88 protein-coding genes and 2 tRNA genes are annotated in these 115,343 nt (G+C 64.0%); 36 read left to right on the top strand and 54 right to left on the bottom strand.

Going from position 1 to position 115,343, the window contains the following annotated elements:
• Positions 1 to 11: 11 nt before the first annotated feature.
• Positions 12 to 233 carry a 50S ribosomal protein L31 gene (gene rpmE, locus GGQ74_RS12845; protein WP_167941935.1) on the bottom strand — a complete coding sequence of 74 codons (222 nt, stop codon included), beginning with the start codon at positions 231 to 233 and terminating at the stop codon, positions 12 to 14.
• A gap of 195 nt (positions 234 to 428) precedes the next feature.
• On the opposite strand from rpmE, the gene gpmA reads away from it, so the two are divergent.
• From gpmA to GGQ74_RS12825, 4 genes are all read left to right on the top strand, one after another.
• On the top strand, positions 429 to 1,172 hold the full coding sequence (gene gpmA / locus GGQ74_RS12840; RefSeq protein WP_167941934.1) for a 2,3-diphosphoglycerate-dependent phosphoglycerate mutase: 744 nt from the start codon (positions 429 to 431) through the stop codon (positions 1,170 to 1,172).
• Positions 1,173 to 1,219: 47 nt separating this feature from the next.
• Positions 1,220 to 5,059, top strand: a complete 3,840-nt coding sequence (locus GGQ74_RS12835) for a class I adenylate cyclase (protein WP_167941933.1) — start codon at positions 1,220 to 1,222, stop codon at positions 5,057 to 5,059.
• 66 nt (positions 5,060 to 5,125) lie between these two features.
• Positions 5,126 to 6,223: an A/G-specific adenine glycosylase gene (mutY, locus tag GGQ74_RS12830; protein ID WP_167941932.1), complete on the top strand. Its 1,098-nt coding sequence runs from the start codon at positions 5,126 to 5,128 to the stop codon at positions 6,221 to 6,223.
• 108 nt (positions 6,224 to 6,331) lie between these two features.
• Positions 6,332 to 7,129: a DUF268 domain-containing protein gene (locus GGQ74_RS12825; protein WP_167941931.1), complete on the top strand. Its 798-nt coding sequence runs from the start codon at positions 6,332 to 6,334 to the stop codon at positions 7,127 to 7,129.
• 77 nt (positions 7,130 to 7,206) lie between these two features.
• On the opposite strand, the gene GGQ74_RS12820 is transcribed toward GGQ74_RS12825, so the two are convergent.
• Genes GGQ74_RS12820 through GGQ74_RS12805 form a run of 4 tightly spaced genes read right to left on the bottom strand, consistent with a single transcriptional unit; the run spans position 7,207 to position 10,213 of the window.
• Positions 7,207 to 7,965 carry a hypothetical protein gene (locus GGQ74_RS12820; RefSeq protein WP_167941930.1) on the bottom strand — a complete coding sequence of 253 codons (759 nt, stop codon included), beginning with the start codon at positions 7,963 to 7,965 and terminating at the stop codon, positions 7,207 to 7,209.
• A gap of 55 nt (positions 7,966 to 8,020) precedes the next feature.
• Complete coding sequence (locus GGQ74_RS12815; RefSeq protein ID WP_167941929.1) at positions 8,021 to 8,467, bottom strand: DMT family transporter; 447 nt, start codon at positions 8,465 to 8,467, stop codon at positions 8,021 to 8,023.
• 57 nt (positions 8,468 to 8,524) lie between these two features.
• Positions 8,525 to 9,436, bottom strand: a complete 912-nt coding sequence (locus GGQ74_RS12810) for a dihydroorotate dehydrogenase (RefSeq protein WP_167941928.1) — start codon at positions 9,434 to 9,436, stop codon at positions 8,525 to 8,527.
• An 18-nt stretch (positions 9,437 to 9,454) separates the two neighbouring features.
• Complete coding sequence (locus GGQ74_RS12805; RefSeq protein WP_245168247.1) at positions 9,455 to 10,213, bottom strand: iron-sulfur cluster-binding protein; 759 nt, start codon at positions 10,211 to 10,213, stop codon at positions 9,455 to 9,457.
• Between the two features lie 108 nt (positions 10,214 to 10,321).
• Here GGQ74_RS12805 and GGQ74_RS12800 point away from each other — a divergent pair, with 108 nt between their 5' ends.
• Both GGQ74_RS12800 and GGQ74_RS12795 read left to right on the top strand, forming a co-directional pair.
• Entirely contained in the window at positions 10,322 to 12,370 is a 2,049-nt protein-coding gene (locus tag GGQ74_RS12800; protein ID WP_167941926.1) for a peptidase U32 family protein, read from the top strand.
• 15 nt (positions 12,371 to 12,385) lie between these two features.
• On the top strand, positions 12,386 to 13,534 hold the full coding sequence (locus GGQ74_RS12795) for a (Fe-S)-binding protein (RefSeq protein ID WP_167941925.1): 1,149 nt from the start codon (positions 12,386 to 12,388) through the stop codon (positions 13,532 to 13,534).
• Here the strand turns inward: GGQ74_RS12795 and GGQ74_RS12790 are convergent.
• The 13 genes from GGQ74_RS12790 to GGQ74_RS12730 all read right to left on the bottom strand — a co-directional run bounded on the left by GGQ74_RS12790 (position 13,531) and on the right by GGQ74_RS12730 (position 33,257).
• A complete protein-coding gene (locus tag GGQ74_RS12790) occupies positions 13,531 to 13,911 on the bottom strand; it encodes a phenylpyruvate tautomerase MIF-related protein (protein ID WP_167941924.1) in 381 nt (126 codons plus the stop codon). The genes GGQ74_RS12795 and GGQ74_RS12790 overlap by 4 nt on opposite strands.
• Entirely contained in the window at positions 13,908 to 14,300 is a 393-nt protein-coding gene (locus GGQ74_RS12785; RefSeq protein ID WP_167941923.1) for a cupin domain-containing protein, read from the bottom strand. The genes GGQ74_RS12790 and GGQ74_RS12785 overlap by 4 nt, the downstream gene beginning before the upstream one ends.
• Before the next feature lie 80 nt (positions 14,301 to 14,380).
• Positions 14,381 to 16,831: a PAS domain S-box protein gene (locus GGQ74_RS12780; protein WP_167941922.1), complete on the bottom strand. Its 2,451-nt coding sequence runs from the start codon at positions 16,829 to 16,831 to the stop codon at positions 14,381 to 14,383.
• Positions 16,832 to 17,150: 319 nt separating this feature from the next.
• Entirely contained in the window at positions 17,151 to 18,044 is an 894-nt protein-coding gene (locus GGQ74_RS12775) for a flagellin N-terminal helical domain-containing protein (protein WP_167941921.1), read from the bottom strand.
• A gap of 419 nt (positions 18,045 to 18,463) precedes the next feature.
• Positions 18,464 to 20,839, bottom strand: a complete 2,376-nt coding sequence (locus GGQ74_RS12770; RefSeq protein WP_167941920.1) for a penicillin-binding protein 1A — start codon at positions 20,837 to 20,839, stop codon at positions 18,464 to 18,466.
• A gap of 11 nt (positions 20,840 to 20,850) precedes the next feature.
• Positions 20,851 to 21,405 (bottom strand): YkgJ family cysteine cluster protein, encoded by a 555-nt coding sequence (locus GGQ74_RS12765; protein ID WP_167941919.1) that lies wholly within the window; start codon positions 21,403 to 21,405, stop codon positions 20,851 to 20,853.
• 1 nt (position 21,406) lies between these two features.
• Complete coding sequence (locus tag GGQ74_RS12760; protein WP_245168246.1) at positions 21,407 to 22,978, bottom strand: ArnT family glycosyltransferase; 1,572 nt, start codon at positions 22,976 to 22,978, stop codon at positions 21,407 to 21,409.
• Positions 22,979 to 23,056: 78 nt separating this feature from the next.
• Positions 23,057 to 24,049, bottom strand: a complete 993-nt coding sequence (locus tag GGQ74_RS12755) for a KpsF/GutQ family sugar-phosphate isomerase (RefSeq protein ID WP_167941917.1) — start codon at positions 24,047 to 24,049, stop codon at positions 23,057 to 23,059.
• Positions 24,050 to 24,079: 30 nt separating this feature from the next.
• Entirely contained in the window at positions 24,080 to 25,468 is a 1,389-nt protein-coding gene (gene purF / locus GGQ74_RS12750; protein ID WP_167941916.1) for an amidophosphoribosyltransferase, read from the bottom strand.
• 41 nt (positions 25,469 to 25,509) lie between these two features.
• Entirely contained in the window at positions 25,510 to 28,743 is a 3,234-nt protein-coding gene (gene carB, locus GGQ74_RS12745; protein ID WP_167941915.1) for a carbamoyl-phosphate synthase large subunit, read from the bottom strand.
• A gap of 187 nt (positions 28,744 to 28,930) precedes the next feature.
• Positions 28,931 to 29,956, bottom strand: a complete 1,026-nt coding sequence (locus GGQ74_RS12740) for a glycosyltransferase family protein (RefSeq protein ID WP_167941914.1) — start codon at positions 29,954 to 29,956, stop codon at positions 28,931 to 28,933.
• A gap of 58 nt (positions 29,957 to 30,014) precedes the next feature.
• On the bottom strand, positions 30,015 to 31,994 hold the full coding sequence (gene metG / locus GGQ74_RS12735; protein WP_167941913.1) for a methionine--tRNA ligase: 1,980 nt from the start codon (positions 31,992 to 31,994) through the stop codon (positions 30,015 to 30,017).
• A 27-nt stretch (positions 31,995 to 32,021) separates the two neighbouring features.
• Positions 32,022 to 33,257, bottom strand: coding sequence for a regulatory iron-sulfur-containing complex subunit RicT (locus GGQ74_RS12730; RefSeq protein ID WP_167941912.1), 1,236 nt, complete (start codon positions 33,255 to 33,257; stop codon positions 32,022 to 32,024).
• 352 nt (positions 33,258 to 33,609) lie between these two features.
• Between GGQ74_RS12730 and GGQ74_RS12725 the strand changes: the two genes are divergently transcribed.
• Positions 33,610 to 34,332, top strand: coding sequence for an N-acyl homoserine lactonase family protein (locus GGQ74_RS12725; protein WP_167941911.1), 723 nt, complete (start codon positions 33,610 to 33,612; stop codon positions 34,330 to 34,332).
• A 217-nt stretch (positions 34,333 to 34,549) separates the two neighbouring features.
• Positions 34,550 to 36,052, top strand: a complete 1,503-nt coding sequence (locus GGQ74_RS12720) for a catalase (protein WP_167941910.1) — start codon at positions 34,550 to 34,552, stop codon at positions 36,050 to 36,052.
• 92 nt (positions 36,053 to 36,144) lie between these two features.
• Here the strand turns inward: GGQ74_RS12720 and GGQ74_RS12715 are convergent, their stop codons facing one another.
• The 9 genes from GGQ74_RS12715 to lysS all read right to left on the bottom strand — a co-directional run bounded on the left by GGQ74_RS12715 (position 36,145) and on the right by lysS (position 46,043).
• Positions 36,145 to 36,972: an LpxI family protein gene (locus tag GGQ74_RS12715; protein ID WP_167941909.1), complete on the bottom strand. Its 828-nt coding sequence runs from the start codon at positions 36,970 to 36,972 to the stop codon at positions 36,145 to 36,147.
• Between the two features lie 8 nt (positions 36,973 to 36,980).
• A complete protein-coding gene (gene lpxA / locus GGQ74_RS12710) occupies positions 36,981 to 37,790 on the bottom strand; it encodes an acyl-ACP--UDP-N-acetylglucosamine O-acyltransferase (protein WP_167941908.1) in 810 nt (269 codons plus the stop codon).
• Positions 37,790 to 38,254 (bottom strand): 3-hydroxyacyl-ACP dehydratase FabZ, encoded by a 465-nt coding sequence (gene fabZ / locus GGQ74_RS12705; protein ID WP_167941907.1) that lies wholly within the window; start codon positions 38,252 to 38,254, stop codon positions 37,790 to 37,792. The genes lpxA and fabZ overlap by 1 nt, the downstream gene beginning before the upstream one ends.
• A complete protein-coding gene (gene lpxD, locus GGQ74_RS12700; protein WP_167941906.1) occupies positions 38,247 to 39,293 on the bottom strand; it encodes a UDP-3-O-(3-hydroxymyristoyl)glucosamine N-acyltransferase in 1,047 nt (348 codons plus the stop codon). The genes fabZ and lpxD overlap by 8 nt, the downstream gene beginning before the upstream one ends.
• A gap of 15 nt (positions 39,294 to 39,308) precedes the next feature.
• Entirely contained in the window at positions 39,309 to 39,824 is a 516-nt protein-coding gene (locus tag GGQ74_RS12695; RefSeq protein WP_167941905.1) for an OmpH/Skp family outer membrane protein, read from the bottom strand.
• Positions 39,825 to 39,937: 113 nt separating this feature from the next.
• Complete coding sequence (gene bamA, locus GGQ74_RS12690) at positions 39,938 to 42,625, bottom strand: outer membrane protein assembly factor BamA (protein ID WP_245168245.1); 2,688 nt, start codon at positions 42,623 to 42,625, stop codon at positions 39,938 to 39,940.
• A complete protein-coding gene (locus GGQ74_RS12685; protein ID WP_167941904.1) occupies positions 42,609 to 43,298 on the bottom strand; it encodes an ABC transporter ATP-binding protein in 690 nt (229 codons plus the stop codon). The genes bamA and GGQ74_RS12685 overlap by 17 nt, the downstream gene beginning before the upstream one ends.
• On the bottom strand, positions 43,291 to 44,529 hold the full coding sequence (locus GGQ74_RS12680; RefSeq protein WP_167941903.1) for a lipoprotein-releasing ABC transporter permease subunit: 1,239 nt from the start codon (positions 44,527 to 44,529) through the stop codon (positions 43,291 to 43,293). Before GGQ74_RS12680 ends, GGQ74_RS12685 begins: the two co-directional genes overlap by 8 nt.
• Positions 44,526 to 46,043: a lysine--tRNA ligase gene (gene lysS, locus GGQ74_RS12675; RefSeq protein WP_167942003.1), complete on the bottom strand. Its 1,518-nt coding sequence runs from the start codon at positions 46,041 to 46,043 to the stop codon at positions 44,526 to 44,528. The genes GGQ74_RS12680 and lysS overlap by 4 nt, the downstream gene beginning before the upstream one ends.
• Before the next feature lie 283 nt (positions 46,044 to 46,326).
• Between lysS and GGQ74_RS12670 the strand changes: the two genes are divergently transcribed.
• The 3 genes from GGQ74_RS12670 (at position 46,327) to GGQ74_RS12660 (ending at position 47,764) form a co-directional block, all read left to right on the top strand.
• Positions 46,327 to 46,402: transfer RNA gene (locus tag GGQ74_RS12670), tRNA-Asn, on the top strand.
• 407 nt (positions 46,403 to 46,809) lie between these two features.
• Positions 46,810 to 46,885: transfer RNA gene (locus tag GGQ74_RS12665), tRNA-Asn, on the top strand.
• Between the two features lie 144 nt (positions 46,886 to 47,029).
• Positions 47,030 to 47,764, top strand: coding sequence for a tetratricopeptide repeat protein (locus GGQ74_RS12660; protein WP_167941902.1), 735 nt, complete (start codon positions 47,030 to 47,032; stop codon positions 47,762 to 47,764).
• A gap of 78 nt (positions 47,765 to 47,842) precedes the next feature.
• Here GGQ74_RS12660 and GGQ74_RS12655 read toward each other — a convergent pair whose 3' ends face one another.
• Both GGQ74_RS12655 and GGQ74_RS12650 read right to left on the bottom strand, forming a co-directional pair.
• Complete coding sequence (locus tag GGQ74_RS12655; protein ID WP_167941901.1) at positions 47,843 to 49,663, bottom strand: methyl-accepting chemotaxis protein; 1,821 nt, start codon at positions 49,661 to 49,663, stop codon at positions 47,843 to 47,845.
• A 256-nt stretch (positions 49,664 to 49,919) separates the two neighbouring features.
• Positions 49,920 to 51,236 (bottom strand): L-cysteine desulfidase family protein, encoded by a 1,317-nt coding sequence (locus GGQ74_RS12650; protein ID WP_167941900.1) that lies wholly within the window; start codon positions 51,234 to 51,236, stop codon positions 49,920 to 49,922.
• 172 nt (positions 51,237 to 51,408) lie between these two features.
• Between GGQ74_RS12650 and GGQ74_RS12645 the strand changes: the two genes are divergently transcribed.
• The 4 genes from GGQ74_RS12645 (at position 51,409) to GGQ74_RS12630 (ending at position 55,639) form a co-directional block, all read left to right on the top strand.
• Positions 51,409 to 52,638, top strand: coding sequence for an EAL and HDOD domain-containing protein (locus tag GGQ74_RS12645; protein WP_167941899.1), 1,230 nt, complete (start codon positions 51,409 to 51,411; stop codon positions 52,636 to 52,638).
• 119 nt (positions 52,639 to 52,757) lie between these two features.
• Positions 52,758 to 53,918 carry a Re/Si-specific NAD(P)(+) transhydrogenase subunit alpha gene (locus GGQ74_RS12640; protein ID WP_167941898.1) on the top strand — a complete coding sequence of 387 codons (1,161 nt, stop codon included), beginning with the start codon at positions 52,758 to 52,760 and terminating at the stop codon, positions 53,916 to 53,918.
• A gap of 46 nt (positions 53,919 to 53,964) precedes the next feature.
• Positions 53,965 to 54,249: an NAD(P) transhydrogenase subunit alpha part 2 gene (locus GGQ74_RS12635; protein WP_167941897.1), complete on the top strand. Its 285-nt coding sequence runs from the start codon at positions 53,965 to 53,967 to the stop codon at positions 54,247 to 54,249.
• Between the two features lie 4 nt (positions 54,250 to 54,253).
• Positions 54,254 to 55,639 (top strand): NAD(P)(+) transhydrogenase (Re/Si-specific) subunit beta, encoded by a 1,386-nt coding sequence (locus tag GGQ74_RS12630; RefSeq protein WP_167941896.1) that lies wholly within the window; start codon positions 54,254 to 54,256, stop codon positions 55,637 to 55,639.
• Positions 55,640 to 55,799: 160 nt separating this feature from the next.
• Here GGQ74_RS12630 and GGQ74_RS12625 read toward each other — a convergent pair whose 3' ends face one another.
• The 4 genes from GGQ74_RS12625 to GGQ74_RS16195 all read right to left on the bottom strand — a co-directional run bounded on the left by GGQ74_RS12625 (position 55,800) and on the right by GGQ74_RS16195 (position 61,113).
• Positions 55,800 to 57,614, bottom strand: coding sequence for a DAK2 domain-containing protein (locus tag GGQ74_RS12625; protein ID WP_167941895.1), 1,815 nt, complete (start codon positions 57,612 to 57,614; stop codon positions 55,800 to 55,802).
• 119 nt (positions 57,615 to 57,733) lie between these two features.
• Positions 57,734 to 59,146 carry a class II fumarate hydratase gene (locus tag GGQ74_RS12620; RefSeq protein ID WP_245168244.1) on the bottom strand — a complete coding sequence of 471 codons (1,413 nt, stop codon included), beginning with the start codon at positions 59,144 to 59,146 and terminating at the stop codon, positions 57,734 to 57,736.
• A gap of 27 nt (positions 59,147 to 59,173) precedes the next feature.
• Complete coding sequence (locus GGQ74_RS12615; protein ID WP_167941894.1) at positions 59,174 to 60,382, bottom strand: DNA polymerase IV; 1,209 nt, start codon at positions 60,380 to 60,382, stop codon at positions 59,174 to 59,176.
• A 176-nt stretch (positions 60,383 to 60,558) separates the two neighbouring features.
• Positions 60,559 to 61,113 carry an OmpH family outer membrane protein gene (locus tag GGQ74_RS16195; protein WP_209280168.1) on the bottom strand — a complete coding sequence of 185 codons (555 nt, stop codon included), beginning with the start codon at positions 61,111 to 61,113 and terminating at the stop codon, positions 60,559 to 60,561.
• A gap of 193 nt (positions 61,114 to 61,306) precedes the next feature.
• Here GGQ74_RS16195 and lhgO point away from each other — a divergent pair, with 193 nt between their 5' ends.
• Positions 61,307 to 62,506: an L-2-hydroxyglutarate oxidase gene (gene lhgO / locus GGQ74_RS12605; protein ID WP_167941893.1), complete on the top strand. Its 1,200-nt coding sequence runs from the start codon at positions 61,307 to 61,309 to the stop codon at positions 62,504 to 62,506.
• An 84-nt stretch (positions 62,507 to 62,590) separates the two neighbouring features.
• Here lhgO and GGQ74_RS12600 read toward each other — a convergent pair whose 3' ends face one another.
• The 5 genes from GGQ74_RS12600 to GGQ74_RS12580 all read right to left on the bottom strand — a co-directional run bounded on the left by GGQ74_RS12600 (position 62,591) and on the right by GGQ74_RS12580 (position 70,733).
• Positions 62,591 to 64,249 carry a gamma-glutamyltransferase family protein gene (locus tag GGQ74_RS12600; RefSeq protein ID WP_167941892.1) on the bottom strand — a complete coding sequence of 553 codons (1,659 nt, stop codon included), beginning with the start codon at positions 64,247 to 64,249 and terminating at the stop codon, positions 62,591 to 62,593.
• A gap of 263 nt (positions 64,250 to 64,512) precedes the next feature.
• Positions 64,513 to 65,364 carry an ABC transporter permease gene (locus GGQ74_RS12595; protein WP_342448623.1) on the bottom strand — a complete coding sequence of 284 codons (852 nt, stop codon included), beginning with the start codon at positions 65,362 to 65,364 and terminating at the stop codon, positions 64,513 to 64,515.
• Positions 65,365 to 65,457: 93 nt separating this feature from the next.
• Positions 65,458 to 66,456, bottom strand: coding sequence for an ABC transporter substrate-binding protein (locus tag GGQ74_RS12590; RefSeq protein ID WP_209280167.1), 999 nt, complete (start codon positions 66,454 to 66,456; stop codon positions 65,458 to 65,460).
• A gap of 79 nt (positions 66,457 to 66,535) precedes the next feature.
• Positions 66,536 to 67,804, bottom strand: coding sequence for a quaternary amine ABC transporter ATP-binding protein (locus GGQ74_RS12585; RefSeq protein ID WP_167941891.1), 1,269 nt, complete (start codon positions 67,802 to 67,804; stop codon positions 66,536 to 66,538).
• 328 nt (positions 67,805 to 68,132) lie between these two features.
• Positions 68,133 to 70,733: a [protein-PII] uridylyltransferase family protein gene (locus GGQ74_RS12580; protein ID WP_167941890.1), complete on the bottom strand. Its 2,601-nt coding sequence runs from the start codon at positions 70,731 to 70,733 to the stop codon at positions 68,133 to 68,135.
• Positions 70,734 to 71,294: 561 nt separating this feature from the next.
• On the opposite strand from GGQ74_RS12580, the gene gpt reads away from it, so the two are divergent.
• The 5 genes from gpt to GGQ74_RS12555 all read left to right on the top strand — a co-directional run bounded on the left by gpt (position 71,295) and on the right by GGQ74_RS12555 (position 76,485).
• Positions 71,295 to 71,789, top strand: coding sequence for a xanthine phosphoribosyltransferase (gene gpt / locus GGQ74_RS12575; protein ID WP_167941889.1), 495 nt, complete (start codon positions 71,295 to 71,297; stop codon positions 71,787 to 71,789).
• A 104-nt stretch (positions 71,790 to 71,893) separates the two neighbouring features.
• Positions 71,894 to 72,961: a BMP family ABC transporter substrate-binding protein gene (locus GGQ74_RS12570; protein WP_167941888.1), complete on the top strand. Its 1,068-nt coding sequence runs from the start codon at positions 71,894 to 71,896 to the stop codon at positions 72,959 to 72,961.
• A 16-nt stretch (positions 72,962 to 72,977) separates the two neighbouring features.
• Positions 72,978 to 74,051, top strand: coding sequence for an ABC transporter permease (locus GGQ74_RS12565; RefSeq protein ID WP_167941887.1), 1,074 nt, complete (start codon positions 72,978 to 72,980; stop codon positions 74,049 to 74,051).
• Complete coding sequence (locus GGQ74_RS12560; protein ID WP_167941886.1) at positions 74,048 to 74,974, top strand: ABC transporter permease subunit; 927 nt, start codon at positions 74,048 to 74,050, stop codon at positions 74,972 to 74,974. Before GGQ74_RS12565 ends, GGQ74_RS12560 begins: the two co-directional genes overlap by 4 nt.
• Before the next feature lie 2 nt (positions 74,975 to 74,976).
• Entirely contained in the window at positions 74,977 to 76,485 is a 1,509-nt protein-coding gene (locus GGQ74_RS12555) for an ABC transporter ATP-binding protein (RefSeq protein WP_167941885.1), read from the top strand.
• A gap of 78 nt (positions 76,486 to 76,563) precedes the next feature.
• Here GGQ74_RS12555 and GGQ74_RS12550 read toward each other — a convergent pair whose 3' ends face one another.
• A complete protein-coding gene (locus GGQ74_RS12550) occupies positions 76,564 to 77,382 on the bottom strand; it encodes a hypothetical protein (RefSeq protein ID WP_167941884.1) in 819 nt (272 codons plus the stop codon).
• Positions 77,383 to 77,622: 240 nt separating this feature from the next.
• Here GGQ74_RS12550 and GGQ74_RS12545 point away from each other — a divergent pair, with 240 nt between their 5' ends.
• The 3 genes from GGQ74_RS12545 to tgt all read left to right on the top strand — a co-directional run bounded on the left by GGQ74_RS12545 (position 77,623) and on the right by tgt (position 81,406).
• Positions 77,623 to 79,371, top strand: a complete 1,749-nt coding sequence (locus tag GGQ74_RS12545) for an ARMT1-like domain-containing protein (protein ID WP_167941883.1) — start codon at positions 77,623 to 77,625, stop codon at positions 79,369 to 79,371.
• Between the two features lie 248 nt (positions 79,372 to 79,619).
• Positions 79,620 to 80,261: an endonuclease III gene (gene nth, locus GGQ74_RS12540; RefSeq protein ID WP_167941882.1), complete on the top strand. Its 642-nt coding sequence runs from the start codon at positions 79,620 to 79,622 to the stop codon at positions 80,259 to 80,261.
• Positions 80,258 to 81,406, top strand: coding sequence for a tRNA guanosine(34) transglycosylase Tgt (gene tgt, locus GGQ74_RS12535; protein ID WP_167941881.1), 1,149 nt, complete (start codon positions 80,258 to 80,260; stop codon positions 81,404 to 81,406). The genes nth and tgt overlap by 4 nt, the downstream gene beginning before the upstream one ends.
• Positions 81,407 to 81,512: 106 nt before the next feature.
• Here tgt and GGQ74_RS12530 read toward each other — a convergent pair whose 3' ends face one another.
• The 10 genes from GGQ74_RS12530 to GGQ74_RS16520 form a co-directional block, all read right to left on the bottom strand.
• Positions 81,513 to 84,161 (bottom strand): PEP/pyruvate-binding domain-containing protein, encoded by a 2,649-nt coding sequence (locus GGQ74_RS12530; RefSeq protein WP_167941880.1) that lies wholly within the window; start codon positions 84,159 to 84,161, stop codon positions 81,513 to 81,515.
• A gap of 149 nt (positions 84,162 to 84,310) precedes the next feature.
• The gene (locus GGQ74_RS12525; protein ID WP_167941879.1) at positions 84,311 to 85,069 is read right to left on the bottom strand and encodes a hypothetical protein; all 759 of its coding nucleotides are present in this window, start codon (positions 85,067 to 85,069) and stop codon (positions 84,311 to 84,313) included.
• Between the two features lie 3 nt (positions 85,070 to 85,072).
• Positions 85,073 to 86,353, bottom strand: a complete 1,281-nt coding sequence (locus GGQ74_RS12520) for a sulfite exporter TauE/SafE family protein (protein WP_167941878.1) — start codon at positions 86,351 to 86,353, stop codon at positions 85,073 to 85,075.
• 45 nt (positions 86,354 to 86,398) lie between these two features.
• Positions 86,399 to 86,827, bottom strand: coding sequence for a response regulator (locus tag GGQ74_RS12515; RefSeq protein ID WP_167941877.1), 429 nt, complete (start codon positions 86,825 to 86,827; stop codon positions 86,399 to 86,401).
• Position 86,828: 1 nt separating this feature from the next.
• Positions 86,829 to 87,218 carry a response regulator gene (locus tag GGQ74_RS12510; protein ID WP_167941876.1) on the bottom strand — a complete coding sequence of 130 codons (390 nt, stop codon included), beginning with the start codon at positions 87,216 to 87,218 and terminating at the stop codon, positions 86,829 to 86,831.
• Between the two features lie 10 nt (positions 87,219 to 87,228).
• Complete coding sequence (locus tag GGQ74_RS12505) at positions 87,229 to 87,669, bottom strand: response regulator (protein WP_167941875.1); 441 nt, start codon at positions 87,667 to 87,669, stop codon at positions 87,229 to 87,231.
• A gap of 54 nt (positions 87,670 to 87,723) precedes the next feature.
• The gene (locus GGQ74_RS12500; protein ID WP_167941874.1) at positions 87,724 to 89,508 is read right to left on the bottom strand and encodes a sensor histidine kinase; all 1,785 of its coding nucleotides are present in this window, start codon (positions 89,506 to 89,508) and stop codon (positions 87,724 to 87,726) included.
• Entirely contained in the window at positions 89,498 to 89,938 is a 441-nt protein-coding gene (locus GGQ74_RS12495; protein ID WP_167941873.1) for a response regulator, read from the bottom strand. The genes GGQ74_RS12500 and GGQ74_RS12495 overlap by 11 nt, the downstream gene beginning before the upstream one ends.
• 395 nt (positions 89,939 to 90,333) lie before the next feature.
• On the bottom strand, positions 90,334 to 91,767 hold the full coding sequence (locus GGQ74_RS12490; protein ID WP_167941872.1) for a sigma 54-interacting transcriptional regulator: 1,434 nt from the start codon (positions 91,765 to 91,767) through the stop codon (positions 90,334 to 90,336).
• The gene (locus GGQ74_RS16520; RefSeq protein ID WP_209280165.1) at positions 91,752 to 93,242 is read right to left on the bottom strand and encodes an ATP-binding protein; all 1,491 of its coding nucleotides are present in this window, start codon (positions 93,240 to 93,242) and stop codon (positions 91,752 to 91,754) included. The genes GGQ74_RS12490 and GGQ74_RS16520 overlap by 16 nt, the downstream gene beginning before the upstream one ends.
• 235 nt (positions 93,243 to 93,477) lie before the next feature.
• On the opposite strand from GGQ74_RS16520, the gene GGQ74_RS12480 reads away from it, so the two are divergent.
• The 12 genes from GGQ74_RS12480 (at position 93,478) to GGQ74_RS12425 (ending at position 106,550) form a co-directional block, all read left to right on the top strand.
• Positions 93,478 to 93,981, top strand: a complete 504-nt coding sequence (locus tag GGQ74_RS12480; RefSeq protein ID WP_167941870.1) for a LexA family protein — start codon at positions 93,478 to 93,480, stop codon at positions 93,979 to 93,981.
• Positions 93,982 to 93,989: 8 nt separating this feature from the next.
• Entirely contained in the window at positions 93,990 to 95,300 is a 1,311-nt protein-coding gene (locus GGQ74_RS12475; RefSeq protein WP_167941869.1) for a Y-family DNA polymerase, read from the top strand.
• Positions 95,301 to 95,466: 166 nt separating this feature from the next.
• Entirely contained in the window at positions 95,467 to 96,216 is a 750-nt protein-coding gene (locus GGQ74_RS12470; RefSeq protein WP_167941868.1) for a (Fe-S)-binding protein, read from the top strand.
• A complete protein-coding gene (locus GGQ74_RS12465) occupies positions 96,209 to 97,633 on the top strand; it encodes a LutB/LldF family L-lactate oxidation iron-sulfur protein (protein ID WP_167941867.1) in 1,425 nt (474 codons plus the stop codon). The genes GGQ74_RS12470 and GGQ74_RS12465 overlap by 8 nt, the downstream gene beginning before the upstream one ends.
• Positions 97,626 to 98,294 (top strand): LutC/YkgG family protein, encoded by a 669-nt coding sequence (locus GGQ74_RS12460; RefSeq protein ID WP_167941866.1) that lies wholly within the window; start codon positions 97,626 to 97,628, stop codon positions 98,292 to 98,294. The genes GGQ74_RS12465 and GGQ74_RS12460 overlap by 8 nt, the downstream gene beginning before the upstream one ends.
• Before the next feature lie 109 nt (positions 98,295 to 98,403).
• Complete coding sequence (locus GGQ74_RS12455) at positions 98,404 to 99,333, top strand: DUF362 domain-containing protein (protein ID WP_167941865.1); 930 nt, start codon at positions 98,404 to 98,406, stop codon at positions 99,331 to 99,333.
• A 20-nt stretch (positions 99,334 to 99,353) separates the two neighbouring features.
• Positions 99,354 to 101,711 (top strand): carbamoyltransferase HypF, encoded by a 2,358-nt coding sequence (gene hypF, locus GGQ74_RS12450; protein WP_167941864.1) that lies wholly within the window; start codon positions 99,354 to 99,356, stop codon positions 101,709 to 101,711.
• A gap of 196 nt (positions 101,712 to 101,907) precedes the next feature.
• Entirely contained in the window at positions 101,908 to 102,975 is a 1,068-nt protein-coding gene (locus GGQ74_RS12445; RefSeq protein ID WP_209280164.1) for a lytic transglycosylase domain-containing protein, read from the top strand.
• Between the two features lie 74 nt (positions 102,976 to 103,049).
• Positions 103,050 to 103,940, top strand: a complete 891-nt coding sequence (locus GGQ74_RS16515; RefSeq protein WP_167941863.1) for an EamA family transporter — start codon at positions 103,050 to 103,052, stop codon at positions 103,938 to 103,940.
• Between the two features lie 178 nt (positions 103,941 to 104,118).
• Positions 104,119 to 105,009: an EamA family transporter gene (locus GGQ74_RS12435; RefSeq protein ID WP_167941862.1), complete on the top strand. Its 891-nt coding sequence runs from the start codon at positions 104,119 to 104,121 to the stop codon at positions 105,007 to 105,009.
• A 75-nt stretch (positions 105,010 to 105,084) separates the two neighbouring features.
• Positions 105,085 to 105,444 (top strand): hypothetical protein, encoded by a 360-nt coding sequence (locus GGQ74_RS12430; protein WP_167941861.1) that lies wholly within the window; start codon positions 105,085 to 105,087, stop codon positions 105,442 to 105,444.
• 314 nt (positions 105,445 to 105,758) lie between these two features.
• Positions 105,759 to 106,550 (top strand): DUF169 domain-containing protein, encoded by a 792-nt coding sequence (locus GGQ74_RS12425; RefSeq protein WP_167941860.1) that lies wholly within the window; start codon positions 105,759 to 105,761, stop codon positions 106,548 to 106,550.
• Between the two features lie 670 nt (positions 106,551 to 107,220).
• On the opposite strand, the gene GGQ74_RS12420 is transcribed toward GGQ74_RS12425, so the two are convergent.
• The 5 genes from GGQ74_RS12420 to sat form a co-directional block, all read right to left on the bottom strand.
• The gene (locus GGQ74_RS12420; protein WP_167941859.1) at positions 107,221 to 109,128 is read right to left on the bottom strand and encodes a SurA N-terminal domain-containing protein; all 1,908 of its coding nucleotides are present in this window, start codon (positions 109,126 to 109,128) and stop codon (positions 107,221 to 107,223) included.
• A gap of 30 nt (positions 109,129 to 109,158) precedes the next feature.
• Complete coding sequence (locus GGQ74_RS12415; protein WP_167941858.1) at positions 109,159 to 111,084, bottom strand: aconitate hydratase; 1,926 nt, start codon at positions 111,082 to 111,084, stop codon at positions 109,159 to 109,161.
• Positions 111,085 to 111,138: 54 nt separating this feature from the next.
• Positions 111,139 to 111,408: a hypothetical protein gene (locus GGQ74_RS12410; RefSeq protein ID WP_167941857.1), complete on the bottom strand. Its 270-nt coding sequence runs from the start codon at positions 111,406 to 111,408 to the stop codon at positions 111,139 to 111,141.
• Complete coding sequence (locus GGQ74_RS12405; protein ID WP_167941856.1) at positions 111,371 to 113,038, bottom strand: chorismate mutase; 1,668 nt, start codon at positions 113,036 to 113,038, stop codon at positions 111,371 to 111,373. Before GGQ74_RS12405 ends, GGQ74_RS12410 begins: the two co-directional genes overlap by 38 nt.
• Before the next feature lie 463 nt (positions 113,039 to 113,501).
• Positions 113,502 to 114,788 carry a sulfate adenylyltransferase gene (sat, locus tag GGQ74_RS12400; RefSeq protein WP_167941855.1) on the bottom strand — a complete coding sequence of 429 codons (1,287 nt, stop codon included), beginning with the start codon at positions 114,786 to 114,788 and terminating at the stop codon, positions 113,502 to 113,504.
• Positions 114,789 to 115,343: the final 555 nt, after the last annotated feature.

Here is a 115,343-nt window from a genome sequence, read left to right as displayed (position 1 = left end):
GAAATAGAAACCTAGTTTTCCTTGCCCGCGCCGAACTTCGCATACTTCTTGCGGAAGCGATCGATGCGGCCAGCGGTGTCGACAAAGCGCTGCTTGCCGGTGAAGAAGGGATGGCAGCTGGAACAAATTTCCACGGACATCTCTTCGCCCTTGCTGGTAAGGAGTTCAATCTCGTTGCCACAGGCGCAGCGGACCTTCGCCTTGTAAATCTTCGGATGGATATCATTCTTCATGGGAAATTCCTCCACAGGGTTCGGAAAAGATGGGTTGGATACACCGAATGCCGCCGTTTGGCAAGCACATATTGTCTGACCGTTTGTCCCTGCCCGCAGCCGCGCTTTTCACGTCCGGGGCAGTCATGTATATAATGTCGTCCAAGCATAATGCAAGGCACCGTCGAAAGTCACCCCGAAAAGGAGGCAGAGGCCATGCACAGACTTGTGCTCGTCCGCCACGGTCAGAGCGAGTGGAACCTCGAAAACCGCTTCACGGGCTGGACCGACGTCAGCCTCACGCCCGAGGGCGCGGCCGAGGCGGGCCGTGGCGCCATGCTGCTTCAGGAGCAGGGCTTCGCGTTCGACATCTGCTACACCTCCCTGCTCAAACGCGCAATAGAAACTCTCTGGATCATCCAGCGCGAAATGGATCTCATGTGGCTTCCCACCCGCAAATCGTGGCGTCTGAACGAACGCCACTATGGTGCCCTGCAGGGGCTGAACAAGGCCGAAACGGCCCGCAAATACGGCGACGATCAGGTCTTCACATGGCGCAGAAGCTACGACGTCCCTCCGCCCGCCCTCGATGCCGACGATCCCCGGCATCCCTCGCGCGACCCGCGCTACGCCGATGTTCCCGTTTCCGTCCTGCCCTCGTCGGAAAGTCTCGCTCTCACGGTGGACAGGGTGCTCCCGCTCTGGCATGACCAAATGGCCCCGGATGTGATGGCCAGTCGACGCGTGCTTGTGGTTGCACACGGCAACAGCCTGCGCGCTCTGGTCAAATATCTCGACGGGCTTTCGAGCGAGGAAATCATGGGGCTCAACATTCCCACCGGCATCCCGCTCGTCTACGAACTGGACGACGCACTCGTCCCCGTCAGGCACTACTATCTCGGCGACCCGGAGGCCGCGGCAAGGGCCGCGCAGGCCGTGGCCAATCAGGCCAAGGGCTAGCGCGCGTCCATGACGACTCCCGCCGCAATTCCAGAGATGAGCGGTTCATGACACATCCGGAACAGGAACTCCCGCAGCTCGTCAAGCGGCTGCACGGCCTGACGGCACATCCGCCGCCGGAGCGCGTGCGCGCCGACATCGCGAAGCTGATGGACGAAGCCCACGCGCTCTTCGACGCGGCCCCGCCGGAACAGGCGCAGGACACGCGCATGCGGATGGCGCTCCTGCTGCATGCCCGCGCCGCCGCCAGCGAGGACGCCGAGCTTCGCGCCTTCTATGTCGGTCTCCTGCCGGGGCTTGGCGTGCTTGCCGCACCACTCGCTCTCGTGCTTCTCGCCGAGGCAGACGAGGAATCCCCACTTCCGGTCCTCACGGACTTCCCGGAAATCTTCCGCTTCGAACTCGTCAACCGCATTCTGCTGGACGACACCGCGCCCACGGTCCGCCTGCGCGGTATTGCGCTTGCGGCAGTGGACGACCTCGCCGCCCTTCCTGCGGATACGCTCAATCCCCTTCTGGCCGATATGGTCCAACATGCCATCCCGCTAGCCTTTCCGCTCGCGGACGCACTGATCCACGGGCCATACGGCGAACTGCTGCGCAGAACCATCGCCGCCCAATGCCGGAAGATCGAGTCCTCCGAACGTCCCGGCCCGGAACTCCACGACGTTCTCCCCGCCATAGTCGCCCTTGCGGACGAAACCATCGCCCGGCTGATCATCCCCCTTCTCGCCGTGCGCGACCCCTTAGCCCTGAAAGCGGTGCTCAGCACGCTCACCGCCCTTTCGACACACGCGGACGACTGCCTCGGCAAGGCCCTGCTCAAGCCGCTGACGCACCCCGACCAGCGCGTCAGGACCGCAGCCCTCGACGCGCTCATCAGCACATCGCCGCGTGACGCCGGGCGGATTCTGGCCGCCTTTTTCCGGCGCGACACGGCGCTTCGCGCCGCCATACTCTCGCGCGCACCGCTCCTCGCCAAGCCCGAGGCCATAACCTTCCTCACCTGTCAGGGCGTGCGGGACACGGCACCCGAGCCGGACATCCTGCGCATGCTGATCGCGCTGGACACAACGGCCGCGCGTGCAGCGTTAAGCACAAGCGACATGCAGGACATGGCGGTACTGGACATGTTTCCCCCCATGCGCCCGGAGCCGCGCCTCGACGCAGCCCGCGCCGTGGCCGAATTCTCCCCCGCCCCGGAGCAACCGAAGGAGAAGGAGCCTTCTCGTCGCAAGGACAAAGGCTTTCTCGGTAGCCTCTTCGGCGGCGGCGATACCGAGGAGGCCCTTTCCATCCAGTTCGGCGGAGACATGGTGCTGGAATCCGAACACGCGGGGAAACGCCTATCCCCCATCTACGAAGGCCGCACCCTGCGCGGGGCGTCCTTCCGGGGGTGCCTGATCGAAAACGGCACGTTCGAGGACTGCGTGTTCGTGGACGCCGATTTCACGGACGCCATTCTCATCGGCACACGCTTCGCGGGGTGCTCCTTCGAAAATTGCACCTTCGACCGCGCCCGATTCTTCGACGCCAATCTCTTCGACCTACGCCTGAGCGGCGGGCATGGCACGAACGTGGCCTTCGCGGGATGCCGCCTCTCCCTCGTCGATTCGTGCGGCGCGCAACTCGACGGACTGTTCATCGGCGACTGCACGGTGCAGACGGTGCGCCTCACGGCCTGCGACCTCACGCGCTGCGAAATCAGGAGCACGCACGCCGGTGGCGTGGAAATGCGCCACTGCCTCGCCGAGGACGCGACCATCGCGGATTCGGACATCATCTGCTCGACGTTCACGGGAACCGCCATGCCCCGTGCGAACATCACCGGACTGCACACGGACTCGCCCCATCTGGCGCGCCTGCGGAAAACCTCCAGACTCCGCCGCGCCGCAGAGACCGCCGACTCAGCTCCAGCCATGGACAAGCGTGAGCTTTCCGATACGACCCGCAAGGCCGCACGGGCGGTGCTCGACGCATGGTTCGAGGCCGAGGCCCTCCAGACCGCCTCCCTCGCCTTCCGCGCCAACAACGACCGACGCGTGGCCTGGTGTCTCGGCAAACTCGGGCATCCGCAGGCAGACTTCTTCCGCCTCGCCCCGTTCTTCCTGCATACGGAGACCTTCGAGCGCAACAGCGCGGAACTCGAACCGCTGGCGCTGGCCTGCCGCGTCTCCTCCTACGTGCCGGACTACACCACCATCGAGGCCGCCCGCCGCCATTTCCCCGGCGCGTCGCTCCCGCCTTCGGCACCGGACCCGGTCCACATCGAGGCGCTGTACACCATCGGCAGCGTGGGGACCATCGCCCAATCCGAAAGCTCGGACCTCGACTACTGGGTCTGCTACGACCCCGAGGACATGCCCGAGGTGCTCGTGGACGGGCTGAAATTCAAGATGGAGGCCATAGAACGCTGGGCAGACGCAACTTTTGGCCTCGAAGTCCACTTCTTCACCATGGACGTCACGCGCATACAGGACAACAACTTCGGCGTGAGCGACGCGGAAAGCTCGGGCACGGCGCAGGCGCTGCTGCTCAAGGAAGAATTCTACCGTACCGCCGTGCATGCCGCCGGGCGCATCCCCGTGTGGTGGGCCACACCCACTGGCGCGGACGACGCGGCCTACACCGCGGCCATGCGCATCCTCACGACACAGCCATGGGGCGACATGTTCATCGACCTCGGCAATCTGGTGGACATCCCCGCCGAGGAATTCTTCGGCGCGTCCCTGTGGCAGATCGTCAAGGCGCTGAAAAGCCCCTTCAAGTCGATCATGAAATTCGGCCTGCTGGAAAAATACATCGCCACGGAATCGGACGTACGCAGCCCCCTGCTCTGCGAACGGCTCAAGACCAACATCCTCGCCGGACGTCTCGGCCTCGCGGACACGGACCCGTACCTACTGCTCTTCCGGGAGGTGCTCGGGCACTACGCCCGGGCGGGCGAGAAGGATTCCGTGCAACTGGTGCGGCTGTCGTTCTTCCTCAAGGCCCGCGTAGGACGAGCGCTCTCGTCGCAGGTCCGTCCGCTTCGCCGCGAGGAACGCGAGATGGCCGACCTCTTCTGCGCACCGGGAGCCATGCCGTCGGGCCTCGAAACGGGCGGGGACTGGCCCTTCCAGAGGCTGGTCACAGTGGGGTCCATGGTCAACAGATTCATCGTGCGCACCTACATGCGCGTGCGCGACAGCCAGCAGGACCGCAACATCGCCATCAATCCGGAGGATCTCACCAAGCTCGGCCGCAAGATTTTCGCCACGTTCTCGCGCCGCAAGAACAAAATCGAGCACATTCCGTTCATGTCGCTCGGCGGCTCGTCCTTCCGCGTGCTGCACTTCTCCGCGCAGGCAAAGAAAATGGGTCAGCCCGGACTGTGGGAGGTGCAGGGCGCGCAGGAGGTTTCCGACTCCCGACGGCTGGATCTCGTGGACCTGCGCAAGGGGCCGGACCTCGCCGAGCACGTGGCGTGGCTCACCGCCAACGGCATCTACCGTCCGGGGATGGAGGTGCGCGGCGACTACTCCATCTCTCCCGTCTCCGCGCGCGATCTCCAGCGGCTGATGGACCGCCTCGTCGAATTCTTCCCGACCAAGGCCACCTTCAACACCGACATCTCCGAGATGCTCAAACCGGAACGCATCGTGCGGGCCTTCTTCGCGCTCAATCTCGTCCAACCGCGCGAGCAGACCGCCATCACCGAGGTTTCGGTCATCTACGCCACGAACTGGGGCGAACTGTTCTGTCGCACCATCTCCGTGGTCGACACCACCATCCTCGACAACCCCATCCAGTTCCTGCTGGAAAACGTGGAGCAGGAATTCACGCAGCCGCCGGAAATCGACTTCTTCGCACCGGACCGCAGCTCCTTCCCCCGCCCCCACGTCTGACACGCTTGCCGAAACGCCCGGCTCGTGCTTTGCTGCCCCGTCACGTCACCACAACCCGAGGACAGCATGCCCGAGTCGTCCACCTTCGCGCGCCGCATCATCGACTGGTTCGAACACAACCGGCGCGACCTGCCATGGCGCAGAACCTACACGCCCTATCAGGTCTGGATATCCGAAATGATGCTCCAGCAGACGCAAATGGACCGCGCCGTGCCGTACTTCGAGCGTTTCGTGGCCCGCTTTCCGGACGTCCACGCCCTCGCCGCCGCCAATGAGGAGGAAGTCCTCAAACTGTGGGAAGGACTCGGCTACTACTCCCGCGCGCGAAACATCGCCCGCGCCGCGCGCATCGTGGCGGAATCCGGCGGCGAATTCCCGCGCAGCCGGGCGGAGCTCACCGCGCTTCCCGGCATCGGTCCCTACACGGCGGGAGCCATCCTGAGCATCGCCTACAACGAGGATGAACCGGCCGTGGACGCCAACGTGGAGCGCGTTTATGCCCGCGTCTTCGACATCGACGCCCCGATGGCCGAGCGCGAGGCCAAGGCCCGCGTGCGCGAACTGGCGGCACAGCTCCTCCCCACGGGCGAATCGCGCATCTACAATCAGGCGGTGATGGAGCTTGGCGCGCTGGTCTGCACACCGCGCGCCCCGCGCTGCGACACCTGCCCCGTATCCGAGGACTGCGAGGCGAGGCGTCTCGGCATCGTGGCCCAGCGCCCGGTGCCCGGCCGCAAGAAGGACATCGTCCCCCTTGAGGTGGCCACCGGCGTTCTGGTCCGCGACGGACGCCTCTTCGTCCAGAAACGTCCGGAAGGTCAGGTGTGGGCGGGGCTGTGGGAATTTCCCGGCGGCACGGTCGAGGCCGGGGAAACGCCGCAACAGGCCGTGGTTCGCGAATTTGACGAGGAAACGGGCTTCACGGTGTCCGTGCGTGAACCCATCGCCATCGTCCGGCACGGCTACACCCGCTTCCGCGTTACACTGCACTGCTTCCTGCTCGACATGGCCGATGCCTCGGCCGAGCCGCACCTCACCGCCGCAACCGAATACCGCTGGGCCACGCCGCGCCAACTCGACGAACTGGCCTTCCCCGCCGGACATCGCAAGCTCATGGACCTTATGCGCGGGGACATCCGCTTCACCCACCTTTTCCGAATCTGAATCGACGCGTTTCGAAAAACGCGTGTAACTCCGGGCCGCAGGGTGTAGACTGGAGCGTGGACCGCCACGTCCGCAGCCATACAGCGTCAACGTCCCGGAGGATTTGCCGTGTCTGGACAACATGCCGTGCCCGGACGCCTGCGCCGCTTCCCGCTTCTGCGCGAAGTGCGCTCCTGCCTGCGCGGGGCGCTGCGCTGCCTTGCGGTCCTGCGGGGCTGGCCACACTTCCGGCGGCAGTTCCGGGCCATGGCCGAAGCCTCGGGCGCGCGCTTCTCGTGCGCGTGGAGCGACGTTCGCCCCTGCCTTGGCGAATGCACGGCGCACACGCCCTTCGATCGTCACTACGTCTACCACACGGCATGGGCGGCCCGCGTCCTCGCCGAAACGCGCCCACCCCGCCATGTGGACGTCTCGTCATGTCTGCGCTTTGTCAGTGTGGTCTCAGCCTTCATCCCGGTGGAGCATCACGACCTGCGCCCGCCGGGCATCTCCCTCGACGGGCTTGACGTACGCCGTGCAGACCTGCTCGCCCTGCCCTTCGCGGACGCGAGCGTCATCTCGCTCTCGTGCATGCACGCGCTGGAACATGTGGGGCTAGGGCGCTACGGTGACCCCCTCGACCCGGACGGCGACCGCAAGGCCGCGGCAGAACTGCGCCGCGTGCTTGCACCGGGGGGCGAGCTGCTCCTGGCCGTGCCCGTTGGCGGACAGTCGCGCATCGCGTTCAATGCCCACCGCATCTACACCGTGAAGGACGTCACCTCGCTTTTCGGCGACCTCGACCTCGTGGAGTTCGCCCTCATCCCGGACGACGGCTCGACACAGGGCCTCATCCGCAACGCCGGCCCCGCGCTGGCGGACACGCAGCGCTACGCCTGCGGCTGCTTCCGCTTCCGAAAAACCTAATCCACCCTGCATGTGACGAAAAAGGGCGGCCCGCCGTCGCGAACCGCCCCATATTCTGAAATAATACTCCGTAGCGACTACTTGAAGAGTCCCCGGATGCTCTCGCCCACGCTCTCCAGCGCGCCCTTGACGACGTTGGCGGCGCGTCCGGCCCCGTCGCGCACGGCATCGGGCACCTTGTCGGCGACCCCGGCGTTGACCGCCACCAGCACCTCGCGCACGGCGTCGGCCATGGTGGAATCGTCACCACCGATATTACGCAGGTGGATGTCGCCGAGGGGCACGCTCGCGAATTCGCCGCCAAAGCCGGACACGGCGAAATTCACCCGACCGCCCCGGATGACGAGATTCTCGATGACCACCCGGCGCCCGCCCTCGGCTGCGCCATCACCACCGGAACCAGCGCCGCTTCCGCCATCGCCACCGCTACCGGCCCCGGCACTCCGCGTCACGTTGTCCACAAGGGTTTGCAGATTGCTCACGCGTCCAGTGACTTCATAAGTAATGATCGGCGATTCGACGACCACGGCCCGCACCACCACAGTCCTATCCAAAAGCGTCCGGGTGTCGAACTGCACGCGCACGGCGTCGGCGCTAAAGGCTCCGGGGGTGGTAAATCCCTGCGGATTGCCGACGAACAGCCCGCGCAACTCGCCCTGCCCGCGCAAAAGCGACAGGTCCGAGCGCGCAAGGCGGACCTCCGCGCCGAGGAACTGCGGCCCGAAATGCTCGGCACCCTTGCGGACCAGCGGATTGACGACGAACACGCCCGCGACGACCGCCGCGAGGACCACCGCGAAAATCGCGGCGACGCCAAATGCGAGAACTTTCCTCATGATGCGAAACCCTTTTCCGAAACAGCGCGAAGCAATCGGCTCCGCGCCTTTGAATCTAAAATCTGCGAATGACGATGACGCCCGCCACGATGAGCGCGATGCCCAGCATGCGCAGAGGGCTGGCCGTATGCTGCGGATAGCCGAACAGCGCGAAGTGGTCGAGCGCCAGCGCCGTGAGCATCTGCCCCGCCACCATGAGCGACAGCGTCGTCGCCGCGCCGAGCCGAGGTGCGACGATAACCGTGCTGGCCACGATGAATGCGCCGAGCACGCCACCGCTCCAGTGCCACAGCGGCAGACGCGACGCACCATCGATCTGGGGCCACGGAATGCGCGTGGCCAACATGTATGCGGCAAGGGTCACCGTACCGACCAGAAACGACACGAAGGCGGCGGCCACGGGGTCGCCCGCCCATTCGCGTAGCCGAATGTTCACGCCCACCTGCAACGAGGCGGCGGCACCGGCCATGAGGGCCACTGCGAGCAAAATCAGCAGTTGCACGCGTCCACCTCCCGGTTCGGATGCGAAAACGGCCGCCCCAACGGAGCGGCCGCAAGTCTACAGTCGAAGGCTGCCACGGTATTCGTCGAAGGACGTTATGCCGTAGGCCTCGCACAGACGTTCCAGCTCGTCCACGAGTCGGAACACGAAGTCCGGTCTGATGAAGTTGGCGGTACCCACCTGAATGGCGTGCGCGCCAACGAGAATGAACTCCAGCACGTCCTCGGCGGAGGCGATGCCGCCCACGCCGATGATCGGCACGTCCACGGCCCTGCTCACCTGATGCACGCAGCGCAATGCCACGGGCTTGATGGCAGGGCCGGACAGGCCGCCGATGACGTTGGCCAGCCGGGGGCGTCTGGTGCGCGCGTCCACGGCCATGCCCGACAGCGTGTTGATGAGGCACAGGATATCCGCACCCGCACCGGCCGCCGCACGGGCGATCTCCGTGATGTCCGTGACGTTGGGCGACAGCTTGATGATGACCGGCTTGTCCCCGGCGCGGCGCTTCACGGCCTCGGTAACGCGAGCGGCCATCTTCGGGTCCTGACCGAAGAGGATGCCGCCGGAGCTGACGTTGGGGCAGGAGATATTGACCTCCAGCGCCGCCACGCCGGGCTGCTCGGACAGATACCCAGCCAGTTCCGCGAATTCCTCGGCACTGCACGCGTAGAGGTTGGCGATGACGGCCATCTGGTCGGCAGGCAGCTTGGGCAGGCGCTTTTCCACGAAATTACGCACGCCTATGTTCTGCAAACCGATGGCGTTGAGCATGCCGGAGGGCGTCTCGGCGATGCGGGGCATGGGGTTGCCGACACGCGGTTCGAGGGACAGGCCCTTGACCACGATACCACCAAGCGTTGCAAGCTCGCCGAAGCGGGTGTATTCCAGACCGTACCCGAAGGTTCCCGAGGCCGTCAGGATGGGATTCTTGAGGGAAAGCCCGCCGAAAGAAACTTTCATGTCCATAATCTTGCGACTTCTCCGTTAGAAGGTAATCTCGTCCGACCAGAACACGGGACCGCGAGCGCAGACGGACACCGGACCTTCCTCCTTGTGGTCGCACACGCAGCCAAGGCAGGCGCCAACGCCGCAGGCCATGCGATTTTCAAGGGAAAGCTGGGCCTTTCCGCCATGCTCGGCGACGATGCGCTGCACGGTCTTCAGGAACGGCATCGGGCCGCAGGCCAGCACGAGTCCGTCCCGGCAGTAGTCGGGAATGACCCGCCCGAGCAGGGCGATGAAATCATCGAGATCGGCGGGACAGGTTTCGCGGCAGGACTGGCAGCTCACGCGCTCGGCCATCTTCGCGAGGGGGTAGCACTCCACGGGCGGACGATGGCCGAAGACGACCTTCAGATTCTCGGGATGCGGATGCCTGCGCACGTACTCGGCGAACGGCGCAAGGCCGATGCCCCCGGCAAGGATAAGCGTGGGCGCATCCTCACGCACGGCGAAGGTGTTGCCAAGCGGGCCCCACACGGTGACCTCGTCGCCGGGTTCGAGCTTAGCAAGGCGCTCGGTTCCGCGCCCCACGATCTGGAAAAAAACGGACAATCCGTCCTCATCCGCACGATAAATGGAGAACGGGCGACCCCACAGGGGATTGTGCTCCCACGCCGTGGGACGGACCATCACGAACTGGCCGGGTTTCCAATTTCTCCAGGCGGGGCTTTGCGGATCGGGGTGTTCGAGCACCAGCTCGAAGAAGTCTCCGTCAAACCCTTCCTTGCCGAAACGGGTCAAGGACCGTACCCTCACGTCAGTACATGCATTTGCAATCATCGATGCAATCCCTTATTGGTCGCCGTCGCGTTAATTGAACGCTCCACCGAAAACTACAGGCGAAGCAGAATGAATACAACACTTCCCGAAATTCTGGCCCCCGCGGGCGATCGCGCGGCCTTCCTCGCGGCTCTTGCCGCCGGAGCCGACGCCATCTACCTCGGTCTGAAAAACTTTTCAGCCCGTGCGCAGGCCGGAAACTTCTCCATAACCGAACTGGCCGCCCTGACCGAACTAGCCGCGGCGAAAAACTGCCGCGTGCACGTGGCCATGAACACCATGCTCAAGCCGGGCGAGGCCGAAGCGGCCGGTCGCCTCATCGACAGGCTGAACAGGCATGTGCGTCCGGCGGCACTTATTGTACAGGATGCCGGGATGGTCAAGCTCGCACGGCAAACAGGCTTCGCGGGCGAGATTCATCTCTCCACCCTCGCCAACGCCGGTTCGCCCGCCGCTCTGGCCATGATCCGCGAGCGCCTCGGCGTGGACCGCGTGGTGCTGCCGCGCGAACTCAACATCGACGAAATCCGCGCCTGTGCCAAGGCCTGCCCGGAAAATCTCGACCTTGAGGTCTTCGTGCACGGTGCCCTGTGCTACAACGTGTCCGGCCGTTGCTACTGGAGCAGCTTCCTCGGCGGAAAGAGCGGCCTGCGCGGGCGCTGCGTGCAGCCCTGCCGCCGCCAGTACAGCCAGGGCAGCAATACCGGCAGCTTCTTCTCGTGCAACGACCTCTCCCTCGACGTGCTCGTGCGCACCCTGCGCGACGTGCCCGAGGTCCGCTCGTGGAAGATCGAAGGCCGCCGCAAGGGCCCGCACTACGTCTACTACACCGTCAGCGCTTACAAGCTGCTGCGCGATAAGGGTGACGATCCAGAAGCCCGCAAGACCGCCCTCTCGCTACTCGAACAGTCCCTCGGCCGCAGGGGTTCGCACTACATGTTCCTGCCCCAGCGCCCCTACGTGCCCACCGATCCGGCCCGGCAGACCGCATCCGGTCTCATGATCGACAAGCTCGGCAATGCCCGCACGCGCAAGCTGCAAATCACGCCGCGCGTGCCGCTCATTTCGGGCGACCTCATCCGCGTGGGCTTCGAGGACGAACCCGGTCACCAGATCATCAAGGTCCGCAAGAGCGTGCCCAAGGGCGGCCGCCTCGACTTCCTCGCCGAAGGCAAGCCGCCGCGCCTTGGTAGCTCGGTATTTCTCATCGACCGACGCGAGCCGGAACTCTCCCGCGCGCTGAACGCTCTGGAACGCGAGCTGGAAGGCATCCGCGTCCAGCCGTCCGGCCCTTCGGAATTCGAGCCGAAGATGCCCCGCCCGGCAAAGGGCATGTCGCGTCCGCTGCATCTGCACGTCTCGCGCAAGCAGGGCGAAAACAAGCTCAACGACGGCTCCGGCCTGTGGCTCACGCCCTCGTCCTCGCGCGAGGTGAAGCCCGGTCTGGCCATGCGCGTGTGGTGGTGGCTGCCGCCGGTCATCTGGCCCAACGAGGAGCAGGAATGGCGCGAGACCATCTCGCGCATCGTCACCGGCGGTGCTCGGCGCTTCGTGCTCGGCGCTCCGTGGCAGATGTCCCTGTTCCCGGACACCATGCCCCGCCTGCCCCGCGCCCTTGCCCTCAAGCGCAAGTCCAAGGACTTCCGCAAGTCGTGCAGCAAGGCCAAGACCGAGGAAGGTCTCGTCCTGTGGGCCGGTCCGTTCTGCAACATCGCCAATCCGCTGGCCCTCGAATGGCTGGCCGACATGGGCTTCGCTGGTGCCATCGCCAGCCCGGAACTCAGCCGCGACGACGCGCTGGAACTGGGCCATACCTCGCCGCTGCCCATCGGCTTCGTAACCACCGGCCAGTGGCCGCTTGGCATCACGCGCATTCCCCTTGAAGGCGCAAAGACCGAGCGCCCCATCGCCAGCCCCATGAGGGAAATCTGCTGGGTCCGCCGCTACGGCCAGAACCACTGGATCTACCCCGGCTGGGGCATCGACCTGCGCGACAAGGAAGCCGAACTGAGCCGCGCCGGATACAGCGCCTTCGTCCATATGCACGAGATGAAGCCGCGCGACGTCCAGCGTGCCTCGCGCGTCAGCACCTTCAACTGGGACCTCAAGCTCCTCTAGCCCGCACCGAACGGCATGCCGGATAGCGAAACTCCCACCCCATCAAACGAAACCGCCCTCGCGCGGCAGCTTCGGCTGCTGCGCGAGGGCTGCATGCATTGCGGCAAATGCCAGCGCCAATGCGCCCTGCTCAAACGACTCGGCTCACCGGGGCGCATCGCCGAGGCCGTGGCCCAGGGCGACGACCTGAGCGCAGCGGCCTACGAGTGTAGCCTGTGCGGCCTGTGCGACGCGGTCTGCCCGACGCAGGTCTCCCCTCGCGAAATGTTCCTCGAACTGCGCAGGGACGCCGTACGGCGCGGCACAGGCATCAGCCCCACGCACTCCCGGGTGCTGAACTACGAGCGCCGTGGCACCTCGCCGCGCTATTCGTGGTACGGCCTGCCCGAAGGCTGCGACACGGTGCTCTTTCCGGGCTGTACCCTCGCCGGGACCCGCCCCGCCGCAGTGCGCCGCCTTTTCTCCATGCTGGCGGAGCACGTCCCCGCCCTCGGCATCGTCCTCGACTGTTGCGCCAAGCCCTCGCACGACCTCGGTCGTGACGAGGCCTTCCACGCCATGTTCGACGACATGCGCGACTGGCTCGTCGAACGCGGCGTGCGCCGCGTGCTGACCGCCTGCCCGAGTTGTCAGGCCATGTTCGAACGCTACGGCAACGCGCTGCGCCCGCAGACCGTCTACGAACTGCTGACCCAAAACCTGCCGAGCGAAGCTCCCGAAACCCGCGCCCGCGTCACCGTGCACGACCCCTGCGTCCTGCGCCACGACGAGGCCGCACAGGCCGCCGTACGCGAACTCGTGCGCAGGACCGGATGCGAGTTGACCGAAATGCAGCACAACGGCCCGCACACCCTGTGCTGCGGCGAAGGCGGAGCCGCCTGCCTCGTCGCCCCGGACCTCGCCCTCGAATGGGCGCGGCGCAGAACCGCCGAAGCCGACGGGCTGCCCATGATCACGTCCTGCGCAGGCTGCGTGAACAGGCTTGCGCCCCACGGGCCGACCATGCATGTGCTCGACCTCGTTCTCGATCCGCAACGCACGCTGGCCGGACGCGCACGCATCGCCCGCGCCCCGTTGACCTACCTCAACAGGTTGCTGCTCAAACGATTCTTCCGCAAAACGCTCGTCGTACGCGACATGCGCACGCGTCTCCAACGCGGCTAAAACGTTCCGCCGTTCCAACCGAACAGGTGGCCGTGTAGCGTCTTGAACTCGATGTACACGCGCTCGGGTGCCACTTTCGCCTCCCGCGACAGCAGACCGCACACCCCGCGCGACAGCCGTCCGCAGTCGCCCTCATCCAGTCCTATACTCTTGAATTCCACGAATGCGGCGGGGGCAAAGCTCCCGCCGTGGCACATGGCGCATCCCGGCTCCACGCGGGCCATGATCCAGCGCTCGGGCTTGCCCGTGAGCTCGCTGGCCAACGCCGAAACCTTTTCCGCCAACGCCCGCGCGTCCTCGTCGCTCATCTCCATATTCAGGGCCACATTCACATAGGGCATGCACTCCTCCACGCTCCCCGGTCTCTCGACCGTCATGACTCCTTGTCGGAAACGCCGTCATCCGCCCCCGGCACAAGCTCCGTGTCATCGTGCGCATAGGCCGGAGAGCAACAGCACAGCACGCGAAGGTCATCGTCGCCCACATTGACAATGCTGTGGCGCGTTCCGGGTGCGATGCACACGGTGTCGCCGGGCCTGACCTCGAAGGCGTCGTCACCGAGAAACATCCGCCCCCGTCCGCTGACGACGTGATACAACTCCTCGGTCCGATGATGCACATGCGCCATGGTTGTCGCTCCCGGCGGAACGGTGGCCTCGGCGAGGCTCTGTTTCGCGTTGCCGTGCACCTGCGGATGCATGAGTTCCCGAATAATGGAACCGTCCTTGGTCACATAGGATTCGATGTCGGAATATCGTGTACGCATGCCCCTACATGCATCACTTCGCAACGGGATGGAAGAGGCGGAACGCGTCGCGCCGTAGGCCCATTGCACGGCGGGAGGCGTCACACGGCGCACTGACCGGCAGCCGGTGCCCACGCACCGGACAGCGGACACTCGACAACGATGGACGTGCCGCGCCCGGTCCCGGCCACGATGCGCAAGTCCCCACCCATCAGCCGCGCCCTTTCGCGCATGCCCTGCAGGCCCATCCGCCGCGACCGCGCAGCAACTTTCAGTTGCGCTTCGGCATCGAATCCGCAGCCGTCGTCGCGAATGCGCATGATGAGGTTGGGGTGCGACGCGACAAGCTTCACCTGAACCCGCCCCGCGCCGGAATGCCGCTCCACGTTGCGCAGGGCTTCCTGCACGATTCTGAAGCTATGGATGGACATTTCAGACGTGATCCCCGTTTCCTCGATGCCTGCGGCGGAAAAATCGACCTCTACGTCCGAACGCTCGGCGAATTCGTTACAATAAAGTTCCAGCGCCCGCGCAAGGCCCAACTCGTCGAGTCCGGACGGGCGGAGTTCGTAGGCCATGTTGCGCACCGCGTCGATGGTCTCGGACAGCACGCGCAGAAAATCATCCATGTCGCAGTCGCTACCGTCAGCCGACTCCGCAATGAGCAGCGCCTGGATCTTGAGGAATGACAGATTCTGCGCCACGTTATCGTGCAGGTGCAGAGCCACGAGCTTGCGCTCGTGCTCCTGCGCGAGGAGCAATTCGCGATTCAGGGCATGGATGCGCTCCTCGGCCATGCGCCGTTCGGTGACGTCCTCCAACAGCCCTGTGAAAGATTCGATCTCCCCATCGGGGCCGAGTATGCTCCGCCCGTGCCAGCGCGCCCAGATATGCGCCCCGTCGCGCCGCCGCAGCCGCGCCTCGAAACAGAAAAAATCCGCCCCGCTGCGCATGCGTTCGAGGAAGCAGTCCCGATCCGCAGGGTCCACGTAAATTTGCAGGCCCACGTGATTGACCTCGCGAACCAGTTGTTCGGGCGAATCGTAGCCGAGGATGTTCGCCAGCGCCGGGTTGGCGCTCAAGAAACGCCCGTCGGCCGACGTCTGATAGATGCCTTCCACCGCGTTCTCGAAAATGCTGCGGTATCCGGCCTCGGCGCGGGCGAGCATGTCGCGGCTGCGCCCAAGGTCGCGGGTCATGGCGTTGAACGCCTGCGCGAGCTGCCCGAACTCGTCGTCACGAAAGCCGGTGATGCGCGACTCCAGATCGCCCGCCGCCACGGCTTTCGTCGCGGCGCTCAACCTACGCACCGGCGCAAGCACCCTGCGCCCCACGAAAACCAGCAGCAAGGCGAGGGTCAATGCCCCCACGCCCACGGCCAGCAGCAGATGTCGGGCAAGAGCCGCCCGAACCGTTTCGGCCATAGCCGCACGGGTCACGGTGACGGAGGACAAAAGCGTCGCCTCGGGAACGACTGTCGCATAATTCCAGCCGGTGGACGCCATGTGATGGAAGGCTACAAGATGTCGCTCCCCGCGCAGGACGATGGTCCGTACGCCCGAACCAGGAGTCCGCAGGTCCTGCGCTATGGCCCGCACGTCCGGCTCGTGGGATTGGGCAAGCCAGACGTTAAGCGGCGCACCAGGAACCAGCGTCTGCGGTCTTTCAACATCAAGCCCAAGAAGGTCCGCCCGGCCAGAGGACACGCCGAGCACCCTCCCCGCCGCATCCACAAGCAGGCCAAAGTCGTCCCAGTTGGCCGAACTGCGCAGTATTTCCGCGACCATTCCATCAAGCGAGAACTCCATCCCCGCCACGCCGAGAAAAGCTCCATTCCCAGCGTGAATCGGCGAGGCGACGGTAACCACAAGCCCCTGACCGACGGTATCTACGTAGGGTTCGCTCCACACTGTCCGCCCCTTCGGATTCGCGTCGGGATGCGCTATGCGGTAGCAGTGGTCGTCGCGATAATCGAAGTTCGCGACCGGGGGCATTCTCTCGGCAAGCTGAATGTTCGGAGAATAGCGAAGGATGCCGCTTTCGAGCAGAATCCACGCACCGGCGACGCACGGCAGGCGCAGCGTGGCGGATTCGAGAAGCGGATCGAGAAGGGAAAGCGTGGCGATTCGGTCGCGAATGCCCGAATCAAGAATCGGGCCGCCCCAGTAGGCGCAGGATACGCGGCTGGCGGCCCCATTGTGGAAGATGCCCTTGTGGGCGTCGTAGGCGAAAGTGTCGAGCGCCGAGGACGTGGCCGCGTCGGCATCAGCCCTCGCCAGAAGCAGCGCCGCCATCCCCGCGGCGGACTCGACCTGCCCCTGCGCGCTGCGAAACAGCACATCGTAGCGCTCCGCTCGCTCGCGCACGGAGCGCGCCAGATACTGCGAGGCGAGCATGCCGATGTTGCGTTCGTTGACGGACGCGGCGAACTCACCAACGTCGCCAATGCCCCGTGCGGACACCAGCCACAGCGCCACGGCCGCGGACGCGATGGCCACCGTGACGATGAGCAGAATATCCCTGCCGACTGAAAAACGGGGCCCCTTCGACATGCACCGCGTCCATGTTGTATGGCCAGCAACGGACCGGGCCTCGGACGCACCATGGCGCGCACTCGGACCGCGCACACGACGCAGCACCCATCACAGGGCATGCGCCACGCACGACACCACGCCTCGGGCACCGGATACATCGCATCCGGCACCGCGAAGTCCTGAATAATATCAACATGGCAAAAGCACAAGTTTTCCCGTCACCAACATGAAACAGGCGGAACCGTGAAGGTTCCGCCTGTGCGTGGCGTGGGGCCGGTCGGTACGGACGACAAACAAGCCGATCTCGAATGCGGCACGGATGCCGCTCGTAGCGTCCCTATGTTCCGAGCAGGGTCAGCGCCATACGCGGCAGGGCGTTTGCCTGTGCCAGCATGGCCACTGCGGACTGCGAAAGAATCTGGTTACGCACGAACTCCGTCATTTCGGTGGAGACGTCCACGTCCGAGATTCGCGATTCCGCAGCCTGCAAGTTCTCTGACTGGATCTGTAGGTTGGAGATGGTGTTCTGCAACCGATTCTGGATGGCGCCGAGCTTGGCGCGGATGTTGTCCTTGGACACGATGGCGTCGTTGATGCCCTCCAGCGCGTTCTGTGCCGCGGACTGGGTGGACACGCTGTAGCCTTCGCTCGTCGCGCCGGCACCGGTGCCAAGCCCAAGGGCCGAAGCCGTCGCCGTATCGATCTGGACGTAGTAGTAGTCCTCGGCACTGTCATTCGCGGTGCCGAAATGAATCTTCAACTTGCCAGTGGATTGAAGACCTGTCCCGTCGTGAGAGGTTCCAGAAAGATTTCCATTCAACAGCGCGAGGCCGTTGAAGTCCGTGGCGTTCGCGATACGGGTGATCTCCGAGGCCATGGCCTGATACTCCGAATCGATGACGAGGCGCTGGTCCGAATTGTAGGTACCAGTCGCCGCCTGCTCCGCAAGCTCCTTCATGCGGATGAGCTTCTCGTCAATGACCGCGAGTGCGCCGTCGGCCGTCTGGATGAGTGAAATCGCGTCGTTGGCGTTACGCACGCCCTGGTTGAGCGACGCGATGTCCGCGCGCATCAGCTCGCGGACGGCCAGACCTGCCGCGTCATCGGCCGCGAGCCCCACTCGCAGACCGGACGACAGGCGCCGGGTGGACACAGCCAGCGCGCCGAACGAAACTGCAAGATTTCGTGCGGCGTTCATGGCCATAAGGTTATGGTTGATGATAAGTGACATTGCCTTTCCTCCTTGAATGCAATGACTTCCTTGCCGTCAGGGCGGTCGTCCCATCTTCCCCCAAAGTCAGGACCTGTTGCCCCTACCCACGTGCAACACTTATCGACCTTTAATTGACACAACTTTAGGTCTGGCAGACTCACAACATCGCAGTGATGCATTTTAATAGACAACATATTGCCATCACTGCATCATATCTTCATACGCTAAATCCAATTCAGCACGCTACATGTCGCACACACCTTACAGGTTACATCACAATCACTGTCCATTTTTCATATCCAATCAGCATATTACGTTAGACCGCCGAAAAAATCCGGCTCACGGCCCTTTCCACGGTTTCCCGTACACAGGAACAAAAAAAAGCGCGCCGTGCTCATGCACGGCGCGCCTGCTTGCGCTTGAATCGACCTACGGGATCAGAATATCTGCTTGAGCAGATTCTCGCCCGCGGCGCTGCTGCCGTTGGTCGGCGCGGTGGCGTCGGGCTCGGCGGTTTCGGTGGGCTGGGTGCCCGCCTTGTAGGGCAGGAAGTAGCTGCGCTCGGTGCCCGGCCCGGCCAAAAGGCCGGTGGCGGCGTCGATGCGAGTCATAACGATGCCCGGAGGCTGCGGGAAATCCGCCTCGGGATAGTTCGCCTCCACGGCCTTGCGATAATCCACCCAAATGGGCGACGCGGCGCGGGAGCCGGTCTCGTACTTGCCCATGGGGGCCATCTGGTCGAAGCCGACGTAGACCGTGGTCAGCAGGTGGGGAGTATACCCCACGAACCATGCGTCCTGCTCGTTGTTGGACGTGCCGGTCTTACCGGCTATGGGACGATTAAAGGCCCGGCGCACGCGCCAGCCCGTGCCGTCGCGCACGACTTCCTTAAGCAGACAGTTGATGATGTAGGCCGTCTCGGGCGACAGGGCTTCCGCCGTCTCCGGCTGATTGACGAACAGCTCCTTGCCCCATGCGCTCTCTACCTTGAGGATGAGGCGGGGCTTGATCCAGCTACCGCCTCGGGCGAATGCTGAATAGGCCTGCGTCAGGTTAAGCGGCGTCACCGGCGAGGAGCCGAGGCTCACCGAAAGGTCCTCGGGGAATTCGCTTTCGAGGCCCATGGCCTGCGCGCGCTCGATGATCTTGCGAATGCCGAGCTGCTGGGCGATGCGGATGGTCACGAGGTTGCGCGACTTGACCAGCGCGGTGCGCAGGATGGTGGGCCCGTAGAACACGCCCTCGAAGTTGTCGGGCTTCCACGTCCTATCGTTCTCGTAGTCCGTGTAGACGATAGGCGCATCGAGCATGACCGTGGACGGCGTCATGCCGTTGTCGAAGGCCGTGGAATACACGATGGGCTTGAAAGCCGAACCAGGCTGGCGGCTGGCCTGCGTGGCGCGGTTGAACTGGCTGGTCTCGAAGCTATAGCCGCCGACCAGCGCCCGCACCTCGCCCGTGGCGGGCTCCATGGACACCAGAGCGCCCTGCACTTCCGGCTCGCGCTCAAGGGCCAGCGGCCACACCGCGGCCTCCGGATTCGTCCCCTGCGCGATGGCGGCGGGAATCTCCGTAACGGAGGCCCAGACCACATCGCCGGGCGAAAGGATGGTGCGGCAGTCCCGCACGCTCGGCACTTCCTCAGTGGCCTTGGTCGGATCGGGGATACGCGCCCAATGAACGGTATCCACGCCAATGGCCCCACGGAACTGCCCGAAGCGCACCTCGGCGCTGTCGCGCTCGACGCCGGTCACCAACACCTCCACCCATTCGCCGGGCACGAGGGCCTCGACAACATGCGGCGTAGAGGTCAGGAAGGACGACCACTCGCCCTCCTCCAGATGACGGTTGGGACCAATCCAGCCACGTCGGCGGGCGGAATCGATCAGCCCACGGCGCAGGGCCTGCTCCGCCGCGACCTGATGCGTGAGATCAACGGCGCTATGCACGTGCATGCCAGCGGTGTACACGGCATCCTCGCCAAAACGGTCGATGAGCCTGCGCCGGACCTCTTCCAGATAGTACGCGCCCTGCTGCCACGAGGGGTCCTCCATACTCTTGAGGACGACAGGCTCGGCCAGCGCGGCGTCGTACTGCTCGCGGGTGATCCATTCCATTTCGAGCATGCGACCCAGCACGTAATGCTTGCGGTTCAGCGCGCCCTGAAGATTGCGATAGGGATTGTAGGCGCTGGGTCCCTTGGGCAGACCGGCGAGAATGGCCGCCTGACCGAGGGTCAGCTCGTTCACGTGCACGCCGAAGTAGACGCGCGCGGCGGCCTCGATGCCATAAGCCCGAGCGCCGAAGAAAATCTGGTTCAGATAGATGGTGAGAATCTCGTCCTTGGTCAGGTAGCTCTCAAGCCGGTAAGCAAGGATGGCTTCCTTGATCTTGCGCTTGTAGCTGCGCTCCGGCGTGAGCAGCAGGGACTTGATGACCTGCTGGGTGATGGTGCTGCCGCCCTGGACCACATGCCCGGCCTGAAGGTTCTTCACGAACGCACGGAAGATGGCTCCAAGGTCCACACCCTCGTGCTCGTAGAAGCCGGAATCCTCCGCAGCGAGGAAACAACGCGGCAGATAACCGGGCATATCCTCCAGACGCACGAGGAATCGCTTCTCGCGGTAGAAGTAGCCCAACACGCGGTCGTCGCAGGTGTAGACGGTCGTCGCCAGCGGCGGGTTGTAGTCGGTGATGTTCTCGAAATCGGGAAGATCGCGCGAGGCCCAGTAATAGAGCATTCCAATCAGCGCGACGGCGCACAGCGCACCGACTCCCGCAAGGCCACCAAGCACCAGCAGTATTTTTTTCATGTATCGAACCGTTAGAGCCTGTTAATGACAGTCGGCATGCCCTTGCGGGGCGAAAGCCCCCAGGCCATGCGCAGGCAGCCGTGCAGGCGACGGATTTCCGCCTCGGTCACGCCGAGAGCTTCCGTCAGCCGAGCAAGGGCCGCCGTTTCCTTCTGCGCGAGGCAACGCGCAGAGGCGAAGATCATGATCCGCCGGCCGACTGCCCAGAAAGGGAACAGTCGGCAATAGTAGGGACGCACTTCGCGCGGCAGGGTACAGCCCTGCGGGCCGAGCAGCTTGCACGATCCATCGGGCAGCGTGGCCAGTCGATGGTGCGTGGCCCCTTCGCGTACGGGAAACAGCTCCTCGATGAGCCGCTCCTCGCCGGGAAACGCCCGCTTGAGGCCAAGCAAAAACGGCCCGGTGTTGCGCTCCACGACAAACACGCCCGCATCACCGCAATGTGCGAGAATACGCGAGCGTTCGACCTCGGACAAGGGGAAGCAGTTGCCCTCCTCGCCGGGGGTGAGCTTGCAGCATGTCGTGCCCTGCGCCGCACAGCGCGCGCAGACGTGCGGGTCCTGCATGCTAATAGTCCGTCCCTTGCGCTGGCGGCCACTGGCCGCTGAATCCGTAACACAGATAGATGGTGAACCGCCGCGCGGGACGGTCCCCGTGCTGCGATTGATACTGTATTGTCTCGTATCTTGCAAAACGCTCAAGGAGCGAATCGCGCGGTCCGGAGAATTTCTTGCGCACGAAGATGGCGTCCCAACCCTCGCGGCCCTCGGGTCCGGGCCACAGGTCGTACTGGTTGAGCCGCCTGCCGCCGGGCAGGCAGAATGCGCGCTCCTTGCCGGGCACGTTCCACGACAGGGCGGCGGTCACGTCGTAGTTGTCGCCGAAGAAAAACACATTGTCGGGATTCTCGAAGCGCGTCCGACGCAGTTCGTCGACCTTGCGGCCGAGGTCGTCCCAGCCCTTGAGATGCAGGATGGGATTCTCGATGTGCACCTCGCCCACCATGGGCAGGCGTCCATCATAGCGCCACGGCAAGGGGAACGTGTCGTGCAGCATGAGCATGCCCATAAGCGCGAGGCCGACGAACGGCCACGGCCACACGCGCCAATTGCGCCATCCCCGCCTGCGCCACACCGCATCCCACGCGGCGGCGGCGAGGATGAAGCCGCTGGCGTAGCTCACGGCGGACCAGTTGGGATTGATCTTGGTATGGAAGGACCACAGGATGAAGAAGCCCCAGATGGGCCAGAAGCCTGCGGCCAAAAGCGCCTTCTGGCGATAGCCCAGTCCCTCCACGGAGCGCACACCACGGCCCGGAGCGTCGGCCAGCGAGCGCACCACGGCCACCGCACCGAACATCATGTACAGGAACCACCACGGCAGTAGCAGCCCGATCTGGCTGCCGATGTACTCAGGGAACTTATCGAGGCGCAGGAAGGTCTCCGCGCGGGAGCCAGCCATGCCGCCGAGGTGCAACACATGCCGCAACCCGGCGAAATCGTTCTGGAGATTCCAGTTCACGATGGGCACGAGGCCACCGACCGTGCCGACAAGGCAGGCCACGGCGAGCCTGCGCACGAGCATGGGCTCGCACAGTCCCTTGCGCCGCAACAGCCACACGTAGACGATAACCGTGGGCACGAAGGCCAACATCATGTACTTGGCGAGGGTTCCCACGCACAGCGTGAGCGCCAGCAGCACATAGGGCAGATGCCGCTCCGGCTCACGCGAGGCCCAGTACAGCGAAAAGAGCGCGCCGTACCAGCACACGAGGAGCGGATTGTCCGTGGTCATCAGGATGCCCGAGGCCATGGCCAGAAGCGAGCAGTTGAGCACCACCAGCGACAGGAAGGCCAGCCGGGGACGGCCCCACAGCCGCGCGATGCCGAGATAGACGATGATCTGCGTCAGCGCGGCACCGGCAATGGCCCCGAAGCGCACGCCGAGGGGTGTATCACCGAAGATGGCCGTGCCACCGCCGATGATCCACGCGATGAGCGGGCCCTTAGTGAAATAGGAAAGCTGGAAGGTGCGCGACCAGTCCCAGTACTGGGCTTCGTCCTGCACCAGATCGAGCTGGCCCGAAAGCACGAAGGCCACGCGGGCGAGCGTCGTAAACAAAATGAGAACGCCGGCCAAGACTCCAGGCCGGCATCCCCACACTCGAAAATCGGTTTCGTTGATCAGTCGATTCATTCGCTGGTCCATGTTTCTCCGCTACACGGAGAACTTCAGGTGCCCCTTTCCGAGCAGGTCGTGCAGGTGGATCATGCCCACCAGAATGCCCTCCCCGTCCACGACGGGAATGACGGTGATCTGGCGGGATTCCATGACGTCGAGCACCTCAGCGGCGGACACGTCGGGCCGCGCGCAGGCCGGGTTGCGGGTCATGAACGCCGAGACGGCCGCCTCGGGATTCACGCTACCGCCACACAGTAGGCGGCGGACGTCGCCATCGGTGAGGATACCCGTGAAGCGTCCGCCCTCGTCGGTCAGCGCCAGTGCGCCGAGACCGCCCTCGTTCAGCGCGATGAGCGCTTCGCCAAGGGACACGCTCTCACGGGCGGCGGGCATGCCATGGGTATGCATGAGTTCGCGCACACAGGCGCTCAGGCGCTGCCCGAGCGACCCGCCGGGATGCCGCTTCGCGAAGTCCTCCTTCTCGAAACGGTTCCAGGTGATGAGGCACGAGGCCAGCGCATCGCCCAGCGCGAGCACGGCGGTGGTGCTGGCCGTGGGGGCCAGCCCGAGGGGGCAGGCCTCGCGGCTCACGCCGCAGTCGAGCACAATGTCCGACAGACGCGCCAGCGTGGAATCGCTGCGGCCGGTCATGCCGATGATGCGCAGCCCAAGGCTGCGCAGCGTGGGCAGGATGGCGTTGAGTTCATCCGTTTCGCCGGAGTTGGAGATGGCCAGCGCCACATCCTCCGGACGCAGCATGCCGAGATCTCCATGCGCCCCTTCCACGGGATGCAGGAAGAAGGACGGCGTGCCGGTGCTGGACAGGGTAGCCGCGATCTTGCGGCCCACGAGGCCAGACTTGCCGATGCCGGTAATCACCACACGGCCCGTGCAGGCGCCCAGAAGTTCGAGCGCCTCCACGAAACCGCCATTGAGCTTCGACCGGACCTCGCGCAGGCCCTCGATCTCGATGTCGAGGGCCTCGCGGCCGAGGGCCAGCCAATCACGCTCCAAAGCCTTGGGAGTCATTGCTATTGTATACCTGATGTCTATGCCGGGCTATTCGAGGCACATCTTGCCCGCGCCCTCGCAGGGCGGGATGGGATAGTCGCCGTCGAAGCAGGCCAGACAGAAGTTATCCGGTCCCTCCACGGAGGAGAGCAGACCGGGGATGGACAGATAGTGCAGGCTGTCCAGTCCGATGTAGCGGGCGATGTCCTCCACGGCGTGGTTGGCCGCGATGAGTTCGCCCTTGCTGGAGAAGTCGATGCCGTAGAAGCAGGGGAACTTGATGGACGGGCAAGCCACACGCATGTGGATTTCCCGTGCGCCCAGTTCGCGCAGCTTCTTCACGCGGGTGCGGATGGTGGTGCCGCGGACGATGGAGTCCTCAACGACCAGAAGTCGCTTGTCCTTGACCATGCTACGCACGGGATTGAGCTTCACGCGGGTGCTGAAGTCGCGCATGTCCTGCGAGGGCTGGATGAAGGTCCGGCCCACGTAGTGGTTGCGGATCATGCACTGCTCGTAGGGCAGGCCAGAGGCCTGCGCGTAGCCCACGGCGGCGTAGTTGCCGGAATCCGGGAAGGGCATGACGAAGTCGGCGTCCACGGGTGCCTCGTTGGCCAGGGCCATGCCCATGGCCTTGCGGCAACCGTAGACGTTCTGGCCGAACACGTCGGAGTCGGGCCGAGCGAAGTAGATCAGCTCGAAGATGCACTGCTTGCGGCCGTTGGGTTCCGCATACAGCTTGCTGCGCTGGCCCTCGCCGTCGAGAATGAGCATCTCGCCGGGACGAATGGAACGCAGGCAGTCGGCTTCAAGCAGATCGAAGGCGCAGGTCTCGGAGGCCAACACGTAGGAATCGCCCACGCGGCCCAGTGCCAGCGGCCGAATGCCGTGAGGATCGCGCACCGCGATGAGCTTCTCGTTGGCCTGAATAAGCAGGGAGAAGGCACCCTTCACCCTGCGGCAGGCCTTGGCCACGGCATCCTCGATGCAATCGCCATCAACGTTCATGTTGCGGGCGATGAGGTGGACGATAACTTCCGAGTCCATGGTGGTCTGGAAGATCGCGCCGCCGTGCTCCAATTCAACGCGCAACTCGTGCGCGTTGACGAGGTTACCGTTGTGGGCAATGGCGATCATGGTGTCGCCGAAGCGGACCATGAACGGCTGGGCGTTGCGCAGAAGCGACGCCCCCGTCGTGGAATAGCGCACATGACCGATGGCGATGTTGCCCTTGAGCTGTTCGCTCAGGTGGCTTTCGTTGAACACGTCGGCCACCAGCCCCATACCCTTCTGCTCACGAAGCTTGGAACCGTCCCAAGTGACGATGCCGGCGCTCTCCTGCCCGCGGTGCTGCTGCGCGTAAAGGCCGAAGTAGGTCATCCGTGCAGCTTCCGGATGATTGTAGATACCGAACAGTCCGCAGTATTCCTTCTTCATTTCCTTGCCGGATGCCGTCCCAAGGGCGGCCGGTTGAAGTTCTAGGCCTTGTAGTATTCCTGAAGGCTACGCACGCCCGGCTCGCGTTCCTTGAGCTCGCGAAGCGCATGGGCCATGGCCCGGGCCCCGGCCACCGTGGTGGTGTAGGGGATGCCGTACAGGAGAGTGTTCTGCCGGATCACGGACGAGTCGCCGACGGTCTTCTTGCCGGAAGCGGTGTTGATGACCAGATCGACCTCGCCGTTCTTGATGCGGTCCACCACGTGGGGACGGCCCTCGTAGACCTTGAACACGGTCTCAGTCTCCACTCCGCGGCGGGAGAGGAAGCGGGCCGTGCCGCTGGTGGCGAGGATATTGAATCCGAGCTGCTTGAAGGTGGCCGCAACGTCAACGATGCCTTCCTTGTCAGGATCATTGACGGAGATGAACACCGTGCCCGAGGTCGGCAGCTTCTGTCCGCCCGCCAGCTGGCCCTTGAAGAAGGCCATGCCGAAGGAGGTGTCGATGCCCATGACCTCGCCGGTGGAGCGCATCTCGGGTCCGAGCAGCACGTCCACGCCGGGGAAGCGGTTGAACGGGAACACGCTCTCCTTGACGGAGACGTAGCCGCTCTTGCGCATGCTCCACGGATCGAGATCCTTGACCTTCGCGCCGAGCATGACCTTGGTGGCCAGCTTGGGCAGCGGCACGCCGGTGGCCTTGGACACGAAGGGTGCCGTACGGCTGGCGCGGGGGTTGACCTCAAGGATGTAGATGATGCCTTCCTTGACCGCGAACTGGATGTTCATGAGGCCGACGACGTGCAGCTCCCTCGCGAGGGCGATGGTCTGACGACGAATCTCCTCCACGATGAGCGCACCGAGGGTGATGGGCGGGATAACGCAGGCGGAGTCGCCGGAGTGGATGCCCGCCTCCTCAATGTGCTCCATGACGCCGGCCACGTAGACGTCCTCGCCGTCGGACAGCGCGTCCACGTCCACCTCGACGGCGTTCTCGATGAACTTGTCGATGAGGATGGGATGCTCCGGCGCGGCCTGAACCTCGTCGCGGAAGTAGGTGCGCAGGCCGTCCTCGTCGTAGACGATTTCCATGGCCCGACCGCCGAGCACGTAGCTCGGGCGGACCACCACCGGGTAGCCGATGATGGCGGCCTCTTCCACGGCCTCTTCCACGCTCATGGCCGTGCCGTTGTCGGGCTGGCGCAGGCCGAGCTTCTTGATCAACGTCTGGAAGCGCTCGCGGTCCTCGGCGCGGTCGATGGAGTCGGGATGCGTGCCGAGGATGTTCACGCCCGCACGCAGAAGCGGCACAGCGAGGTTCAGCGGAGTCTGGCCGCCGAACTGCACGATGACGCCGTCGGGCTTCTCGAACTCCACGATGTTCATGACGTCCTCGAAGGTCAGCGGCTCGAAGTAGAGCTTGTCCGAGGTGTCGTAGTCCGTGGAGACGGTTTCGGGGTTGGAGTTGACCATGATGGAGGTCACGCCTTCCTCACGCAGCGCGTAGGAGGCGTGGACGCAGCAGTAGTCGAACTCGATGCCCTGACCGATGCGGTTGGGTCCGCCACCGAGGATCATGACCTTGCGGCCCTCGCTGGCCTCGACCTCGCTGCCGGACTCGTAGGTGGAATAGAAATACGGGGTTTGCGCCTCGAATTCCGCGGCGCAGGTATCGACGAGGTAGAAGGTCGGCAATATGCCGGCTTCCTCGCGCAGGCGGCGAACGTCACCCTCGTGGAGCTTCCACAGCGCGGCGAGCTGCCGATCGGAGAATCCGTTCTCCTTGGCTCTGCGCATGATGGAGCGCAGTTCGGGGCTCTGGGCCGAGAGGGTCTCGCTCAGGCTGAAGTTGCGCAGTTCCTCCTCCACATCCACGATGTCGCGAATCTGGCGAATGAACCACGGGTCGATGCTCGACGCCTCGTGGATTTCCTCGTTGGTCAGGCCGCAGTGCATGGCGTGACGAATGTAGAAGATGCGCTTGGAGTTGGGTCGGCGCAGCTTCGCCATGATCTCGTCCTTCTCCGGGCACATGCGCACGAAGTCCTTGCCGAGACCGGGCATGCCGATTTCGAGGGAACGCAGACCCTTCTGGAGGGACTCCTTGAACGTGCGGCCGATGCTCATGGCCTCGCCCACGCTCTTCATGGAGGTGGTCAGCACGTCCTGGGTGCCGGGGAACTTCTCGAAGGTCAGGCGAGGAATCTTGGTCACCACGTAGTCGATGGACGGCTCGAAGGAGGCCATCGTCTCGCGGGTGATGTCGTTGGGCAGTTCGTCGAGGGTGTAACCCACGGCGAGCTTCGCGGCGATCTTGGCGATGGGGAAGCCGGTGGCCTTGGAGGCCAGCGCCGAGGAGCGCGACACGCGGGGGTTCATCTCAATGATGACGAGCTCGCCATCGGCGGGATTCACCGCGAACTGGACGTTGGAACCGCCGGTCTCCACGCCGATCTCGCGCATGATAGCAATGGCGGCATCGCGCATGCGCTGGTATTCGGAGTCAGTGAGGGTCTGGGCCGGGGCGACGGTGATGGAGTCGCCGGTGTGCACGCCCATGGGATCGAGGTTCTCGATGGAACAGATGATGACGCAGTTGTCATTCTTGTCGCGCATCACCTCAAGCTCGTATTCCTTCCAGCCCAAGACGGACTGTTCGAGCATGACCTCGCTGGTGCGGCTGGCGGCAAGGCCCTGTCCGGAAATCTCCAGCAGGTCCTCCATGTTGTAGGCGACGCCGCCGCCGGTTCCGCCAAGGGTGTAGGCGGGACGAATGATGATCGGGAAGGGAAGAATCTTGGCGGCCTCGCGCACGTCGTCAATGGTGCGGGCGATGTAGCTTTCCGGAACCTTGAGGCCGATGTTGTCCATGGCCTTGCGGAACAGGTCGCGGCTTTCGGCCTTTTCGATGACCTCGCGGGATGCGCCGATGAGTTCGACGCCGAACTTGTCCAGCACTCCCATCTCGGCCACGGCCAACGCCGTGTTCAGGCCCGTCTGTCCGCCCAGCGTGGGCAGAATGGCGTCGGGGCGCTCCTTCTCGATGATGCGGGCCACCGTCTCAGGCTCGATGGGTTCGATGTACGTCCTGTCAGCCAACTCGGGATCGGTCATGATGGTGGCCGGATTCGAGTTGACGAGGATGACTTCGTACCCTTCTTCCTTGAGGGCCTTGAGCGCCTGGGTTCCAGAATAGTCGAACTCGCAGGCCTGGCCGATGACGATTGGCCCGGAGCCGATCAGCATGATTTTCTTGATGTCGGTGCGTTTGGGCATGTCGTGTCGGTATGGTTCGGGTTATGTACTTCTTGACGCGCACCAGACGGTTCGGGCCGCTGGCCGCGCTGTTCGTCCTGCATGGGGGGAAATCGGGAGAATGTAAGCCGGGATCGTGCCTCCCGGTGGAAGGCTGGGCGTGTTATAGTTGACGAGCCTTCACTCGTCCAGCGAAAAGAGTCCGCCGCTATCCCCGGTTCATGTACAGATTCCCTATATGCGCATACTTGGCGCGATGCTCGGGCGGCAGGGGCAGTTTCGCATCCGTCGCCAGCGAGAGAAACGCCTTGGCAAGCTCCGATCGTACGGTCGCACGCTCTGCCCTGCGACGCAACCACGACCCTGCGCGGACCAGCGCATCGGCCTCGCGCAGAATGGTCCGCGCTCGCGACAGGCTGGAGTGCCGTGTCAGCACGCGTTCCCGCCCGGATTGCGCGATGCGCGCCAAGCCCTCGGCATCCGCCAGCGCGCGTGCGGCCACCACGGCCGCAGCCGTCGCGTCGCCGCGCGGATAGACCAGTATATCCTGCCCTACCCGAAACAACTCGCCAAGCCCGTTCTCCACGTCCTCCGTCAACACGGCGGCCCCGCAGGCCGCAGCCTGAAAGACCCGGAAATTGACCTCGCCCGCCGCGCTCTGGTTCAGCACGATGCGGCTTCGCGCGAAGATGGGCTGGTAGCGCCCGCTGGTCACGTACAACGGATGAACGCGCCGAAAGGCCTCCAGAAAGCGTGCCCGCTCCACATTGATGCTGCCGGACACCGTGCCCACGAAGCTCACGGGAATGTCGCGCGGGGCATCGTCCGGCGTGTCGTAGCGCGGCTCGCAAAACAGCGGCATCCACCGCGCGCGCCGCGAAAGGCTCTCGTGCGCGAAGAGATCGAGGTAATCCTTCTGCGCCACGAGGACGAGATCGAACCCGCCGCTGTAGGGCACGTGCCACGGGTTGCAGTACTGATCGATGGAAAAGGCGATGGTGGCGGCGGGCAGGTCCTCGAAGCCGAAGACTCCCGGCGGCTTGCCGATGTCGCACCACAGCACGACATCGGGCACGAATCCGCACGAATCGAGGATATCGACCAGTCTGCCCAGCGGCAGTTGGCGGTCGATGACCACGTCGTCCCCAGGGCGGGGACCGATGGTGAGCACTTCGTGCCCGAGTTCGCGGAACTCGGGCACGAAGTAGTTGCCGTCGATATTGAGAATCCGCATGGCGCGCCGTCCGGACGGAAACGCCGGACGGCGCTTCCGGCGAAGAGTGTGTCAGGGACTAGGAAACCTTGCTCCCGCCGGGCACGGGCCCGGAAACGGTCAGCAGTTCAAGGCCGCCCTCCTTGCGCACGGCGAGGATCATGCCCTGCGACATGAGTCCGCGCAGCTTGCGGGGAGCGAGGTTGGCCACGACGACGACCTGCCGTCCCACCATTTCCTCGGGCTTGAAGAACTCTGCCAGCCCGGCCACGATCTGACGCGGCTCGGCCTCGCCGAGGTCCACGCGCACCACGAGCAGACGGTCCGCATCGGGGTGCCGCTCGCAGGACAGGACCACACCGGCCCGCAGGTCCACCTTCTGGAAGTCGGCGAAGTCTATGGCTTCGGGCACCTCGGGCGTCACGGGCTTCTCCTTGCTGGCCTTGGGTTCGGCCTTGGCCTCGGCCTTCTTTGCGGGCTTAGGAGCCTCGGCGGGCTTGGCCTCGCCCTCGGCCTTCAATTCCACGCGCGGGAACAGGTTCGACCCCTTGGCCAGCGCGGTGCCCGGCTCAAGCCGTCCGAAGCTCTCGGCCTCAGCCGGCAGTTCGACGGACGCAGGGTCGAAGCTCTCGCCCTGCCCCAGCTGGGCCAGCATGGTCTCGGCAGTGGCGGGCATGACCGGCCACACATGCAGCGCGACCTTACGCATGAGCATGAGCAGCACGTACATGACGTCGCCAAGGCGTTCGGTATCCCCGGCCTTGAACAGCGCCCACGGCTGGGTGGCATCCACATACTTGTTCAGACCGCGCACCAACTCCCACAGGGCTTCCAGACCGCGTCCGAACTCGAAGTTGCCGAACAGGTGCTGGAAGTTCGTGAAGGAATTGGAGGCGAGATTGAGCATCTCCACGTCCACGCTCTCGTGCCTGCGGGACGGGGTGGGCACCACGCCGCCGAAGTACTTGTGCGTCATGGACAACACGCGCGAGAACAGGTTGCCGAGGTCGTTGGCGAGGTCGGCATTGAGCCTGCCCACCAGCGCGGTCTCGGAGAAGGACGCGTCGCGTCCGAAGCGCATCTCGCGCAGCAGGAAGTAGCGGAAGGCGTCGAGGCCGTAGGTGTCGACCATGGACAGCGGGTCCACCACGTTGCCGATCGACTTGGACATCTTGGTGTCCTTGACCAGCCAGTAGCCGTGCACGTTGAGGTGCTGGTACGGCTCGAAGCCTGCGGCCTTGAGCATGGTGGGCCAGAAGATGGCGTGGGGCTTCAGAATGTCCTTGGCGATGAGGTGGTTCGCGCCGGGCCAGAACTTACCGAAATCCTCGCCTTCGGGTCCGCCGAGGGCGGTGATGTAATTGAGCAACGCATCGAACCACACGTAGGTCACGTAGTCCGGGTCAAACGGCAGCTCGATGCCCCACGACAAACGGGACTTGGGCCGGGAGATGCACAGATCGTCCAGCACGCCCATTTCGAGCATGGAGAGCACTTCGTTGCGGTAGCGCTCGGGCCGGATGAAGTCCGGATTGTCGATGATGTACTGGCGCAGCCAGTCCTGATACTTCGACATGCGGAAGAAGTAGTTCTTCTCGCGGATGACGGAGGGTTCCTTGTCGTGGTCCGGGCACTTGCCGTCCACGAGGTCCTTCTCGGTGAGGAACTGCTCGCAGCCGTAGCAGTAGAGTCCCTCGTACTCGCTCTGGTAGATGTCTCCGCTATCGTAGACCTTCTGCAGCACCTCGCGCACGGTGTCGATGTGGCGCTGTTCGGTGGTGCGGATGAAGTCGTTGTTGGAGACGTTCAGCCGGGGCCAAAGGTTGCGGAAGGTTCCGCTTATCTCGTCGACGAACTCGCGCGGGGACGTGCCCGCGGCCTCGGCGGCCTGCGCGATCTTGTCGCCATGCTCGTCGGTTCCGGTCAGGAAAAAGGTTTCGTCGCCCATGATGCGATGGAAACGCGCAATGCTGTCGGCCACGATGGTCGAATAGGCATGGCCCAGATGGGGCTTGGCGTTCACGTAGTAGATGGGCGTGCTGATGAAGAAGCGGCTCAAGTGTATTCCTCCTGGATTCTCGCCTGTCTATTCGCCCTTCGGCCCACGCGAACGGGGCTTGCGACGGGTCTTGCGGCGGGGCTTGTTCTTCTGGCGGTCGCCCGGCTCTGCACCGGACGGGCGGCCCTTGGGCTGCGGAGCGCGACCATGGCCCCGAGCGGATTCCGGCGCACCTTCGGCCGTGTCGTCGCCACGATCCTCGGACTCGTCGAAACCGGGCGTTTCGTCAGCCATATCCACATCGGCAAGGAGCGGGCCGGAGTCGGCGGAATCGTCGCCCTCGGCTTCGCCTCCCGCTTGGGCGGGGGCCGGTGCGGCGTCCGACGGCGCGGCGGCGTCCTCGCTCTGCGCGGCGCGCGCGCCGGGGCGAGGCTTGCCGCGCTGCGGCCGGGCCTTGGCCGTGCGCATGGTGGCCTGCGCCTCCTGAAGGCGCTTCTGAAGCTGCTGGGGATCAATGCGGCGGGGATTGAGCGCCTGCCATTCCTCAAGGGTCAGCTCGCGCTCCTCGCCGAACTCTGACAACACGGAGATGCTGCCGCGGAAGAAATTCGCGCGCAGCACCTTGAGGATGCCGTCGTCAGTATCCATGCGCTTGCCGATCTTCGGGCACTGGCGATAGAACTCCTCGTAGTTCTTCTCCTCGAAGCTCAGGCAGCACAGGAGCCTACCACAGATTCCCGAAATTTTCGTGGGGTTCAGGAACAGGTTCTGTTCCTTGGCCATCTTGATGGTGACCGGGGCGAACTTGCGCATGAAGCGACGGCAGCACGCCACCTGCCCGCAGTTGCCCACCGCGCCGATCATCTGCGTCTCGTGACGCACGCCGATCTGACGCAGCTCGATGCGCGTGCGGTAGTTTTTCACCAGATCCTTGACCAGTTCGCGAAAATCAATGCGTCCCGGCGCGGTGAAATAGAATATGATCTTGCCGCGGTCGAAGAACACCTCGACATCGACAAGCTTCATTTCGAGTTCGCGCTCGCTTATGCAGCGCCTGCAAAACCTGAAGGCTTCACGCGCCAGCGTGCGATTTTCCTCGGCCGTGACGAGGTCCTCCTCCGTCGCAAGCCGAAAGATGGGCTTGAGTTCCTCGGGGGAAATGCCCTCGGGCGGCTCGGGGGTCACGGTGATCACCGCGCCCAGCCCCATGCCCTGATCCGTCTTGACGATGACGCTGTCGTGCGTGTTCACGACGAACGCGCCCGAGTCGAAATAGTAGATCTGGCCGTAATCGCTGAATTTCAATCCAAGTGCGTGGCCCATGTCGCCTTCCTGTCTGGGTTCGTGTAGTGTCCAACGGGCCTGTATAAATCAGTTCCGTCCGAACTTCAAATGCATCGGTCCCGCATTTGGCGCGAAATGTCCACACGCGTCCGCCCAGCCACTTGACTTGACGTGTCCGCATGCCCACTATCTCCCCGTGCATGAACCGCTGCAACCCGAAACGCATGAACGGGAAGAGAACGCACTACTCCCGAACATGCATTCCGGTTGATCTCGCGAGCGACGTCCGCCATCGGTTTCCGTGCCCGGAAGGCCCACCCCGGCCGTCCCGACCGCCGATCGCCGAGCGCCTGCATCGTTTCCACCTTTCAACAGACACGGAGCGCACGCGATGAACTATTCGATCACCCCCCTGCTGACCGGCGTCCGCAACCCGGACCAGGGCATCATGACCTACCAGCGCGGCTACGGCCAGCCCATCTGGCTGCCCATCTACGCCCTGCTCGTTCGCGGCGGCGGGAAGAACATCCTCATAGATACGGGTCTCGACGAGGACGAGGTCATCGAGCCGGAAGCCTTCGTCGCCGAGACCGGCCTGTCGGTGAAGACCATCACCGAGTGTCTTGCCGAGCACGGGCTCACCCCCGACGACATCGACGTAGTCATCAACACCCACCTCCACGACGACCACTGCGGCAACAACCGCCTGTTCACCAAAGCCACCCACTACGTGCAGAAGAAGGAACTCGAATTCTGCAACAACCCGCACCCCCTCGACCACCGCTACGATACATACTTCACCGAGGACGTCGAATTCGAGACCGTGGACGGCGACGCTGAAATCCTGCCCGGCATCCGCGTGGAACTCTCCCCGGGGCACACCCCGGGCATCCAGACCGTGATCATCCAGACGGAGCAAGGTCCGGTCATCCTGCCCGGCTTCTGCTGCAACGAAAAAAACTTCCCGGGCAACGGCAAGGTCGTCTGCCCCGGCGTGCATTACGACGCCTTCGTCGCCTACGACACCGCCCAGCGCATCGGAGCAATGGAAGGCACCATCTTGCCCATGCACGGCCTGACCACCGCCCGCATGACCTTCGGCCCGCAGGACTAATTCCAAGCCGTCACACCAGCCATTTCCCATGCCCCCGGAGCTTCGCGCAAGCCCGGGGGCATGTTTGTTTCCCAGCCTTGCCATGCTCCACGCTTTCCGTTCTACTGTGTAACGAGTCCCGCCGTCCGGCGGGCAGCGTTCCCATGCCATAATGCGGGCGGGCCCATCCCGCGACCGCAGGACATCGTTGCGCCCCCAAACGAACAAGGAGCACGGCATGAAGAAGAAACTCACCACCGCCTTCGGCATCCCCGTGGGCAACGACCTCAACTCCATGACCGCCGGTCCGCGCGGGCCGGTGCTCATGCAGGACATGCACCTGCTGGAAAAGCTCGCCCACTTCGACCGCGAGCGCATTCCCGAACGCGTGGTCCACGCCAAGGGAGCCGGGGCCTACGGGCACTTCGAGGTCACCGCGGACGTGACCCGCTACACCAAGGCGGCCTTTCTCTCCAAGGTCGGCAAGAAAACCGAGGTCTTCGCGCGCTTCTCCACCGTTGGCGGCGAAAAGGGTTCCGCAGACGCGGAGCGCGACCCCCGTGGCTTCGCGGTCAAATTCTACACCGAGGAAGGCAACTACGATTTCGTCGGCAACAACACGCCCGTCTTCTTCATCCGTGATCCGCTCAAGTTTCCGGACTTCATCCACACCCAGAAGCGCCATCCGGAAACGAACCTGAAAAACGCCGACATGTTCTGGGATTTCCTGTCCCTGACGCCGGAATCCATCCATCAGGTGACGGTCCTCTTCTCGGACCGGGGCACCCCCGCCACCTACCGTCACATGAACGGCTACTCCAGCCACACCTTCAAGTGGTACAACGCCAAGGACGAGTACTTCTGGGTCCAGTACCATTTCAAGACCGATCAGGGCATCCGCAACCTCACGGGGTCGGAGGCACGGAAGATGTGCGCAAGCGATCCCGACCACGCCACCCGCGACCTGCACGACGCCATCGCGAAAGGCGAACACCCCTCGTGGACGCTCGAAATGCAGATTCTCACGCCCGAACAGGCGGCGGACTTCAAGTGGGACATCTTCGACATCACCAAGGTCTGGCCCCACGCCGAAGTCCCGCCCATCACCGTCGGCAGGCTCGTGCTCGACCGCAATCCCGTCAATTACTTCGCCGAGGTCGAGCAGGCCGCCTTCTGCCCCGGAAATCTCGTCCCCGGCATCGCCGCCTCGCCGGACAAGATGCTTCAGGCGCGGATATTCTCGTACCATGACACGCACATCCACCGCCTCGGCCCGAACTACCACCTCATTCCGGTCAACGCGCCGAAAAACGCCCCCGAGCACAGCTACCAGCGCGACGGCTTCATGCGCGTGGACGACAACGGCGGCGCAGGGCCGAACTACTGGCCCAACAGCTTCGGCGGCCCGGCTCCGGAACCATCGGCCGTCGAACCCGACATTCCCCTCGACGGGACAGGTGCTCGCCACGCCTTCGATCACCCCAACGACGACTTCGCACAGGGGGGCGCGCTCTACTCGAAGGTCATGACCGATACGGACCGCGCAAACCTCGTGGCCAACATTGTCGGGCATCTCTCCGGTGCCTGCCCGCGCATCCAACTGCGTCAATGCGCCCTGTTCTTCAAGGCGCACCACAACTACGGACGCGCCGTCGCCAAGGGCCTCGCCCTCGACATCGCCGACGTCGAACGACTGGCCGCCATGAGCGATGAGGAACGGGCCAAGGCCACGGCCGGATAACGACGTCGCCACAACGCGGAAAAAAGAAGGAGCCGGTACGGACGACTGCTGTCGTCCGTACCGGCTCCTGAATCTTGTATTCTCGGCGGCCGCTATTCGCCGCCCATCTCCTCGGGAGTGAGACCGATGATGCGGATGTCGTGCCGCTCGGCGAGTTCCACGGCCTCGGCCAGATCGAAGAACAGGCTCTTGCCCGCCTCGATGCCGAGGCACGACGCGCCGATCTCGATCATGGTCCGCACGGTCTGCAATCCGGCCGCGGGCAAATCGATGCGATCATCCTGCCCCGGCTTGTAGACCTTGACCAGCACACAGCCCGGCCCGACAAGACGTCCGGCGCGCCGAAGCGCCTCGTCCGTGCCTTCCGGCCCTTCCACCGCGACCACCATGCCGTTCTTGACGATGAGCGACTGGCCGATGTCCATGGCACCGATGGCCTTGGCCTTGGGCCAACCGTAGCGCAGATCGTCCCAGTCCGACTCGCGCGGAGCCTTGCTGGTGAGCGGCCCGGCGGGCGTGCCCAGACCGGGCACGAGAGCCAGCGCGGAAACGACGGAAAAGCCCTCGGACTCCAGCTCTGCGGCCACGGTCTTCAGGATGGCGTCGTCCCCCTTGGTGCGCAGCTTGAACAGCAGCTTCACCGCGCGGAAATCAGGGCGGATGTCGAGAGCGCGGGGCTTGTTGATGGCCCCGGCCAGCACGATGCGCTTCACGCCCTCTTCGCGGAAGAAGCCGATGAGCCGCGCAAGCTGCCCGATGTGCAGCTCGCGGAAGGCGTCAGTGCTTTCGCCGAGGGTCATGTCCGTATGGCCGGTGAAGCCCACGGCGGCGACGCGCATGCCCAGCTCGCGCGCTCCGTGCGCAACGAGGAAGGGAAACTGCCCGCCGCCCGCGATAATGCCGATGGTCTCGGAAGCCATGAAGTCGCTCAGTCCACGTGCTTGGCGTTGCGGCTCACGTCGGACAGGCAGCCGCGCTCGCTGGAACGGATGAATTCGAGGAAGTGCCGCACCTCGGGAATCTCGCTCTCCTCGGCCTCGACCTTGGACAGCGCCTCCTGACGGGTGAGCTCGGACCTGAAGATCGCCATGTAGGCCTCCTTCAGGCCGCGAATGGCCTCGCGGGAGATGCCCGCACGGCGCAGGCCGATGGTGTTCAGCCCGCGCAGGGAACCGCGGGTGCCCGCAGCCATGCAATAGGGCGGAACGTCCATGGTCACGCCGGTCATGCCGCCGATGAAGGCATAGTCGCCGATGCGGCTGAACTGGTGCACGCCGCACATGCCGCCGACCACCGCGTGATAGCCCACGTCCACGTGACCGGCCAGCATGACGCAGTTGGTCAGGATGGAATGATCGGACAGGCGGCAGTCATGGGCGACGTGGGCGTAGGCCATGATCATGCAGTCGGAGCCGATGCGCGTTTCGCCACGGCCGCCGGGGGTTCCCCGGTGGATGGTGGTGAACTCCCGGATGATGTTGCGATCGCCCATGACCAGCGTGGTCTCTGCACCCTTGAACTTGATATCCTGCGGATCGCCGCCCACGAGGGAGTTGGAGTGGATGTGGTTGTCGCTGCCCATGGTGGTGAAGCGCTTGATCTGGGCGAAGGCGTCGATATGGGTGTTGTCGCCGATGCGGGTGTCCGCCTCGATGATGGCGTAGGGGCCGACGACGACGTTCTCGCCGAGCTGCGCGCCGGGATCGACGACGGCAGTCGGATGGATCACGGTTGACACTAGATGTCCTCCCTCTTCACAAGCGCCGCGCTCATGTCGCCCTCGCAGGCGACCTCGCCGTCCACGAGGGCAACCCCGTGCATCTTGACGATGTTCAGCTTGCGGCGCACGCCGGAAACCCGAAGCTCAAGCTTGTCGCCAGGACGCACCGGGCGACGGAAGCGAACCTTGTCCAGCCCGGTGAACATGAACACGCCCTTGGCGCGTTCAGGTCCGTCGGTCAGTCCGACCAGCAGCCCGCCCGCCTGTGCGAGGGACTCGCAGATCATGACGCCGGGCATGACCGGAAGCTCCGGGAAATGGCCCTGAAAGAACGGCTCGTTGAAGGTTACGTTCTTGTACGCATTGATGCTCTCGCCCGGCACGAACTCCGTGATGCGGTCAACCATCAGGAAGGGATACCGGTGCGGAAGCATCTTCAGAATACCCTGAATGTCCACGGACCCAAGGTCGACTCTACTCATTGTCTTCTCCCGTACGCTTGGTCACAAGCGCCGCCAATTCCTTCTCCAGCGCCTTCACGCGCTTGAAGAGATCGGGAATCTTGGGGGCCAGCGACATGTTGCGCATGTACGTGCCGTAGTCCATGGCGGGATGTCCGCCCATGCGACGGCCTTCCTCAACATCGGTGCGCACGCCGCACTGGGGGCCGATGATCGCATCGTTGCCGATGGTCACATGATCGGCGACGCCAGCCTGACCGGCCATGATCACGCCGCGCCCCACCTTCGTGCTCCCCGCGATGCCCACCTGCGACACGATGGTGCAGTGCTCGCCCAGGATGCAATTGTGGGCGATCTGGACGAGGTTGTCGATCTTGGTGCCGTGGCCGATGACGGTGCGGTCGAGCATGGCGCGGTCGATGGCGGTATTCGCCCCAATCTCCACGTCGTCCTCCACCACCACGCGGCCGACCTGCGGAATCTTCTGTCGGCCGTCGTCCGTGGGCACGTAGCCGAAGCCATCGGCTCCGAGCACCGCTCCGGGGTGGATCATGACCCGGTTGCCGAGCACGGTCCCCGCCATGAGCGAGACGTTGGGGTACAGGGTGCAGTCCTCGCCGATCACGCAGCCCTCGCCGACGTAGCAGCCGGGAAACACACGCGTGCGCGGACCGATCTTCGCCCCATCCGCCACGAAGGCGAAGGGATAGATGTCGGCCGTGGGATCGACCTCGGCGCCCGGATGCACAAATGCGCGCTCGTGGACGCCGGTTCCCTCCAGACAGCCCTGCGCGGGCGTGAACAGGAAGAGGATGCGCGCGAAATCCATGTACGGATTGGCACTCACCAGCGCCCTGCCGACGCCCGCCGCATGCGCTTCGTCCACAACAACGGCAGCGGCCCGCGTGGTATCCAGCAGGGCCGCGTACTTGGCGTCGGCGAGGAAGGTGATGTCATCCGGACCGGCGGACTCAAGAGTGCCCACACCGGTCACGACGCAATCGTCGCCGCGCAGGGTCAGGCCCAGTCGGGCCGCCAGTTCCGAAAGGCGGAATTCCATGGAGATTCCCCGATGCTACTTCTTGCGGGAGGCCTTGTTGACTTCCACGATGATCTGATTGGTCACGTCGGCCTTGTCGTCCACGTAGAGCAGACCGGCACCGCGGCCGTCGAGAATCATGGCATAGCCATTCTTCTTGCCGAAATCCTTCATGACTTCGAAGATGGTCTTGATGACCGGCTCGGACAGGCGCTCTTCTTCAGCCTTAACCTTGCGCTGGTAGTTGCGCAGTGCATCCTGGAAGTCACGCACCTTGCGCTTGAACTCCATCTCCTTGTCCATCTTGGCTTCCTGGGACAGCACAAGGCTCTGCTTCTGCATCTCCTGGCGCATCTGCTCGATGCTGGCCTTCTGCTTGTCGAGGTCGTCCTTGACGCCGGAGAAGCTGCCCTGAAGTTCCTTCAGAGCCTTCTGTCCGGGCTCGCAGGTCTTGATGATCTTGGCCATGTCCACCACACCGATGGGGCCCTGTGCCCAGGCGGCGGGAGCAAGAAGAACGACTGCAACGATTGCGAGAAGAATTTTCCGCATGATTCACTCCTTATACAAGAGAGGTGTTTTCAATTCCGTAAACCGAAATCGCGCCCCGCCGTCGGCATGTCACGCGACACAGCGACCACGGGGCGCGGGTTTGCCCAATTATTCTAGAAGAACTGGCCCATGGAGAATTCGAGCTTGCCCTTGCCGCCCTGATCGTGGACTTCGTCGAGGGCGTAGCCGTATTCAAGGCGCAGCGGACCGAAGGCCGAGTACCAGCGGATACCGCCGCCGACGCTCTTCTTCCAGTCCAAATCCATGGATTCGTCGTCATCCCACACGTTGCCCGCGTCGAAGAACACCACGCCCTTCACGCCAAGGTCCTCCAGCAGCGGGAAGAGGTACTCCAGATTGACGAAGGCCATCTTGTCGCCGCCGATACGGTCCCCAGTCGCGGGGTCGATAGGCGAAATCCGGCGGGAACTATAGCCACGCACGGAGTTGATACCGCCGAGGTAGAAGCGCTCGAAGACCGGAATCTCGTCGCTGCCGTTCTCGAAGGCGTAGCCGAAGCGTCCGTGCACGTGGAAGGTGGTGTCGAGCCACAGCGGGAAGTACTGGCTGTGCTCGGCGATGAGCTTGATGAACTCGTCGTCGCCCAGCAGCGCACCACCCGCGTATTCCAGCGAAAGGCTGGAGACGGAACCGGAGGTGGGATCGAGACGCTGGTCCGTGGTCCGGCGCTTGATGCCGAAGGTCATGGAGCTCAGCCAGTGGTTGCCCTCGACCTCGCGAATTTCCCACGCAGCGTCATCCTGCACCTCGGACACCTCGTAGTTTTCGAGGCGGTAGTTCCAGATGAAGTTGGTGTACTCGCCAAGGGGGTAGCCCATGCGCACACGGCCGCCCACGGTATCGCGGTCGTAGTCGTCCCAGTCAACCTTGGTCAGGTAGAGGTCGCCGCCCATGGACAGCGGGGAGTCGTTGACCTGCGGGTTGGTGAAACTGATGTTGTAGTTGGAGTCGGACCCGCCAATGGTACCGGTGAAGCCGGTGTAGTAGCCCTTTCCGAAGAGGTTTCGCTCCTCGATGGAACCGGCGAGGAAGCCGCCGTCGGCGCTGGAGTAGCCCACGCCAGCGGACAGGCGACCCGTGTTCTTCTCCTTCACCTTGACCTTGAGGTCCATAAGGCCAGGCTCGCCGGTGGGAACCGGCTCGATGTCGGCGCTATCGAAGTAATCGAGGTAGCCGAGGCGCTGGCCGGAACGACGCAGCATGGAACCGCTGTAGAGGTCGCCGTCGGAGAGTCGCATCTCGCGGCGGATGACGTTGTCGCGGGTCTTGGAGTTGCCCTCGATGATGACCTGACGGATGTAAATCTTATCACGCTTGCGCAGCTCGAACTCGATGTCGACAGTCGCGGCCTCGCGGTTGGGCGACAGGTGGTAGTCGGCCTCGGCGTAGGCGTAGCCGTAGTTGGAGTAGTACTCCGTCAGCCGCTGCGAGTCGCTATGCAGCACGGAACGGTTGAAGTAGTCGTCCTCGGCGGCGAGATCGTCGATGCGGGTGACCTCGGCGAGCTTCTGCTCGCTTTCGAGAATGTCGCCCTTGAAGGCGATGTTGCCGACCTTGTAGCGGGTGCCTTCCTCGACCTTGAAGGTAATGTAGATGCCGTCGTCCTCGTAGCGAACCTCAGGCTGGCCGACCTTTACGTCGATGAAGCCGTGGTTGCCGTAGTAGGCCTCAATGGCGGCGCTATCGCGGGTGAGGAGGTCTTCCTTGAGCACGCCGGAACCGGTGATCCACGAGAAGATGCCGCGCTCGTCGAGAGCCAGCTCGCCCTTCAGATCATCCTCGTCCATCTGCTCGGCACCCTCGATGGCGATGCCACGGATGTAGAGCTTGTTGCCTTCCTTGATGCGAATGTTCAGGCGGGCCTGCTTGGCGTCGGACTCCTCAAGCTCGTAGGTGACCTCGGCCTTGTAGTAGCCCTTCTTGCGGTACTCCTCGCGAATCTTGGTCAGATCGTCGGCGAGCACCTTGGGGTTGAGGACCGCGCCGGTCTTGGTGGACATGAGTTCCAGCACGTCGTCGGCGTCAAGTTCCTCGTTGCCGAGGATGCTCACGGCCTGAATGCGCGGACGCTCGCTGACCACGAAGGTCAGCTTGATGCCGTCCGGCAGGTCGTCCATGCGGGCCTGCACGTCCTCGAAGTAGCCAAGCTCGTACACGCGCTTGATTTCCTCGTTGAGGGCCTTGGGATCGTAGATGTCGCCCTGCCGAGTGCGCAGGCGCATGAGCACGACGTCCTTTTCGAGAACCTTGGTGCCCTCGACGTCGATGACGGCGATGCTCTGCTTGCGCAGAAGCTCCATGCGAACCTTGTCCGCGAGCTCCTGAATGGCGGGGATGACGTTGATCAGCCCTTCCTTGACCACGAACAGCGGCTTGGGGGGCTTGAGACCGAAGGCCTCCACGAGACGGACATCCAGGCTGAGGGTTTCCCCAAGCTGATTGAAGCTGCCGTACAGGGCGTAGTTCGCCCCGGCGAGCAGCGCAATGTCCTTCGCGGACGCGAGGTCGAGATATTCGATGTCGTTCTGTTCAAGCAGCTTGAACATATCGTCATGCCCCACCACGTCGAAGCCCAGCTCCTTGAGCCGGTCATTGAGGAGTTGGGGCAGGCTTTGCTTCAGGTAGTCGAGCTGCTGGTCGGCGCGAACCTCAAAGGGCAGCACAACGACCTTGAGCCGCACGGCTTCCGCAGCCTCGGCGGCGGGTCGGATACCCGCGAGAATTGCGCACGCCGCAAGGCAGGCGCACAAGAGCCGCATCCGCTCAATCAACTTGTTCATAGAGTTCTCCGGAGCGCAGTTCCAAGCGTCTGTTCATTTTCAGGGCCAGATCGTGGTTGTGCGTAACGACGACAAGCGTCATTCCAAGTTCGTGGTTGAGATCGAAGAGCAGGCTTCCTATCTTCTCGCCATTTCTTTCGTCCAGACTGCCGGTGGGTTCATCGGCCAGAAGCACCTTGGGCCGCAGGAGGATAGCCCGGGCGATGGCCGCCCGCTGACGCTCTCCGCCGGAAAGCGTCGTCACGCGGTGGGAAGAGCGTCCCGACAACCCCGTGAGCGCCAGCGCCTCCTCGGCGCGAGCAAAGGCCTCGGCGCGGGACATGCCGGAGATGATTCCGGGCATGGCCACGTTTTCGAGTGCCGAAAATTCCGGGAGCAGATGGTGGAACTGAAAGACGAAGCCGATTTCCCTATTGCGGAAGCCGGCCCTTTCGCGGCCATTCAGTCGCACGAGATCCTTCCCCCGGAAATGGACCTCCCCCGACGAGGGTGTTTCGAGCGTCCCGAGAATATGCAGCAGCGTGGACTTGCCGGAGCCGGACGCCCCGATGATGGCGAGAGTTTCGCCCTCCTCCACGCGCATGTCGATATTGCGCAGAACAACAACCTGTTCGCCGGGTCCGGCAAACTCCTTACCAACAGCCCGCAATTCATACAACGGGAAATTATTCATGGCGCAAGGCCTCGGCAGGCATCAGCCGCGAGGCCTGCCGCGCGGGATAGATGGTGGCGATGAAGCACAGGCCGAGGGCCGAAATGCCGATAATCACCATGTCCAGCCATTCGAGGAGTACCGGCAGGTGGTCCATGGAGTAGATGCCCTTGGGCAACTCGATGAACTGGTACTTCTGCAGCAGCCAGCACAGGGTCAGGCCCAGCGCGTAGCCGAGCGCCGTCCCCGCGACGCCGATAATCATCCCCTGCAGCATGAAGATGCGGCGGACGCTCTCGCGCGTGGCACCCATGGACATGAGGATGGCGATGTCGCGCGTCTTCTCCATGACCAGCATGACCAGCGTGGTGACGATGGAAAACGAGCCGACCAGCACGATCATGACCAGAATCACGAACATGCCCACCTTCTCCAGCTTGAGCGCAGCGAAAAGGTTGGCATTCATCTCCTGCCACGAACGCACGTAGAACGGATAGCCGCCCACAGCCTGCGAAACCTCGCGTCCGATCTGCGTGGCGCGGTCCACGTCGTCCACGCGAAGCTCAAGGCCGTTGACCACGTCGTCGCCAAGGCTCAAGAGTTCCTGCGCGGCGGGGATGGTGACGTAGGCGAGGGACGAGTCGTACTCGTACATGCCAGTCTTGAACACGCCGACGACGCGGAAGATGCGCACCGTGGGCACATAGCCCGCGGACGTCCTCTTTCCGGCCGGAGACAGCAGATTCACGAGGCTGCCGCGCGCAAGGCCGAGCCGCTTGGCAAGCTCGTCGCCGATGATGATGCCAGGAGGGCCGTCGGGACCGTAGCCGGAGACCAGATCCTCCAGCGCCCCCTGATTCATGTCGCGAGCCAGACTGAGCACGGTTCCGGCGGACGCGGGATCGATGCCGCGCAGAACCACGCCCTTCACGCCCTGACGCGTGCTGAGCATGACCTCGTAGTACACGAAGGGCGTCACGCCGGTGACGCCCTTCACGCTTGCCGCCCTGCGGCTGGTCTCGGCACGGTCGGGGATTCTCCCGTCAACGCTGGACACCACGAGGTGCGCGTTGACGCCGAGAATCTTGTCCCGCATGTCGGTGCTCATACCGTTCATCACCCCCAGAACCACGATCAGTGCAGCCACGCCGAGGGCCACGCCGAGAATCGAGATGACCGAGATGACCGAGATGAACGCCTGACCGCGGCGTGCGATCAGATACCTGAGGGCGATGAACGATTCGAAGCTCATGATCCGGAGCCGACCTCCGGCCGAAGCAGCGGGAAGAGGATGACCTCGCGGATGCTGGCGGAATCCGTCAGCAGCATGACAAGGCGATCGATGCCGACGCCCTGTCCCGCAGCCGGGGGCATGCCGTACTCAAGGGCGCGGACGTAGTCCGAGTCCATGTAGTGGGCTTCCTCGTCACCGGCTTCCTTCTCCTTGACCTGATCCTCGAAGCGCAGGCGCTGATCGACGGGGTCGTTAAGTTCGGAGAAGGCGTTGCCCAACTCGCGACCGGTGATGAACAACTCGAAGCGGTCGGTGATGGTGGGATCCTCGTCGTTACGGCGCGACAGCGGCGAAATCTCCGTGGGATACCCATAGATGAAATGCGGCTGGATGAGGCGCGGCTCCACGAAGATGTCGAACAGCTTGGCCTGAACCTTGCCGAGCTTTTCGCCCTGGACGACCTTCTCGCCTTCCTTCTTCACCAGCGCCACGGCCTTGTCGTAGTCCTGGTAGATTTCGGGGGAGATGCCACCGATCTTCTCGATGGACTCGTGGAAGCGCATGCGCGTCCACGCGCCGAGGCTCAGGTCGATGATTTCGCCCTGATAGGGAACCTTCGTCGTGCCGCAGGCCTCCATGGCAACGTGGGCGAACAGCTCCTCGGTGAGATCCATGAGGTCATGGAAATTGGCATACGCCCAGTAGAATTCGCACATGGTGAATTCGGGGTTGTGCCGGGTGGAGATGCCTTCGTTGCGGAAGTTGCGGTTGATCTCGTAGACCTTCTCGAAACCGCCGACCAGAAGCCGCTTGAGGTACAGCTCGGGCGCGATGCGCATGTAGAGCTTCATATCGAGGGCGTTGTGGTGCGTCTCGAAGGGCTTGGCGGTCGCACCGCCCGGAATGGGCTGGAGCATGGGCGTCTCCACTTCGAGGAATCCCTTGGAATCCATGAAGTTGCGGAAGGCGCGCACGATCTTGGTGCGGGTCTCGAAAATCTGCTTGGTCTTCTCGGTGACGATGAGGTCCACGTAGCGCTGGCGGTAGCGGGTCTCGACGTCCTTGAGGCCGTGGTACTTCTCGGGCAGCGGGCGCATGGACTTGGTCACCAACTGCACGGAGTCGGCCAGAACGGTCAGCTCGCCGGTCTTGGTGCGGAACAGTCTGCCATGCACGCCGACGATGTCGCCGAGGTCGAATTTCTTGAAAATATTGTAGGCATCAGGGCCGATCTCGTCGCGAGCGACGTAGACCTGCATGCGGCCCGTGGCGTCCTGCAGGTGGAAGAACGCCACCTTGCCGAACGACCTGTGGGCCACGATTCGGCCGGCAATCGCAAACTTTTCCTCCAAGGCCTCAAGGGCCTCGCCGTCATGCTCGCCATAATTTTTGACGATGTAGGCGACGTCGGTATCCTTACGGAAGGAATTGGGGAAAAGGGGCACGCCTTCATCAAGAAGCGTGCACGCCTTGCCGACGCGGTTCTTGAGGACTTCGTTGAGTTCGTCGTTCGCCTGCATCGCGCGGAGCATGGGCTGGAACTGTCCAACGAAGGGGGACTTGACGGGAAGCTTTATCTGCTTTTGCTGAGGCTCGTTGCCTGTCGTGCTCAAGGTACTCTCTCCAAACCGTGACATTCATCGTGAAAGAACCCGAGAGGTTTATTCGGATTGACGTCCGGCGTCAAGAACGGCTCTCGGCGCGCCGCCCCCACCGCCACGAACTTTTTTTACATGCCCCAACGTTTTCCCCTTGACGGTTCGCGGCGAAAAACCTAATAACCCAACTCGCGGACGGCGTGATCGTCCCAAGCATTCCCCGGTAGCTCAATAGGCAGAGCGGGTGGCTGTTAACCACTAGGTTCGCGGTTCAAGTCCGTGCCGGGGAGCCAGAATTTCAAAGGTCCATGTTTCGGCATGGACCTTTTTTCGTACCCTGCCGAAGCCGCCCCCATGCCAACTTCCGCCACGCTCGGCGGCCCCGCCGTTTCCATCCATCCCGCTCATGGACGCTTAACACGTTTTGCCCCTGTGCAAAACGACAAACATGCCCACCGACCCGCGACCACGGATACAGCCGAGCAACTCCGCAGACCGCCGCCTTTTCCCCACTGCCGCACATTTGTTTCTCCGATGGCGACCGCCACCTTCCGCGTGGGACCTAACCGCCCCGCCGCCCCATCGCTTCACGTGCCCGCCCCACGGACTTTTTCAACTTTTTCATTTTTTGCGCTTGACGTCGATGGTGAATACGCCTAAACACGCTCTTCGCAACGGCGGCAACGCACGTGCGCAACATTCCCCGGTAGCTCAATAGGCAGAGCGGGTGGCTGTTAACCACTAGGTTCGCGGTTCAAGTCCGTGCCGGGGAGCCAGACTTCAAAGCCTCCATCGCAAGATGGAGGCTTTTTCTTTACCTGCGCCTCAAACGCGAAAATGACGTTCGCCATCGACGGATTGCCGCCTTGCGACTATGCTATCATGACGGGACCCCAAAAGCCCGCCGAAGGAAGATTCGCATGCCCTATCCACAGACGCTCGGCGTCTTCTCGAAGCGCCCCCCCGCGAAAACGGGAACCGGAGGCACGACGTCGGACAAGGCGTCCGCGACCTACTGGTACGTGCGGCGCATCGACGACAATGTCTACGAGGTCCAGCCGCTCAACTCCAACAACATCCCCGCCGGACTGCGCACCCACCTCTCCAAGGGCGACTTCATCCGCCAGTTCACCCCGGAGCCAGGGTTCTACGAACAGCGCACCCTGCCGCTCCTGCGCTCCCTGCAAAAAAAGCTGGAACTTGGCGCACGCTACCTCGACGAGCGCCTCCTCGGCCCTGCCGAACGCGAATTCATGAAGGCGGCCATGATCGACGAGGAGAACGTCGAGGCCAATCTCGGCCTCGGCACCATCTACTGCGAGCAGGGCAAGACGCAAAAACTCACCAAGGTGCTGCGCATCCTCATGAACAACGACGACACGTTCCGCGAGGAGCAACGCCACCTCTTCAACACCTTCGGCATGAGCCTGCGCAAGCAGGGCCTCGCGGACGAGGCCGTGGCCTACTACGCCCGCGCCCTCGCCATGAACGAGCACGACGAGAATCTCCACTTCAACATCGCCCGCGCATTCCATCAGCGGGGGCAGGCCGGAGACCGCACCCTGTGCATCCGGCACCTGCGCCATGCGCTGGAATTGAACCCCGGCTTCGACGAGGCCCAGCGGTTCCTCGATTTCTGCGAAAACCAGTCGTAACGCACCGGGCAGAACAAAGGCCCCGTCCGCACACGAACGGGGCCTTGGGGTGACTGCCGCGTTTCACAGACGCCGTCGCTATCCGGCCGCCTGACCTTCCTCCTTGAGCTGCTGGACGAGGGTCTTCAGCGCCTCGGCCTGCTCCGCAAGCTCCTGAAGGGCGATGACGGACTCGGACACGCCGCGCGCCGTCTCAGTGGTGATGATGTTGATTTCCTCGATGGAACGGTTGATCTCTTCGCTAGCTGCAGACTGCTCCTCCGCGGCGGCGGCGATGCCCTGAATCTGCTCGGCCGAGGACTCGGTCTCCTGCACGATCTCGTTGAGCACCTTGCCCGACTGGTTGGAGTAATCCACCGCCTGCTCCAGATCCTGAAGCGCCTTTTCCATGGACGTCACATTCTCCTCGGCCACCCGCTGGATGGCGACGATGGAATCGCCCACTTCCTTGGTCGCGCCCATGGTCTTCTCGGCCAGCTTGCGCACCTCATCCGCGACGACCGCAAAACCGCGCCCCGCCTCTCCGGCGCGGGCGGCCTCGATGGCCGCGTTCAGCGCCAGCAGGTTGGTCTGATCCGCGATGTCGGTGATGACGCTCATGATGTTGCCAATGGCCTGCGCCTGTTCATCCAACTGCGCCATGTTTTCCTTGAGCAGTTCGGCCTGCTTGTAGGTGGTATTCATGGCCTTCACCGAATGCCCCACCACCTCTGCGCCGTGCTGGGCCTTGTTCTTGGCCTCGGCTCCGCGCTCGGCGGCGCTGCCCGCGTTCTGGGCGACCTCAAGCACCGTGGCGTTCATCTCCTCCATGGCCGTGGCCGTGGTCTGGATGCGTTCCTTCTGCACATCGGCACCCTGACGGATTTCCTCGGACTGGCTGGAAATCTCCTCGGTTGCGGCGGAAATGCGCTCCACCACCGTCTCGAGGCGCATGGCGGCCTGAAGCATACCCTCGCTGCGCGCCAGATTGGCCCTCTTGCGCGCCTCTTCGGCCTGCTCCATGGCAACCTCAGCCGCGTGGGCCTTTTCCTCGGCCTCCTGCGTCTTGAGGGTGATTTCCTCGATGTTGGCGCTAAGTGTGGCAGCCATCGCATTCAGGGACCGGCTGAGCATGGCGGCCTCGTCGCGCCCGGACTCGTCAAGGGACACGCCGTACTCCCCGGCGGCAATGTCCGTAGCGGCCTGTGTGGCGGCCTTGATGGGAATGACGATACTGCGGATGATGAACAGCACGGCGGGCACGATGACGCCGAGAAGCAGCACCACGATGGCGATGACGATCACGCGCGTGTTGCTGCTGACGATTTCGTCGATATTCCCGGCGATGCGCGCCTTTTCCTTCTCGATGTTGTCGATGTACACGCCGGTGCCGATCCAGAACGTGGTCCCCGGAATGGGCATGGCGTAGGCCATCTTGGGCTGCTTGCCCGCGCCGGGCTTGTCGTACACGTACTCGACGAATCCGCCGCCCTGCTGCGCTGCCTTGTACAGTTCACGCAGGTAGTACTTGCCATTGGGGTCCTTGGAGTCGCCACGGTCCGTGCCCTGCATGGCGGGCTGGATGGGATGGACAATGTTGATCGTCCCTTCGTAGATGAAATAGTAGCCGGACTCGTCTTCCTCGAAGCGGATCTTCTTGAGCGCCGTGCGCATCGTCTCGATGGCCTGATCGCGGGGGGCGCCCTGAAGGATATCGCCGAGCGCCCGAGCGATGGACGACGAGCCGACGGATATCTTCTCCTTCTGCCCCTTGAGCATGATCTCCTGCACTTCGCTGATGCTGATTTCCTGCACCTTCGCGGAATTGTACAGGAAGGCAAGGATAACCCCGACGATGAACACCACCATCGCGATCATTGCAATGGAAATGCGCACGCCGATCACCATTCTACGCAACATGATGCCACCCCCAATGTTCGATTGGTCCCATTGTCCCAACATTACCCGCATGGTCACTGCCGTGCAACGATTTTCATCCGGCGTACTGGACACGCCATATCAGACCTTTTCACTCAACAATTCAAAGTTAAGCATAAAGCCAGTTATCGTCAATCATTGCGTGCGCTCATGTGCGCGATCAAGGATTCCATACGCTCAAAGGCCCCTCGACGCGTGGCGTCGAGGGGCCTTCCGAACATCGCGGGGCCTCGTGCACTCAATATCCGGAGAAGCGTTTCTCCAGCATGATCTTCAGAATCGTGCGGTCCGTCTCGATCATCCCCTCGGTCGAAAGCGTGCCGATGTTCTGCATGGTCTTTTCGGGCGAGGGGCCGATGATGCCATCGGTCTCCCAGACGTTCACGCCCTGAAGGGCAAACAGCGCGGCCTGCACCGCCGTTCCGGCCGCAGTGGCCAGCTTGAGCGCGCACCCGGCCTTGGCCCCGTCGCAGATCACCCCCGCAAGATCGCCGGTGAGATTCTTGATCGCACCCGCCACATGACGCGCCGAACCGCCAAGCAGGAGCGCGACACCCGCCGTCGCTCCGGCTCCGGCGGCCACGGAACATCCGCACACTGCGGACAGCCGCCCCGTGTAGGCCTTGACGTAGGCGGTGACGACATGGCTAAGCGCCACGGCGCGGAGCATATCCTCCTCGGTACAGGCCACGTAGTCGTATACCGCCCGGATGGGCAGGATGGCGGTCAGGCCATGGTTGCCGCTCCCGGCGGAACTCATGGCCGGAAGCCGGGCACCGCCCATCCGCGCATCGGCGGCGGCGGAGGTCAGAATGCGAGCGGCCTGCACCATGTCGCGACAGATGAGTTTCTGGCGCACCAACCGTTCGAGGGTCCGCCCGACGCCAAGCCCAGGATCGTTGCGCAGGCCGTATTCGGCCAGCCGCATGTTGGTATCCACGCCCTCACGCAGAAAAACCAGATCGTCCGCATCGAGTCCGTCGAGAAGTTCCAGCAGCCGGTCGAGGCTTTGCGCCTTCAGCCACTCTTCGAGGGCGCACAGCCCGCCCTTGTCCACCCCCCGCTTCGACGCGACGAGCGGAGAATCTGCCACCGGCTGCCCATTGCGAAGCAGTGTGGTGATATTGTCGTGGACGCCCTCGATGACCGCCTCGGCGGTGTCGGCACCACTGCGGATGAGCACACGGATGAACAGCCCCTTGCGGTCCTCCAGCAGGTTCACCAGCACCCGTGCGTCCCGCACACAGGCGCGGGTCCGGTCCACGGCGGCATCGTCCACGGTGTCCAGCACCTCCAGTCCGCGCGAGGCATCCCCGCCAAACGCACCAAGCGCAGCAGCGGTATCGAGACCGACCAACCCACCCGTCCCGGGAATGATGACCGCGAGGCCATTCTTGTAGATATTGGGATCGACCCAAACCTCGATGGCGTCCGGCTCCGGGTGATCGAGCAGGGATGCGGCCGCCGCCGCGGCAAGAGCTATGGCCACCGGCTCCGTGCACCCAAGCGCGGGCGCAACCTCCATGAGCAGAATATCCTTGATGGAAAACGTCATCGGCTTGCACCCTCCGAAGCCATTCAAAAAACATTTTAAAATAAAGACATACGATACGAACGCAATACGTTCGGTTCCACATGCGGTCAAGCAGGTTCGCCGAACTCTTGGCACGTCACTCAAGCTGCGCTACAGTCGACATAAACCGCCAAGCGTCCAGCAGGAGATCGGCATGCACCGCGAACCGACCACCTCAAACAACGTTCTCGCCACATTCTTCACCCGGCAGCCCATCTTCGCGACGGACTACACCGTGTGGGGCTACGAGCTTGTGTTCAGCACGGAGACCGGCCGGGAACTGGACGAGCTCCTCCCCCCGGCGCCGACCGACGCCGGAGCGCGATTCACGGCCACCAGCCTGTGCGAAGCGGGCAAGACCGTGCTCATCGACTTCAGACAGAACGCGCTCTCGGCCATGCCTCCGGGAAAGACCGTCATCGTCATCCCGGACCAACCCATGAACGACGACCTCGAAATGGTCTTCACGCTCCTCAAGCGCCGCGGATACGCCGTGGCCATCGACACGGATGAAAGCTTTCTCCCGCAGGAAACATCCGTCCGCCTCGCGGACTTCGTGCTCATCGACACCATCGCCTGCGACGCCCGCAGAATCGAGGCCATCCGCGAACACTGCCAGAACGGTTCGCAGCTCGTCGCGCGCCATGTGCAGGATCGCCAGCATCTCGCCGAAGTCCGCGCCGCAGGCTGCGTACTGTTCTCCGGCCCCTTCTTTGCCGTACCGGAAAACCTCGACCGCCGGGAACTCACCTCACACGAATCGTCCCGCTTCCAATTGCTCGAAATCATCGAGCGCGCCGAAGAGGACTTCGACGAACTCTCCGCTGCCATCCGCAACGACGCGGCGCTCAGCTACCGCCTGCTCACCTACCTCAACTCCGCCGCGTTCAGCTTTCCCGAACGGATCAACTCCATCAAGCAGGCCGTGGTCATCCTCGGCTGGAAGCAACTCAGCCACTGGCTGCGGATCATCGTCTTCACCGACCTGAACCCCGACATCCGGACCGAGGAACTGCTCATCACGGCCCTCAAGCGTGCGAAGTTCTTCGAAATACTCGCCAGAGCAAAAAAGTCCCCGGACTTCGACCCCGACCAGATATTCCTGCTCGGGCTGTTCTCCATGCTCGAATCCATCCTCGAAATGCCCATGAACGCCATCGTAGCCCGGCTCCCCCTCTCCCAGGAGTTGCGCGACGCGCTCCTCGGCGCGCCGTCCCCGCATCGGGATTGGCTCGACATGGTGAACTGCTACGAACTTGCAGGCTGGGAACGCCTCGAATCCATCGTGGCGGGCCTCGGGTTCGACTTCGCCACCATCACCAACGCCTACAACGCCGCCCTCGCATGGGCCGACGCCTTTACCCGCCATTCCTCGAGCGCGTGAGCGCCCCTCTGCGTCCAACCCAATCCTTGCCTACGCAATAGATAGTCTTCCGACCCGAAATGATTTACACATGACGCGCTTCAGAAGGGTCAACCAGCGCAATAAGGAGATTACGCGACATGAATGTGGCAGTTCCAAGGGAAACCTTTCCCGGCGAAAGACGCGTGGCCATCGCACCGGCTGCGATTCCGGGCCTCGTCAAGGCCGGTCTTGGCGTCTTCGTCGAGACCGGGGCAGGCACGCAGGCGGGCTTCACCGACGCGGCCTACACAGAGAAGGGCGCAACCATCGTCCAGGACCGCGCGGACCTCTTCCGCATGGCCGACATCATCCTGCAAGTCCGCACTCCGGGAGCCAATCCCGAGGAAGGATCGCGGGACATCGAGCTTCTGCGGCCCGAGCACGTGCTCATCGGGCTCACCGATCCCTTCACGCATCCCGCCATTTCCCGCCGCGTCGCCGAAACGGGTGCCACACTCTTCTCCATGGAACTCATCCCGCGCATCACGCGGGCGCAGAGCATGGATGCGCTGTCGTCCATGGCCACGCTCGCGGGCTACCGCGCCGTGCTGCTGGCGGCAACGCACCTGCCCAAGATGTTTCCCATGCTGATGACCGCCGCAGGAACCATCACCCCGGCCCGCGTCTTCGTCATCGGCGTCGGCGTGGCGGGCCTGATGGCCATTGCGCAGGCCAAGCGCCTCGGCGCTGTGGTCGAGGCCTACGACGTACGCCCCGCCGTGCGCGAACAGGTCCAGAGCCTCGGTGCCAAGTTCGTCGAGATGGAGCTCGACGCCAAGGACTCCGAGGACACCGGAGGCTACGCCAAGGCCATGGGCGAGGAATTCTACCGCAAGCAGCGCGAGCTCATGGCCCGCGTTGTCGCCGCCAACGACGTGGTCATCACCACGGCGGCCATTCCCGGACGCAAGGCTCCGGTGCTGGTCACCCGCGATATGGTCGAATCCATGCATCCCGGTTCCGTCGTCGTGGACCTCGCCGCGCTCACCGGCGGAAACTGCGAACTGACGCGCCCCGACGAGATCGTGGACCACAACGGCGTCACCATCCTCGGCCCCACCAACGTTCCGTCGGACCTCGCGCGCGACGCGAGCCAGATGTACGGCAAGAACATCACCACACTGCTTCTCTCGATGATGAAAAACGGCGCGCTCGACATGAACCGCGACGACGAGGTCGTCTCCGGCACCATGGTCACCCACGGGGGCCACGTGGTTCATCCGCGCATCGTCGAATGTCTGGAGCAGTGCTACGAATAACCGCCCCCCTGCGCGCTGACCGCGCAGGCATTCTGGGAGAGTCCGAATGGAAACCTTCGTCATAGGCCTCACGATCTTCGTCCTCGCGGTCTTCGTGGGATTCGAAGTGATCACCAAGGTTCCGCCGACGCTGCACACGCCGCTGATGTCCGGAACCAACGCCATCTCCGGCATCACCCTCGTCGGCGCGCTCATCGCCGCGGGAAGCGAGCATTCCCTGACCTCGACCATCCTCGGCATCGCTGCACTGGTCTTCGCCACCGTCAACGTGGTGGGCGGCTTCATGGTCACGCACCGCATGCTCGCAATGTTCCAGCAGAAGAAGAGGTAGCCCCATGAACCTGTCCATCATCAACCTCGTCTACCTCTTGGCCTCGGTCCTGTTCATCCTCGGCATCAAGGGCCTCACCCACCCCAAAAGCGCCGTGCGCGGCAACGTCCTGTCCGCCTTCGGCATGCTGCTGGCCGTGGCTGTGACGCTGTTCGACAAGAACATCCTGAGCTTCGAATACATCTTCGCGGGCATCGTGCTCGGCGCGGCCATCGGTGCCGTGCTGGCCATGAAGATCGAGATGACGGCCATGCCGCAGCTCGTGGCCCTGTTCAACGGCTTCGGCGGCGGCGCATCGGTCCTCGTGGCCGGGGCCACCCTCGTGCAGGCCAGCGGCGCCGCGCCCGGCCTCCAGTTCTCCATCGCCACGGCCCTTTCGGGCATCATCGGCGGCGTGACGTTCTGGGGCAGCTTCGTGGCATTCGGCAAGCTCCAGCGGCTGTTCCTCGAAGGCGCATGCAGCTTCGGCGGCCAGCGCCTCGTGAACCTCGCACTGGCAGTAGTCACGGTGGGCCTTGGCGTCTACGTCTCCATCGTCCCCGAAGACATCACCGGCTACTGGGTGATGGTCGGCGCGGCGTCGGTGCTCGGCGTGCTGCTGACCATGGCCATCGGCGGCGCGGACATGCCCGTCGTCATCGCCCTGCTCAACTCGTACTCCGGCATTGCCGCCTCGGCCACGGGCTTCGTGCTCGAAAACAACATGCTCATCATCGCCGGCTCGCTGGTCGGCGCGTCCGGCATCATCCTGACCAAGATCATGTGCCGCGCCATGAACCGCTCGCTGACCAACGTCCTCTTTGGCGGTTCCCTCGGCCCCGGCGAAAAGACCGCATCGGCGGACGACGTATACGCGGGCAAGGTGAAGGCCACCTCCGGCGAGGAAGTGGCGATGATCCTCGACGGCGCGCAGCGCGTGGTCGTCGTGCCCGGCTACGGCATGGCCGTGGCGCAGGCCCAGCACGCCGTACGCGACCTCATGAACCAGTTGGAGGCGCGCGGCACCACCGTGGAATTCGCCATCCACCCCGTGGCCGGACGCATGCCCGGACACATGAACGTGCTGCTGGCCGAGGCCGAGGTGCCCTACGACAAGCTGCGCGAAATGGACTCCATCAATCCCGAGATGAGCCAGATCGACGTGGCCATCGTCCTCGGCGCCAACGACGTGGTCAACCCGCTGGCCAAGACCGATCCCGCAAGCCCCATCGCGGGCATGCCGATCATCAACGTGGACGAATGCCGCACGGTCATCGTGGTCAAGCGCAGCCTCTCGCCGGGCTTTGCACGCATCCCGAACCCGCTCTTCTCCGCGGACAACGCCCTCATGTACTTCGAGGACGGCAAAAAGGCCGTCCAGCAGATCTGCGAAGCCATGAAGGAACTCTAGCCTCACGGTTCCATCCCGAACCCACGAAGGGGCCACAGGCGCGTTGCGCCTGTGGTCCCTTTTTCGTCACCCTCATCAGCCAAGCAAAAAACGAAGGCCCCACGCTCAAGCGAGCGTGGGGCCTTCATGATATGTCTGCGTCCCTCAGCAGCGAGGAAAACTAGTCGCCGAGCACAGCCACGGCCGCCGCGCCAAGGCCGGAATAGCATCCCAGCACGGGCGAAGCCTCCATGGAGTACAGCGGCTCGACGCCGAACACCGACCACAGCAGGTCCGCATAGCGACGAGCGGTCTCCGGAGCGGCCACGTGGGCCACGGCGAAGCGCAGGTTGCGCTTGTCCTCGGCAACCTTGCGCACGTTGCGCATGAGAATGCCACGCGCGTGGTGCACGCCAAAGCCCTTGCCGATGACAGTGGCCTTGCCGGTGACGGGATGGAAGGTCAAAACGGGCTTGATGTTGAGCGCCTTGGCCACCACGCCCATCTTGCGGGACATGCGGCCGCCGCGCACGGCGAAGTCCAGTGTTTCGAGCGTCACGAAGATGCGCACGCGGCTGGCGGCGTCGCGCGCCACGTCGGCAACCTCTGCGGCATCGAGACCGCGTGCTGCGGCAAGGGCCGCCTCGCGCACCACAAGGCCGAGGCCGACGGTAAGGTTGTTGCTGTCCACCACCGAAATGCGATCATCGGCCAGGGTCGAGGCCATGGTCCGCGCACCCTGGAAGGTGCCGCTGTTGGCGGCGCACAGATGCACGGAGACGATGTCCTCGTACTGGTCGAGCATGGACTCGTAGACGGTCTTGAATTCGACAGGTGCGGGCTGCGAGGTCTTGGCGGATTCCGACACGCGCAGGCGGTCATTGAATTCCTCGGCCGTGATGTCGACCTTGTCGAGGAACTCCTGCCCGTTGAGATTGAGCGTGAGCGGCGCGACGCCGATGCCGTACTTGCGCAGGAACGGTTCGGGCAGGTCACAGCAGGAATCGGTAACGATGCCGACCTTCTGCCTCGCCTTGGCCACGAGGTCGCGATGCTGCTGGAGCATGTCGTCGATCTTGCGGCGGGACATCTCGCCGTATGCGGCGGCGATCTCGAAGACGCGCTCCGGCTCGTTGGAATGGACGTGAATGCGCACCGTCTCGGACGTTCCGGCCACGATCAGGCTGTCGCCGATGGCGGAAAGCTCGCCACGCAGGGCGTCACGATCGATGTCCTTGCCGGTGAGCATGCATTCCGTGCAGAAGCGGAAGGTCAGTTCCTCCACCGCCACGCGCTCCTGCGCCCGGCCGCTGCCGCTGCCCTTTTCGCCGATGATCTCGCGCTCGACCTTCATATCCAGTCGGCCGCGCTCGACAAAATCGACAATGCCGTCCAGCAGGTACACGAAGCCCTGCGCACCGGCATCGACAACGCCCGCTGTCTTGAGGGACGCGAGCTTGTCTGTGGTCTCCTTGAGCGAGGTCTGGGCGCGGCGCAGGGAATCCTGCAACAGCTCGGGAAAATCGCGATACTTGTCGCAATTGTCCTTCAGATGATCGGCCCAGTCGGTGATGACGGTCAGAATCGTGCCCTCACGCGGGTTGGCCATGGATTCCTTGGCACGTCGTGCGGCTTCGGAGGCGGCCTCGGCGAATTGCTTGGGCGTGATGCGGCACAGATCCTTCACACCCTCGGAAAAGCCGCAGAAGAACTGAGCAAGGATGACGCCGGAATTGCCACGCGCACCAAGCAGCGCGGATTCGGCGATGGTCTTGCTCATCTTGTCGATGGACTGATCGAGGGACTTGGAGGCGCCGTCCACGATGGAGCGCATGGTTCCGGCCATGTTCGAGCCGGTGTCTCCGTCGGGCACGGGGAAGACATTGATTTCGTCGAGGTGACGATGCTTGTCGATAAGGCGCTTCGCCGCAGCGAAGAGAATACGCTTGAAGCGAATGCCGTCTATGTACTGTATTCTGTTTGGCGTAGGAGCCATGGGTTCTCCTCTATGCGCTGGAAATGATGCGGCGGGCGCAACCGCCCCTTGCCGCATCTGGCACATATATCTTTTGGACACATGTGGCAATCCGATTATTGCATATGCAACTAAATCCGTCAGTCACCGGGCAACGGTCCGACCATGTCCAACGGCCTGACAATGGCGTCGAATTCCTCGCCCGAGAGCACGTCCAACGCCACGCACGCCTCGCGTAGCGACACGTGGCGTTCCTGCGCAAATTTTGCCACGCGGGCCGCGACATCATACCCGACCACGGGCGCGAGGGCCGTGACCAGCATAAGCGAGCGCGAAACGTGGGCGGCGATGCGCCCCTCGTCCGGCTCCAGCCCGACGACGGCCCGCGCCGTGAAGGACGCCGTGCTCTCGGCAAGAATCCGGCACTGGGTGAGCACATCAAACGCGATGAGCGGCTTGCAGACATTGAGCTCGAAATTTCCCTGCGCACAGGCAGCGGCCACAACGGCATCAAGCCCCACGACCTGCATGCAGGCCATGCACAGCACCTCGCACTGCGAAGGATTGACCTTGCCGGGCATGATGCTCGACCCCGGCTCGTTGGCGGGCAAGCGCAACTCGCCGATGCCGCAGGCCGGACCGCTGGCCAGCCAGCGGATGTCGTTGGCGATCTTATTCAGGGCGCAGGCCAGCGTGCGCATCGCGGCACTCACGCCACCCAGCGCGTCGTGCGCGGCGATGAGCGCGAAACGGTTGCGGGCAGGAATAAAAGGGTATCCCGTCTCCCGCGCCAACTCGTCGATCACGAGCCGCGCGAACTCCGGATGCGCGTTCAGCCCAGTCCCCACGGCCGTTCCGCCAAGCGGCAGTTCCCACAGCGGAGTGAGCGCCCTGCGCAGACCTTCCGTCGCCGCATCGACCTGCGCGGCATAGCCCGAAAATTCCTGACCGAGGGTGATGGGCACGGCGTCCATGAGATGCGTGCGCCCGATCTTGACGATGCCAGACCACGCTTCGGCGCGGGCGGCCAGTTCGGCACTAAGCGCCTCGGCTGTGGGGATGACGCCGCTGGCGAGGGCATCGGCGGTGGCCATGTGCATGGCGGCGGGAAAGACGTCGTTGGTGGACTGGCAGCGGTTGACGTGATCGTTGGGGTGGACGGGCGTCTTGCGGCCCGGCTCCTCTCCGGCCAACTGCGCGGCCCGGTTGGCCAACACCTCGTTGACGTTCATGTTGGTCTGGGTGCCGCTACCGCTCTGCCAGATGGACAGCGGGAAATGCTCGTCGAGGTGCCCCCCGACGCCCCCGCGCGCGGCCCGGTCCACAAGGGTGGCCACGGCCTGCGGCACGAGGCCGAGACGGGCGTTGACCCGCGCGGCAGCGCCCTTGATCCGGCACATCGCGCGCACGATGGGCACGGGCATGCCCTCGCCCTGCGGAAAATTCTCCAGCGCCCGCTGGGTCTGCGCTCCCCACAGCCTGTCACGCGGAACCTGCACGGTGCCGAGGCTGTCCACCTCCACGCGCATCATGTCATCCGACCGACCGCTCATGACACCTCCCCCGGCCCGCAGGCCGCGTCAGTCGTCGCCGTCGAATCCGAACACGAGTCCCCGTTGCACGGCGTCGCGCCCGAAGCGCTGCCGAATGGCGTCCATGGCCCTGTCGAGTTCCGCGCCGCGCGGCTTTGCGTCAACGGCTCGCGGTGCGCCGCCCGCAGACTGCGCAGGCATCTCGAACAGGCTCAACTGCCGCTGCGGCTGATTGAAGTTCGACACCCCCACCCCGATGAGCCGAACCCGCTTGCGTAGCGCCTCGGCATCCAGCAATTCGCAGGCGGTATCGAAAATAACACCCGTCACATCGGTACAGTCAGGCAGCGTCCGGCTACGGGTGCAGGCAGTGAAATCCGCGTACTTGAGCTTGAGGGTCACCGTGCGCCCACGGTAGCCGTGCCGCCGCAGGTCCGCCCCCACGCGCTCGGCCTGCACGAAAAGCCAACGCCGCAGCACCTCGCGATCCGTCGTATCCTCGTCCAGCGTATTCTCGGCGCTGGACGACTTCGGTTCGTGGTAGGGCACGATGGGCGTATCGTCCACACCGGATGCCCGCTCGTGCAGCAGGGCCCCCATGCGCCCAAGCCGCTGTACCCAGAACTCGGCGGAGCGCTTCAGGATGTCCCCGACGACAGTCACGCCGTAGAGCTTGAGCGTCTCCTGCGTGCGCGGGCCGATGCCCGGAATCTTCCGCACCGGCAAGGTCGCCAGAAATGCCGCCACCTCGTCCTCGGCGATGGAGAAGACGCCGTTGGGCTTGTTCATGTCCGATGCGATTTTGGACAGAAAACGGTTGGGGGCGATGCCGACGGAACAAGTCAGCCCGGTGGCTGCGACGATCTCGCTTTTGATGTGCGCCGCCAGCGCCTGCGGCGGCCCGAACAGCCGATCGGTGCCCGTGGCGTCGATGTAGGCCTCGTCCACGGAAACCTGCTCGACCAGCGGGGAGGTGGTGCGCAGAATGTCCATGACGATGCCCGACACCTCGCGGTAGCGGCGCATGCGCCCCGGCAGGAACACGCCATGCGGGCACAGCCTGCGCGCCGTGGCCGAGGGCATGGCGGAATGCACGCCAAAGACCCGCGCCTCGTAGGACGCGGTGGAGACCACGCCTCGGTGCGAACCGCCGATGATCACGGGCTTCCCCTTGAGGCTCGGATCGTCGGCCTGCTCCACGCTGGCGAAAAAGGCGTCCATGTCGACGTGCAATATGACTCTGCGCGATGTGTGCATGACACCTTGTGTTCGCACCCGGCGCAACGCCTGTCAACGCCGCGCCGACGGCAGGACTGACCGAACGCCGGGCATGCGAAAGGCCCGCACGGAATGTCCGCGCGGGCCTCGCAAAATGAACCGGGACGCCACGCCACGGATGCCACATCGGCATCGCGTGCGCACGTCCGGACGGTCTACTGGGCGGCGGGAGCCTCGGGAGCAGCTTCCTTCGCAGCCTCGGGGGCAGCCTCGGGAGTCGCCTCGGGGGCAGCGGTCTCAGCGGTGATGCCGAGGTCGATCTTGCGGGCGTTGAGGGCCTCGACAACGGCCTTGGTCGCGTCGGCGGTCTCGCCGTAGGACAGGGCCTGCTGCTTATTGAGGATGACGCTCACGCCATTCTTGGCGCGGTAGTCGTCCATGACGGACTTGAACTCGCCATTGAGCTTCTCGACGATGCGCTGCTGCTCGGAGGAAATCTTCTGCTGCAGGGCGATGAACTCGTCCTGAGCCTTCTTCATGGCGTCCTTGTCCATCTCGCCCTCGGCGGGCTGCTGGATGGCGGCAAGGCGCGCCTGCATCTGCTGCCCCATGCCGCGCAGGTACTCGCCGCCAGCGACGCAGGCGTCGCAGGTCTGGAACACTTCGGCGGGATCGACCAGCGCGATCTTTTCGGTCTCCTGCTTCTGGCAGCCGGCGAGACAGCCCATGGCCGCGAGAAGCGCGGCAGCGAACATCAGCTTGAATTTCATGACTTCTCCACAGGTTAGGTATACGTTGTAGACTGTTCCTTCTCCGAATCTCCAATCATTACGCTTCCCGACGCTTCATGGCAAGAGGTTGCACGCGCGGAACGTCCGGCACATCCATTTGTAAAACCTGCGAAAATGCATTACAAACCTGCCCTTCTGCGCACGTTCAACACATCCGCGAGGAATGCATCCGATGCACAAGGCACAGACCGTCATCTGCGGAGCAGGCATCATGGGCCTGACCATCGCCCGCGAACTGCTCTCCCGGGGACACGGCGACATCCTCATCATCGAAAAGGAACCCCACACCGGGGCGCACGCATCGGGCCGCAACAGCGGCGTGCTGCATGCGGGCATCTACTACGCACCGGGTTCCGCCCGCGCCAAGACGTGCATGGAAGGCAACCGGCTCATGCGCGAGTACTGTCGCGAAAAGAGCCTGCCCCTCGGGGAGAACGGCAAGGTCATCGTGACCACGGCCCCGGAGCAGCTCGCCGTCCTCGACGAACTTCACCGCCGCGCCCTCGCCAACGGAGCGGACGTGCGCATGGTCGATGAGCATGAACTGGCCGACATCGAACCCCACGCCAAAACCATCGACAGGGCGCTGCACTCGCCGCGAACTGCCGTGGTCGATCCCCGCGCCATCCTGAAAAGCCTTGCGGACGACCTGACGGCCACCGGCCGCGTGCGCCTGTTCCTCGACACCCGCGCCATCGGCCCGCGCCCGGACGGCAGGCTCGACACCACGGCCGGGCCAGTGGCCTTCGGGCACCTGATCAACGCCATGGGCGCGCATGCCGACACCCTCGCCCACGCCTTCGGAATCGGTCTGGACTACTGCTTCGTGCCCTTCAAGGGTGCGTACCGCCAGCTCGCCCCGGCCCGCGCGGAGCTTGTGCGCGGCAGCATCTACCCCGTGCCGGACATCCGCAATCCGTTCCTCGGCGTGCACTTCACGCGCGGCGTACACGGCGACGTGTACATCGGCCCAACGGCCACGCCCGCCTTCGGACGCGAAAACTACCACGGCATCGATGGCATCGGCCGCGAGGGCCTGTCCATCCTCATGCGCGATGCCACGCTCTTCGCCGCCAACCCCAAGTTCCGCTCGCTGGCCGTGGACGAGGTGCGGCGGATGGTCTTCGCCTGCTTCTTCCGCGAGGCACAGCGGCTGGTGAAGGGCCTCGAACCCACGGACATCCTGCCCTGCGCCAAGGTCGGCATCCGCCCGCAGCTGGTGGATACCCGCACCAATGAACTAGTCTCGGACTTCCTGGTCCTCGGCACCGGCAACTCGACGCACATCCTCAATTCCATCTCCCCGGCCTTCACCAGTTCCATGGCCTTTGCCCGCATTATCGCCGACGACCACCTCCCCGCCACCGTCTGACATTTCCTCTTTCAAAAAGACGAGGCCGCCGCGCACCACGCGCGACGGCCCCGTTGTCATTGATATAGCCCTGTACGCTTCGCGTCAGTAGCCGAAGGCGCAGCCGTCGGCGCGCGGGTCGCTGCCCGCGGTCAGCCACCCGGTGTGCGGATCGCGCAGGATGATCTGCCCCCGTCCGAACAACGCCCGGTCATACCCGCCAACCATACGCACAGGGTGCCCCATGTCGGCCAGCGCGACGCGAATGGCCTCGGGCATGCCCTCCTCCACCGCAAGTTCTCCGCCGGGCGTTCCGTCGGTAATGCAGAAGCGCGTCCGGTCCAGCGCGGCCTGCGGGTCACAGCCGTCGTCGGCAAGGGCGGAAAGAATCTGCACGTGCCCCTGCGGCTGCATGAATCCGCCCATGACACCGAAGGGCCCAAGCAGCGTTCCGCGCCGATCGTGAAGCATGCCGGGAATGATGGTGTGGTAGGTGCGCCGTCCGGGACCGAGGCGGTTGGGACTTGCGGGGTCGAGGCTGAAATTGTGCCCGCGATTCTGGAGCGCGAAGCCCGTGTTGCGCGGCACGATGCCTGTTCCAAAGGTCATGTAGCAGCTGTTGACCATGGAGCAGGCGTTGCCGAAGGCGTCCATGACGCAAAAGTATACGGTGTCCGACGACGCGGGCGGCGTGCCATGGACGATGTCCGGATTGCGGCGACCGGGTAGCACCTGTCGCGCCCGCTGCGCAGCATAGTCCGCATCGAGCAGGCCACGCACGGGCACGTCCTCGTGATCCGGATCGGCCACATAGCGGCGGGAATCGGCAAAGGCGAGACGCAGGGCCTCGACCTGCGCATGCACGCGTGCGGGGCCGAAGCCGTCGCCGAATGTCGGCGCATCAAGAGCGGAGAGCACGTCGAGGGCCATGAGCGCGGTGATGCCCTGCCCGTTCGGGGCGCACTCACTGACGCGAAGGCCACGGTACATAGTAGTAATGGGCGCCGCCCACTGCGAGCGATGCGCGGCAAGGTCCGAAGCGTCCAGCACGCCCCCACGCTCGCGTACGGCGGTCACGATGTCGGCGGCGATCTCACCGGCATAGAAGGCCCGGCGCGCTGCCTCGGTGCCTCCCGCCCCGGACAGGATGTCCAGCACGCGGGCCATGCCGGGGCTGGTCACGGGCTGCCCCGGTCGGGGAGCCTCACCACCGGGCAGAAGTTCCTCCCCCCCGGCGGCACGCAACGCGTCCGCGCCCTCGGCCCACAGGTGCGCCGTCACCGGACCGACCACGAAGCCCTCCGCCGCATACTCAAGGGCAGGAGCCAGCACCTCGGCCAGCGGCAACACCCCGTGGCGCTCCAGCAGATCGCACCACGCAGCGCATGCGCCGGGCACGGTAACCGCCAGTGCATGGCGCGGCGGCAGCGCGCCGCCGGTGCGGCTGGCGAGAGTGTCGAAATCGAGGGCCTGCGGCGAGCGCCCCGAACCGTTCAGTCCGGTCACGCGGCGGCTTGCTGCGTCGTGATAGAGGACGAAGGCGTCGCCGCCAAGGCCGGTGGAACACGGCTCCACCACGGCCAGCACGGCGGCCATGGCCACGGCGGCATCGGCGGCGGTCCCGCCACGGTCAAGCATGCCGAGACCGGCCTCAACTGCCGCGGGGTGGCTGGCCGCGGCCATGGCATTGCGGGCATAGACAGGAGAACGGCGCGACGCCGCGCCAAAGGGGGGAAAGGCGAATGACGAATCGAACGGGGACATGAACTGCTCCTGCGTGATTTCCGGATCGAATCCGGGGAAATGTGTGCAGGAGCAGAGTGCCCCTTGCGCCGCGTGCGCGCAAGCCCCGCATGAAAGCGAAGCGCCATGATTGGCGACGGCCCGAAAGAGTCGGGCTTCCGGACCTGCGACACCCTTGCTTCTACCCCCGCCCGAACGAGGTTCAGGGTACGCCGCTCAAGTCGCCCTTCACGGCTACAGGCGTTGCGACCACGCGTCAATGCGCGCCGCGCGAATCACGTCCGCTACGCGGTAGCCTTGCGAGTGGCCAGCGCGTGGGTGATGCGGTCGATGATGATGGCAAGGAAGACGATGGACAATCCGGCCTCGAAGCCGCGCCCAACCTCAATCCTATTGATGGAAATGAGCACTTCCATGCCGAGTCCGCGTGCGCCGATCATGGATGCCACCACGACCATGGCCAGCGCCATCATGGTGGTCTGGTTCAATCCCACGACGATGGTCGGCCGTGCCAGCGGCAACTGGACCTTGAGCAGCGTCTGCCACGGCGTGGCACCGAAGGCCTGCGAGCACTCCACCACCTCGCGCGGCACCTCGCGGATGCCCACATTGGTCAACCGGATAACCGGCGGCATGGAGTAGATGATGGTCGCGAACAGGGCCGGAACCTTGCCAAGTCCGAAGAACATGAGCACCGGGATGAGGTACACAAAGCTCGGCATGGTCTGCATGGCGTCGAGCACGGGCTTCGCCACTCGCTCGAAACGGTCGCTGCGAGCCATGAGGATGCCAAGCGGCACGCCCAGCGCGAGGGACACGACCACCGCGCCCGTCACGAGGGACAGCGTCATCATGGCGAACTTCCAGTAGCCGAAGGCCCCCACGATCATGAGCATGGCCGCCATGGCCAGTCCCGAGGTGAGCCGCCCCACCAGCCGCCACCCGGCCAGAAAGGCTAGCGCCACAACCACAGGCCACGGCACCCACAGGAACATGCGTTCCAGATTGACGAGGAAGCCGAGCATCACGTCGCCCACGGCCTCGAAGAAATCGCCCCAATTGAGGAGCATCCACTTCATCGCCGTGTCTACCCACTGGGCCATGGGTATATTCAGATATTCGGGAAAATCGATCACATTCTCTCCTTTGTGCCGGATTACCGGCGGCCCGCACGCCGCGCAGGCCACCGCAGCAAGGCGCGTCCGTGGACGCGCCGATATTCGTCGCCGCTAAAGTGCGGCCTCCACCTTGCGGGCCACCTCGGGCGAGACCCAGCCGGTCCACAGGTCGCGATGCTCACGCAGGAACCACTTGGCGGTGTCCTCGGCAGTTGCCTTGTTCTGTTTCATGTACGCGAGGAACTCGTTGTTGAGCGCAAGTGTCGTCGTGTAGCGGCGCAGCAGCTCCACCACCTCCGGCGCGCGCTCGGCGAGGTCCGTGGTCACGAGCTTGTTGACCTCGACAGAGGGGAACGCGCAGGCAGCGCTCTCGTCCCACGTCTTGGCGTCGTAGGCGGGTTCCTCAAGGGGCGTCATGTCGAGCATGCCAAGCACCCACGTCGGTCCCCAGTAGTAGCCGAACCACGGCTTGCCGCGCTCGTAAGCGCGCAGCATGGAGCCGGAGAGCGCCGCATCGGACCCGGCGACAAAGGAGGTGAAATGCTTGTCCAGCCCGTAGGCCGCGAGCTTTCGCTCGTTGAAGGCTGTCGCCTGCCACCCGGCGATGGCGTTGTAGAAGCGGCCCATGTCCGGGTTCTCGGGATCGCGGAACAGTTCGCGGTAGCGCGGCAGGTCCGCCACGGAGCGCAGGTCCGGAGCCATCGGCTCAATGCCGCGCTCGGGGTCGCCCTTGATGACGTAGGTCGGCACCAGCCAGCCCTGCCACGAATCGGGATAGTTGGGGCCAAGGTCGATGACGCGGCCGCTGGCGATGGCCTCGTCGTAGACCTCCTGAACGTTCTGGGTCCACGACTCCATGTCCACGTCCACGTCGCCAAGCATCATGGCCTTGACCATGACCGGCGTGGAGCCGGGGACGAATTCGCTCTCGTAGCCCATGCCGTGGCCGATGATGAACGCCACGATGCGGTTGTGGACCATGATGCTATCCCAGCTCATGTCCGCGAAGATGATGGGTTTGTTCGATGCCGCGCCGACGGAGCCGGCGAAGACCATGGATAACAGAAGAAGCAGGGCCGATGCCCAGCGGGCAGGTCTCGTGAATCGCAAGGGTGTGCCTCCGATGAGTGTCTGTGTTCGAATGAAGGGAACCGAATGGCCGCGCGAGGCGACCTCCGGCTAGCGGTTCCTACTGAATGGAACCGACGACGCAGGATGCCGGCGAATCGGACATCCGCGATGCATGGTCCGAGGGATTCTGTCCGCCGGAGTTGGCGCCGCGTTCGGCGATGGCTCCCAGCAGCAACCCCTTGATGATGACGCCGCGCAGCTTGCCCGTGTCGCCCACGACGGCGACGGGCAGGGACGAGCCATTCATGATCTGGAACAGTTCGCTCGCGGGGGTGTCCGGGCGCACCATCGAGAACTGGGCACGCTTGGCCCCGACGATGGAGCGCTCGCCCGCCTCGACGAGCTGTGCGGCTTCCTCGGCCGTGAGCAGGCCGACCACGCGGTGATCGTTGTCGAGCACGAAGATGCTCGAAATGTTGTTGGTGCGCATCTTGCGCAGGGCGGTACGCGGGCCGTCCGTGCTCATGAATGCGACGGCCTCGGACTTCTTCATGACGTGCTCGGCGGTGAGCACTCGGGAGATGTCCACGCCTTCGACGAAGCGCTCCACGTAGTCATTGGCGGGGTTGGTCAGGATGTCCTCGGGCGTTCCGCTCTGCACGATGCGCCCGTCCTTCATGAGGATGATGCGATGCCCGAGCTTGAGCGCCTCGTCGAGGTCGTGGCTGATGAAGACGATGGTCTTACGGACGGATTCCTGCAACTCAATCAACTCGTCCTGCATGTCGCTGCGGATGAGGGGATCGAGGGCGCTGAAGGCCTCGTCCATGAGCAGCACGTCGGGGTCCGATGCCAGTGCGCGGGCCAATCCCACACGCTGCTGCATGCCGCCGGAAAGCTGCCGGGGGTAGGAACTCTCCCAGCCCTTGAGCCCCACCTGTTCGAGGGCGGCCATGGCCTTGTCGCGCCTGACGGACGCGGCCACGCCCTGCACCTCCAGCCCGAACTCCGCATTGCGCAGCACCGTACGGTGGGGGAAAAGGGCAAAATTCTGAAAGACCATGCCAAGCTTCTTCTGCCGGACCTCGCGAAGCTCCTGTCGGGACAGGGTGGTGATGTCCTGCCCGTCGATGAGCACGCGGCCCGCCGTTGGCTCGATGAGCCGATTGAGACAGCGAACCAGCGTGGACTTTCCGCTGCCGGACAGCCCCATGATCACGACAATCTCGCCCTGCTTCACGGTGAACGACGCGCGGTCCACGCCGACCGAAAGCCCGGTTCGCTCGGAAATTTCCTTCTTGCCAAGGCCCTTCTCCAAAAGCTTCAGACCGCGCTCCGGAGATGGACCAAAAATCTTACTCATGCCTTCTACGACTATCTTATCCATTGATACTCCTTGATGACTGTTCAGGCCGAAATCATCGGCAAATCCCGCGAAGCATATCAAACATATCTCATCTGTCAACCTCGGACCATGAACATCGTTTCAGACAGACAAAACCAGACGCCCTCATACGCATGCGTTGCAGCAAATCACAAAATAAAGATACACAATCAAACACAACACGACTTCAAGCTGAGATACATCACATTCCAACACACAACGCGCATCATGTACGCATGATACATTCTCAGGCGCACACAACAGAAAAGGCCCCCATGCGTCACGCACAGGGGCCTCTGAAAAGACTGTAAAAATTGGGCTGTGAACGACTTCAGACCACCGGACCGGGCGCGAGGCGCTGGCGCAGGGCTTGGCCTATCTCGCGCAAGCGCTGGACGGATGCGACCTTGCGCCCGCCCTCGCGCACATAGAAGACGTCCGTTGCGCGCTCGCCCCGCGTGGCGACCTTGGCCAGCACGACGTCCAGCCCCTGATCCCGGAAGGCGCAAGCCATGTCGTACAGCACGCCCAGTCGGTCCGGAGCCTCGACCTCAATGACGGTGTGGAAATCCGACGCATCGGCCCCCACGGCCACGTCCACCTCGCGTTCGGCCACGGGCGAGACGCCGCCTCGCAATTCCGCAAGCCGCGCATCAAGGGACAGGCGACCGGAAAGCGCCGCGCGCAGGGAATAGTCCACGCGCTTCCATAACTCCTCGGGAGCCATGCTTTCCGGCAGGCCATTGACGATGAACACGTCCACCGCCGTGCCGTCGCGCCACAGGAAGGACGATGCGGCGAGAATATTGACCTCCATGAGCGTCAGCACGCCGGTCGCGGCGGCAAAGAGGTCCGGCGTATAGCTTGCGGCAACGGCGATCTCCCACGCGTCGGCGTCGGCCAGATACCGGGAATCACGCACGAAGACGCCTTCTCCCCCACGCCCGCCCGGCTTGACCCGGCGGTCCTCCTCCACTGCGAGATGCAGGGTGCGCAACATGGACACATGGCGCAGGATGTCCGGCAGTTCCACGGCCAGAGCGTAGCGGGTGGGCATGGCATCAAGCACGGCCTCGGCAATGTCGCCCTCCCCCGCCGCCTCCAGTGCAGCCCGCACGCCATCGCGCACGCGTAGCACCCGGCGCACGGAGTCGGCCCCGCTGGGACCGCCGCGCTCCATCATCCGCTGCACACGCTCGGCAAGCTCCGCCACCTGCCGGGCGATCCAGCGCGTCCATGCCTCGGGGCCGGTGGCCACGGCGTCGGCCCACGTCAACACATGCAGCATGGCCAGCCGTCGCGGCGAACCAATGACCGCCGCACACCCGGCGACCTCGGACTCGTCGTCGATATCCCGGCGCTGGGCCGTGTGGCGCAACACAAGGTGGTTGCGCACTAGAAAGACAACATCCTCTACGAGCGCGCCATCGACACCCCAGCGCTCAAGCACCTCCCGCGCGACACGCGCCCCACGCTCGGCATGCCCGCGCTGCGCCCCCTTGCCCAAGTCGTGAAACAGCGCAGCGAGAAAAAGCGGCTCGACATCGTCCAGCAAGCGCCACGCGCCCGCCACGACTTCGGGAACCTGACGCTGTGCGCCATCCAGCGCAGCCATAACGTTCACCGTGTGCCTACCCACGGTGTGGATGTGATAATCGTCGAACTGCACGAAATCGCGCACGAAGCAAAACTCCGGAACCAACGCCTCCAGCGCGCCGGTTTCGAGCATCTGTGAGACGAAAAGTCTGACATGACCGCTGCGCAGCGCAGCCCGAAACATCGCCACTGCCGGGTCACCGTCCGCCTGCCGCGTATCGCACGAATCGACATGCCGTTCCAGCGCCCGGCGCGCCTGCCACGACAGCGCAAGCCCAAGTTCCGCCGACTGACGCAGGATATCCATGCCGCCGGCAAGCCCTTCGGCCACCTCCACACCGGGATCGAGATGCAACTCCCCGCCGCATTCAATCAGCTCGGCCGACACGCGCGAGCTACGCCGCTTGCGCCCGTTCTCGTCGGGCAGTGCGGCCATGAACGAAGCCCGAAGCGCCTTGAACGACGCCATGCACCGATGCAGACGCCCCAGCAGCGCCGCGCCATCGGCCCCCCCCTGCCCCTTGAAGCGAGCCGCGACCACAGGCAGCGCATCACGGGTCAGCCGCTCGTCACGCCGTCCATAAAAGACATGTAGCGCATTCTGCACCGCCAGCACGAAGCCGACCTGCTCGTCGAGGGCAGCCTTCTCCTGCTGGGTGAACAGCCCCTGCGCCACGAGGGCGTCCGGACCCGCCGCGCCATGAAAGACGCGTCCGAGCCAGAGCACCTGATGCACATCGCGCAGTCCGCCCACGCCCTCGCGCACATCCGGCTCCAGCAAGGTGCTCGCATCCCCCTGACGGCGCAGCCGCACGGCGTTGAAACGTTCGAGGTACGACAGGAAGGCCTGCCGCTTCTTGGCCATGACCTTCACCGCGAATTGCGTGGAAAACGAATCGAAGATGTCAGGCGAACCGGCGACGGGGCGCGCGTCGAGCAGCGAGGCGAAGAAGGCGAAGTCCGCACGGGCGAGGCTCAACGTCTCCTTGATGCTGCGAAAGGAATGCGTGACGTCGAACCCGGCGTCCCACAAGGGGGAGAGCAGCGACTGCGCAAGGTCCAGCGCCTCGGGCGGGATGGCCTTCTCGTAGACGAGCAGCAGTTCGATGTCGGAATGCAGGCACAATTCGCCGCGTCCGTAGTCGCCAAGCGCGCATACGGCAAAGGGTGCTTCGTCGGGCGCGCCGAGTTCCACCGGCCAGACGTCGGCAAGACGCCTCGCGAAATGCCTGTCCACCACGCCGGACAGCTCCGACGGCGAAACGCCCGCCGCACTGGCGAGCCTTCGCGCGTCGCCAAGGGCGGCATTCACGCGCGGCAGTTCCCGATCCGACATTCATCCCCTCCATGCATACAAGTGCGTTCCGGCGTCACGCCGTGGGCCGACGACATCAAGAGCTGTCGTTTCAAGCCCTTGCGCATGCTCTATACGATGGACCTTGAACGTGGCAACCCGCCACTCTCGTCTGGACCTGACAAAATCCGCCATTCCCATACCTTGCCGCGGAAATCCCGTCCGTTCGCGCTCCCTAACTGACGCCCCGCGTCACGCCATCAGGAACCATGCACACGCAATTGCAGCATCAGTCAACTTCCGCGCGGTCCGCGCAATGACAAAAGCCTTGCTTTCCCCTGCCGAGTTCAATACTCACCCTTCCTTCACCAACGCCGTGACGCTCGACGCATCGTTGCACGCAGCGCGGGATCACTCCCGGCGCAACCGTCGACGCATGTACGGCTTCGCAAGCCCGGTCCGCAATCCGCAACGGATGCCGCATTGTTCCGTATGCACCCGGCCACTGCGTCGCCACAGTGTGCGCCTTGCATGAAAAGGTTGCGTTCCACGGAAAAATTTATAAAAGTGCGGTTTTAAAAATCGCGGTTCAGGAAGGATCCGATGACGAAGAAAAGCGACAGGTATTGCAAGATGTACCCTGTCTCCTGGGAGCAGTTGCACCGCGACGGCAAGGCCCTGGCCTGGAGACTCATCGAACACGGCCCGTTCGAGGGCATCATCGCCGTCACGCGCGGAGGACTCGTTCCGGCCGCCATCATCGCCCGTGAACTGGATATCCACCACATCGACACCATCTGCATCTCCAGCTACGACTGGAAGGAGCAGGGCAAGGTGAACATCATCAAGGGTGTCGAGGGAACCGGCAAAGGCTGGCTCATCATCGATGACCTCGTCGATACCGGCGGAACGGCCCGCATCATCCGTGGCCTCTTGCCCGAGGCGCATTTCGCCACCATCTACGCCAAGCCGTCCGGCAAGCCCACAGTGGACACCTACATAACCGAAGTCAGCCAGGACACTTGGGTTCTTTTTCCGTGGGACGCGGAGTCCCGTTTTGCGGAGCCTCTTATCAAAGTCGCCCATTCCGAAGACTGATCGACCGCCCTTGCGGCCGAAAAGCAGTGCTCATGCGTGCAAGGCCTTGCCCGATTCACGGGTATGGGCTACTCAACCAATTATAGTGAACGCGGAGGAGAAGGATGCGCAAATTCTGGTATCTCGTACTGATGCTCGCCATGGTCGCCGTACCGGCCATGAGCGGCGCGGCCCACGCCAAGGATATGAAGGTGGGCTTCGTCTACGTCTCTCCCATTGGTGACGCAGGCTACTCCTATGCCCACGACCTCGGTCGTCAGGCCATTGCGGAAATGCCCGGCGTGAGCACCTCCTTTGTCGAGTCCGTGGCCGAGGGCGCAGACGCCGAACGCGTCATCCTCAACATGGCCCGCAAGGGTTACGACATCATCTTCGCCACCAGCTTCGGCTACATGGACCCGTCCCTCAAGGTGTCCAAGAAGTTCCCCAACGTGAACTTCATGCACTGCTCCGGCTACAAGACCTCCACCAACATGAGCGCCTACTTCGGCCGCATGTATCAGGCCCGCTTCCTCGCAGGCATGGTGGCCGGTTCCATGACCAAGTCCAACAAGCTCGGCTACGTCGGCGCGTTCCCGATTCCCGAAGTCATTCGCGGCATCAACGCCTTCGCCCTCGGCGCCCAGTCCGTCAATCCCAACGTCGAAGTCCGCGTGGTGTGGTCCAAGACCTGGTACGACCCGGCCACCGAGAAGGAAGCCGCCAAGAGCCTGCTCGACGTGGGCTGCGACGTCATCGCCCAGCATCAGGACTCCCCCGCCCCGCAGGAAGCCGCCCAGGAACGTGGCGTGTACTCCGTGGGCTACAACTCCGACATGAGCCAGTTCGCTCCCAACTCCCACCTGACCGCCGCGGTCTGGAACTGGGCTCCCTTCTACACCGACGTGGTCAACAAGGTGAAGAGCGGCGAGTGGAAGCACGGCAACTACTGGGTTGGCATGGACAAGGGCATCGTCGGTCTCGCCCCCTACGGCAAGATGGTTCCCGAGAACGTGCGCAACACTGTTGACGCCCGCAAGGCCGAGATCATCAGTGGCGCATATCAGGTGTTCAGCGGCCCCGTGTTCGACCAGGAAGGCAAGGAGCGCGTCGCCGCTGGCAAGCATGCCACCGACGAAGAGCTTCTCGGCATGACCTGGTTCGTCAAGGGTGTCATCGGCACCACCGAATAGCCGGAAGTACGCGGTAATGTTCGGACTCAACGTCGTAAAGAGACAGGAGCCCCCGAAGTGGGGCTCCTTTTTAATTTACCCCGGTTGCATCGCGCTTTCGCTCTGCATCAGCTGTCTGCTGCTTGCCGCGCAGGGCAAGCCCGCCCTCGAAGGCATGGTCATGCTGTGGCAGGGTGCCTTCGGCGCGTGGTACGCCTTCGAGGACACGCTGCTCAAGACCGTGCCCATCTTCCTGTGTTCCCTCGGCGTTGCGGTGACCTTCCGCATGCAGGTCTGGAACATCGGCGCGGAGGGCCAGTTCGCCCTCGGCGCAGTGGGCGCGACATGGGCAGTGCTGACTTTCCCGAATCTGCCCGGCTGGCAGCTCATGCCTATCATGTTCCTTTCGTCCGCCGTCGCGGGCTGCGCATGGGGTCTCATCCCCGCCTATCTCAAGCTGCGGCTCAAGGTGAACGAGATCATCACCACCCTGATGCTCAACTACATCGGCATCCTCATCCTGCAATTCCTCGTCTACGGTCCGTGGAAGGCCAAGGCCAGCTTCGGATTCCCCATGACCGAGGAGTTCCCCTCCGCCGCCGTGGTTGCCGCCATTCCGGGCACCCGGCTGCACTGGGGCGTTGCGGTGTGCGTGGTGGCGGCAGTCATCCTGACGATCTTCCTGTCCCGCTCGCGCCTCGGCTTCGAGCTGAAGGCCAGCGGCGAAAGCCTCGGCGCGGCGCGCTACGCCCGCATGCCCTACGGCTTCCTCGTGATGCTGGTCATGGGCCTGTGCGGTGCGTTGGCCGGTTGGGCGGGCATGCTTGAAACCTCGGCCGTGGTCGGCAGGCTCCAGCCGTCCATCATGGTCGGTTACGGCTACACCGCCATCGTCGTGGCGTGGCTCGCCCGGCTCAAGCCGTGGGCCATCGGCCTTGCCGCTGTGTTCCTCGCCGCGCTACGCGTGGGCACGGAAAATCTCATGCTCGAATTGCAGGTGCCCGCCGCCTTCGGTCACATCATGGAGGGTCTCATCCTCGTGACCGTCATCGCGGGCCAGTTCTTCATGAACTACTCGATCAGACTCGGTTCCGCGGAGGTGTCCAAGTGAGTCCCGAACTGCTCATCCCGCTTCTGGCCGCCGCCGTGCAGTCCGGCACGCCGGTCCTCTACGCCACGCTGGGCGAGATGTTCACCGAGCGCTCGGGCATCCTGAACCTCGGCGTGGAAGGCATGATGGTGGTCGGCGCGCTTGCGGCGTTCCTCACCGCCAAGTTCACCGGCTCGCCGTGGCTCGGCCTTCTGGCTGGCGGCATGGCGGCCTCCGCCCTCGGCGGCATCCACGCGCTGGTCTGTCTCGAATTTCTCGGCAACCAGACCGTCTCCGGCCTCGCGCTGACCATCCTCGGCGCGGGTCTGGCCGACTATCTGGGCACGCCCTACATCGGGCAGAACGCCCCGGGCTTCTACGCCTTCGACATGCCCGTCCTGTCCGCCATTCCGTTCATCGGGCCTATCTTCTTCAAGCACGACGCGCTGGTGTACATCTCGTTCCTCGCGCCGCTGGCCTTCTGGTTCTTCTGGCACCGCACGCGAACGGGTATGGCGCTGACCGCAGCGGGCGAGTATCCCAAGGCGGCGGCCGCAGCCGGGCTGAACCCCGTGCGCCTGCGTTGGATCGGCATTCTCGTCGGCGGATTCCTCATCGGCATGGGCGGCGCGTATCTCTCGCTGGCCTACACGCACCTGTGGACCAACGGCATGAGCGCCGGTCGCGGCTGGATCGCCGTGGCCCTCGTCATCTTCGCGTTCTGGCGTCCGGGACGCGCGGTCTTCGGCGCTTACCTCTTCGGCGGCGTCATGGCCTTCCAGCTTCGCCTACAGGCCACGGGCACCAACCTGCCCTCGTCGCTGCTGCTCATGCTGCCCTACGCCCTGACCATCTTCGTCCTGCTCCTCTCCGCCATGCGCGGCAAGGGCAAAAGCTCCGCGGCCCCCGCGGCGCTTGGCGTGAACATCGAGCCGGAGGGTTGAGCATGACCACCGCACAGACATCCGCCGTCGCGGCACCGCTCATCCGCCTCGAAGGCATCAGCAAGACCTTCGGCCCGGTCAAGGCCAATCAGGACATCCATCTCGACATCGCCGCAGGCCGCGTGCTTGCGCTACTCGGCGAGAACGGCGCGGGCAAGTCCACGCTCATGAACATGCTCTCGGGCCGCTTCCAGCCGGACTCGGGCCGCATCGTCGTGGACGGAACGCCCACGGTGTTCGCCTCCTCGCGCGACGCCATCGAGGCGGGCATCGGCATGGTCTACCAGCACTTCATGCTCGTAAACACCATGACCGTGGCCCAGAACGTGCTCCTCGGGCAGGAAGGCTCCTACTTCCTGCGCCCGCGCGAGATGGAGCGCCGCGTGGCCGAACTGGCCGAGCGCTTCAATCTGCCCATCGACCCCTCTGCCCTCGTCGCCGACCTGTCCATGGGCGAGCGCCAGCGCGTGGAGATTCTGAAGCTGCTCATGCGCGACAGCCGCGTGCTCATCTTCGACGAACCCACCGCCGTGCTCACACCCACGGAAACCCCACAACTCTTCGCCGCCATGCGCGAAATGACGCGCCAAGGCAAGGCCGTGGTCTTCATCAGTCACAAGATGGAAGAGATCATGGACATCGCGGACGACGTGGCCATCCTGCGCAAGGGCCGCATCGTGGACACCATGACCAAGGCCTCCATCACCTCAAAGGAGGCGCTGGCCAGCCGCATGGTGGGCCGCGACGTGATGCTGGAAATCGAGAAGGCTCCGGCTCCCAAGGGCCGCCCCGTCCTCGAAATCGAGGGGCTGTCCGGCAACGGCATGGACAACCTGACGCTGACCCTGACCCGCGGCGAGATCGTGGCCGTGGTGGGCGTGGCAGGCAACGGCCAGAAGGAACTGGTGGAGACCATCACCGGCCAGAGCGCGCCGCAGCGCGGCTCCGTGAAGCTCCTCGGCAAAGACTGGAAGGCGTTCTACACAAACACCCCGTGGATGAACACCATCAGCTACATCCCCGAGGACAGGCTTGGCCTCGCCACCTGCCCGGAACTGGACCTCATCGACAACGTGCTGCTGACCACCCGCGAGGGCTTCGCGCCCGGCCTGTTCCTCGACAAGGAACGTGCCCTCGGCGTGACCAAAAGCATCATCCGCCGCTACCACGTGCAGCCGCCCATCCCGGAAGTCCGGGCACGGCAACTCTCGGGCGGCAATCTCCAGAAGCTCGTGCTCGGGCGCGAGTTTCTGCGCCAGCCCAAGATCATCGTGGCCGAGCAGCCCAGTCAGGGCCTCGACGTCTCGGCGACCGAAGAGGTCTGGCATCGCCTGCTCAATGCGCGCATGAAGGCGGGCGTGCTCCTCGTCACCGGCGACCTCAACGAGGCGCTCCAACTGGCCGACCGCGTGGCCGTCATGTTCCGCGGACGGTTCATGGACGTCTTCGACGTTGCCGACACAACGCGCGTGGAACGCATCGGCCAGCTCATGGCGGGCGTGGCCGACTAAGTCCTCCGCCACGAAAAACATTCGGGGCCGCCTTCCTTCCGGAATGCGGCCCCTTTTCTTTTCCCCAAAAAACCGATCTTAGCGCCCAGCCGTCGCCCCGGCGTGCGCCAGTCGCAGCACTTCGCGCGTGTCCACGCGCTCCAGATAGCACTCCTCAACGACATACGTGTCCATGGCATCCCACGCCGCGTCCCCCCCGGCAATGGTGTCCAAGCTGGACGAATAGCGATCCGCATACTCGCGCCACACCACGTCCGCACCGCCACGGTCCGGCAGAGGCAAGCCGTTCTCCCGCGCATGGCGGGCCAAAGCGCGACGCTCATCCTCCGCCGCAACGCTCTCGAACAGAAAGCTCACCGGCGCGACGACCGGCACCAGCGGCCCGCCCGCAAGCGAAAGCGCCGTATCCCCGGCCAGCGACACGCCCATGCGGACAGTGCCGTCATTGCGCCGGGAACGCACCTCGTCGTCCGTGGCCTCGCGAAAGCGCAGCACAATGCGGCAGCCGTAGAGCCGCTCAAAATTCTCCTCAATACGGTAGAAGCGCAGCGCACCGACGATGAACCGCGACACATGCCCCAGATACACGCCATGGGGCAGTTCCACCACTCCCGTTCCAGTCTCCCGCGCATGCAGTAGCGCACCGAAGAGCGTATCGCGCTCGCCACGCGCCTCGGACACGCCGGGCGTGCAGACCACGTCCACATGCCCCCGGCGCAGGGGCCGACGCACCACGCGGCCGTCCGGCCCGGTCTCGTGCACGAAGCTCGGCCGCGCAGCCAGCGCGTCCATCCCCGGCAGGCGCGACTTGCCGCAGGCCGTGCAGCACAAGGCCACAAGGCAGACAAGAAGCGGCACCACACCCCGCGCAACCTGCGCAATGTCGATTCGGACCATCAGGACTCCACGCATTCGGATCGCCGCGCCAACGGACACGACCATGAAGGGCCAGTTCGGCCCGTGCGGACGATAGCATTGCCGCCCTCGCCACACAATCCGTTCGTCACCGACCCGACATCCAAAGGGTATTGCACCGAAATGACGCAGCGCGCCGGGCAAAACCGCGTTTTTGCGCTTCAAGTCGCAACGGATTCACTGTATGGTCCACCGGAACTGCAACATTCAACGAGGGCCAAAATGAGCGACATGACCGAAATAACGACTGCCTCGCTTTTCTTCGGACACTCGGCGCGAAGGGATGCGTGGCTTCTGCATTTTCTGACAGAGAACAACCTCGAATACACCATCGATCCCGACAAGAACGCGTCAACGGAACAATTGCGGTTCATGGTCCGGCTTGACGAGGGGCAGGTCTTCCTGCCCTGCTCCAACAAGCTCATCCCCCACCTGCTCAATTCGCGGCTCAATGGCGAACTGAACCGTCGCTACAACGAGAAATGGTGTGCACTGGTGCAGCTCGTGCGCAGCTACGTGCCGGACCGCTATCTCAGAAAACGCATCCTTCACCTGTGCCGACACAAGTACCGTCAGGTGCAGGCATCTCCCATCATCATTCCGTCGCGAATGATGAAGCGCTTCCTGACCATTTTCATGACCCAATCCGCCATCAGCGACCCATATCGCGGACGCAAGGCCCGCTACAACAGACAGGCCATGGAGGCTGTGCAGTCCCCTGAGCTGGACCGGCTACTCAACATCTGTCCTGAGGACCGCATCGCCTGCCACCGCCTCTCGGACCTGCGCTTCGACCTCGACATGCTCGAACTGGAACGCCTGCTCATCCTGTCCACCATCTCGGACATCTGGACGGACGTGTACTATCAGGCGGCCTTCGACAAGCTCTCCACGGCCGACCTCGCATCACAGAACGCCAAGCGCTGCCTTGAGGACGTCTTCGGCACCAGCCGCGGCGTGCCCATGAAGATCCTCTACCTGCCCGACACCTGCGGCGGCATCATCTTCGACCTCTTGATCATCAAGGCGCTGCTGCGGCAGGGGCATCGCGTGGTGCTGGCCCTCAAGGAAGGCTTCCACTTCGAGTCCGCATCCTTCTGGGACTGGGAGCACGACCCCGCGCTGGCCAAGGCCTTGAACGGCGCACACTTCGTGCCGGAGAACAACCTGACCAAGAACCAGCTTCTGGCCACGCAGCGCTCGCACCCGCTGGTCGTCATCTCCGACGGCACGCGCGAGGACCTGAACCTCTACCGCACGTCCGTCACCTTCGCCCGCGCATGGAAGGAGGCCGACCTCATCATGGCCACCGGCGACCAGCACTATCGCAGGCTCATCAACACCAGCCACGAATTCACGCGCGACGTTCTGTGCTGGTGGCGTGACGAGTCGGGTGCGTTCAACATCCGCCTCAAAAAACGCCCGAGCAGCATCATCAAGTTCTCGGAAAACGACCTGCAGGACAAGGCCGGGCAGATCATCGCCGAAATGCGGCAGGCGCGCAGGGACGGCAAGACCGTCATGTTCTACAGCGCCATCATCGGTTCGCTGCCCGGACAGGTCACCACGGCCATCAAGGTTGTCGACACCTTCGTGCGCCACCTGCGCGAGCGCATCGAGAACACCTACATCATCAACCCCGCCGAGCACTTCGAGGAAGGCATGGACGCCGACGACCTCATGTACATGTGGGAGAAGGTCCAGCGCAGCGGACTGCTCAACGTCTGGCGCTTCCAGACCGTGTCCGACATCGAACGCAGCTTCGAGCTGATGGGCATGCGCGTGCCGCCCATCTGGGCGGGCAAGGACTCCACGTTCTCCACCGGCTGCACCAAGGAAATGCGCATCGCCCTCGACATGCAGCGCACCAATCCGGAAATGCAGATCATCGGCCCGTCGCCGGAAAAGTTCTTCCGCCGCAGCGAGTACGGCGTGGGCAAGTTCAGCGACGCTGTGCTCGAACACATCTAGCCGCGAAACAGCTCCCCGCCGACACCGCCGCGCGCACGGTCCGCCCTGCGCGCGGCTTTTTTTCATAGCGGCAAGAGCGGCGGACGCCCCACGAGGTTCCGCCATATCCGGCACTTGCACACGTGCCCGGCGCACTCTGCGCACGGACATCCGACGCGTAGCGGCAGGCCGCGCTGGAAAATTGCCGCCGAATCCTATAACACGCTTCAAGCGCCACGGCGCGAACGACTCTGACAAGCGAGGCGAGCATGACCACACAGGAACGGGCGACGGAGATATTCGCGCGGCTTACCCGGCGCTATCCCGCGCCGCAGTCCGCCCTCGACTGGACCGACGCATGGGAACTCATGGTGGCGACGATCCTTGCAGCCCAGTGCACCGACGAACGCGTGAACAAGGTCACCCCGGCCCTGTTCAGCCGCTGGCGCGGCCCCGCCGCCATGGCGCAGGCCGACGTGGCCGAGGTGGAACAGGCCGTGCGCTCCACGGGCTTCTTCCGCAACAAGGCGAAGAACATCGTGGGTGCGGCGCAGATGGTAATGCGCGTCCACGGCGGCGAGGTGCCCCGGACCATGGTGGAACTCACCGCCCTGCCCGGCGTGGCGCGCAAGACGGCCAACATCGTCTTATCCAACGCCTACGGCATCAACGAGGGTCTCGCGGTGGACACGCACGTCAAGCGTCTGTCCTTCCGCATGGGCCTTACCGCCTCGCAGAACGTGGCCATCATCGAAAAGGACCTCATGAAGCTGTTCCCCCGCCCGACGTGGGGGGACGTGAACCACAGGCTCGTACTCTTCGGGCGCGACGTGTGTGACTCACGCCGTCCGCTCTGCACGCAGTGCGAGCTTGCCGACATATGCCCCAGACAAGGCGTGGAAACAGCATGACGCACGAACACATTATCGCGCAGCTTACGAAACCCGGCGACTTTCGCGTCGCCGCCACCGACGGCAAAGCCCGACAGGGCTACCTGATGACCGCCCACGGGCTGGTCCGCACCCCGGTCTTCATGCCTGTGGGAACCGTAGGCAGCGTAAAAAGCATTGACCCGCGCGACCTCCACGAGATGGAGGCGCAGATCATCCTCGGTAACACCTACCACCTCTACCTGCGCCCGGGAGACGACGTCGTGGCGCGGCGCGGCGGCCTGCACGCCTTCAACGGCTGGGACGGCCCCATCCTCACGGACTCCGGCGGCTTTCAGGTCTTCAGCCTGAGCGGCCTGCGCAAGATCACCGACGAGGGCGTGGAATTCCGCTCCCACATCGACGGCTCCAAGCATTTCTTCACCCCGGAAAAGGCCATCTCCATCCAGCAGAATCTCGGCTCGGACATCATGATGTGCTTCGACGAGTGCGCGGCCTACGGCGCGACCCGCGAGTACACCGAGAAAGCCCTGAAGCTCACCACCGACTGGGCCAAGCGCTGCCGCGAATTCCACGAGCCGGGCAAGAACGGGCAGATACTCTTCGGCATCACGCAGGGCGGCTTCTTCCAGGATCTGCGCGAACGCAGCATCGAGGAGCTCACGGCGCTGCCCTTCGAGGGCTTCTCCCTCGGCGGCCTGTCCGTGGGCGAACCCAAGGACAAGATGCTCGAAATCCTGCGCGCCAGCGCCCCACTGCTCCCGGCGGACAAGCCCCGCTACCTGATGGGCGTGGGCACCCCGCTGGACATTCTCGACGGCATCGAGGCGGGCATCGACATGTTCGACTGCGTGCTGCCCTCGCGCAACGCGAGAAACGGCACGCTGTTCACCTCCATGGGCAAGGTGAATATCAAGCGCGCCGAGTTCAAGGAGGATGACTCCCCCCTCGACCCGAACTGCGACTGCTACACCTGCCGCACCTTCTCCAAGGCCTACCTGCGGCATCTGTACACGGCGAAGGAGCTGCTCTCCTACCGCCTGAACACCATCCACAACCTCGCCTACTTCCTGCGCCTGACCAAGGACGCACGGCAGGCCATCCGCGAGGGACGCTTCGCCAGCTTCAAGGCCGGAGTCGAGGCCGTCTACGGTCCCAACGTCTAGCCCAAGCCATTCCCACGAACGAAACGACGCCCGCCCGGCACTGCCGGACGGGCGTCTTCGTTTGCGATTCGCGCAACAGTCTCGGAGCGGATGCGCCGCGATGGCGCTAGCTCGAAACGGCCTCGGGACAGCGCGCCTTGCCGGTCAACAGCTTGTCGATGTCAGCCATGATCTTGGTGCGATGCATGCGCGTGGCGGCGGCATCGGCCATAATCATGTCGAGTTGGCGGGTGTGCATGGTCAGGTAGCCCATGACCACAAGACGCTCGCACATGGCGTCCTTGGGAAAGCCTTCGTAGCGGGCGAGCACGTTGTCGCTGCGCACATTCACGTAGAAACCGATTTCCTCTAGAATGCCGCCGATGAACGCGGCGCGCCGCCTGCGCCGCTCGAAGTCCGCCGCGCCGCCGGCAAAGCGGAAATTAATGTAGTTGCGCTGCGGCCGGTCGCCCACCACGGCCTCCACGGTGGAGAAATGGAACCCGAAGCGCGACTGGAGATTGCAGTACTCCTTCGAGACCAGAAAATAGTTGCGGTTGGCGAACTTGGACTGCAGGGCCGGGTGCAGGGCCGGATTGGTCGTGGCCTCGGCGACGATGGACATGAAGCCCTTGGCATTGACCGAGGGCGGCCCCTCCCACGGGATGGCGCTTATGCCCTCCCACAGCGCGAGCATGGGCGTGGAGGCGATGTTGCCGATGCGCACGAAGGGACCGGGTTCCTCACGGATGAAGCCGTCTTCGAGGTCCACCACCCAGAACTGCGTAGGCGAGCCGCCCACCACCAGTTGTCGACTGCCGCATTCGCGGAAGTCGCGGTTCATGTTCAGCTCGAACATCTCCTGCACGGACTTCTCGTGGCAGTAGCGCGTGACGTCGTGCAAGGTCTCGATGTTGCGGATGCGGAAGTCCGGCGAATCGGGGTCCAGCAGGTTGAGCGGAATGATGAACCGGCTGATGTCCTTGAGCAGTTCGTAGACAGGGCTGCCCTTCATGAGGTCCGGGCGCGGCTGCCCGCGCGCGATGAGTTCCTCGATGCAGCCGGGATAGACCACACAGGCGTCGGCATCCACGGTGACCACTGTCCCCGGCTTGAGCCGTTCCAGCGCTCCGGCCTGCCCGGTGATGGCGGGCACGCCGAACTCGCGGGCCACGTTGGCCAGATGGCCCGTCACGCTGCCCTGCTCCGTAACCACGGCGGCGCACCAGTTGAGCAGCGACGCCCACTTGGGCAGCGACAGCCGCGTCACCAGCACCGAGCCGGGCGGGAACTGCAAGGCGTCCGCGTCGCGCTCGACCACGAACACCGGGCCGCAGCCCACGCCGGGGCTGGCTGTGGCTCCGCCCGAGGTAATGGATTCGCCATAGTGGCGATGCTCCGCCTGCACCGGCGGCTCGCCGATATCGCGCCGCGCAAGGGGGCGACACTGAAGAATGTAGAGCTGGCCGGATTCGTCGAGGGTCCACTCGATGTCCTGCGGCACGCCGTAATAGCGTTCGAGCCGCACGGCCATTTCGGCCAGTTGCAGCGCCTGCGTCTCGGTCAGCGAGGCCTGCACGGCCCGTGCGGGGTCCTGCTCCACGAGCAACACGCCCTCGTTGTCGCGACAGACGTAAAGTTCCGGCTTCACGGCAATGGTGTGCTCCCGCATGCGCAGCCCCTCGGCAGGGTCCTCATGCTTGCCGCGGGCCACCACGAAGCGGTCGGGCGTGGCGCCGCCATCGACAACGAGCTTGGGCAGTCCCCACACGGAGTTGATGAACACCGCGTCATCGCGCACGTTGATGGGGCTTCGCGAATACATGACGCCGCCAGCCACGGAACGAACCATGACCATGCCGCCCACACACATGGCCACGTCCTCATCGCGGATGCCACGGGTGAGGCGGTAGGACAACGCGGGCAGGCCGTAGAGGCTCGCGACGACCTCCTTGTAGGCCTGCGGCAGGAATTCGCGGTCCACATTGAGAATCGTGCGGAACTGCCCGGCAAAGGACGTGCCCGCAGCATCCTCGCCAAGGGCGCTGGAGCGCAGGGAAATACGCATATTGCGGCCGCACTCGGCCCGCAGCCGCTCGTACTGGCGCTCCAGACTGCGGGTCAGTTCCGGCGGCAATTCGGTCTGCATGATGCGCTGCTGGATGGCGGCGGAAAGGCTGAAACGCGCGCTCATGTCCTCCACGCGGGTGGACAGGAGCATGCGGTTGATCTCCTCCTGCAAGCCGCCCTGCCGCATGAACTCGTCGAAGCCCCGCGCCGTGACCACGAAGCCCGCCGGAACGGGCAAGCCAATGCGCGAGGTCATCTCGCCAATGTTGGCCATCTTGCTGCCCACCACGTCGGCCAGCGACTTGTCCACGTATTCAAGGGGCACCACGAGGTCCATGTGCTGTTTGGCGCGGGTGGGCACCAGCGCCTCCGTCACCTTGCGCTGGATGTCCTCGAAACGGGTGAAAAGCCGCGTATACTTGCCGGGAGCGATGCCATCCAGATGCTGGATGATGCTGTAGACGTTGACCAGAACGGCCGTGCACGTGGCGCGGATGAAGGACATGCCGAACACGCGCCCGCCGTGGAGCAGCTCCTCCATGTCGCTCATGAGTTCGAGGGACTTGGAGTTGGCGGCAAGCAGCATCTGGAAATGATGATGCTGGGCGCTGCACGCGGCCTTGAGTTCCTCCAGCTGCTCGGGAGTGGGGCCTTCGTCGCGGCGGATGCCGACAAGCTTGTCGAAGATGTTTCGGAGCCAGGCCATTGGCGGAGCACCTCGCGGGTTCGCGCCCGATCATGATGAGATGAAGGCCGATTCCGCACTGGAACCGGCCCGAGGAAAGGTCAATGGGCGGACCGTCAGTATACGCTGGACGGCCCGCCCCGGTCAAAGGGGCATACGCCCCGATTTCGCTAGACTTCCTTCTTGCGTCCGGCGCTCATGGCCAGGCCGCAGCCCTCGAAGAGGTAGAAGATCGTCATGCCCCACCACAGGGTGTACACGACGTAAAACACAAGGGAGAAGGACAGGATGCCCGCGCGGTCGGACGCCTTCTCCGGCGCGATGCCGTAGAAGTTGTAGCCGACCTCGACACCCTTCTTGACCACGGTGTCGACGAACTTGGCCATAGCCACGTTATCGCGGCCACCCTGGATCTTGAGTTCCTTATCCAGCTCCTTGAGCGCCTTCCACCACATGAACATGACCATACGCTCGTCCATGCCGTACTTGTCGCTGACGATCTGTCCGCGATTCTCGAACATGTCGGCGGAGTCCTGCAGCACGGCGGTGAGCACGCGGCCCATGTCGCCCGAGACCTTGAGCTGCTCGCCCATGAGTTCGACATCGGCGACGGTGCCGAGAAGGACGGACGCCTTGGCGGCGACCTCGTCGGCCTTCACGTTGATGCCCTCGTGTCCTTCAGTGGTGCCGCTGTGGAAGTGCAGGGTCAGGTCAAAGGTCTTGCCGTCGAACTTGGCCACCTGCTTCTGCAGGCCGGGGATGTACTCGGTGGAGCCCTTGGCGATGGTGTTGAAGAGCTGATCCGAGAATTCGAGGGCGTTCATGCCCTTGCCGAAGATGGGCGAGAACATCGCGATGAGCACGCCGAAGAACACGACCCCCATCGAGAGGCCCAGAATCATGTGCTTCCTGTTTTCACTCTTGGACATGGGTTACGCCTCCTCTCTCAGGAGCTTCATGCTGCCGAGGAACTTGCCGACCACCCACACCGCGAAGATGCCGATGGCGATGAAGAACAGTACGTTGCCGATATTGGCCAGAATGTGCGACAGCTCGGAGGAGATGTTTATGATCTTCATCTCGTTCAGCTTACCGGGCAGTGCGAACAGGCGGTTCACGAAACCGGCCATGATGGCGGTAGCGTAGAAGCCGCGGATGTAGATGCCCTTGACCACCTTGGTGGTCAGCGCGCCGACCTGAATGCCCAGCAGGGAACCGAGCAGCATGCCCATGGCCAGCGTGTAGAAGATGAAGCCGTAGATCGCGTACTGGGCGATGGACGCGTAACCGGCGGTGAAGATGATCTGGAGAATGTCGGTGCCAACGGTGGTGAAGGACGACACGCCAAGGATGTACACGAACATGGGGAAGGTCAGGAAGCCGCCGCCCACGCCCATGATGGCTGCCGCGAAGCCGACGATGCTGCCGCAGATGGCGACGAACACGGCCGGAATCTTCTTGCCGCCGGGGGTGAGGTCTTCGTCGAAGCTGATCAGCGGCGGAATCTTGCTGGCCTGCAGGCGCTCGGGCAGGCTCTTGCGGCCGGACGCGGAGGCCTCGGACGCAGTCTCGGCACCGTGCGCACCCACGTCGCCGCCGGCCTTGCGCAGGCGCAGGAAGTCAATGAGCGCGTAGGTGCCAAGGAAGCCCAGAAGCACCACATAGATCACGCTGATGAAGGTGTCGGAGAGAAGCGGGTTGGCCTGATACAGGGCGCGGTTGATGACGCCGCCGCCCGTCACGCCGATGCCGGAGCCAACGAGGAAAGCTACGGCCAGTCCCACGGACACGTTGCCGAGCTTCTTGTGGATCGCCGTGCCCATGATGGCCTTGGCGAAGATGTGGAACAGGTCGGTACCAACGGCGAGGATGCCCTTCACGCCCGCGCTCATCAGCGCCGGGGTGATGATGAAGCCGCCACCCGCGCCGATGCAGCCGGTGATGAGACCGGCGCACAGGCCGATGAGAATGGACACGCCGAAGATGACGGGCGTGTAGTAGGCCGGGGAATAGGCCTTGTGTCCGCCGAGGATGTCGGGCAGTTCGGGCGCGGCGATGGCCACGGACCCGAGGATGATCGGCACCACCATGAGCGCGAGAATCCACATGCGCTTCTTGCTGCGCAGGATGTTGCGCGAGGTCTCCAGATCCCACTTCGCGTACGCGATGGAACCTTCCAGAAGTGTGTTGTACAGCCGTCTGCCGAATTTCATGAGTTGCACTCCTCCATTTTTCGTAATCGGTTCCGCCTCTATCGCTTACCCGCGCTGTCGCGGGTCACTAGCATCATGCGTTTGCCTGCCGCAGCGCAGTTCCCTGCGCCTGTAGGCGTCTTGCAGCTTGAGCACGAGATCGCCGAAATCCACCGGTTTGACGAGGTAGTCGAAGGCCCCCGACGTCATGCCCTCCATGGCCGCCGGGACGCTGGCATGCCCGGTGAGCATGATGACCTCCACAGCCGGGGCCAGCGCCTTGATCTCGCGCAGGGTGGCTATACCGTCCATGCCGGGCATCTTCACATCCAGAAGGACGATGTCGAACCCACCTGCGGACACGGCGGCAAGCGCCTCCTCGCCGCTATGCGCGACGGTCACGTCCACTTCGCGCCGGGTCAGCCGCTTACGCAGCACCGCCGCGAAATCCTCTTCGTCATCGACGATGAGCAGTCGGCATCCGCAGGTTTCCATCTCACTCCCTCCCGTGTCCGGCGGCCTCGCGAATCTTCTCGATCAGCTGGTCGAGTTCGCAGGGCTTGGTGAGGTAGTCGAAGGCTCCGGCGGCCATTCCCTCGCGCGCGGCGAGCTGGGAGCCATGCCCGGTGAGCATGAGCACCGGCATTTCCGGAGCCATCCGCTTGAAGATCCGAAGCACCTCTATGCCGTCCATGTCCTCCATCTTGAGATCGAGAACGGCCACGTCGTATTCGTGTCCGCGCATGAGGCGCAGGGCCTCCGTGCCGGAGAGCGCTCCCGTGACCTCGATGCCGCGCAGGCCGAGGCGCTTGGTCAGCACCTCCACGTACCCAGCCTCGTCGTCGACGAGCAGCACCTTGACGATGGTGTCGGATCCACGGTTCATGAGGATGCTCCTAATCTCCGCGACGAAGAACTATGTCAAGACTTTGTGCTTCGAGAATCTTGTCCTCGTGCCCGGCCTTGCGGCTCTTGGCCTCGGCAACCTTGGCCGTCAGTTCCTCGATGTCGCTCGGCTTGAGCAGGAAATCGAAGGCACCGAGCTTCATGCCCTCGATGGCGGACTCCACGGTTCCGTGGCCGGTGAGCATGATCACCTCGACCAGCGGGAACTGCCGCCGAATCTCCTTGAGCGTCTCGATGCCGTCCATTCCGGGCATCTTCACGTCCAGAATGACCACGTCGACCTTGTCGTTCGCCGCGAGTGCATTCAGGGCCTCATCGCCCGAGTGGGCACTGACGATGTCGAATCCGCGCTTGTCCAGCCTGCGGGCTATGGCATCGACGAAGGCCACTTCGTCATCGACGATGAGGATCGTGGTGGTGAGTGTGGACACTATGCACCTCCTGGTCTCATGTTTAACGCCCTCCGCCCTGCGGACGACGCCTGCCTATGCTTCCGACGCGTCGGACTCGCCCTTGCGCCCCGGTACCGGGAACCGCACATGGAACGTCGTGCCGACATTCTGCTCGCTTTCCACGCTGATCTCGCCGCCCATCTTCTTGACGATGCCGTAGATGATGGACAGGCCGAGTCCCGTTCCCTTGCCCACCGGCTTGGTGGTGAAGAACGGATCGAATATCCGCGAAATGTTCGCCTTGGGGATGCCCTCGCCGTTGTCCTCGACACTCAGGCGAATCCCCTCGTTCTCGTAGGCCGTGCGCACGCGAACCTTGCCGCCGCGCGTGCCCATGGCGTCGATGGCGTTGTTGACCAGATTGAGCAGCACCTGCTGCAATTCCGACGGCGAGCCTTCGAGACTCGGCAGGCCCTCGCCGAGGTCCAGCTCCACCTCAATGTTGCCGTAGCGTGCGCGCTGCTCGGAGAGGCTCGCCACCTCGCGCACGAGGTCGTTCAAATCCACCTCGCGCATGGTGGGATCGATCTTGCGGGCGAAGGACAAAAGCTTGTGGGTAATCTCCTTGCAGCGCGCGCCCTGCGTGCGAATCTGCTGAAGGGACTTGGCTATCTCGCCACGGTTGTCGCGCGGATCCTCGCCCTCGCGCATCAGGTCGCCGATCCATCCGGCCTCTTCCACCATGATCGCCACGGGATTGTTGATCTCGTGAGCGATACCCGCCGCGAGTTCGCCGATGGAGGCCAGCTTTCCGGCCTCGATGACCTGATCGTTCATGACTTCCTTCTCGTGGTCGGCCTGTTCGATGTGTCGCACGATGCGTCGCGACAGGAGCACAGCCATGAGGATGATGGCCACGCCACCCGCGCCCACGATGAACACCACGAGCCGTCTGGTCTGATACAGGGCCGAAAACGCGTCGGCCTCGTCCTGTCGGTAGATGAGTATCCAGTCGCCGCCCTTGAGCCGCGTGGACACGTAGATGGCATCCACACCCTCGGGATCGGCGTGGCGGAAGACGGTGACCTTGCCCGGCATGATAGCCGAGGACCAGTAGGACCGAAGCGGGGTCCGAGTACCTTCGGGCGTCCCCGAAGGTACCTTCGACCCACGACCCTGGGCCTGCAGCGCCTGCACGAGCCAGCGCGTGTCGAGGGATGCGTCACGCGGCGGCCCTGTTTGGAAGGTGCCCTGGTTGTTGATGATGAAGGCGCTGCCGGTCCGTCCGATACGTATGTTCTCGACCAGCGAGTTGAAGGCCATGAAGTCGATGGTGGCGCGCAGTATCCACTGCCGCCCCTCCCACTTCTGACGCACCGCCACGATGAAGTGCGGCACGCCACGAAGGCCAAGAAACACATCGCTGATGTAGAATTCGCTTTCCATGGCCCTGCGGAACCACGCCGACCCGGAATAGTCCGCGTTGCGCAGCGGGAACGGCCCCGCGTAGGCCGACTGCACGCCGTTGTCGGCCACGAGGCCGAGGTCCACGAAGGCCCCGCTGAACTCCTCCTGAAGGTGGCGAAGTTCGGCGGCAAGCTGGGCGTTGTCGGAGAGTTCGGCGAACGACTTGGTGCGCGCCACGAGGCGCAACTCGCCAAGCTTCTCACTCAGGTAGAGGTCGATGGTCTGCTGGTGCTTCTGGACCATCTCCTTGAGCTGGGCCTCCACCTTGGACTGGAAGGAATAATGGAACTGGTAGGAACTGACCGCGCTGATGAGCAGGAGCGGGGTCATGGAAACGAGGATGACGATGGCCGCCATGGACCGCGTGAGGGTGCGGTAGTAGCGCGGGGAATGGAGTTCTTCAGGATTCATGACGTTCCTCCGCATCGCCCCATTCGTCGGTTGCGGCATCGTCGTGCCTGTGGAACTTTTCGAGCACCCGCGCCACGGCCCGCTTGAGCGCTCCGGGGTCGGCGTCCTTGCCCACTACGGCCTCGGCCAGTGCCATGGCCGGATGCTGGGCGGTGTCCGGAAGTAGCGCGTGGATGACCAGCGGGCGAATCAGGTGCCCGCCCGGCCCATCCTTCAGCCCTTCCTCCAGATAGGGAATCTCGATGTCCACGACATAAGCACTGGGACGTGGACGGCGGCCCGCGGCGGCCCGCAGCTCTCGGCCGTCGCCCACGGCGATGATGCCGTAGCCCTCGGCAGCCAGCTCCCGTTCGAGGAAACGCCTGATGCGCGGATTGCGTTCCGCGACCACCAGCGTGTACCCGTGTGCCTGTGTCCGTTCCCTTGTCATGCCTCTTTTAGAGCAACGCTCGTGCCAAAAGGCACAAGCCACACAAGTGCAGCATAACATATTGTAAACACAGTATTTTTACGAATCACTTCACCAACCTGTCGAACTTTCTGACACGTTCGCCTGTCGGTACGCTTTACAGGCTGTAAAGATATTCGACGTGCGGCACGGCGAAACGTGTCGCACAGGGGACATCCGGGGCATGACTGCGCCAGGCTTCGCGACCGCAGCGGGATGGTCGTGAAATAATGAACATTAACGGGGAGATGTAAGAAATAGGCGCGGCAGAGTGTCCGCCGGACGATATGCGCGACGCGCGGCCGACGGACCGACGAACACATGAAAGGCGGGGCAGACAGAAACCGCCCGCCCACGGGACAGGAAAGCCGGATGCGTTATTTCTGCTGGGAAACGATGGCGTCCACGTGGATGCCGTAGCGTTCGATGCGGGCGAGCAGCGTGGGGCGCGACATGCCAAGCAGCTTGGCGGCCTGCACGCGGTTGCCGCCAGTGAGCCGCAGGGCCTCGGTCACGGCGATGGCCCCGAAGTGGTCGAGGATGTCCTCGAAGGCGCGTTCGGAATCCCCGCCCGACAGGAAGCGGCGCATCCAGCGGGCCGCGACGTCGTCCACGGAATCGCCACGCGCGGGCACAACCGCCCGTTCGCCATGGATGGCCTGATGCGCGTTTTCGCGGGTGATGGGGCAGCCACGGGAAAAGATCGTGGCCTTCTGCACGGCGTTGGCCAATTCGCGGACGTTGCCCGGCCAATGGTGCATGTCGAGCACCTTGCGGGCCTCGTCGGTGAAGCCGGGGCTGGCGGACCCCATGCGCCGCGCGTAGCGGGTAAGGAAATGTTCGGCCAGAAGCGGCACGTCTCCCGCGCGCTCACGCAGGGGAGGCAGCCACAGGGTGACCACCTTCAAACGGTAATAGAGGTCCTCGCGAAAGCGCCCTTCGCTCACGGCGGCTTCAAGGTCGCGGTTGGTGGCGGCGATGATACGCACGTCCACCGGACGGGCCATGCCCCCGCCGAGGCGCTCCACGCTCTTCTCCTCCAGCAGGCGAAGCAGCTTGGCCTGAATGGAAAACGGCATGTCGCCAATTTCGTCGAGGAAGATGGTGCCGCCGTCGGCCTGCTCGATCTTGCCCACCCGTCGGGACACCGCCCCCGTGAACGCCCCCTTCTCGTAACCGAAGAGTTCGCTTTCCAGAAGCGTCTCGGGGATGGCCACGCAGTTGATGACGATGAACGGCTTGTCCGTACGCAGGCTGTGCTGGTAGACGGAGCGCGCCACCAGCTCCTTGCCGGTTCCCGACTCGCCGCGCACGAGGACCGTGGCGTCCGTGGGCGACACGCGCCCGATGGCCTTGTAGACCTCCTGCATGGCCGGGCTGCGCCCCACGAGGGCGTCGGACGCCTCGCTCTCGGGCGCGGCGTCCACATCCACGCGCGAACGCATGAAGCGCCCGGCGTCGAGAGCCTGCTCGATGAGCGTCAGGATGTCCGGAATGTCGAAGGGCTTGAGCACATAGTCGAAGGCCCCAAGCTTGGTGGCCTCGATGGCCGTCTCGGTGGTGCCGAAGGCGGTCATGACGATGACCGGCAGCTTCGGCTCGTAACGATGCATGACCTGAAACCCTTCCAGACCGGTCATGCCGGGCAGGCGAACGTCCATGATCACGAGGTCCGGGCAGTCCTCGCGAACAATCTCCACCCCCGCCTCGGCGGATGGGGCGGTGCGCACGTCATGCCCCTCCTGCGCCAACAGGCGGCCGAAGCTCTGCCGGAGCTGCGCGTCGTCGTCCACGATCAGGATCGATGCCACTTTCCTTCCTCCTTGCAGGGCAGGGTGATGGTGAATGTCGCGCCCTCGCCGTCGCGCGAGGTCACGTTGATCCATCCGCCGTGGTCCTCCACGATGCGCTTGGCGATGGACAGGCCAAGCCCGGTTCCCTCCTCCTTGGAGCTGTAGAAGGGCTGGAAGACCATCTTGCGCCGCGTCTCGGGAATGCCGGGACCGGTGTCGGACACGCGCAGCATCACCACGTCGCCAAGGGGCACCACGAAGCCCTCCTCCTCGCGAATGCAGATGCGTCCGCCGCGCCCCATGGCGTCGCAGGCGTTGACCATGAGGTTGACCAACACCTCCTTGAGCTGCTCCGGGTCGGCGGAAATGTTCCGCAGCGGCGAGGGACGGTCATGCACCACTTCCACCTCGTGCGATTCGAGGCGATGACGCATGAGCTTCATGGCGCTGTCCACCACCTGCGACACGTCCACGGGCTGCATGCGCAGCTTGGGCGGACGAGAAAATTCAAGGAAATTGCGGGCGATGGAGTCGATGTGTCCAATCTCCTCGGTGATGACCTCGAAGTCCTCCTTCTGTTCGCCCGAGAGCGACAGATTGCGCTCAAGGGAGAACAGACGGATCTTCACGGACGTCAGCGGATTGCGGATACTGTGGGCCACGCCCGCCGCGAGCTTGCCGGTCAGCGCCCATTTCTCGGACTGCTTCAGGTGTTCGCGGCTACGCTTGAGCTTGTGATGAGTGAGGTCCACGTCCTCCAGCAGGCTGCGCACCCGCGTGCCGAGGTTGGACAGTTCGTCCGGCAGAAGTGGCCCGCTGCGGGCGAAATCCATCTCGTCGGCCATGCGCCGGATGGGCCGCAGCACATGCTGCACGATGAACCACGCCAGAAACAGCCCAAGCCCCGCCACCAGCGGCATGGCCGCCACAGAGGCGTTACGGATGCTCTCCAGCCGCTCGGCAATCTCGGCGTTGGACGCGGCGATGGCCTCCTCGTGGATGTGCCGGTAGCGCTGACACAATTCCAGAAGCTCGTGAAACTGCCCCCGGATGTCCTTGTGCAGCAGAGCGCCTTCCTCGGCGCGCCCGTCACGGTACAGAACCAACACCTGATCGCGGGCGTTGACGTAGCGCCGGTACCCGGACTCGATGCGCGTCAGCAGTTCCTCGGCCTCGGAGCCGGACGCCGACTCCCGCGCCTTCTGCAACCAGTGCTGGAAATTCCCGTGCTTCTGCTCCAGCGAGTCGAGCCAGCCGGGATTGCGGTCCTGAAAGTAGTAGGTGGTCAGGCCCTTCTGGGTCACGAGGGCGATGGTCAGTTCCTCCGCCGCGCGGGTCGCGGCGTAGCTTCTTCCCACCACGCTGGTCATGATGCCGTCCACACGCACGGCATACCACATGGCCACCAGCCCCACGCACAGGGTGACGACCACCATCGAGAACAACAGAATGAAAATATGCCCCCGAAGGGATATTCGCTTCCAGACGGACACTGAGCGTTCCTTTTGCATGACGGCGCATGCGGCTGATTCCGCTTCACCGCAAACGGACTATGAAAAACAGGTGTACCACTTTTTATCAAGACAAAAAATTCACGAACGGCGCGGGTTCTGTAGTGGCACCCGCCGAACGGATCGTGCCACGGAACCAATCATAACGGACACACCTGCATTCCCCAGCACTCCTCGCTGTTCCCTTCGCACGGGGCATATGCTAGCCTGCGGCATCATGACGAGACAGGCTTCAACCGTCGCCAACGCGACCCCCACTCGCGATTCCGCCACGCCCCCCGCCACTCCGGCGGCCCTGCGCGGCAACGAGATTCTCGGCTTCGAGAAACGAAGCGCGCTGACGCTGCCGCTGCACCTCGAAGCCGTGGCCGCAGGCTTTCCCTCCCCGGCCAACGACTTCATCGAACGGACCATCGACCTCAACGAGCATCTGGTGCGCCACCCCGCCGCCACCTTCTTTGTGCGTGTGCACGGGGATTCCATGATCGACGCGCGCCTTCAGGATGGCGACGTCATCGTCGTGGACCGCGCCGTGGACGTGCGCGACAACCACGTTGTCGTCGCCGCACTGGACGGAGAACTGACCGTGAAGCGCATCCGCCGCAGGGACGGTAAACTGTGGCTCATGCCTGAAAACCCGGAGTACCCGCCCTTCGAAGTCGCACCCGAGCGTGATTTCGAGGTCTGGGGCGTGGTCACCTACGTCATCCACAAGCTGTAGGACGCGCCATGCCCACCACGGCCCAGCCAGCCATGTACGCGCTGGTCGACTGCAACAACTTCTACGTCTCGTGCGAGCGGGCCTTCGCCCCATCCCTTGCGCGCGTGCCGGTGGTGGTGCTTTCCAACAACGACGGTTGCGTCATCTCCCGTAGCGCCGAAGCCAAGGCCCTCGGCATCCGCATGGCCGAACCGGCCTACAAGCGCGAAGGATTCTTCCGCCACCACGGGGTGCGCGTGTTCTCGTCCAACTACGCCCTGTACGGCGACATGTCGCGCCGGGTCATGGACACGCTGGCCACCTTCGCGCCGGACATGGAAATCTACTCCATCGACGAGGCCTTTCTGCACCTGACGCCCTGCGCGGGCACAACGCTGACGGACCTCGCCCGCGCCATACGCACCCGCGTGGGCCAGTGGACGGGCATTCCCGTCTCCGTCGGCATCGGCCCGTCCAAGACACTGGCCAAGATCGCCAGCCGCCACGCCAAGCGCGCGCAGGACTGCGACGGCGTGTTCGATCTCGCCGCACATCCCGACCCGGACGCCATCCTCGCGGGGACGGACGTCGGCGACGTGTGGGGCGTCGGCAGGCGCTACGCCGAGATGCTCACGCGCCACGGCGTGCGCACGGCCCTTGCCCTGCGCGACATGCCCGACGACTGGGTCCGCCGCAGGATGACCATTCGCGGCCTCATGACCGTTCACGAACTGCGCGGCGTCTCCTGCATTCCACTGGAAGACGCGCCCGCGCCACGTCGCTCGGTCCTCGCGTCACGCTCCTTCGGGCATCCGGTGACGGACCCGACGGACCTGCGCGAGGCCGTGGCCGCACATACCACCCGCGCCGCGGAGAAGTTGCGCCGGGAGCACCTCGTGGCCGCGCACGTCGGCGTCTTCGTCTCCACCAATCCCCACCGGCCGGACCTACCACAGCATTCGGCCTCGCGCACCTTGCAGTTGCCCGTGGCCACAGCGCACACGCCAACGCTCATCAAGGCCGCCCTGCGCATTCTGGACGGCATCTTCCGCTCCGGATACGCCTACATCAAGGCCGGAGTGACCCTCACGGGCCTTGAGGACGCAGGCACCCGCCAATTGAGCCTGCTGACCATCGCCCCGGACCCCATCGTGGATACGGACCCGCGCGGCGAGGCGCTCATGAAGGCCCTCGACGGCATCAATTCCAAGTGGGGGCGCGATACCGTCCAGTACGCGGCCTCCGGCGTCGCCCGCGAATGGGACATGCGTCAGGCCCGCCTGTCGCGGCGCTTCACCACCAACTGGGACGAACTGCCCATCGCTCACATCGGCTCCTAGCCCCCGGCTGGCTCTTCCCCATACACCCTTAGCAGGGGTGCGCCTTCAGCCCACTCTTCCGCCTCCCCGCCTTGTTCATCGCCGCCCCCGCGTGCTATGCTGGACACTCCCCGAATACCGCCCGCCACGCGCGGACGGCGGACTCGAACCAAGCTGCGGAGGCATCATGCGCATCTACCCGGAAAAGCCGAAGAACGTGTACTTCTTCGGCACCTGCCTCGTGGACATGGCCTACCCGGACGCGGGCATGGCCGGAATCCGGCTGCTCGAACGCGAAGGCCTGCGCGTCGTCTATCCGCAGGACCAGAGCTGCTGCGGGCAGCCCGCCTACAACTCTGGCTACATGGACGAGGCCCGCGAAGTGGCGCGAAAGCAACTGGACAGCTTCCCGCGCGACTGGCCCATCATTGTGCCCTCCGGCTCCTGCGCAGGCATGATGCATCGCCACTATCCGAAGCTCTTCGAGGGCGACCCGGACTACTTCCGGGCCAAGGCCTTCTCCAACCGCGTTTTCGAACTCACGGAATTCCTCGTGCGCGTCTGCGGCATCCGCCTCGCGGACAAGGGCGCGCCCGTCACCGTCACCTGGCACTCCTCCTGCCACGCCATGCGCGAGATGGGCATCATCGGCATCTGCAAGGACCTCATCGGCCAACTCGAAAACGTCACCCTCGTCGAGCTGGAAAAGGAATACGAGTGCTGCGGCTTCGGCGGCACATTCTCCGTGAAGCAACCGGAAATCTCGGCGGCGATGGTTCGGGACAAGGCCGAGGCGGCATTTCGCACCGGCGCGCAGGTTCTGCTTACGGCGGACTGCGGTTGCCTCATGAACATCACCGGCGCGCTGGACCGCATGGGACTGGCCATGACCGGCAAGCACATCGCCGAGTTCATATGGGAGAGGACCAATGGCTAAGGCATTCGATTTCAAGGCGAACGTGAACAAGGCGCTGGCGGACCAGCAATTGCGCGGCAATTTCGCCGCAGCCATGGGCGGATTCGTCCTCAAGCGCAGGGCACTGCTGTCCGACCCGGAGGAAACCGAACGCCTGCGCGCGGCTGTGCGGGCCATCCGTCGCCGCACGCTGGCCAAGCTCCCGAAGTTGCTCCAGAAGCTGGAAGAAAACTGCACGAAGAACGGCATCCACGTGCACTGGGCCGAAACCACGGACGAAGCCAACGCCCTCGTGCTCTCCATCCTGCGCAGCCACAACGCCACGCGGCTGGTCAAGGGCAAGTCCATGGTCTCCGAGGAGATGCACCTCAACCACTTCCTCGAAGCCCACGGCATCGAGGTGGCCGAGACGGACCTCGGGGAATTCATCATCCAGCTCGCCGGGGAGCCGCCCTCGCACATCATCGTCCCCGCCGTGCACAAGAACCGTAGGCAGGTGGGCGAAATCTTCCACCAGCACCTGCCGGACACCCCCCTCACCGAGGACATCCCGGAACTCAACGCCATCGCGCGAAAGACCCTGCGCCGCAAGTACATGGAGGCCGATGCGGGCCTCTCGGGCGTGAACTTCGCCGTAGCCGAGACGGGCACCCTGTGCCTCGTGGAGAACGAGGGCAACGGGCGCATGTGCACCACGGCCCCGCCCCTGCACATCGCCGTGGCAGGCATCGAGAAGGTCATCGAGAAGCTGGAGGACATCCACCCCGTGTATCGCCTGCTCACCGCGTCGGCCACGGGCCAGCTCATCACCACCTATTTCAACATGATCACCTCGCCGCGCCGCAAGGGCGAGCGCGACGGTCCGGACGAAATCCACCTCATCCTGCTCGACAACGGACGCAGCGACATCCTCGCCGATCCGGAACTGCGCCAGACGCTGCAATGCATCCGCTGCGGCTCGTGCCTGAACCATTGCCCGGTGTACACGCGCATCGGCGGACATGCCTACGGCCACGTCTACCCCGGCCCCATCGGCAAGATTCTCACCCCGCAGATGGTCGGGCTGGACGAGGCGGGCAAGCTGACCACCGCCTCCAGCCTATGCAACGCCTGCGAAGAGGTCTGCCCGGCCATGATTCCCATCCCGGACCTGCTACGCCGCCTGCGTAGCGAACTCAACGCCCCGTCCGGCGAGGGAACGGTGCGCGGCCACGGAGCCGGACGCTCGTGCACCGAGGCCGCGGTCTGGAAGGGCTGGCAACTCGTCAACACCACGCCGAAGCTTAACGAACTGGCCACGCGCATGGCGGGGCTTCTTGGTGACAGACTGCCCGCCGTCGGGCCCCTCGGCGCATGGATGAGCGCGCGCACGCGCCCCAAGCTCGCACGCAAGAGCCTGCACCGCCGTTGCAGGGAGGAAGGAGTGGACGATGTCTAACGAAAGCTCCCGCGAACGCATCCTTTCCCGGCTGGTCGCCGCCAACCGCAAGGCCAAGGGCTTCGTGCCCCGCGCCGAGCCCATGCCCATTCCCCGCTGGAACACGAAGCAGCGCGTGGAACGCATGAAGAAGCTCCTCACCGCTTCGGCGGCCGAAGTGCTGGTGACGCCCACCGACGGCTGGGCCGACAAGCTGCGCGAACTCGTTTCCGGCCGGGGATGGAATGCCCTGCTCCACGCGCCGGGCACCGCCATTGGCAAGGACGTGGCCAAGGCATGGAAGGCGGGTGGCGAAGGCCTGCCCCCGCTGGAGACATGGGAAGGCGACCTTGCCGACTACAAGGAACGTCTGTTCTCGTCGGTGGACGCCGCCATTACCGGCACCATCGGCGCCATAGCCGAGCAGGGAGCCATCGCCCTGTGGCCCACGCCGGACGAGCCACGCCTCATGTCGCTGGTGCCGCCGGTGCACATCGCCGTGCTCGACGCGGACACCATCCACGCCAACTTCGTCCAGCTCATGGACAAGCAGAAATGGGCCGACGGCATGCCGACCAACGCCATCCTCATCTCCGGCCCATCGCGCACGGCGGACATCGAAATGCAGTTGACCATCGGCGTGCACGGGCCCAAGGATCTGATCGTCATCATCCGGGAATAACCCTACCCAGCCATCCCGCAACGCTTCGGCGGCGACCGGAAGCCCCGCTTCCGCAGCCAGCCGCCGAAGCGCCTTGCCAGCGCATGCTGCCCGGTATACGGTACCGGCCATGTCCGTTTCGTCCCCGGTCCCAGTGGCTCTCGCCCAATGCCCGGACTATGCTCCGGACCGTCTTGCGGCTCTCGTGCCGCGCCTTCTGGACGCGACGGGCGTCGCCTTCCGCCCCGGCGAAACGGTGCTCGTGAAGCCGAACCTTGTGGCGGCGGGCAATCCGCTGGCCTGCACCGAACCCGCCGTGGCCCGCGCGGTCTGCGCCTACCTGCTCGATCTGGGTGCGCGCGTGGTGGTGGCGGACTCTCCCGCCTTTGGCACAGCCGACGGCGTGGCCCGGAAATGCGGCCTCGCACAGACGCTGGCCCCCCTCGGCATCCCGGTGCGCACCCTCGGCAATCCCGAGGCGCTGCGCCTGTCCTTCGGGGCATCCATCGGTCTCTCGCGCGACGCGCTGGAGGCGGACCGCATCCTGAACCTGCCCCGGCTCAAGGCCCACTGCCAGATGCGCATCACCGCCGCAGTCAAGAACCTCTTCGGCTGCGTGTGCGGCATGCGCAAGGCCATCGCCCACACCCGCTTCGGCGAATGCGACAACCGCTTCGAAGCCATGATCACCGAGGTCTGCGCGGCGCTGCCGCCGGTGGTTACGCTGCTCGACGGCGTAAACGCCATGCACGAGAGCGGCCCGCGCGACGGCTCGCCCTTCGCGCTCGGCCTGCTTGCCGCCTCGGCCAATCCGCAGGCCCTCGACACCGCACTCTACGGCCTGCTCAAACTTTCCCCGGCGGACATTGCCCTGTGGCGCGAGGCCATCGCCCGCGCCCTGCCCGGAGCCGACCCCGCCGACATCGCCTATCCGCTGGACAGGCCCGAGGCCTTCGACGCCACGGGCTTCGTCGTTCCCGGCATCCTCGACCCGGTCGCCTTCCGGCCCACACGCCTCGCACGGGGGGCACTGCGCCGCCTGTACGCAAAAATCAGCTGAACCCGAACCCCACGCACGCCATGAACGAACACGCAGCCACCATCGACGCAGAATCATCCCGCATCCGCTTCACCATCACCGGTGCCGTTCAGGGCGTCGGATTCCGCCCGTTCATCTACCGCATCGCCCTCGACCACACGCTGACCGGCAACGTGCGCAACACCCCCGAAGGCGTGGTGGTGGAAATTCAGGGAACGTCGGAGCAGACCGCCGCCTTCGAGCACGACCTGCACCACAGGTTGCCGCCGCTGGCGAGCATCGTCACCTGCGAGCGAAAGCCTCTGACCCCGCGCGAGGGCGAAGAGGCATTCGAGATTCTGCTCTCCACCGGCGGCGAGGGACACAGCGTGCTCATCAGCCCGGACGTGGCCACCTGCCCGGACTGCCTGCACGACATGCTCGATCCGGAAAATCCGCGCTACCTCTACCCGTTCACCAACTGCACCAACTGCGGCCCGCGCTACACCATCACCCGCTCCATCCCCTACGACCGGGACAAGACCTCCATGGCCTGCTTCCCCATGTGCGAGATGTGCCGGGCCGAATACACCAATCCGCTGGACCGGCGCTTCCACGCCCAGCCCAACGCCTGCCCCCAGTGCGGACCGGAAGTGTGGATGACCGACGCCGCCGGAGCGGAGCGTTCGCGAGGCCCGCAGGCCATGCGCGAGGCGGCGCGCGCCCTCGCCGAAGGGCGCATCATGGCCGTAAAGGGCCTTGGCGGCTTCCACCTCGTGTGCGACGCGACCAATGCCGAGGCCGTGGCGCGGCTACGCGAACGCAAGAACCGCTACGGCAAGCCGCTGGCCGTCATGGTGCCGGACCTCGACACCGCAAGCGCCGTGGCCCATGTTTCCCCCGCCGAGGCCAAATGGCTCTCCGGCATCGAGCGACCCATCGTCATCCTGCGCCGCCGGGACGACAGTGCAGCGCTCGCCCCCGGACTCGCACCGGACACGTCGGACATCGGCATCATGCTGCCCTACACGCCGCTGCATCACGTGCTGTTCGTCCACTACCGCGAATTCGCGCCCGACGGCCGCATCCCGGCGCTGGTCGCCACCTCCGGCAACATGAGCTCCGAACCGATCAGCATCGGCAACCGCGAGGCCCTCGCCCGCCTCGGCGGCATCGCGGACCTCTTCCTGCTGCACAACCGCGACATCCTCATCCGCTGCGACGACTCCGTGGTGCGCATCATCGATCCCGGCGACGGTCCGGCCCCGCTCTTCATGCGCCGCGCGCGCGGCTTCACGCCGCGCCCGGTCTTCCTCGCCGAGGATGGACCCAGTGTGTTCGGCACCGGACCGGAGCTCAAGACCACCCTGTGCGTGACCAAGGGCAATCAGGCCTTTGTGAGCCAGCACATCGGCACCATGGAGAACCTCGAAACCTTCGGCTTCTACCGTGAAATCGCCGCGCACCTCACAGACATCCTCCAGACGTCCCCGCAAGCCGTGGTGCGCGATCTGCACCCGGACTACATGACCTCGCGCTGGGCCGACGAGGAATCCGGACTGCCCGTGCATACCCTGCAACATCACATGGCGCACGCCCACGCCGTGATGGCCGAAAACCGCCACGAAGGCCGCGCGCTGGTCCTCGCGCTGGACGGCACCGGCTACGGCGAGGACGCAACGCTGTGGGGCGGCGAATTCCTGCTCGTAGACAACATCGCTCTGACCCACCAGCGCCTCGCGCATTTCTCGCCCGTGCGCTTGCCCGGCGGCGAAGCCGCCATCCGCGAGCCGTGGCGCATTGCGCAGGCCTATCTGCACGAGCTGGGCATCACCGCGCCGCAGAACCGCCCGTGGCCATGGCTCGACGCCCACGCCCCGGCCTCGCGCATGTGTGCCGTCATGCTCGAACGCGGGCTGAACAGCCCCGTCAGCACCAGTTGCGGACGCCTGTTCGACGCCGTGGCCGCCATGCTCGACGTCTCGCTGTGCGTGGACTACGAGGCGCAGGCCGCCATCCGGCTGGAGGCGATTCAGGCCATGGACGAATCCCACATCTACGAGTGCGGTCTAACGCAGCGCGCCGACGCTGCGGATGTGCTTGACACCCTCGCCCTGTTCAGGCAGGTCCATAACGATTGGCAGGCAGGCGTCGACGCTGGTGTCATCAGCCGTCGATTCCACCTCGGCCTCGCCCACGCTCTGGCCGACGCCGCCGCGACCATCGCCGCGAGACACGGTGTGGACACGGTGGGCCTGTCCGGCGGTGTCATGCACAACGTGACCCTCGCCGAAAGTCTGCCGCGCCTTCTGGCGGCACGCGGGCTGACCCCGCTCTCGCATCGCCAGACCTCTCCCGGCGACGCATGCATCTCCCTTGGACAGGCCGATTACGGCATGCGCCTTCTCAAACGGAGCTGACCCGGCGCAGGCGGTCCCTTCGCCTCGCGCCACACCAGAACGCCACCATACATTTCCCCGGCCGAAGCCACCGTTCTTCCTGCCCATTCGCGGCAGCCTTCGGCATGGGCTCGAAACAACACGACAAAGATTCCCTTCACCCCAACCAAACCATTCTGGTAAGCTGGCAACCATGTTTTCGCCATCGCAATCCGTCATGGATCCCGCACGCCGCAAGGCCATGAAAGCTCTCATCGCGTCCGCGCTTCTGCCTCTGGCGGGAGCGCTCTCGGCCCGTACGGCACAGGCTTCCGTGCCCCTGCGGACCGAGCCGCCCGTCAACGTCATCATCCCCACGGAGTACGCCCCGCCCGTGCAAGGCGAATCCGCCGCGCTCTACGCCCGGCGTCTCTCGCGGGCCATGCTCGATTTTGCCGACGCACATTTCCGGGGCCGCAAGCTGCCCATCTGGAAACGTCCCTACGCCGAGGTCGATCTGGAAAAGCGCGTGGTCAACGCCTGCCACTGGATCGTGCAGGGCGTACGCGAGAATGAGCACATCTATCCCGTCGATCCGGCATGGGTTGTCGCCCAGATCACCGCGGAATCCTTCTTCTGCGAATTCGCCGTGTCGCGGGCCTTCGCTGTCGGCCCCTGCCAGCTCATGCCCGAAACCGCGCACGACTACAAAATGCTGTGCGCCGGAGACCTGCCCGAGCACCGCCGCGCACCCTACCGCCGCACCGAATGGGCGCGCGAGATAGACAGCTACAGGGCGCTGCGCGAAAAATGGAAGTCCACCCGCGCCGAAATGCGCAAGGTGGGCGGCGACAGGGACACCCTCCTCATCACCGCGCTTCAGGCCGCCAAATCCGGCAAGCGCCTACCCATGGCCGAAAAGTACCTGCAGCTCCACGCACGGGTTCAGGAATTCGACGCGCAGGTCAAGGACGCACGCCAGAAGTTCCGCGCCTACATCGAGGAGAACCTCGCCGGGCGCGACATCTTCGACGAGAAGGACGCGCAGTTCCTGATGGGCTTCGACCAACGTGTGATGTACCGCACGTCCATTCCGGCCATGGTCCGGATGATCGCGAAGAACCTCAAGGCCCGAAACGGCAACATCATGGCCGCCACGGCCGGATACAACGCAGGCCTCGGCAACACGAGCACCGGCGAACTGATCTACGACCGTTACGGCCGCGTGCCCACCTTCGGCGAAACCATCACCTACGTGAACCGCGTGTTCATCAACCACCACGAAATCGTCAAGCGCATGGTCTAGCGGCGCATTATTCACTTGTTCGACCAGGAGCACGGGAGTATCAGTCTCACAAATTCCATCGTGGAGGATTTCCCGTGCTTCGTGGTCTCATTTACGCCATTATCTCCGCCTGCTCGTTTGGCTTTCTGCCCATCCTCGGCAAGATCGCCTATGCCCACGGCATGGGCACCTTCGAAATTCTCCAGTACCGCTTCCTGTTCGGCGCGCTCATCCTTGGCGCATTCTACGCGGTAACCCGCCCGCAACTGCTGCGCATCAGGCCGCGCTCACTGGCCAAAGCCGCGCTGCTCGGGCTGATCCCCTACCCCATCGAAAGCGCGTGCTTCATGGGGTCCGTCAAATACATCCCCGCCTCGACGACCTCGCTCATTCTCTACTTCTACCCGGTCACGGTCACGCTGCTCGCCGCCTTCTTCCTCAAGGAACGCGTGTCGCGCAGGCAGGCCTCGTCGCTGGCGCTGGTCGTCGCTGGCTGCGCCATCGTCTTCTGCGATGCGTTCATGAAGCAGGCCGATATTCGCGGCATCCTGCTCGCCGTCACCTCCATGTTCCTCTTCTCGATGTATCTCGTCGCCGTGCAGTGTTTCCTGCGCGACGAGAACCCGCTGACCATCACCTTCTACGTCATCAGTTTCGCATCCGTCGCCTTTTGCGCTGTGGCGGGCGGTCCGGCCACTCTGCTGAACTACGGACGCGACGGCGTGCTCATCGCCCTCGCTCTCGGCCTCGTGCCCACGGTCCTCGCCGTGACGCTCCTGTACATGGCCATCGGAACCATCGGCAGTTCCTACACATCCGTCTTTTCGACCCTCGAACCGGTGACCACGGTCATCGCCTCGTGGATCATCCTCGGCGACCCCATCGCGCCGTGGCAGGTCGCCGGTGGTCTGCTCATCATCATCGGCATCGTCTGGCCCAACATCGACCTTCTGCGACAGGGACACGGCGCAACGCACCCCGCCTGACGTAGCGCCCCACCACCCCATCCGATCACATCACGAAGGGATGCGAGCAATCACCCGCATCCCTTCGATTTATCGGCACAATCGCTGAGAACCCCCATTATTAGCCGAAATCCCTTGCCGTAACCTCCGGGCAGCGTTAGACATCTCCTCCTACAAACTCGTCTTCGGAGGACTTCCCGTGGCCCGTGGTATCATTTATGCCATCATCTCGGCGTGCGCGTTCGGCCTTTTGCCCGTCTTCGGCAAGATCGGCTATGCTCACGGTATGGATACTTTCGAGATTCTCCAGTACCGTTTCGTCTTCGGCTTCCTCATGCTGGCCGGATATTTCGCCGTCACCAATCCGTCCCTCTTCCGCATCAGCAGAAAATCGCTGATCAAGGCGGCGGCCCTCGGCTTCATCGCCTACCCCATGCAGAGCACCGGATACATCGGCGCGGTGAAGTACATCCCCGCGTCCACCACCGCGCTCATCATCTACGGCTATCCGGCGCTGGTGACCATCCTCTCCGCGCTGATCTTCAAGGAGCGCATCACCCGCAGCCTCACGACCTCCCTCGTGCTCATCTTTGCGGGCTGCGCCCTCGTCTTCTTCGATGCCTTCCAGCACGAGGCGGACATCCGCGGCATCGCCTACGCCATTAGCTGCATGCTCGGCATCACCGTGAACATGCTCCTGGCGCAGGTGCTGCTCAAGGGCGAAAATCCGCTTGCCGTCACGCTCTACGTGCTGTTCTTCGCGGGCGCGTTCTTCTCGTGCATCGCCGGAGTGCCCACGCACTTCTTCGAGCTTGACCGCACCGGCGTCATCCTCGCGCTGAGCCTCGGCCTGGTGCCCACCGTGTTCGCCATCGTGTTCATGTATCTCGCCATCGACACCGTCGGCGGCACCTACACGTCCATTTTCTCCTGCGTGGAGCCGATCACCACCGTGTTCTGCGCATGGCTGCTGCTCGGCGAACCGCTCGTCGCATGGCAGATATTCGGTGCGGCGCTCATTCTCACCGGCATTGTGTGGCCGAACCTCAAGTTCATCCGCATGGCCCTCGCCGAAGCCCACCCCGCCTAGCCTTCACGCGCACGCGCGCATTGCATTGCCTGCCCAGTGTGTTATGCATTACGCAGACACACTGGGAGGCAAACCATGCTCCGCGAGTATACCGAACTCCTGCTCGTCCTCGTCATGAGAGCGCTGGAAGTCTCCACCGATCTCATGACCCCCATTGCGATACTCATCTACATCGCAACGATGGCCCTTATCTACTTCATCTACTTCACACGCAGCCACAAATTCGGCTCCCTCATCCACATCATCGGCGGCGTCTTCCTCTTCTTCGTCATCTGGAACCATCCGGACTACATCTACTACAAGCGCAATCCGTGGAATGGCGGCTATCTCTACGCAGTCATCATGATCGTCGCCTACGTCTACGTCCCCATGAAAATCGCCACCCTCGCCACGGAATTCTGGCGGCACTACTTCAAACCGCTCGACCGCCTCTAGCCGCGTCCAGTTCATCCCAAAACGCCCGGCCCCCGCTTTTTTCCACATCAAAATACATTCCCATCCCCAACAAAGCGTAGCCCACACACAGCACTCGCGCCGTCCACGTCCCGCCGTACGCCATTTTTCGTCTTCGCACCTATTGATTGTGAATTAAATAACATTCGGCTGGAATTTCTTCCAAGCCCGGAGATTAAAGCCTATTCAGTCCTTCGCAACGCACCAGGCAGGTGCGCAAGGCACATCGTTCACACCACGTGGGGCGCGCTCGTGCGCATTCCCCCGCGAAAGACAACACTCCGGAGGAAACACCAATGGCCGTACTCAGCCACGACTACAAGTCCATTCAGCACACCCTCATGGATGAACTCCGCCTGATGCACTACCCCATCGCCGTGAAGTTCATCTTCGACGAAGCCGAACTCAAGGATTTCCAGGAGAACGCTCCGGAGTACTACTCCGCCGTGAAGCCCATGACCTTCTGCCAGTGGGAGCTTGCCGCACGCATGAAGGGCCAGACCGTGCTGGCCGGCAAGGAACAGCTCGGCTGCTCCAACGCCTGCTTCGCCTTCGGCTGGAAGCCCATGGACGAAGGCGAGATCAAGAGCCACGCCAAGTACTGTGTAGACAAGGATCAGGCCGAGCGCTTCATCTCCACCAAGGCTCGCCTGTCCGAAAACGAGCTGCTGGCCGTTGTCGTTTCCCCGCTGGGCGATACCTTCTTCGACCCCGACACCGTCCATTTCTACTGTGACAACATGCAGGCCTACCACCTGGCCGTGGACTACGCCGCCGCCATGGACGTCCATCCGCTCAAGACCAACATCACCATCAATTCCTCGGCCTGCGGCGGCAACGTCTACTCCTTCACCCAGAAGAAGTTCAACATGCTCCCCGCATGCAGCGGCAGCTACAACGCCGGAAAGACCGAGCGCGGCGAGATCAACGTCATCATCCCCGGCGAGCACATCGCGCCCACCGTCAACCGCCTGCTCGACCGCAAGGCCCAGCACGGTTCCGGCTCCATCACCCGCCCCGGCGACCACTTCCCCGGCGCGGACATCTGCAAGAACTGCCCGCTCATCATCTTCAAGAAAGAAAAATAGCCCTGCCCGACGAAGGACACTTCACCCCTCGTCTCATCCTGCGCCCCACGGGTCTCCCCCCGTGGGGCTTTTTCATGCCCACGTCGCCCGGCCGCCACGGCACGAGCCGCTCACACAGCCGAGCCGCAGCGCGGAGCACAGCCTCCGGCGGCCGGGGCCAGCCCCGGACCCCGGTCAAGGGCCGTGGGCCCTTAACAATCCCAACTAGGGCTTCGTCCGTATAAGCCACACGACCCGCCAAGGGCACCCACGCCCATCGCATATCAGGGGTCCTGGGGCCAGCGGCCCCTTGGCCGGCGGAGCCTACGGCTTGCATGTGGCAGCGAACGACACGCCCCAGCCACAGCGCTCGCCGCTGCGCGGAGCACAGCCTCCGGCGGCCGGGCTCTGCCCGGACCCGGTCAAGGGGGTGACCCCCTTGACAATCCTCACTAGGGCTTCGTCCCTATAAGCCGCACGCCCCGCCAAGGGCACCCACGCCCATCGCATATCGGGGGTCCAGGGGGCCAGCGGCCCCTTGGCCGGCGGAGCCTACGGCTTGCACCCGTCAAAGAACGATACGGCCCAGCCACAGCGCCCACGCGATACGGCAGGACACAACTGACGCCCACAAAAAAGCCCGCCGGAGGGACTCCGGCGGGCTTGATGATGGCTCGATATGGCGATGGGGCTATTCGAGAACGCGGCTATCAGCGACGCGAATCTCGGCCTTGTCGCGCAGGGACTTCAGGAAAGCCTGGAACATTTCGTTTTCCTTGGTCCGGGTAAGGGCGTCGAGGACGTAGTCCTTCTGGGTATTCCAGAGCTTGTCGGAAGGCATGACGCGCTCGACCATACGGGCGATGACGACGCCTTCGCCGACGGTGTAGGACTGGGGCAGCCAGTTGCTGACTTCGGTCAGGAAAGCGGCCTCGACCAGTCCGGGATTCATGCCCAGTCCGGGGATGAAGCCCTGACGGCCGAACTCGGCGCTCTTCTCCATGGACTTGCCGTATTCGGCCATGGCGGCCTTGGCCTTGTCGGCATCGCGAAGCTCGGCGAGCACGGCATCGGCCTTGCCCTGCGCGAGGGCGGTAGCGCCCTGACGCTTGAGAGCCTCGACGATCTGCTCGCGCACCTCGTCGAGAGGAGCGATGGTCGCCTCGGTCTCAGCGACCTTGAAGGCGATCATGTAGCCCTGATCGACGCTGACGGGAGTGTCGGTTCCGGTGCCAAGGGAGGTGGAGAAGAGCCTGTCGGCGTCCTCTTCGCTCACGCCGAGGCGGGAAGCGAGCATATCCTTGGTCATGGGACCGGTCTGGACAGCGGTCAGACCAGCATCGGCAGCGATCTTGTCGATCTTGTCACCGGCGAGAATCTGTTCGAGGGCCTGATCGAGAACGTCGGAAATGCGCTCGGAAGCCTTCTCCTCGGCGATGAGGGAACGAATCTCCTCACGGGCCTCGTCGAAGGTCTTGACGCCAGCGGCGCGCTTCTCGTCCACGCGGATGAGATGCCAACCGAAGTCGGTACGCACGGGGGCGGAAACGTGACCAGCCTCAAGGGCGAAGGCGGCCTTCTCGAAAGGCTCGACCATGGCGCCACGGGGGAACCAGCCGAGGTCGCCACCGCGCACGGAGCTGGGGCCCTCGGAATACTTTTCGGCAAGCTGGGCGAAGGATTCGCCCTTGGACAAACGGCCCTGAATGTCGAGAAGCTTCTTGCGGGCGGTTTCAACCTCGGCAGCGGAAGCGCCGGGGGCCACCTTGATGAGGATGTGGCGAGCGGAAACCATCTCGGGCTGCTCGAACTGCGACATGTTGGCGTCGTAGTAGACCTTCATCTCCTCGGCGGTGACGTCCTGACGGGCGGCAAGGGCGCGGGGGGTGAAGGTGAGGGTGGCGAAGTCCGCAGTAGCGGGACGGCGGAAGTTCGCCTCGTTGGTCTTGTAGAAGTTCTCGATGTCGGCGTCGGCCGGGGTCACCTGATCGGCGAAGTCCTTCCAGCCGAAGAGCAAGTACTCAATGCGGGCCTGCTCGGCGGCGAAGCGGAACATGTCGTAGGCTTCCTCTTCGGTGACGGTGACCGAGAGGTTCAGGTGCTTGCGCAGCTTCTCGCTACGGATCTGCTCGGCCATGTCAGCCTCAAACTCGGCGGGCTGCAGGTGGCTACCGCGCAGAACGGCCTGATAGACCAGGGTATCGAAGGCGTTGTCCTTGTTGCGGAAGGCCTCGATTTCAAGGATGCGGGCACGGATCTCGTCCTTGCTCACAGTGACGCCGAGCCTGTCGGCCTCGGCAGTGAGGAGCGAGTCGTTGATCATGCGGTTAAGCACCTGATTCTTGAATCCGGCGCTGGCAAGGTCATCGCTGGAGATGCCGGGATTCTGACGGCGCAGGGCCTCGACGGCCCTCTGATAGGCCATCTCGAAGTCCTTGATGAGGATGGGGGACTCGTTCACGTAGGCGAGAACGGCACCGCCATTCGCGCGGTTGCTCAGGGTACCCGAGCCAAAGGCGAAGACGAAGACAACAATGATGATGCCGAACAGGATCTTCACGATCCAGGAACTGGCATGCTGTCGCATTCCGTCGAGCATAGATTCTCCCGGTAGTCGAAGTGTATTGCGTTAGCGTCCAAGGGACTGGCGAACGGAGTTCAACAGGCCGCCTGCCTGAATAATAGCCAGCTCTTTTTCCGTCAAATCATTTGTAACTTTAATGCTTTCCTCGCCGTTGACAAGCACTTCGAACATACCGCCGGGGGTGATGAGGTGCGTGTCGATGACAATGGAGTCACCTTCGGCGATGCGCTCATAGTCGTCCTTGTCGGCGAAAATCAGCGGCAGAATGCCGAAATTGACGAGGTTGGCGCGATGGATGCGGGCAAGGGACTTCACGATGACCGCGCGCACGCCGAGGTGGCGCGGGCCAAGGGCCGCATGCTCGCGGCTGGAGCCCTGACCGTAGTTCTCGCCGCCGACGATGACGCCGTGCCCGGCCTCGCGGATGCGCGAAACGAATCCCGCGTCCACTCGCGAGAAAATATACTCGCTGATGGCGGGGATGTTGGAGCGCAGCGCGGTGATCTGGGCACCGGCGGGCAGGATGTGGTCCGTGGTGATGTCGTCGCCGACCTTGAGCCGCACGCCGGTCTCGATGGTCTCGGCCAATGCGGGAAACTGCTCCAGCGGCACGATATTCGGTCCGCGCTGGATGTCCATGCCGCGCCCATCTGCGGGCGGGAAGATGAACAGATGGCGAATGTCCGGCGTCCTCTCGGGCAGCACGGGCTTTTCGGGAGCATCGCCCCACGTGGCGGGATCGGTGAACTCGCCGTTCAGTGCGGCCATGGCCGCGGTCTGCGGGCTGACGAGGTAGACCTTGGCATCCTGCGTGCCGCTGCGGCCTTCGAAATTGCGATTGAAGGTGCGGGCAGACACGCCGCCGCTCACGGGCGAACCGCCCATGCCGATGCACGGACCGCAGGTGCATTCGAGAAGACGCGCGCCTGCGGAAATGAGCGGGGAGACGAGGCCCTCGGCGGCAAGCATGGTCAGAACCTGCTTGGAGCCGGGAGAAATCATGAGGTCGGTGGTGCGGCTCACCTGACGGCCATCGAGCATCCGCGCAACGGTCTTGAGGTCGGCATAGGACGAGTTGGTGCAGGAGCCGATGGCGGCCTGATCGACCTTCAACCCGGCCAGCTCGCGCACGGGAATCACCCGGTCGGGCATGTGCGGCTGGGCGGCCAGCGGTTCGAGGCTCGACAGGTCGATCTCGACGGTCTCGTCGTAGACGGCGTCGGCATCGGCGGAAAGCGGCGTCCAGTCGCCCTCGCGTCCCATGGCGGCGAGGAATTCGCGGGTGCGCTCGTCGCTGGGGAAGATGGACGTGGTCGCGCCAAGCTCCGCGCCCATATTGGTGATCGTTGCGCGCTCAGGAACCGAGAGTGTAGCCACGCCGGGACCGCAGTATTCCATCACGCGTCCCACGCCGCCCTTCACGCTCAAAAGGCCGAGCAGGTGGAGGATGACGTCCTTGGCGGTGGCCCAGCCGCGCAGTTCGCCGGTGAGATGCACACGGACAACGCGGGGCATGGAGATGAAGTAGGGTTCGCCAGCCATGGCCAGCGCGACGGAGAGGCCGCCCGCGCCCATGGCCAGACAGCCCAGACCGCCCGCGGTGGGGGTGTGGCTGTCCGAGCCGATGAGCGTCTTGCCGGGAACGGCGAAGTTTTCGAGATGAAGCTGGTGGCAGATGCCTGTGCCCGCAGGGGAAAACACGATGCCATACCTTGCCGCGACGGTGCGCAGATAGCGATGGTCATCCGGATTGCGAAAACCCATCTGCAAGGTGTTGTGGTCGACATAGCTCACGGAAAGCTCTGTCTGCACCCTGTCGAGTCCCATGGCCTCGAACTGGAGATGGGCCATGGTACCCGTGGCGTCCTGTGTCAGCGTCTGGTCGATGCGCAGGCCCACTTCCGCGCCGGGGACCATGTCCCCGCTCAGTCTGTGGGCGTCGATGATCTTCTGGGTCAGGTTCAGGGGCATGCGTAATCCTCTCGGGCTGTGGCGGCCCCGCAGGGCCGCCTGAAGTGCAGAATCCTAGAACAGGAAACCGTTGTCAGCCTCGGCCATGCGCAGGCGGTTCATACGCCGCCTGCGGATTTCCATTTCCGTGTCGAGTCGGAGCTTGTCCTGCTGAAGGTGAAAAATCTCCTGCGCATAGAAGACCCCATTTTTGGGGTCTTCAGCGTTGCGGAGATTTTTCACCTGAGCCTCCGCCGCTTCCTTCTGGAGCTTGAACTCCTCGAATTCGCGGGAAAGGGTTTCGATGTCATCCGATACGGACACGTCGTCCTTTCTTGTCTCCATCGTCATCGGGTTCCTTCTTCTCGATTTTCGGTGTGAAACCATTGACGAAAAGCTGCCAGAACTCCGGCCACAGCGCGGCGAGATCGCCGGGGTTGGCCAGCACGATGCCGGGGGCGGCATACGACGCGAGAGCAAGCCCGAGGCTCCACTCCGGAGCGGGGCTGACCCACGACGCACCCTCTTCCCACATGCTGCCGCGAGGAGCGGCCGCCACGACGAGCTTGTCGGGGCTGACACGCACAAAGCGGCCAAGACGTTCGCCAAGCTCCATGGCAGCGGCGGAGTCGAAGCCCTCGCCCACGGCCACGCGTGCGCCGGAGCGGGACGCGAAACCGGCGGCAAGCGCCAGGGGCGCGAAGCGCGGGCAGACAGTCACGTCGAGATCAAGCTGTTCGGGACGCTCGCCAAGCTCGCTGACGATGGCATCCTTGCCGACCTCGACACGCATGCCAAGAGCCTTGAGAAGCTCAACGGCGGCCATGGCCACAGCGTTGTCGGCGGGCCAGACGCCCGCAAGGCGCACCTTGCCGCTGCCAAAATGCGGGGCGGCGAGAAGCGTCGTGCAGAGCATGGGATCAAGGGCCAGCCGGGGTGCCTTGGGCATTGCGTAGCGGGCGCGGGCAACGGAGAACGAGTCCTCAGTCAGCGTGCAGGGAATGCCACACTCCTTGAGCACAGCCGCCACACGACCAAGCAACCCGCCATCGTTCCAGTCGGAACCCCAGGTGAACTCAATGCCATCGGGGAAGGTGGGACCGAAGAGGGCCATGGCTGCGGCCGCCTCGGCGGGGAACCCTTCGGGCACGCGGAAGCGATTGGTGGTCATGCCACCGCTCTCCATGCGTACGGGCACACCGTTGGACTGCGGCTCAAGCGTGGTCAGGCGAATGCCCAGTCCGGACAGGACGTGAATGACCGGGCGCAGATCCATGACCTTGAGCGGCGTACCGCCCGAGAACATGGAGATGCCCGGCTCGGGCATGGCCATGGCCAGCATCATGTAAAAATTCAGCTCATCGCTGCCAGCGAACACGGTCTTTCCGGAAAAGTCCGGAACGGCACCAGTGCAGCGGACCACGCCCTTCTCGCGAGAGATGGACGCGCCAGCCTGATTGAGCGCCTTGACCAGTTCGACGATGGGATCGTTGAGCACGACCGGCTCAAGCGTACACTCGACGCCAGCGGCCGCGGCGAGCGCAGCCCACATGCGGGTTTCCACAAGGGCGCGCGGACCGGGCATGTCGAGGGAGAGCGTCTCGCGGCGGGGGCGCATGATAAACGCCTTCTCGCCTTGCTCGTCCGCCTGCGCGTAACCGTAGGCGAGCCCGTTGGAAAGGTTGAAGAGCTTGCGGACGGTCGTGGCGTCGAAGCCCTGGCGCTTGACCAGTTCCTCCCACACCGCGCGCATGGATTTTTCCTGACTGGGGTCCACAAGGGACTTGCCCTTGCGCTTGCGCGACCCTGCCGCCTTGGCCAAAAGCGTCGTGCGCCGGGCCAGAATGCGCGTCAGCTGGCGGTCGATGTCCACCAGTTCCTCTGTAATAGACCACTGGTCCCGCGCGGCGGGGCGAGCCTCGCGGCTTTCGCCGTCACGTCTGGAGAATTTCTTGTCGTACTTTTTTTCGTTCATATTTTTTCCGGTATGCAGAAAGGAAGTCCACCTACGTATCCTAACTCCACCCGGTGGGCAAGTGCCGCGCGACACCGCTACACGACCGGACAGCGCCTGTGGTACGCTCAAGGCACCGGCCGACGCGGCCCCCATGGCGCAAAGTCCGGGCATGGACAGCCCTTACGCCGCAGGTCAGGAGGTGAACGAAACCGGACATGCGACTGCGCCACTATACGCGCTCGCGCAGCACTTCGTGAAGTGCCCATGTCCAATTGTGAGCGCGCCAAGTCTCGTCAAATTCCTAATGCGATTCGCCAGACGCGGGAATCGTTCGTCCTGCGCTGGCACCACGGGCACCGCAGAGCGGCCGGGACCACAGCGCTCCGCAGGATTTGCGCCCGGCGCACATCGGCGACTTACAGAAAAAGGGAGGCGCCCGCAGGCGCCTCCCCGTGAGAGCAGAGAGTCAGAGAGTAGAATCCTACTTCATCTGGTCGCCGGAAGCGGCGCCCTGCATCTTGATCTCGACCTTCTCGGTCAGACCCTCGTAGTAGCTGCGGAGGATCTCGAGGACTTCGTCACGGCCGAAGTGATCCGGAACCACGGCGCCCTCGGAAAGGGCCTTACGCAGCTTGGTGCCGGACAGGATGACGCGGTCTTCCTTGGTGTGCGGGCAGGTGCGCAGGGAGGCCATGCCGTCGCACTTGAAGCAGTAGAAGGTCCAGTCGATCTTCATGGCCTTGCAGAGCAGAGCCTTTCCGGGCACCGCGCAAGCTTCCTCGAAGGTGGCGTAGGGGATGCGATCAAAGATCTCCTGAGCCTCGAACAGACCGTAGAAGTCGCCCACACCGGCATGGTCGCGACCGATGATCATGTGGGAGACGCCGTAGTTCTGACGGAAGGTGGCGTGCAGCAGGGCTTCGCGGGGACCGGCGTAGCGCATGTCGAGCGGGTAGCCGCCATTGATGATGTTCTCCTTCACGAAGTACTTCTCAATGAGGGTCTGGATGCACTTGATGCGCACGTCAGCCGGGATGTCGCCGGGCTTCAGGTTGCCGATGAGGGAGTGGATGATCACGCCGTCGCAGACTTCCACGGCGATCTTGGCCAGGAACTCGTGGGAACGGTGCATGGGGTTGCGCAGCTGCAGAGCGGCAACGCGGCTCCAGCCACGCTCCTCGAACATGGCGCGGGTCTCGGCGGGGGTCAGGTAGACGCCCGGGAAACGGTCACGGTAGGTGCCCTCGGAGAGGACCTTCACCGGGCCGGCCAGGTTGAAGCGGCCCTGAGCCATGACCATTTTCACGCCGGGATGGTCTTCGAGAGCCACATCCCAGAAGCGCTTGGAGTCTTCGCCTTCACCCTTGAAAACGGTCTCGCATTCCCACTTCTTCTCGTCCTGGGAAAGCTCGTACTTCTCTTCGACCTTCATGGTGGCGTAGACGATACCGTCCTTGCCGACCAGAGCGATCTCGTCGCCAGCGGCAACGGCTTCGTCATTGGTGTCGCAAACGACAGGTACGGGCCAGAAGGTGCCGTCGGACAGCATCATCTTCTCGCAGACGCTCTTCCAGTCGGCCTTGCCCATGAAGCCATTCAGCGGAGAGAAACCGCCGATGCCCATCATGATGAGGTCGCCCTTCACGCGGTTGGAGATTTCAATCTTCTTGAGGCCTTCGGCCTTCTTGACTTCAGCTTCCAGCTCAGAACCTTTCAGCAGGCAGCAGACGAGGCCCTTTCCACCATGAGGGGGCAACAGCTTGGACATGTTGTGGACTCCTTTACCTATTGTTGATTGAAATTTCACAAACTCAGCCTTAGCCTTTCCAGCGGTCGGCCCTGTTTCAGCCCAGAAAGGGGTGTCGCACAGATGCGCAGGGCGGCCGAACTCAGTCAAAAAGCTTTGCATGAAGCCCGTTCGTTGGGGTTTGTGAAAAAAATGCGCAAATGTCAAGTACCCCCTAACGCCCCATTTTCGACAATTCCCACGTAGGGCCAGCCACTGGGCGGTTCCCGAGGCTTTTCCTTTTTTTTCGCCAAGCGGCTTCAGGCATGGATCAAGGGCAATTCCGGACGCGAATTGCGCAATCTTTCACGACGATCGAACGCCATCCACGTCCCCCAATACATATTAGAGGGAAAATCCGACAACGGCGCGCACGGTTCGCCGCCGCACCCGACCGACACCCCTTGCAATGAGAATTCAATGAATGTATAGGGTTCTGTGCATTTTCAAGGACCAAGCCGCCCTTTGACACAAAGCCCCGAATTCGCCCGCAAGAGCGCGGCATTGGCCAATCGAACCGCAGCTTGGGATATTATT

Source organism: Desulfobaculum xiamenense (assembly GCF_011927665.1).
GTDB lineage: Bacteria > Desulfobacterota > Desulfovibrionia > Desulfovibrionales > Desulfovibrionaceae > Desulfobaculum > Desulfobaculum xiamenense.
The sequence above is the reverse complement of the archived record's forward strand: the minus strand, read 5'-3'. Positions and strand labels throughout refer to the sequence as shown.

Excerpts from the sequence above, each read along its gene's own strand:
- GGQ74_RS12835 (WP_167941933.1), top strand. The coding sequence starts at position 1,220 with ATGACACATCCGGAACAGGAACTCCCGCAGCTCGTCAAGCGGCTGCAC.
- GGQ74_RS12405 (WP_167941856.1), bottom strand. The coding sequence starts at position 113,038 with ATGAACGAAAAAAAGTACGACAAGAAATTCTCCAGACGTGACGGCGAA.
- GGQ74_RS12460 (WP_167941866.1), top strand. The coding sequence starts at position 97,626 with ATGTCTAACGAAAGCTCCCGCGAACGCATCCTTTCCCGGCTGGTCGCC.
- purF (WP_167941916.1), bottom strand. The coding sequence starts at position 25,468 with ATGAAGAAGGAATACTGCGGACTGTTCGGTATCTACAATCATCCGGAA.
- GGQ74_RS12755 (WP_167941917.1), bottom strand. The coding sequence starts at position 24,049 with ATGACTCCCAAGGCTTTGGAGCGTGATTGGCTGGCCCTCGGCCGCGAG.
- GGQ74_RS12625 (WP_167941895.1), bottom strand. The coding sequence starts at position 57,614 with ATGGCTCCTACGCCAAACAGAATACAGTACATAGACGGCATTCGCTTC.
- GGQ74_RS12520 (WP_167941878.1), bottom strand. The coding sequence starts at position 86,353 with ATGAAATTCGGCAGACGGCTGTACAACACACTTCTGGAAGGTTCCATC.
- tgt (WP_167941881.1), top strand. The coding sequence starts at position 80,258 with ATGACGCACGAACACATTATCGCGCAGCTTACGAAACCCGGCGACTTT.
- GGQ74_RS12765 (WP_167941919.1), bottom strand. The coding sequence starts at position 21,405 with ATGCAGGACCCGCACGTCTGCGCGCGCTGTGCGGCGCAGGGCACGACA.
- GGQ74_RS12420 (WP_167941859.1), bottom strand. The coding sequence starts at position 109,128 with ATGCTCGACGGAATGCGACAGCATGCCAGTTCCTGGATCGTGAAGATC.
- GGQ74_RS12725 (WP_167941911.1), top strand. The coding sequence starts at position 33,610 with ATGAACTATTCGATCACCCCCCTGCTGACCGGCGTCCGCAACCCGGAC.
- GGQ74_RS12600 (WP_167941892.1), bottom strand. The coding sequence starts at position 64,249 with ATGTCCCCGTTCGATTCGTCATTCGCCTTTCCCCCCTTTGGCGCGGCG.
- GGQ74_RS12425 (WP_167941860.1), top strand. The coding sequence starts at position 105,759 with ATGGCCGTACTCAGCCACGACTACAAGTCCATTCAGCACACCCTCATG.
- GGQ74_RS12410 (WP_167941857.1), bottom strand. The coding sequence starts at position 111,408 with ATGGAGACAAGAAAGGACGACGTGTCCGTATCGGATGACATCGAAACC.
- GGQ74_RS16195 (WP_209280168.1), bottom strand. The coding sequence starts at position 61,113 with ATGAAATTCAAGCTGATGTTCGCTGCCGCGCTTCTCGCGGCCATGGGC.
- GGQ74_RS12445 (WP_209280164.1), top strand. The coding sequence starts at position 101,908 with ATGGATCCCGCACGCCGCAAGGCCATGAAAGCTCTCATCGCGTCCGCG.
- carB (WP_167941915.1), bottom strand. The coding sequence starts at position 28,743 with ATGCCCAAACGCACCGACATCAAGAAAATCATGCTGATCGGCTCCGGG.
- GGQ74_RS12495 (WP_167941873.1), bottom strand. The coding sequence starts at position 89,938 with ATGACAAGGGAACGGACACAGGCACACGGGTACACGCTGGTGGTCGCG.
- GGQ74_RS12680 (WP_167941903.1), bottom strand. The coding sequence starts at position 44,529 with ATGAGCTTCGAATCGTTCATCGCCCTCAGGTATCTGATCGCACGCCGC.
- GGQ74_RS12555 (WP_167941885.1), top strand. The coding sequence starts at position 74,977 with ATGACCACCGCACAGACATCCGCCGTCGCGGCACCGCTCATCCGCCTC.
- GGQ74_RS12685 (WP_167941904.1), bottom strand. The coding sequence starts at position 43,298 with ATGAATAATTTCCCGTTGTATGAATTGCGGGCTGTTGGTAAGGAGTTT.
- GGQ74_RS12475 (WP_167941869.1), top strand. The coding sequence starts at position 93,990 with ATGCCCACCACGGCCCAGCCAGCCATGTACGCGCTGGTCGACTGCAAC.
- GGQ74_RS12720 (WP_167941910.1), top strand. The coding sequence starts at position 34,550 with ATGAAGAAGAAACTCACCACCGCCTTCGGCATCCCCGTGGGCAACGAC.
- GGQ74_RS12820 (WP_167941930.1), bottom strand. The coding sequence starts at position 7,965 with ATGAGGAAAGTTCTCGCATTTGGCGTCGCCGCGATTTTCGCGGTGGTC.
- sat (WP_167941855.1), bottom strand. The coding sequence starts at position 114,788 with ATGTCCAAGCTGTTGCCCCCTCATGGTGGAAAGGGCCTCGTCTGCTGC.
- GGQ74_RS12640 (WP_167941898.1), top strand. The coding sequence starts at position 52,758 with ATGAATGTGGCAGTTCCAAGGGAAACCTTTCCCGGCGAAAGACGCGTG.
- GGQ74_RS12500 (WP_167941874.1), bottom strand. The coding sequence starts at position 89,508 with ATGAATCCTGAAGAACTCCATTCCCCGCGCTACTACCGCACCCTCACG.
- GGQ74_RS12655 (WP_167941901.1), bottom strand. The coding sequence starts at position 49,663 with ATGTTGCGTAGAATGGTGATCGGCGTGCGCATTTCCATTGCAATGATC.
- GGQ74_RS12630 (WP_167941896.1), top strand. The coding sequence starts at position 54,254 with ATGAACCTGTCCATCATCAACCTCGTCTACCTCTTGGCCTCGGTCCTG.
- GGQ74_RS12650 (WP_167941900.1), bottom strand. The coding sequence starts at position 51,236 with ATGACGTTTTCCATCAAGGATATTCTGCTCATGGAGGTTGCGCCCGCG.
- GGQ74_RS12470 (WP_167941868.1), top strand. The coding sequence starts at position 95,467 with ATGCGCATCTACCCGGAAAAGCCGAAGAACGTGTACTTCTTCGGCACC.
- GGQ74_RS12810 (WP_167941928.1), bottom strand. The coding sequence starts at position 9,436 with ATGGACATGAAAGTTTCTTTCGGCGGGCTTTCCCTCAAGAATCCCATC.
- GGQ74_RS12480 (WP_167941870.1), top strand. The coding sequence starts at position 93,478 with ATGACGAGACAGGCTTCAACCGTCGCCAACGCGACCCCCACTCGCGAT.
- GGQ74_RS12530 (WP_167941880.1), bottom strand. The coding sequence starts at position 84,161 with ATGGCCTGGCTCCGAAACATCTTCGACAAGCTTGTCGGCATCCGCCGC.
- rpmE (WP_167941935.1), bottom strand. The coding sequence starts at position 233 with ATGAAGAATGATATCCATCCGAAGATTTACAAGGCGAAGGTCCGCTGC.
- GGQ74_RS12565 (WP_167941887.1), top strand. The coding sequence starts at position 72,978 with ATGTTCGGACTCAACGTCGTAAAGAGACAGGAGCCCCCGAAGTGGGGC.
- nth (WP_167941882.1), top strand. The coding sequence starts at position 79,620 with ATGACCACACAGGAACGGGCGACGGAGATATTCGCGCGGCTTACCCGG.
- GGQ74_RS12510 (WP_167941876.1), bottom strand. The coding sequence starts at position 87,218 with ATGAACCGTGGATCCGACACCATCGTCAAGGTGCTGCTCGTCGACGAC.
- GGQ74_RS12635 (WP_167941897.1), top strand. The coding sequence starts at position 53,965 with ATGGAAACCTTCGTCATAGGCCTCACGATCTTCGTCCTCGCGGTCTTC.
- hypF (WP_167941864.1), top strand. The coding sequence starts at position 99,354 with ATGAACGAACACGCAGCCACCATCGACGCAGAATCATCCCGCATCCGC.
- GGQ74_RS12465 (WP_167941867.1), top strand. The coding sequence starts at position 96,209 with ATGGCTAAGGCATTCGATTTCAAGGCGAACGTGAACAAGGCGCTGGCG.
- GGQ74_RS12645 (WP_167941899.1), top strand. The coding sequence starts at position 51,409 with ATGCACCGCGAACCGACCACCTCAAACAACGTTCTCGCCACATTCTTC.
- GGQ74_RS12525 (WP_167941879.1), bottom strand. The coding sequence starts at position 85,069 with ATGTCCAAGAGTGAAAACAGGAAGCACATGATTCTGGGCCTCTCGATG.
- bamA (WP_245168245.1), bottom strand. The coding sequence starts at position 42,625 with ATGAACAAGTTGATTGAGCGGATGCGGCTCTTGTGCGCCTGCCTTGCG.
- gpmA (WP_167941934.1), top strand. The coding sequence starts at position 429 with ATGCACAGACTTGTGCTCGTCCGCCACGGTCAGAGCGAGTGGAACCTC.
- GGQ74_RS12545 (WP_167941883.1), top strand. The coding sequence starts at position 77,623 with ATGAGCGACATGACCGAAATAACGACTGCCTCGCTTTTCTTCGGACAC.
- GGQ74_RS12585 (WP_167941891.1), bottom strand. The coding sequence starts at position 67,804 with ATGGATAAGATAGTCGTAGAAGGCATGAGTAAGATTTTTGGTCCATCT.
- fabZ (WP_167941907.1), bottom strand. The coding sequence starts at position 38,254 with ATGAGTAGAGTCGACCTTGGGTCCGTGGACATTCAGGGTATTCTGAAG.
- GGQ74_RS12780 (WP_167941922.1), bottom strand. The coding sequence starts at position 16,831 with ATGTCGAAGGGGCCCCGTTTTTCAGTCGGCAGGGATATTCTGCTCATC.
- GGQ74_RS12695 (WP_167941905.1), bottom strand. The coding sequence starts at position 39,824 with ATGCGGAAAATTCTTCTCGCAATCGTTGCAGTCGTTCTTCTTGCTCCC.
- GGQ74_RS12795 (WP_167941925.1), top strand. The coding sequence starts at position 12,386 with ATGCCGGATAGCGAAACTCCCACCCCATCAAACGAAACCGCCCTCGCG.
- GGQ74_RS12550 (WP_167941884.1), bottom strand. The coding sequence starts at position 77,382 with ATGGTCCGAATCGACATTGCGCAGGTTGCGCGGGGTGTGGTGCCGCTT.
- mutY (WP_167941932.1), top strand. The coding sequence starts at position 5,126 with ATGCCCGAGTCGTCCACCTTCGCGCGCCGCATCATCGACTGGTTCGAA.
- GGQ74_RS12615 (WP_167941894.1), bottom strand. The coding sequence starts at position 60,382 with ATGCACACATCGCGCAGAGTCATATTGCACGTCGACATGGACGCCTTT.
- GGQ74_RS12415 (WP_167941858.1), bottom strand. The coding sequence starts at position 111,084 with ATGCCCCTGAACCTGACCCAGAAGATCATCGACGCCCACAGACTGAGC.
- GGQ74_RS12715 (WP_167941909.1), bottom strand. The coding sequence starts at position 36,972 with ATGGCTTCCGAGACCATCGGCATTATCGCGGGCGGCGGGCAGTTTCCC.
- GGQ74_RS12740 (WP_167941914.1), bottom strand. The coding sequence starts at position 29,956 with ATGCGGATTCTCAATATCGACGGCAACTACTTCGTGCCCGAGTTCCGC.
- GGQ74_RS12580 (WP_167941890.1), bottom strand. The coding sequence starts at position 70,733 with ATGTCGGATCGGGAACTGCCGCGCGTGAATGCCGCCCTTGGCGACGCG.
- lysS (WP_167942003.1), bottom strand. The coding sequence starts at position 46,043 with ATGCTCCGCGCGATGCAGGCGAACGACGAACTCAACGAAGTCCTCAAG.
- GGQ74_RS12800 (WP_167941926.1), top strand. The coding sequence starts at position 10,322 with ATGAATACAACACTTCCCGAAATTCTGGCCCCCGCGGGCGATCGCGCG.
- GGQ74_RS12785 (WP_167941923.1), bottom strand. The coding sequence starts at position 14,300 with ATGCGTACACGATATTCCGACATCGAATCCTATGTGACCAAGGACGGT.
- lhgO (WP_167941893.1), top strand. The coding sequence starts at position 61,307 with ATGCACAAGGCACAGACCGTCATCTGCGGAGCAGGCATCATGGGCCTG.
- GGQ74_RS12430 (WP_167941861.1), top strand. The coding sequence starts at position 105,085 with ATGCTCCGCGAGTATACCGAACTCCTGCTCGTCCTCGTCATGAGAGCG.
- GGQ74_RS12455 (WP_167941865.1), top strand. The coding sequence starts at position 98,404 with ATGTCCGTTTCGTCCCCGGTCCCAGTGGCTCTCGCCCAATGCCCGGAC.
- GGQ74_RS12770 (WP_167941920.1), bottom strand. The coding sequence starts at position 20,839 with ATGAAAAAAATACTGCTGGTGCTTGGTGGCCTTGCGGGAGTCGGTGCG.
- GGQ74_RS12620 (WP_245168244.1), bottom strand. The coding sequence starts at position 59,146 with ATGAGCGGTCGGTCGGATGACATGATGCGCGTGGAGGTGGACAGCCTC.
- gpt (WP_167941889.1), top strand. The coding sequence starts at position 71,295 with ATGACGAAGAAAAGCGACAGGTATTGCAAGATGTACCCTGTCTCCTGG.
- GGQ74_RS12570 (WP_167941888.1), top strand. The coding sequence starts at position 71,894 with ATGCGCAAATTCTGGTATCTCGTACTGATGCTCGCCATGGTCGCCGTA.
- GGQ74_RS12790 (WP_167941924.1), bottom strand. The coding sequence starts at position 13,911 with ATGACGGTCGAGAGACCGGGGAGCGTGGAGGAGTGCATGCCCTATGTG.
- GGQ74_RS12660 (WP_167941902.1), top strand. The coding sequence starts at position 47,030 with ATGCCCTATCCACAGACGCTCGGCGTCTTCTCGAAGCGCCCCCCCGCG.
- GGQ74_RS12515 (WP_167941877.1), bottom strand. The coding sequence starts at position 86,827 with ATGGAAACCTGCGGATGCCGACTGCTCATCGTCGATGACGAAGAGGAT.
- GGQ74_RS12730 (WP_167941912.1), bottom strand. The coding sequence starts at position 33,257 with ATGGGCCACGCACTTGGATTGAAATTCAGCGATTACGGCCAGATCTAC.
- lpxD (WP_167941906.1), bottom strand. The coding sequence starts at position 39,293 with ATGGAATTCCGCCTTTCGGAACTGGCGGCCCGACTGGGCCTGACCCTG.
- GGQ74_RS12775 (WP_167941921.1), bottom strand. The coding sequence starts at position 18,044 with ATGTCACTTATCATCAACCATAACCTTATGGCCATGAACGCCGCACGA.